The 102,745-nt window shown below is 56.5% G+C and carries 89 protein-coding genes, 2 tRNA genes and 1 pseudogene; 33 read left to right on the forward strand and 59 right to left on the reverse strand.

The features are described 5' to 3' along the window. A pseudogene (locus SPI05_RS01325) lies at positions 1-147 on the forward strand (biotin/lipoyl-containing protein); the annotation flags it as partial. Positions 148-174: 27 nt separating this feature from the next. Here SPI05_RS01325 and SPI05_RS01330 read toward each other — a convergent pair. Beyond that, positions 175-1,734 (reverse strand): protein kinase domain-containing protein, encoded by a 1,560-nt coding sequence (locus tag SPI05_RS01330; RefSeq protein ID WP_414601946.1) that lies wholly within the window; start codon positions 1,732-1,734, stop codon positions 175-177. A gap of 181 nt (positions 1,735-1,915) precedes the next feature. Between SPI05_RS01330 and SPI05_RS01335 the strand changes: the two genes are divergently transcribed. From SPI05_RS01335 to SPI05_RS01350, 4 genes are all read left to right on the forward strand, one after another. Further along, complete coding sequence (locus SPI05_RS01335) at positions 1,916-2,629, forward strand: DUF4191 domain-containing protein (protein ID WP_295026951.1); 714 nt, start codon at positions 1,916-1,918, stop codon at positions 2,627-2,629. 145 nt (positions 2,630-2,774) lie between these two features. Continuing rightward, positions 2,775-3,710: a transporter substrate-binding domain-containing protein gene (locus SPI05_RS01340; RefSeq protein ID WP_321075442.1), complete on the forward strand. Its 936-nt coding sequence runs from the start codon at positions 2,775-2,777 to the stop codon at positions 3,708-3,710. Positions 3,711-3,816: 106 nt separating this feature from the next. Beyond that, positions 3,817-4,740 carry an amino acid ABC transporter permease gene (locus tag SPI05_RS01345; protein WP_321075444.1) on the forward strand — a complete coding sequence of 308 codons (924 nt, stop codon included), beginning with the start codon at positions 3,817-3,819 and terminating at the stop codon, positions 4,738-4,740. Then, complete coding sequence (locus SPI05_RS01350; RefSeq protein ID WP_321075446.1) at positions 4,737-5,675, forward strand: amino acid ABC transporter ATP-binding protein; 939 nt, start codon at positions 4,737-4,739, stop codon at positions 5,673-5,675. Before SPI05_RS01345 ends, SPI05_RS01350 begins: the two co-directional genes overlap by 4 nt. Before the next feature lie 113 nt (positions 5,676-5,788). On the opposite strand, the gene SPI05_RS01355 is transcribed toward SPI05_RS01350, so the two are convergent. From SPI05_RS01355 to glgA, 6 genes are all read right to left on the reverse strand, one after another. Then, complete coding sequence (locus tag SPI05_RS01355; protein ID WP_321075448.1) at positions 5,789-6,430, reverse strand: serine/threonine protein phosphatase; 642 nt, start codon at positions 6,428-6,430, stop codon at positions 5,789-5,791. A gap of 67 nt (positions 6,431-6,497) precedes the next feature. Further along, positions 6,498-7,202, reverse strand: a complete 705-nt coding sequence (locus SPI05_RS01360) for a histidine phosphatase family protein (protein ID WP_321075450.1) — start codon at positions 7,200-7,202, stop codon at positions 6,498-6,500. Positions 7,203-7,319: 117 nt separating this feature from the next. Further along, complete coding sequence (locus tag SPI05_RS01365; protein ID WP_321075452.1) at positions 7,320-10,532, reverse strand: bifunctional [glutamine synthetase] adenylyltransferase/[glutamine synthetase]-adenylyl-L-tyrosine phosphorylase; 3,213 nt, start codon at positions 10,530-10,532, stop codon at positions 7,320-7,322. Positions 10,533-10,592: 60 nt separating this feature from the next. After that, positions 10,593-11,936 carry a glutamine synthetase family protein gene (locus SPI05_RS01370; RefSeq protein ID WP_321075454.1) on the reverse strand — a complete coding sequence of 448 codons (1,344 nt, stop codon included), beginning with the start codon at positions 11,934-11,936 and terminating at the stop codon, positions 10,593-10,595. Between the two features lie 57 nt (positions 11,937-11,993). After that, positions 11,994-12,782, reverse strand: a complete 789-nt coding sequence (locus SPI05_RS01375; protein WP_321075456.1) for an ABC transporter ATP-binding protein — start codon at positions 12,780-12,782, stop codon at positions 11,994-11,996. A gap of 35 nt (positions 12,783-12,817) precedes the next feature. Beyond that, complete coding sequence (glgA, locus tag SPI05_RS01380) at positions 12,818-14,047, reverse strand: glycogen synthase (RefSeq protein WP_321075458.1); 1,230 nt, start codon at positions 14,045-14,047, stop codon at positions 12,818-12,820. A 168-nt stretch (positions 14,048-14,215) separates the two neighbouring features. On the opposite strand from glgA, the gene glgC reads away from it, so the two are divergent. Next, positions 14,216-15,454 carry a glucose-1-phosphate adenylyltransferase gene (glgC, locus tag SPI05_RS01385; RefSeq protein ID WP_321075460.1) on the forward strand — a complete coding sequence of 413 codons (1,239 nt, stop codon included), beginning with the start codon at positions 14,216-14,218 and terminating at the stop codon, positions 15,452-15,454. A 3-nt stretch (positions 15,455-15,457) separates the two neighbouring features. Next, positions 15,458-16,378 carry a phosphoserine phosphatase SerB gene (gene serB / locus SPI05_RS01390; protein WP_321075462.1) on the forward strand — a complete coding sequence of 307 codons (921 nt, stop codon included), beginning with the start codon at positions 15,458-15,460 and terminating at the stop codon, positions 16,376-16,378. 46 nt (positions 16,379-16,424) lie between these two features. Here serB and SPI05_RS01395 read toward each other — a convergent pair whose 3' ends face one another. The 13 genes from SPI05_RS01395 to SPI05_RS01455 form a co-directional block, all read right to left on the reverse strand. Then, positions 16,425-17,564 (reverse strand): cell division protein FtsQ/DivIB, encoded by a 1,140-nt coding sequence (locus SPI05_RS01395; protein WP_321075464.1) that lies wholly within the window; start codon positions 17,562-17,564, stop codon positions 16,425-16,427. Further along, positions 17,561-19,060: a UDP-N-acetylmuramate--L-alanine ligase gene (murC, locus tag SPI05_RS01400; protein ID WP_321075466.1), complete on the reverse strand. Its 1,500-nt coding sequence runs from the start codon at positions 19,058-19,060 to the stop codon at positions 17,561-17,563. The genes SPI05_RS01395 and murC overlap by 4 nt, the downstream gene beginning before the upstream one ends. A 2-nt stretch (positions 19,061-19,062) precedes the next feature. Continuing rightward, entirely contained in the window at positions 19,063-20,235 is a 1,173-nt protein-coding gene (locus SPI05_RS01405) for a UDP-N-acetylglucosamine--N-acetylmuramyl-(pentapeptide) pyrophosphoryl-undecaprenol N-acetylglucosamine transferase (protein ID WP_321075468.1), read from the reverse strand. 117 nt (positions 20,236-20,352) lie between these two features. Beyond that, on the reverse strand, positions 20,353-21,699 hold the full coding sequence (locus SPI05_RS01410) for a putative peptidoglycan glycosyltransferase FtsW (RefSeq protein WP_321075470.1): 1,347 nt from the start codon (positions 21,697-21,699) through the stop codon (positions 20,353-20,355). Continuing rightward, a complete protein-coding gene (gene murD, locus SPI05_RS01415; protein WP_321075472.1) occupies positions 21,674-23,161 on the reverse strand; it encodes a UDP-N-acetylmuramoyl-L-alanine--D-glutamate ligase in 1,488 nt (495 codons plus the stop codon). The genes SPI05_RS01410 and murD overlap by 26 nt, the downstream gene beginning before the upstream one ends. Continuing rightward, positions 23,158-24,258 carry a phospho-N-acetylmuramoyl-pentapeptide-transferase gene (gene mraY / locus SPI05_RS01420; protein WP_321075474.1) on the reverse strand — a complete coding sequence of 367 codons (1,101 nt, stop codon included), beginning with the start codon at positions 24,256-24,258 and terminating at the stop codon, positions 23,158-23,160. The genes murD and mraY overlap by 4 nt, the downstream gene beginning before the upstream one ends. Continuing rightward, complete coding sequence (locus SPI05_RS01425; RefSeq protein WP_321075476.1) at positions 24,255-25,706, reverse strand: UDP-N-acetylmuramoyl-tripeptide--D-alanyl-D-alanine ligase; 1,452 nt, start codon at positions 25,704-25,706, stop codon at positions 24,255-24,257. The genes mraY and SPI05_RS01425 overlap by 4 nt, the downstream gene beginning before the upstream one ends. A gap of 72 nt (positions 25,707-25,778) precedes the next feature. Further along, entirely contained in the window at positions 25,779-27,329 is a 1,551-nt protein-coding gene (locus tag SPI05_RS01430) for a UDP-N-acetylmuramoyl-L-alanyl-D-glutamate--2,6-diaminopimelate ligase (protein ID WP_321075478.1), read from the reverse strand. Between the two features lie 6 nt (positions 27,330-27,335). After that, positions 27,336-29,144: a penicillin-binding protein 2 gene (locus SPI05_RS01435; protein ID WP_321075480.1), complete on the reverse strand. Its 1,809-nt coding sequence runs from the start codon at positions 29,142-29,144 to the stop codon at positions 27,336-27,338. A gap of 94 nt (positions 29,145-29,238) precedes the next feature. Further along, positions 29,239-29,655 carry a hypothetical protein gene (locus tag SPI05_RS01440; RefSeq protein ID WP_295026904.1) on the reverse strand — a complete coding sequence of 139 codons (417 nt, stop codon included), beginning with the start codon at positions 29,653-29,655 and terminating at the stop codon, positions 29,239-29,241. Further along, positions 29,648-30,787, reverse strand: a complete 1,140-nt coding sequence (gene rsmH, locus SPI05_RS01445; RefSeq protein ID WP_321075482.1) for a 16S rRNA (cytosine(1402)-N(4))-methyltransferase RsmH — start codon at positions 30,785-30,787, stop codon at positions 29,648-29,650. The genes SPI05_RS01440 and rsmH overlap by 8 nt, the downstream gene beginning before the upstream one ends. Before the next feature lie 149 nt (positions 30,788-30,936). Further along, positions 30,937-31,368, reverse strand: a complete 432-nt coding sequence (gene mraZ, locus SPI05_RS01450) for a division/cell wall cluster transcriptional repressor MraZ (protein WP_295026900.1) — start codon at positions 31,366-31,368, stop codon at positions 30,937-30,939. A gap of 294 nt (positions 31,369-31,662) precedes the next feature. Further along, on the reverse strand, positions 31,663-32,082 hold the full coding sequence (locus SPI05_RS01455; protein ID WP_321075484.1) for a DUF3040 domain-containing protein: 420 nt from the start codon (positions 32,080-32,082) through the stop codon (positions 31,663-31,665). Between the two features lie 163 nt (positions 32,083-32,245). Here SPI05_RS01455 and SPI05_RS01460 point away from each other — a divergent pair, with 163 nt between their 5' ends. Further along, positions 32,246-33,556, forward strand: a complete 1,311-nt coding sequence (locus SPI05_RS01460) for a hypothetical protein (RefSeq protein ID WP_321075486.1) — start codon at positions 32,246-32,248, stop codon at positions 33,554-33,556. Between the two features lie 31 nt (positions 33,557-33,587). Here the strand turns inward: SPI05_RS01460 and SPI05_RS01465 are convergent, their stop codons facing one another. After that, the gene (locus SPI05_RS01465; protein ID WP_321075488.1) at positions 33,588-34,637 is read right to left on the reverse strand and encodes a PAC2 family protein; all 1,050 of its coding nucleotides are present in this window, start codon (positions 34,635-34,637) and stop codon (positions 33,588-33,590) included. Positions 34,638-34,737: 100 nt separating this feature from the next. Between SPI05_RS01465 and SPI05_RS01470 the strand changes: the two genes are divergently transcribed. The 3 genes from SPI05_RS01470 (at position 34,738) to SPI05_RS01480 (ending at position 40,519) form a co-directional block, all read left to right on the forward strand. Further along, on the forward strand, positions 34,738-37,161 hold the full coding sequence (locus SPI05_RS01470; protein ID WP_414601947.1) for a HelD family protein: 2,424 nt from the start codon (positions 34,738-34,740) through the stop codon (positions 37,159-37,161). 68 nt (positions 37,162-37,229) lie between these two features. After that, positions 37,230-38,471, forward strand: a complete 1,242-nt coding sequence (gene serA / locus SPI05_RS01475) for a phosphoglycerate dehydrogenase (RefSeq protein ID WP_321075491.1) — start codon at positions 37,230-37,232, stop codon at positions 38,469-38,471. Between the two features lie 254 nt (positions 38,472-38,725). After that, on the forward strand, positions 38,726-40,519 hold the full coding sequence (locus SPI05_RS01480) for an AMP-binding protein (RefSeq protein ID WP_321075494.1): 1,794 nt from the start codon (positions 38,726-38,728) through the stop codon (positions 40,517-40,519). Between the two features lie 42 nt (positions 40,520-40,561). On the opposite strand, the gene nrdR is transcribed toward SPI05_RS01480, so the two are convergent. Further along, positions 40,562-41,014, reverse strand: coding sequence for a transcriptional regulator NrdR (gene nrdR / locus SPI05_RS01485; RefSeq protein ID WP_282922648.1), 453 nt, complete (start codon positions 41,012-41,014; stop codon positions 40,562-40,564). A 94-nt stretch (positions 41,015-41,108) separates the two neighbouring features. Next, the gene (locus SPI05_RS01490; RefSeq protein WP_321075497.1) at positions 41,109-41,546 is read right to left on the reverse strand and encodes a LysM peptidoglycan-binding domain-containing protein; all 438 of its coding nucleotides are present in this window, start codon (positions 41,544-41,546) and stop codon (positions 41,109-41,111) included. Between the two features lie 236 nt (positions 41,547-41,782). On the opposite strand from SPI05_RS01490, the gene lexA reads away from it, so the two are divergent. Beyond that, positions 41,783-42,466, forward strand: coding sequence for a transcriptional repressor LexA (gene lexA / locus SPI05_RS01495; RefSeq protein ID WP_321075499.1), 684 nt, complete (start codon positions 41,783-41,785; stop codon positions 42,464-42,466). A 20-nt stretch (positions 42,467-42,486) separates the two neighbouring features. Here the strand turns inward: lexA and SPI05_RS01500 are convergent, their stop codons facing one another. Both SPI05_RS01500 and hflX read right to left on the reverse strand, forming a co-directional pair. Then, a complete protein-coding gene (locus SPI05_RS01500; protein WP_414601948.1) occupies positions 42,487-44,616 on the reverse strand; it encodes an ATP-dependent DNA helicase in 2,130 nt (709 codons plus the stop codon). Beyond that, on the reverse strand, positions 44,576-46,153 hold the full coding sequence (hflX, locus tag SPI05_RS01505) for a GTPase HflX (RefSeq protein ID WP_321075501.1): 1,578 nt from the start codon (positions 46,151-46,153) through the stop codon (positions 44,576-44,578). Before hflX ends, SPI05_RS01500 begins: the two co-directional genes overlap by 41 nt. 15 nt (positions 46,154-46,168) lie before the next feature. Here hflX and SPI05_RS01510 point away from each other — a divergent pair, with 15 nt between their 5' ends. From SPI05_RS01510 to SPI05_RS01520, 3 genes are all read left to right on the forward strand, one after another. Then, positions 46,169-47,146 (forward strand): hypothetical protein, encoded by a 978-nt coding sequence (locus SPI05_RS01510; RefSeq protein ID WP_321075503.1) that lies wholly within the window; start codon positions 46,169-46,171, stop codon positions 47,144-47,146. An 18-nt stretch (positions 47,147-47,164) separates the two neighbouring features. Continuing rightward, entirely contained in the window at positions 47,165-47,809 is a 645-nt protein-coding gene (locus SPI05_RS01515) for a class I SAM-dependent methyltransferase (protein WP_321075505.1), read from the forward strand. A gap of 173 nt (positions 47,810-47,982) precedes the next feature. Further along, positions 47,983-48,912 carry a hypothetical protein gene (locus SPI05_RS01520; RefSeq protein WP_321075507.1) on the forward strand — a complete coding sequence of 310 codons (930 nt, stop codon included), beginning with the start codon at positions 47,983-47,985 and terminating at the stop codon, positions 48,910-48,912. On the opposite strand, the gene miaA is transcribed toward SPI05_RS01520, so the two are convergent. The 5 genes from miaA to recA form a co-directional block, all read right to left on the reverse strand. Beyond that, positions 48,853-49,812: a tRNA (adenosine(37)-N6)-dimethylallyltransferase MiaA gene (gene miaA / locus SPI05_RS01525; protein WP_321075509.1), complete on the reverse strand. Its 960-nt coding sequence runs from the start codon at positions 49,810-49,812 to the stop codon at positions 48,853-48,855. The genes SPI05_RS01520 and miaA overlap by 60 nt on opposite strands. 10 nt (positions 49,813-49,822) lie before the next feature. Further along, a complete protein-coding gene (gene miaB / locus SPI05_RS01530; protein ID WP_321075510.1) occupies positions 49,823-51,319 on the reverse strand; it encodes a tRNA (N6-isopentenyl adenosine(37)-C2)-methylthiotransferase MiaB in 1,497 nt (498 codons plus the stop codon). Positions 51,320-51,407: 88 nt separating this feature from the next. Further along, positions 51,408-51,893 (reverse strand): CinA family protein, encoded by a 486-nt coding sequence (locus SPI05_RS01535; RefSeq protein WP_321075512.1) that lies wholly within the window; start codon positions 51,891-51,893, stop codon positions 51,408-51,410. A gap of 30 nt (positions 51,894-51,923) precedes the next feature. After that, the gene (locus SPI05_RS01540; protein ID WP_321075514.1) at positions 51,924-52,454 is read right to left on the reverse strand and encodes a regulatory protein RecX; all 531 of its coding nucleotides are present in this window, start codon (positions 52,452-52,454) and stop codon (positions 51,924-51,926) included. Then, positions 52,451-53,563: a recombinase RecA gene (gene recA / locus SPI05_RS01545; protein ID WP_307741796.1), complete on the reverse strand. Its 1,113-nt coding sequence runs from the start codon at positions 53,561-53,563 to the stop codon at positions 52,451-52,453. The genes SPI05_RS01540 and recA overlap by 4 nt, the downstream gene beginning before the upstream one ends. Before the next feature lie 445 nt (positions 53,564-54,008). Here recA and SPI05_RS01550 point away from each other — a divergent pair, with 445 nt between their 5' ends. Further along, on the forward strand, positions 54,009-54,845 hold the full coding sequence (locus tag SPI05_RS01550; RefSeq protein ID WP_321075516.1) for an exopolyphosphatase: 837 nt from the start codon (positions 54,009-54,011) through the stop codon (positions 54,843-54,845). An 85-nt stretch (positions 54,846-54,930) separates the two neighbouring features. On the opposite strand, the gene SPI05_RS01555 is transcribed toward SPI05_RS01550, so the two are convergent. The 3 genes from SPI05_RS01555 to SPI05_RS01565 all read right to left on the reverse strand — a co-directional run bounded on the left by SPI05_RS01555 (position 54,931) and on the right by SPI05_RS01565 (position 57,781). Then, positions 54,931-55,788: a metal ABC transporter permease gene (locus SPI05_RS01555; protein ID WP_321075518.1), complete on the reverse strand. Its 858-nt coding sequence runs from the start codon at positions 55,786-55,788 to the stop codon at positions 54,931-54,933. Beyond that, the gene (locus SPI05_RS01560) at positions 55,788-56,636 is read right to left on the reverse strand and encodes a metal ABC transporter ATP-binding protein (RefSeq protein ID WP_321075520.1); all 849 of its coding nucleotides are present in this window, start codon (positions 56,634-56,636) and stop codon (positions 55,788-55,790) included. Before SPI05_RS01560 ends, SPI05_RS01555 begins: the two co-directional genes overlap by 1 nt. 122 nt (positions 56,637-56,758) lie before the next feature. Continuing rightward, complete coding sequence (locus tag SPI05_RS01565) at positions 56,759-57,781, reverse strand: metal ABC transporter solute-binding protein, Zn/Mn family (RefSeq protein WP_321075522.1); 1,023 nt, start codon at positions 57,779-57,781, stop codon at positions 56,759-56,761. Between the two features lie 134 nt (positions 57,782-57,915). On the opposite strand from SPI05_RS01565, the gene SPI05_RS01570 reads away from it, so the two are divergent. Further along, positions 57,916-58,341 (forward strand): Fur family transcriptional regulator, encoded by a 426-nt coding sequence (locus SPI05_RS01570; protein ID WP_321075524.1) that lies wholly within the window; start codon positions 57,916-57,918, stop codon positions 58,339-58,341. Between the two features lie 21 nt (positions 58,342-58,362). Here SPI05_RS01570 and SPI05_RS01575 read toward each other — a convergent pair whose 3' ends face one another. Continuing rightward, positions 58,363-59,628, reverse strand: coding sequence for an alpha/beta fold hydrolase (locus tag SPI05_RS01575; protein ID WP_321075526.1), 1,266 nt, complete (start codon positions 59,626-59,628; stop codon positions 58,363-58,365). A gap of 277 nt (positions 59,629-59,905) precedes the next feature. Here SPI05_RS01575 and rlmC point away from each other — a divergent pair, with 277 nt between their 5' ends. The 7 genes from rlmC to SPI05_RS01610 all read left to right on the forward strand — a co-directional run bounded on the left by rlmC (position 59,906) and on the right by SPI05_RS01610 (position 65,941). Continuing rightward, positions 59,906-60,937, forward strand: coding sequence for a 23S rRNA (uracil(747)-C(5))-methyltransferase RlmC (rlmC, locus tag SPI05_RS01580; protein ID WP_414601950.1), 1,032 nt, complete (start codon positions 59,906-59,908; stop codon positions 60,935-60,937). A gap of 50 nt (positions 60,938-60,987) precedes the next feature. After that, a complete protein-coding gene (locus SPI05_RS01585) occupies positions 60,988-61,185 on the forward strand; it encodes a helix-turn-helix transcriptional regulator (protein ID WP_321075596.1) in 198 nt (65 codons plus the stop codon). Continuing rightward, entirely contained in the window at positions 61,176-61,544 is a 369-nt protein-coding gene (locus SPI05_RS01590; protein ID WP_321075530.1) for a nuclear transport factor 2 family protein, read from the forward strand. Before SPI05_RS01585 ends, SPI05_RS01590 begins: the two co-directional genes overlap by 10 nt. Positions 61,545-61,572: 28 nt before the next feature. Beyond that, positions 61,573-62,019, forward strand: a complete 447-nt coding sequence (locus SPI05_RS01595) for an ASCH domain-containing protein (RefSeq protein WP_321075532.1) — start codon at positions 61,573-61,575, stop codon at positions 62,017-62,019. A gap of 220 nt (positions 62,020-62,239) precedes the next feature. Then, on the forward strand, positions 62,240-63,616 hold the full coding sequence (locus SPI05_RS01600) for an MFS transporter (RefSeq protein WP_321075534.1): 1,377 nt from the start codon (positions 62,240-62,242) through the stop codon (positions 63,614-63,616). Between the two features lie 45 nt (positions 63,617-63,661). Then, positions 63,662-64,999 (forward strand): MFS transporter, encoded by a 1,338-nt coding sequence (locus tag SPI05_RS01605; RefSeq protein ID WP_321075536.1) that lies wholly within the window; start codon positions 63,662-63,664, stop codon positions 64,997-64,999. A gap of 45 nt (positions 65,000-65,044) precedes the next feature. Then, positions 65,045-65,941, forward strand: a complete 897-nt coding sequence (locus SPI05_RS01610; protein WP_321075537.1) for an aldo/keto reductase — start codon at positions 65,045-65,047, stop codon at positions 65,939-65,941. Between the two features lie 45 nt (positions 65,942-65,986). Here SPI05_RS01610 and SPI05_RS01615 read toward each other — a convergent pair whose 3' ends face one another. The 8 genes from SPI05_RS01615 to SPI05_RS01650 all read right to left on the reverse strand — a co-directional run bounded on the left by SPI05_RS01615 (position 65,987) and on the right by SPI05_RS01650 (position 75,825). Continuing rightward, entirely contained in the window at positions 65,987-67,237 is a 1,251-nt protein-coding gene (locus SPI05_RS01615) for an AAA family ATPase (protein WP_321075539.1), read from the reverse strand. 283 nt (positions 67,238-67,520) lie between these two features. Next, the gene (locus tag SPI05_RS01620) at positions 67,521-67,928 is read right to left on the reverse strand and encodes a type II toxin-antitoxin system VapC family toxin (RefSeq protein WP_321075541.1); all 408 of its coding nucleotides are present in this window, start codon (positions 67,926-67,928) and stop codon (positions 67,521-67,523) included. Further along, positions 67,928-68,203, reverse strand: a complete 276-nt coding sequence (locus SPI05_RS01625; RefSeq protein ID WP_321075543.1) for a type II toxin-antitoxin system prevent-host-death family antitoxin — start codon at positions 68,201-68,203, stop codon at positions 67,928-67,930. Before SPI05_RS01625 ends, SPI05_RS01620 begins: the two co-directional genes overlap by 1 nt. 173 nt (positions 68,204-68,376) lie before the next feature. Beyond that, positions 68,377-69,015 (reverse strand): hypothetical protein, encoded by a 639-nt coding sequence (locus SPI05_RS01630; RefSeq protein ID WP_321075544.1) that lies wholly within the window; start codon positions 69,013-69,015, stop codon positions 68,377-68,379. A 107-nt stretch (positions 69,016-69,122) separates the two neighbouring features. Beyond that, positions 69,123-72,410, reverse strand: a complete 3,288-nt coding sequence (gene ileS / locus SPI05_RS01635) for an isoleucine--tRNA ligase (protein WP_321075546.1) — start codon at positions 72,408-72,410, stop codon at positions 69,123-69,125. 346 nt (positions 72,411-72,756) lie between these two features. Then, positions 72,757-73,371 (reverse strand): carbohydrate ABC transporter permease, encoded by a 615-nt coding sequence (locus tag SPI05_RS01640; protein ID WP_321075599.1) that lies wholly within the window; start codon positions 73,369-73,371, stop codon positions 72,757-72,759. 253 nt (positions 73,372-73,624) lie between these two features. Continuing rightward, positions 73,625-74,380, reverse strand: coding sequence for a sugar ABC transporter permease (locus tag SPI05_RS01645; protein WP_321075549.1), 756 nt, complete (start codon positions 74,378-74,380; stop codon positions 73,625-73,627). Between the two features lie 290 nt (positions 74,381-74,670). After that, positions 74,671-75,825 (reverse strand): sugar ABC transporter substrate-binding protein, encoded by a 1,155-nt coding sequence (locus tag SPI05_RS01650; RefSeq protein WP_321075550.1) that lies wholly within the window; start codon positions 75,823-75,825, stop codon positions 74,671-74,673. Positions 75,826-76,216: 391 nt separating this feature from the next. On the opposite strand from SPI05_RS01650, the gene SPI05_RS01655 reads away from it, so the two are divergent. After that, positions 76,217-76,609 (forward strand): MmcQ/YjbR family DNA-binding protein, encoded by a 393-nt coding sequence (locus tag SPI05_RS01655; RefSeq protein ID WP_321075551.1) that lies wholly within the window; start codon positions 76,217-76,219, stop codon positions 76,607-76,609. Positions 76,610-76,732: 123 nt separating this feature from the next. Here the strand turns inward: SPI05_RS01655 and SPI05_RS01660 are convergent, their stop codons facing one another. The 8 genes from SPI05_RS01660 to guaB form a co-directional block, all read right to left on the reverse strand. Then, positions 76,733-78,838: a neutral/alkaline non-lysosomal ceramidase N-terminal domain-containing protein gene (locus SPI05_RS01660; RefSeq protein WP_321075553.1), complete on the reverse strand. Its 2,106-nt coding sequence runs from the start codon at positions 78,836-78,838 to the stop codon at positions 76,733-76,735. Between the two features lie 269 nt (positions 78,839-79,107). After that, complete coding sequence (locus SPI05_RS01665) at positions 79,108-80,991, reverse strand: ABC transporter ATP-binding protein (protein WP_321075554.1); 1,884 nt, start codon at positions 80,989-80,991, stop codon at positions 79,108-79,110. Beyond that, entirely contained in the window at positions 80,988-82,706 is a 1,719-nt protein-coding gene (locus SPI05_RS01670; protein WP_321075556.1) for an ABC transporter ATP-binding protein/permease, read from the reverse strand. Before SPI05_RS01670 ends, SPI05_RS01665 begins: the two co-directional genes overlap by 4 nt. Beyond that, positions 82,703-83,821: a GuaB3 family IMP dehydrogenase-related protein gene (locus SPI05_RS01675; RefSeq protein WP_321075558.1), complete on the reverse strand. Its 1,119-nt coding sequence runs from the start codon at positions 83,819-83,821 to the stop codon at positions 82,703-82,705. The genes SPI05_RS01670 and SPI05_RS01675 overlap by 4 nt, the downstream gene beginning before the upstream one ends. An 84-nt stretch (positions 83,822-83,905) precedes the next feature. Next, the gene (gene tgt, locus SPI05_RS01680; RefSeq protein ID WP_321075560.1) at positions 83,906-85,219 is read right to left on the reverse strand and encodes a tRNA guanosine(34) transglycosylase Tgt; all 1,314 of its coding nucleotides are present in this window, start codon (positions 85,217-85,219) and stop codon (positions 83,906-83,908) included. Between the two features lie 17 nt (positions 85,220-85,236). Then, entirely contained in the window at positions 85,237-85,926 is a 690-nt protein-coding gene (locus tag SPI05_RS01685; protein WP_414601949.1) for a queuosine precursor transporter, read from the reverse strand. Positions 85,927-86,061: 135 nt separating this feature from the next. Then, entirely contained in the window at positions 86,062-86,784 is a 723-nt protein-coding gene (locus tag SPI05_RS01690; protein ID WP_321075564.1) for an exonuclease domain-containing protein, read from the reverse strand. A gap of 43 nt (positions 86,785-86,827) precedes the next feature. Next, a complete protein-coding gene (guaB, locus tag SPI05_RS01695; protein ID WP_321075566.1) occupies positions 86,828-88,363 on the reverse strand; it encodes an IMP dehydrogenase in 1,536 nt (511 codons plus the stop codon). Between the two features lie 261 nt (positions 88,364-88,624). On the opposite strand from guaB, the gene SPI05_RS01700 reads away from it, so the two are divergent. Beyond that, positions 88,625-88,915 (forward strand): WhiB family transcriptional regulator, encoded by a 291-nt coding sequence (locus SPI05_RS01700; RefSeq protein WP_321075568.1) that lies wholly within the window; start codon positions 88,625-88,627, stop codon positions 88,913-88,915. 178 nt (positions 88,916-89,093) lie between these two features. On the opposite strand, the gene ddaH is transcribed toward SPI05_RS01700, so the two are convergent. Both ddaH and groES read right to left on the reverse strand, forming a co-directional pair. Further along, complete coding sequence (gene ddaH / locus SPI05_RS01705; protein ID WP_295026814.1) at positions 89,094-89,876, reverse strand: dimethylargininase; 783 nt, start codon at positions 89,874-89,876, stop codon at positions 89,094-89,096. Positions 89,877-90,087: 211 nt separating this feature from the next. Beyond that, on the reverse strand, positions 90,088-90,381 hold the full coding sequence (gene groES / locus SPI05_RS01710) for a co-chaperone GroES (RefSeq protein ID WP_036324231.1): 294 nt from the start codon (positions 90,379-90,381) through the stop codon (positions 90,088-90,090). A 201-nt stretch (positions 90,382-90,582) separates the two neighbouring features. Here groES and SPI05_RS01715 point away from each other — a divergent pair, with 201 nt between their 5' ends. The 4 genes from SPI05_RS01715 (at position 90,583) to SPI05_RS01730 (ending at position 95,121) form a co-directional block, all read left to right on the forward strand. Further along, complete coding sequence (locus tag SPI05_RS01715; protein WP_321075571.1) at positions 90,583-91,848, forward strand: class I SAM-dependent methyltransferase; 1,266 nt, start codon at positions 90,583-90,585, stop codon at positions 91,846-91,848. A 30-nt stretch (positions 91,849-91,878) separates the two neighbouring features. Then, positions 91,879-92,991: a tRNA (adenosine(37)-N6)-threonylcarbamoyltransferase complex transferase subunit TsaD gene (gene tsaD / locus SPI05_RS01720; RefSeq protein ID WP_321075574.1), complete on the forward strand. Its 1,113-nt coding sequence runs from the start codon at positions 91,879-91,881 to the stop codon at positions 92,989-92,991. Between the two features lie 148 nt (positions 92,992-93,139). After that, the gene (gene purU, locus SPI05_RS01725) at positions 93,140-94,003 is read left to right on the forward strand and encodes a formyltetrahydrofolate deformylase (protein ID WP_321075576.1); all 864 of its coding nucleotides are present in this window, start codon (positions 93,140-93,142) and stop codon (positions 94,001-94,003) included. A 23-nt stretch (positions 94,004-94,026) separates the two neighbouring features. Further along, the gene (locus SPI05_RS01730; RefSeq protein ID WP_321075578.1) at positions 94,027-95,121 is read left to right on the forward strand and encodes a diacylglycerol kinase family protein; all 1,095 of its coding nucleotides are present in this window, start codon (positions 94,027-94,029) and stop codon (positions 95,119-95,121) included. A 207-nt stretch (positions 95,122-95,328) separates the two neighbouring features. Here the strand turns inward: SPI05_RS01730 and SPI05_RS01735 are convergent. Beyond that, positions 95,329-95,402: transfer RNA gene (locus SPI05_RS01735), tRNA-Pro, on the reverse strand. Positions 95,403-95,475: 73 nt separating this feature from the next. Here SPI05_RS01735 and SPI05_RS01740 point away from each other — a divergent pair. Next, a tRNA-Gly gene (locus SPI05_RS01740) sits at positions 95,476-95,546 on the forward strand. Between the two features lie 519 nt (positions 95,547-96,065). Continuing rightward, on the forward strand, positions 96,066-96,440 hold the full coding sequence (locus SPI05_RS01745) for a hypothetical protein (RefSeq protein WP_321075579.1): 375 nt from the start codon (positions 96,066-96,068) through the stop codon (positions 96,438-96,440). Here SPI05_RS01745 and SPI05_RS01750 read toward each other — a convergent pair whose 3' ends face one another. Genes SPI05_RS01750 through SPI05_RS01775 form a run of 6 tightly spaced genes read right to left on the reverse strand, consistent with a single transcriptional unit; the run spans position 96,441 to position 101,718 of the window. Continuing rightward, a complete protein-coding gene (locus SPI05_RS01750; RefSeq protein ID WP_321075581.1) occupies positions 96,441-97,160 on the reverse strand; it encodes an HNH endonuclease signature motif containing protein in 720 nt (239 codons plus the stop codon). Beyond that, on the reverse strand, positions 97,160-98,149 hold the full coding sequence (locus tag SPI05_RS01755; protein ID WP_321075582.1) for a DNA adenine methylase: 990 nt from the start codon (positions 98,147-98,149) through the stop codon (positions 97,160-97,162). Before SPI05_RS01755 ends, SPI05_RS01750 begins: the two co-directional genes overlap by 1 nt. Positions 98,150-98,206: 57 nt before the next feature. After that, complete coding sequence (locus tag SPI05_RS01760) at positions 98,207-98,446, reverse strand: helix-turn-helix domain-containing protein (RefSeq protein ID WP_414601951.1); 240 nt, start codon at positions 98,444-98,446, stop codon at positions 98,207-98,209. After that, positions 98,430-100,310: a hypothetical protein gene (locus SPI05_RS01765; protein ID WP_321075586.1), complete on the reverse strand. Its 1,881-nt coding sequence runs from the start codon at positions 100,308-100,310 to the stop codon at positions 98,430-98,432. The genes SPI05_RS01760 and SPI05_RS01765 overlap by 17 nt, the downstream gene beginning before the upstream one ends. Beyond that, positions 100,307-100,756 (reverse strand): ABC-three component system middle component 2, encoded by a 450-nt coding sequence (locus tag SPI05_RS01770; protein ID WP_321075587.1) that lies wholly within the window; start codon positions 100,754-100,756, stop codon positions 100,307-100,309. The genes SPI05_RS01765 and SPI05_RS01770 overlap by 4 nt, the downstream gene beginning before the upstream one ends. Then, positions 100,753-101,718, reverse strand: a complete 966-nt coding sequence (locus SPI05_RS01775) for an ABC-three component system protein (protein ID WP_321075589.1) — start codon at positions 101,716-101,718, stop codon at positions 100,753-100,755. The genes SPI05_RS01770 and SPI05_RS01775 overlap by 4 nt, the downstream gene beginning before the upstream one ends. 619 nt (positions 101,719-102,337) lie before the next feature. On the opposite strand from SPI05_RS01775, the gene SPI05_RS01780 reads away from it, so the two are divergent. Next, positions 102,338-102,745, forward strand: a 408-nt coding sequence (locus SPI05_RS01780; protein WP_321075590.1) for a sigma factor-like helix-turn-helix DNA-binding protein, incomplete at its 3' end; no start/stop codon positions are given.

Below are 102,745 nucleotides of genomic sequence, written 5' to 3' on the forward strand. Positions count from 1 at the left end.
ACTGTCACGTTGGATGAACCTCTCCTGGAAGTCTCCACCGACAAAGTCGACACCGAGATCCCCTCCCCCATAGCCGGCACCATCACCCAAATCGTCGTCACCGAAGACGAAACCGTAGACGTCGGCACCGTACTGGCCTACGTGGGCTAGAGCCGGATTCACGAAATAACCAGCTCAATTGAGTCGGATCACCGAAGCAATCTTCCACGGGTTGCCGGATAACAGAATCTCTGATTCCGTATCGGGAATCGCCGCGATTTGGTGGCGATTCCCGATACGGTCAATTTGGGTGTAAGCGCCTTGCGTCAAAGTCACCTGCAAACGCACTGAACGCGTATTCTTGCCGGCGCCGCCTTTGTTACCCGCCACTATAGTCGCCGACTTCACCGCGGTGGACAAGCCCTCAATTTGGGCTTTGCTGGCTTGCAAAGCGGCCAGCAAACTCGCGTCGGCAGCCCCAGCTATCGAATCCTCGACACTGAGTTTCTCTAAAGCCGCCCGGTCCTGGCGTGTCAGGGCCGCATCGCGTTTGGTCAGCAACAGCTGCAGGATTTCCTGGGCCGAAGCATCGTCTGTGATGGGATCGCGCAAGTTCGGGGTTTTCGCTTGACTATCCTGTGAATTAGGCAGCAGGTCAGCCGGTGGTGTAGCTAGTGACGTGACTGCGGGAGTTGCCGGTTCCGCGAGGCTTTCGGAGGGCGTCGTCGCATCGGGCGGGGACGCAGCAGTGTGGTGAGCCGATTTTGGCGTGTTGGAGCGGCCTTTTTGAATCGCACCGGGGCCGGACGAGGTGTTATCCGTCAAAAGCGCCGCCGCGCTCGGTTTTGCGGACTGTGCGGGCAACGCTTGGGCTGTGCTGGGAAGCTCTGCCAGTCGCGGAAACAAGACCGCTCCCAGCGCCAGCGCCGCTCCCGCCAAAGCCGGCAGTCCCCAGCGCAATATCGGGCTGGGCGGGCGAGTTTCGTGGCGTTGGCGCCGCGCTGGCACCGGACGGCGCGGCCGCGAAACCAGTTCAGTAGCAACGTCTCGTCCCGCTGCCCGCATCCGTGCCGCCATCAGCTCCGACCCGCCCAGCAGGTCAATGCCACAGCACGGCAGACTCTCCCACGCCTCGGCAAGTTCCCCCGCGCTGGGTCGCGCGCTCGCCACCGGGTTCAACGCAGCTTTCAATAGACCCGCGTCCATCCCCAATGCCAGCAGCACCTGCGCCATCGCATACACATCACCGGCTTGATTCGCCGCCATAGACCCTCCGGCAGCAACGGCGGATACCGCCGCCGGTCCAGAGGATTCTCCCGCCGCGACGCTCCAGGTGAGCCCTTCCGTCTCCGGCGCGCTAAACGCCCGCGTCGTCCCCACGTCACCGAGCAAATCCACCAGGACCACCCGGCCTTGTGCCGTCACCATGAGATTCGCCGCCGAAACGTCCCCGTGACTCAAACCGACCTCGTGCAGCGCCGCCAACCCCCGCGCCAGGGACAGCGCGATGAAGTTGACCTGCGGCGTACTGAACTCGCGTCCCGCTCGCAACACTTCCAGGTCTTGCCCGTCCAGATACTCAAAAATAGCCACGTAGCGGCCATCGGTCAGTTTGCGCAACTCATGGAGTTTCAGCAGGTTCGGGCACGACACCTTGCGCAACTTCCGCAGCCGGGATTCCAGCTGAGCCGACAGCGTGCCGCCTAACAGCTGCAGCGCGTGGGTTCCGCCCTGGTCATCTACCACCCGCCACATGGGACCGTTTTTACCAAACCCAACCGGTTCATATAAGACATAGCCAACAAGTTCCATAGCTCAATATATATCTAACGACATCAACTAAAATCAACAGACATTTTCAAACCTGTGGATAACTTTGGACACGGCGGCAGAACTCGGTTTACCCCGAGAGCAAAAATCCCCTAAGATAAAGGCGATGGCTAAGAAAAACAACACCGCGACCGGGGGCGACACCTCCGGGAAGAAACGCAATATATTCCAAAACTTAAAGGACTCCTTCACCATTGTGAGGCGATCTTTCCCGTGGATTGTGTGGGCGATTTTGGCGACTCTGGTCGTGGCGGAAGCCTTGACCGTGTGGTACATGATTGCGGGCAAGCACTGGATTATGGGGGCAATCACCATTGTTCTAGTGCTGATGGTTGTGCCGATGGCCTGGATTTCCGCGTTTTTGTCCCGGGCTATGCTGCGCCAGATTGAAGGCATGAAGGGCTGTGTCGGGGCGCTGCGCCAGCTGCTGCGCCGGTCCTGGTTTGCCGAGGAAGAGCCCGTTGCGGTTAACAAGGATCAGGACTTGGTGTGGCGTTTCGTAGGGCCTCGCGGGATTTTCCTGGTCAGTGAGGGACCGCACACTCGCGCCAGCAAACTGCTCAACGATGAGATGAAAAAGACCACGCGGGTCGTTGCTCAGGTGCCGGTACATGCCGTGGAATGCGGTACTGAAGACGGCCAGGTTCGCTTGGAACACGTGATGAAAGCCATGTATAAAGCGCCACGCGCTTTGAATCGAAACGAGATTCCCGCGGTGCAAAAACGACTGCTGGCGATTCACCGCAATCAGGGGCTGCCCATCCCCAAAGGGATTGATCCCTACCGGGTTCGCCCTAATCGGCGCGCTTTGTACGGATAAAATTTTCCACAGCTGTCCCGGATATGCGGGATGAAAAATTATTGCAATTTCTCTATTTTTATGCGCTAAGACTTGCATAAAATTGCACGGCTCTGTAAATTTATACCGGTAGTTCGTTTACACGACCGTCAACAAGGAGAATCTCATGCGTCGTCTTACCGTTGCCATGCTTCTAGCTGCAGCATCTCTGGGCTTAGCCGGATGCTCCACTGCTTCCACCGGAAACGCAGGTAGCGACGATGTTGCTAATCCGCAATCCAATTCCACCGCCGCTTTTGATTTTTCGACGATTAAGCCCGACCCCAAGGTTGAGGAACTGGTTCCCGCCGACGTGAAGGAACGCGGGGTGCTGCGCAACGGCGCTTCTACCAGCTATGCCCCGGCGGAATTCTTGATGGAGGACGGCACTACCCCCACCGGCTACGAAGTGGACATGGTAAAAGCCATTGCCCTGACAATGGGTCTCGAGGACGGCACCACCACTACCGAAGCGTTTGGCGCGCTGCTGCCCAAGATTGGTACGACTTACGATTTGGGGGCGTCGTCGTTTACGGTCACGCCAGAACGCGTTGCTAACTACGACATGCTGGCTTATATGGATATGGGTTCCCTGTTCGCGGTGGCGAAAGGCAACCCGCAGGGCTTCGACCCCCAGGACGTTTGCGGCAAAACCATCGGGGTACAGACCGGTACGCTGCAGGAAACGGAACTGCTGCCGAAAATGAGCAAACAGTGCGAAGACAGCGGCAAACCGCCAGTCGTAATTCAAAAGGAAGAGCTGCTGTCTAATGTATTCCCGAAAGTCATTTCGGGACAGTATCAGGCGATGCTCGCCGATGATCCGGTCACGACCTATTACGTGAAACAGACCCGCGGCCAGATGGAGCAAATTGGCCAGATTCTGGATTCGAGCCCCATCGGGATTGTGGTGGACAACAAAAATCAACAGCTGTCCGCCGCAATCAAAGCAGCGATGGATTCCCTGCTGGCCTCGGGCAAACTGCGCGAAATTATGGATAACTACGGCGCTGGCGCTGGCCTGTACGACGCGGTGGAACTGAAAACTTCCGTAGGAAAGTAGACCGGCAGCCCCAACCTTGTGACGTCGCACTTTCCGCCCCGGGCTTCTGAACGAAAACCGCATCGGTGAGACTGCACAAAGTAAACGAATCGAAGGAAGAAAACGCATGAGCGAAGACAACCTAGAATTCAATCACCCCCGACCGGTGTTCCGTTTGGGCAGGTGGGTCAGCGTGGCGGTGGTCGCACTGGTGGTGTTAGGACTGGTCAACTCCCTTTTTACCAACCCCAACTACCACTGGGAAATGGTGTGGGCATACTTGACGCACCCGAACTTGATTAAAGGTATCGGTTTCACCCTGGCGCTGACGGTAGGAGCAATGACTATCGGCGTCACCCTCGCTATTACCATGGCGGTCATGCGCCAGTCTCCGAACCCGGTACTGAAAGGCGTTGCCTGGTTCTATATCTGGTTCTTCCGCGGCACCCCAATCTACACCCAGTTGATTTTTTGGGGCTTGCTGCCGACGCTCTACCCGATGATTACCCTGGGGATTCCTTTCGGACCTCAACTGTTTGCGGTGGAAACGAAGCTGGTGCTAAACATGTTCTGGTCAGCCATGCTGGGACTGGGCTTGAACGAGGGCGCCTACCTGGCTGAAATCGTGCGCGCCGGGTTGAACTCGGTCAATCCCGGACAGTGGGAGGCGGCGACCGCACTGGGCATGAAACGCGGCATGATTTTGCGCCGCATCATCATTCCCCAAGCCATGCGCGTCATTGTCCCGCCCACCGGCAACGAAACGATTTCCATGCTGAAAACGACTTCCCTAGTCTCGGTGGTGCCGTTTACCTTGGAGCTAAACTTCCAGGCCCAAAACCTCGGACGCCTGACTTTCATGCCGGTGCCGATGATGATTTGCGCCGCCATCTGGTACCTGCTCATCACCTCAATCCTGATGGTGGGCCAATACTACCTTGAGAAATACTTTGGCAAGGGCTTCAACACTCAACAAGCCGCCACCTCGCCGCGCAACAAAACCTTGAGCGCAGCCACGGAAACGAAAACGCTATTGGATGTGAAATCTTGAGTAACGACCTGATGACGAACAGTCCTCTGGACACTGCAGACCTCGGGGGTATCGTCGATGCTTTCCCGGATTTGCATCCGGGGGAACTCATTCCCGCCCCCGCTGATGTGGCAGGCACCATGGTGGCTTTGCGCAATGTCCACAAGTACTTCGGTCACCTGCACGTGTTGAAAGGCATTGACTTAGACATTCACAAGGGCGAGGTGTGCGTTCTCATTGGACCCTCCGGTTCGGGTAAATCTACAGTTTTGCGCTGTATTAACCAGCTGGAAACCATCACTTCGGGACGGATTTACTTGGACGGTCAACTGTTGGGTATGTCCGAGGAAAAGGCCCCGCTACCGGGTCGGAGACGCTCGTGGTATCTGAAAACCGGCGCTTTGACGGAACGGAACACGGTCCTGCGCGAACTACCCGATAAAGTCGTATCCGCCCAACGGGAACGCATCGGCATGGTATTCCAGCGTTTCAACCTGTTTCCTCACAAGACCGCCCTTGAAAACGTCATGGAAGCCCCTGTCCACGTTTTGCGGAAGTCCCGGGACGAAGCCACCGAACAGGCCAAGCAGTTGCTCGATCGGGTCGGTCTGGGCGACCGAATGGAGCACTACCCGTCTCAGCTGTCCGGCGGCCAGCAGCAGCGGGTGGCGATTGCCCGCGCTTTGGCGATGGACCCCGAACTGATGCTGTTCGACGAACCGACCTCCGCCCTTGACCCCGAACTGGTCGGAGAAGTACTGCAGGTCATGAAAGATTTGGCTCGCGACGGCATGACCATGATGGTGGTGACCCACGAAATCGGTTTCGCCCGCGAAGTCGGTCACACCCTGGCTTTCATGGACGAGGGACAAATCATGGAAATCGGCAGTCCCGCCGAGGTTTTGGATAATCCCCGCGAGGCCCGCACCCGCGAGTTCGTCTCGAAAGTGCTCTAGGGTTTTAGAGCTGTGACGGGGACGAAAATTACCCCGTCGGGACGTTGGTAGGCGGCGTGGCTGAGGCCGCGTTTGAGCCATTTTTACGCACTTTCAAAAAATGAACCGACGGTTCAGAATGCCAGCCCGAGCCAACCCAAGATTGACGCGCCCGCACCCGAAAACGCGAGCGGGAAACCTATTGACAAGGAAACCGCTGCAACCGGAATAGCTGTCAGCAAATCCAGCAGCACGTGTTGCTTGGTGAACTGGGTAGCCAGGATAATGGCCAGGGACACCAGCACCGAAATGACTCGTAGCCACCAGGGCATTTGATTGGTCACCACAGCCACGAAAGCAATCATCATCGACGTGGAACAGTGCAGGCTGGGGGCGCAATTGACCCCGCGATAACTCGTCTTGTAGACCAGCGCTAACACACGCTCGGTCCTGCCCTGCCCCAGCTTTTCACGCTGAAAAGTCGTGGGATACGCCAGGTAGGCTATAACCGAGATGACCACGCAAAATATCCACGCTATCTGGAGCGCCACCCAGTTGCCTGGTGAAAAATAGTACAACCCAATCGGGAATATTACGATGAGCGGAAACCACAGTACATACGGATAGACAAAAGCGGGAATGCGCGGGATATGCTGATCCAGCCGGCGTTGAGGATTATGAAACACGTGCTGAAAACGCTCCGAGCCGAAGTACAGGATAATCTGAATCACCAGGATAACGGCCTGAATAATTATCAACTTGGTTAGGGTATTCACGGTTCTAAGGTCTTCTGTCCTGCAGGTTTCCGAGGCGGTGTCGTGTCGTTGATACTGGCCGGTGAGCTCAGCTGAACAGCACGGCTTCCAGTTGTTCGCGGGCTTCTTTGGAGGTGCGCGGCTGAGCTCCGGGCACCACCGGCCAATCCTCCACTTTACGATCCGACCACAGCTCGGCTTTCCAACCGGCGGTCGGGCTGCCGGTGGCCATTGTGAGGGAGCAGTTTTGGCAGGGGAACTGCGATAGCAGATCAAGGGTCAGGCCCTCAATGCGGTTTGCACCCCACACGCGCATAATCGCGCCGTGGATGATGACCACCACAGTGGCCTGCGGATCGTCCTCCAAGCCGGCGCACAGCCGCGCAATACCCCGGTCGAAGCGCGCCAAAGTTTGGACCCCGGTTTCCGCTCCGGGCATCGACCGGTCAAGGTTGCCGGTCCCCCAGTCGATAGCGGTATAGAGGTATTCTCTGGTGTCCTGTTGGGTCGTGGACATTTCCAGCAGTCCGGCTCGCACTTCGCGCAAATCGGGGTCTACCTGTACGGGAAGACCAAATTCTTGAGCCAACGGTTCGGCAGTTTGGCGCGCCCGGAGGATAAAAGAGCTGGCCAAACGCTGTGGAGCCGCCCCCACTAGCTGGTGATATTTATCGACCAAAGCCGCCGCCTGCTCGCGCCCCGTGGCGTTTAAAGGACGCCCCGGCCAAGCCGTATCCAAAGCCCCCGAGAGGTTGGAGTCGGTTTGCCCATGACGAATCAATACCAGTCGCAACGTTGTTCCTTTCTGTACCCATCCCACCTTAGCGCGTTTTCCTGTCCCAGGCTTTTTTTGCTGATTGGCTCTCAACAGGGTGTACCAGATGGTTCTCGGGTCGCCGTGAAGGGCAGGTTAATCGTAAAAAATCTGCTCCACTACCCCGCGAGCCAAGCGCGCGGTGCGCATCCAGTCGTCGGTCAAGTCCTGGTGAGCGCCCTCCGCATAGCCCAGCAGCGCCGCGGTGGTCACCAAGAGGCGATCGACGGGCAGCACGTCGAGCTTTTTCCCGGTAGTCCGTCCCGAACCCAACACATTGGCGGCGCGAATCGACATGGCCATCATCCACGCGGTGCGCAGCTTTTCCGCGTCCGGGGCGGGAATCAGCCCCGCGCTCACAGCCGACCGCAGGGCGTCTCCGGTAGACACACAGCGCAACCCCGGCACGTCACTGGCATGGCACATCTGCAACAATTGTACCGACCATTCCACATCAGATAATCCCCCAGGACCCAGCTTGACATGGCGGACCGCCGCTGCGGTCTTGCCCGCACCGCTGACCTGTCCTCCGCCAATCCGTTCGGCCTCCATGCGGGCTTTCAAGCGACGGATTTCTTTCAGCTCTTTCGCCTCCGGCGGGGTGTCAAACCGCACCGGATCCACTATCGCAGCAAAATCCGTGCGCAAGGCCGGCGAACCCACCACGGGACGAGCCCGCAGCAGAGCCTGACGCTCCCAAGCGCTAGCCCACCGGGCAAAATAATCCTCCAGCAGCCCCAAGTCCTTGGACACCGGCCCGGAGCGACCCTCGGGACGTAAATCAGTGTCGACGCGCCAGGCCCCAGCTTGGGCTCCGTTCAAGATTGAGCTGACGGCATTAACCAAGCTCGCCGCTTCCGCAGCAGCTCGTTTGCGAATTTCTGACGCCGCGGGGTCGGTCTCTGTACCCGCTGCCGGGGATTCCGCCACCGGCGCGGTCGGCAAATACCCCGCCGCCGGATTGCCCGGCTCTCGCCAGGGACGATAGTAAAACACCACGTCGGCGTCCGAAGCGTAGCCGGATTCACCGCCGCCGAACCGACCCATCCCCACAACTAAGTGGTCGGCATAATACCCCCCGGACGCTAGGGCGCGCGTCGAGGGCGTCGCGAGAGTCGCAGGCGCAACCTGCGAGGACTGCGGCTCCCCACCATCCTGGTGACCAGGAGCAGTCGGGGGCTGCTGCACGTTGAGCTTTCGCAACGCCAAATCGAGAGCCCCGGCGAGGACCGCTTCACCAACATCGGTCAAACGCTGAGCAGTTCGCAGCGGGTCAATGCCTTGCAGCACGTCCACCATAGCCGCCCGCAACAGCTCCCGACCCCGCACCGCTCGCAGCCGCACGGCTTGCTTGTCCAGATCGGGTTGGCGCTCAAAAGACGCCAGGATTTCACGCTCCAGCTCCTCGCGAGTCCGCCCGCGCAACTGCGACTCATCGTCAAGCCACTTAATAGCATCGGGATTAGCGGGCAACAACCCCGCCACCAGCGGTGAAGACGACAGCAGCCGGGTCAAACTCCGGGCGGCCGTACCTGAATCGCGCAGCAAACCCAGATACCAATGCGTGTCCCCCAATGCGTCAGACACTTGCCGGAAAGCCAACAAACCGCCGTCCGGATCCACCCCATCGGCCAGCCAATCCAGCAACACCGGCAACAGCTGGCGTTGAATCGCGGCCCTCCGACTCACCCCGGTGGTCAAAGCCTCGATGTGTTCCAAGGCTCGTTTGGAATCGCGGTATCCGATAGCTTGCAGCCGGGACTGCGCGGCGGCGCTGTCCAAGGCCGCTACCCCCGCCGATAGTTTCGCCATCGCGGGCAGCAGCGGGCGATAATAGATTTCTTCGTGCAGTCCCCGAACCTTTTGACGCACTTCCTGCCAAGCCTGGGTCAGCTTCTCCCCCTCAGAAAACCGCGTCACATCGATGGAACGCGCGACCCTGCGCAGCTGGGCGTCCTGGGGGAACAGGTGGGTACGGCGCATTCGGTCCAGCTGGGTGCGGTGCTCAATGACCCGCAAGAAACGGTAATAGTCCGCCATTTCTTCGCCCTGCTCGCGGCCGATGTAACCGCCGGCGATGAGGGCTTGCAAAGCGTCCAGGGTCGCACGCACCCGCAGGCTCTCATCGACCCGGCCGTGAACCAACTGCAGCAGCTGCACGGTAAACTCCACGTCACGCAGCCCCCCGGCGCCGAGCTTGATTTCGCGTCCGGCTTTCTTTGGATCCAGCAACTTTTCCACCCGCCGGCGCATAGCACGCGTATCTTCCACAAAGCCTTCGCGTTCCACCGCGGACCACACAAAAGGACGTATGGTGCTCAAGTAGCGGGCGCCCAGTTCACGGTCCCCCGCGGCCGGACGCGCTTTCAGCAGCGCCTGAAACTCCCAAGTTTTCGCCCAACGTTGGTAATAGTCCAGGTGAGACTCCAAGGTACGAACCAGGGCGCCGTCCTTGCCTTCGGGGCGCAACGCGGTGTCCAGCACCCACAGCGCCGGTTCCGGGCCGGTCGCGGAGCAATAGGAGCCGAGTGCCTGCGCCATCGTGGTGGCACGCCGGTTCGCCTCGGCGCTATCCAGGTCGGCGCCGTCCCGGGCTTGTCCCACGTAAATGACATCAACGTCAGAAATATAGTTCAGTTCCCGCGCCCCGGTTTTCCCCATCGCCACAACGGTGAAAGCAATCTGGCCCTCCGGATCGTGGTCGCGGCGAGCCAGGGCCAAACTGGCCTCCAAAGCCGCGTCGACCAGGTCGCTAATACGCCGGGAGGTCGCCTGAAACTCGGCTTTAGCCCCAGCCGTTCCGGTGTGAGCCAAGTCCTCGGCCGCCAACTGCGCCAGCAGCGCGTAGTAAACCCGGCGTAGCTCCATGTCGTGGGCTTGCGGGTCAGCGACCCAGCACGGGTTTTCGTCGCTTCCCAGGTTCTTTGCTCCCACCGCGTTCAGTAGCCGTGTGAGGTAAGTTTCCGGTTCGGGCTGCTGCTCCAGGGGCACAAGGGCCGCCGGGTGGGTTACCAGGTAGCTGGCAAAGAATTCGGAGGCGCCCAGGAGGCGCAGCGTGCGGTTTCCGATTTGGCGGGCGCTCAGCGTCGCGGTAATGCCTGACGGGTGGCGGGCGTCTTCGGAAAAAATCCGATTCAGGCTCAGCAGCACCAGGTCGGGGTCCGCGGTCTGGCCCAAGTTCTCGATGAGTCTCGGGATCTCAATCTGGGGGGCTGCCTGCATAATGGCGGTCAAAAGGGTCTTGGTGCGCCCGACGTCTTCCACCCCGGAGGTCAACAGTGCCACCGTCTCGGAATACTCTCGAGCCATTCTTTACCCTTTCAGCACCGCAGTCCCACCACCAACTGAGGCAGGAACCTTCGGCATTGGCTAATGCAGATGCAGCAGCAAGCGTTTCTCTTGTTCTGTCACCTGGTGGCGGTATTCGATCCACTCTGCCAGCCGGGTGCGCAAAACGTAATCAAAGACTTCTTCACCCAGAACCGCCGGCACCAACTCGGAGGCCTGCAGGTGGCGAATCGCGTCTTCCAAAGAGCGCGGCAGCGCCTCGATGCCGTAGGCTTTCCGTTCGGCGTCGCTCATCTCCCACACGTTGTCTTCGGCTTCTTCGGGCAGTTCCAGGCGCTGTTCAATCCCTTTCAAACCCGCCTCGATAATCAAGGCAAACCCCAGATACGGATTCATCGCGGGGTCAGGAGCCCGGTACTCGACCCTGGTGTAAGTGTGCAGACCGGGCTTGTGATCTGCCACACGAATCAGAGCGGAGGGATTGTGGTGACCCCAGCACACGAAAGCCGGCGCCTCATCTCCGCCCCACAGCCGCTTGTACGAGTTCACGTGCTGATTGACAATAGCCGAGATTTCCTTGGCATAATGCAACAAACCGGCGGTGAACTGGCGTCCTACAATAGACAGGTGGTCGGCCGCAGCGGGATCATAGAACGCGTTTTGGTCGCCCTCCCACAGCGAAAAATGCACGTGCATTCCGTTACCGGGAAAATCAATATCCGGTTTCGGCATAAACGTCGCCAGCAGACCTTTCACTTCGGCCAGGTCCTCTACCGCTTCACGCGTGGTCACCAGATTATCCGCACAAGACAGGGCGTCTACGGAACGCAAGTCGATTTCGTTTTGTCCGGGGCCCCCCTCGTGATGGGAAAACTCGACCGAAATACCGTACTCTTCCAGCATCTGCACCGCCCACCGGCGAAACGCGTTGCCCGGCCCTGCCGAAACGTGATCGAAGTAACCACCCCGGTCCACTGGCCGCAGGCGCTCCTCCAGACTGCCGGGCTGTTTGAACAGGTAAAACTCGATTTCGGGGTGTGCATAAGGTACGAATCCCAGCGACTGCGCCCGTTTCATGGTGCGTTCCAGCACGTAGCGGGGGTCGGAGTGGGAGCGGGTCCCGTCCGGGTTGTACACGTCACAGAACATTCGACCAATCGTGTCCTGCGGAATGTCAGCAAGCTGGGGCATAATCTGGAACGTTTGAGCATCAGGGAAAAGCAGCATATCCGATTCCGCCACGCGGGTGAAGCCTTCCACGGAGGAACCATCGAAAGCCACCCCTTCTGTAAAGGCTCGTTCCAGTTCTACCGGCGCGATTGTGACGGATTTCAATACGCCCAACACATCGGTGAACATGAGGCGCACATACTTCACGTCACGTTCCCCCACCTGGCGAATCACGTCTTCTTGGCGAGAATCCACGATTTCTCCCTTCCATTGTCCGTTCCGGCGGTTTCCCGGAGGCTCACAGTTCCTGGTCTAAAGTTTCATTCTGGCGGTGTAACGGCCCTGTTCCGTGTGGGTTATCTCAAGGTTCAGGCCGTACATGGCGCTCAAAGTCGCACTGGTCAGCACGTTTTCTAGCGGTCCCGAGGCGAATATGCGGCCCTCCTTAAGGGCCAGCGCGTGGGTAAAGCCGGGGGGAATCTCTTCCAGGTGATGAGTGACCATGACCATAACCGGGCTTTTCGGGTCACGAGCCAGTTCCGCCAACCCGCTCAGCAGCAGCTCGCGCCCGCCGAGATCCAGGGCAGCCGCCGGTTCGTCCAAAATCAGCATCTCCGGGTCAATCATGAGAGCCCGCGCCACCAAAACGCGCTGTTTTTCGCCCTGGCTCAAGGTGGCGAACTCGCGGTCTTTCAGGTCAGCCACTTCAAACATACCCATCAGGGCTTGGGCGCGCTGCAGGTCAACGGGTTCGTAGCTCTCCCGCCAGGAGGCCGTCACCCCCCAAATGGAAGACAACACGGCCTTTTCCACGGTTTCCTGCGGAGGAATCTGCGCCGCTAGGGCTGGGGAGGCATACCCCACCCGCTGACGAATCTCGGCGATTTCGGTTTTCCCCAAGACTTCGTCCAAAACTTCGACCCGTCCGCGCGAGGGGTAAATCCGCCCCGCCAGCATATCAACCAGCGTGGTCTTACCTGCCCCGTTAGGACCCAGCACCACCCAATGCTGTCCCAGGTGAATCTGCCAATTGAGTCCCTGCAAAATGGAGGTGGAATCGCGCCACAATTCGACGTTGTCACACCGGGCGACCAAAGTCATACTGTTCTTTCCTATCCGCAGCTGAGGGTTTTGGGTTAATTGTGACGCTGGGCGATGACTTTTTCGTACAACGCCACGGTTTTATCCCCAATGGCCTCCCAGGTGAAATGTTCTTGGGCGCGTTTGCGTCCAGCCTCACCCATCGCCTGAGCCCGAGACGGGTCTGCAAGCATCTCGGTAATGCGCTGGGCCATCGCCTGCTCGAACTCTTCGGGACGCAGAGGCTTACCAGTACCATCATTGACCTGTTCAATGGGCACCAAAAAGCCGGTTTCCCCATCGACGACCACGTCGGGAATGCCCCCGGTGTCGGTGGCGACTACGGGCAAGCCGCAGGCCATGGCCTCTAGGTTCACGATTCCCAGCGGTTCGTAAATCGAGGGGGTCACAAACAGGGTTGAGCCGGTCAACAGGGCAATCATGTGGGCGCGGTCCAGCATGTCCGCAATCCACACCACACCCGGACGCTCCTGCTGCAGGTCGCGCACTAGGCTTTCGACTTCCGCCATAATCTCCGGGGTGTCGGGAGCTCCCGCACACAAGACGATTTGGGCGTCACGAGGTACGTCGCGCAGGGCTCGCAGCAGGTAGGGCAGGCCCTTTTGACGGGTAATACGCCCGACGAAAGTTATCGTGGGAGCCCCTTCTGTCAGTCCGTAGTCCGCCCAGACCTGGCTGCGGAATTCGGGGGTGATATTGGAGAAATCCCAGGTTGCTAGGTCAATGCCGTTATGAATGACGTGGACGCGGTCAGGGTCGATAGTGGGATAGCAACGCAGAATATCGTCTTTCATGGCGCGAGACACCGCCACGATGGCGTCCGCGGCTTCGTAAGCGGTTTTTTCCGCCCAGGAGGAAATCCGGTATCCCCCGCCCAGCTGTTCAGCTTTCCACGGACGCAGCGGTTCCAAGGAATGCGCGGAAATAACGTGCGGAATGTCATACATCAGGGAAGCCCAATGCCCACCCATATTGGCGTACCACGTGTGGGAATGTACCACGTCAGCACCTTCGGCACCAGCCACAAACTCTAAATCCACTCCCAAAGTGCGGATAGCAGCGTTCGCGTCAGCCAGTCCCTCCAGATAGTCGTAACCGGTGACCCCCGGCTCGCCGCCTTCCGTACCCGCGGCACGCGGACCCTCAAAACAGTGCACCCTCACTTCTGCCCGCTGACGCAAAACCTTGGCAAGTTCAGTGACGTGAACCCCAGCACCCCCGTAAACTTTCGGAGGGTATTCCCGACTCATTAAATCAACACGCATGGCAACCTCGCTTCAACACAAAATGTACCCTGGACAACCCGGTTCGTAACGTCCTCGAAAAAACCCCTGGCCAGCGAACCGCGATTGCACTTCTAACTTATCCCATTCGCAGGTGAAAGATGCCCCAAAAGCCCCACAAAAGCTAAAAAAAACTTTTAGGGTTAATGTGTGGCTCTACCAAAAGTTTTGACAATTATTCTTGCTGGCGGCGAAGGCAAACGCCTGATGCCTCTCACTGAAGACCGCGCCAAACCCGCGGTACCTTTCGGCGGACACTACCGCCTGATTGACTTCGCACTATCGAACGTGGTCAACTCCGGTTATCATCGCGTCATCGTCCTGACCCAGTACAAGTCCCATTCTCTGGACCGACACATCGCCACGGCTTGGCATATGTCACACATTCTGGGCAACTATGTGGCACCGGTTCCGGCTCAGCAGCGCACCGGAAAGCACTGGTACATGGGTTCGGCAGACGCAATCTTCCAATCTGAGAACATCATCAGTGATGAGCGCCCCGACTACGTGCTGATTATCGGCGCGGACAACATTTATCGGATGGACTTCTCGCAGATGGTGAACGAACACATCGCGTCCGGTCTGCCCGCCACCGTGGCCGGAATCCGTCAACCGCTCAGCTTGGCATCTTCTTTCGGAGTCATTGAAGCTGACGCAACGGGTAAAATCGCAGCTTTCCGGGAAAAGCCCCAAGACGCGGTCGGGCTGCCCGACGCCCCGAATCAGGTACTGGCGTCGATGGGCAACTATGTGTTCAATACTGATGCCCTGCTCGATGCGCTGCGGCTGGATTCACAAAACGAGGATTCACATCACGATATGGGCGGGGACATCGTGCCGTATTTTGTGTCTCGCGGGGAGGCTCACTGTTACGACTTTATCCGCAATGAAATCCCCGGCTCGACCGAACGGGACCGGGATTACTGGCGTGACGTCGGTACTATCGATGCCTACTATGAGGCCTCTATGGACCTCATCGCGGTTCACCCCGTCTTTAACCTCTACAACCCGAAGTGGCCGATTATGACGAATTTGGACGGCGAACTACCCCCCGCGAAGTTCGTCTATGGGGACGACTCGCGCATGGGACACGCTATCGACTCTTTCGTTTCCAGCGGCACGATTATTTCCGGAGCCCGTTGTGTTCACTCGATTCTCTCCCCGGGAGTCCGGCTGAACTCTTGGTCCGAAGTGACGGACTCGGTCTTGATGAACGGCGTGGTGCTGGCGCGGCACGCGAAAGTCGACCGGGCTATCTTGGACAAGAACGTTTACGTTGGCGACGGCGTCACTATCGGCGTTGACATCGAACAAGACCGGGCGCGCGGTTTCCTGGTGACCGATTCCGGAATTACGGTCGTCCCCAAAGATACCCGCGTCGAACACTAGCCCATGACAGAACCTACGCTACCCCTGCGCTTTACCTGCGTATGGGAGGGGGACTCTGCGGGCGTAACGCCTGCGGCATTTTTGTCCGCGGTAGTTCGTGCAACCGGACTGAGCCCTACCGCGCTCCCCACCCGGTCTTCGTCAGAGGGGCTAAGCCGGGTGTCCCTCTACGTTCCCGCCGCACCCCCCACGACTCGTGAACAGAGAGCCGCGTGGACCCGCGCTTTAGAGCCTGACCTGGACTCAGAGGGCCTGTCTGTAGCTATAACGGTAGGGGCAATGGCCCAGCACGGTCCCGCCCTGGTGGTTTTGGACGGGGATTCTACGCTGTTTACCGGGGAAGGCATCGACCTGGTGGCTGCTCACGCCGGTACGCAGGAGGAAGTCGCCGCCATCACCGCTGCCGCCATGCGCGGGGAACTCGACTTTGCCCAGTCCCTGCGACGCCGTATGGAAACCCTCAGAGGGCTTTCGGTCAGCGTTTTGGACCAGGTGCGCCAGGACTACCACTTTTCGCCAGGAGCGGCACAAATGGTGTCGGCTTTTCATCGCCGCGGCGTGAAAGTCGGGGTAGTTTCCGGTGGTTTTAGAGAACTGGTAGCGCCGCACGCCACAGATATCGGGCTGGATTTTGTCAAGGCAAACAGTTTCGAGGTAGCCAACGGTCAGCTGACCGGCGAGCCGGAGGGCGACATTGTCACCGCTGAAACTAAGGAAACCTGCCTGCGTTCCTGGGCCTCCGAACTCGGAATCGGCGTGGAGAGCTGCGTGGCGATGGGAGACGGGGCTAACGACCTGAAAATGGTGCGTGCGGCCGGATTGGGAGTTGCCTACCTGGCAAAACCTGCCTTGCAAGCCGCTGCTGATGTGCGTCTATCGCGACCCAACTTGGCGGCGCTCTCCGCGCTCACCCTCCCGGACTAATCACCATCGCGAACGCTGTTCACCCGGCAAAAGCCCGCACTTGCGCTTAGCGGGTCGAGGGACGTTCCGGGTTGGATACGTCTACAACTTTCACACCCTGTACCGTAAACAAAAGTTTAGCTACCTGGGCTTTTTCTACCGAGTCACGCGAATTGCCCCACACCAGGGCTCGGCCGTCACGCAGTTTAAACTGCAACTGAGCGGGGTCGTCGGAAGTCACCGAGGCAATCATGGAGCGCAAATCCTCAGGCATATCCCCAAAAGCAATCAAGGCCGCATCAACCAGCTTGCGGGTTTGCCCACCGAGCTTTTCCATATCGACGTCCAGCTGCGGCAGCCCCGCCACGTCACCAGGGGCAATCTCCAGAATCACTCCGGACCGGTCCACCCCCACAACTTTGCCGTTTTGCCGTACGGTGGCTACCGGAACGCGCTCCACCACGTGAATCTCTAACCCGTGCGGCCACGCGGGCTTGACTTGTGCATCCTTTAGGGCACTGACTTCCTGCAGCACCGCCTTCGCCACTCCCGCCGTAGCCAAACTGGTGATAGAGCGCCCCTCGAAGCTCTGAGTGGCTTGGCAAACCTGTTTAATGTCTACGTTCCGCGCGCCCGTGACATGGCACTGTGCGAGCTGGTAGGTGAACAGCGGTGAAAAAAACACGACGTACAAAACGATGAGGACTCCCGCCAACACCCCAATCAGACTGGAAATCCGCAGCCGCAGCCGATGGCGGCGAATGAACTCCTGTTCCTCCAACCGGTCCAGCAGCGTATTGTCTACGCTTGCCACCCGCAGCGAATCCCAAGGGGAACTCGCCTCGTAGCGCGAACCGTCAGCGGGGGACGTTTTTGGATGGTGTTTGCGCTGAGAAACCTTTTGGGCCGCTTTCACGGCTTCACGGTTTGCTTTCGCAGCCCGCTTCTGGGTTTTCTTGATGGCCTTCTTTTCGTCACGTTCCTGTTTATCGAGTTGAGCCGGGGTGAGCTTTTTCGATTTCGTTTTCGGTTGACTCGTTTCGGAGTTCGCCGTATCAGTCGCGTCGGCACGGTCACGAGGGCGGCGCGGAGAGTCCTTGTCGAGGTCAACGCTTTTGGGGTCGACTACGGGTCGACGGTGTCGCCCCCGACCGGCGTCGTGGCTCTCTGTGGACTTCCCAAGGGTGGGGCGGGGAGGCGGTTTCACGCCTGACTCTCTTTCGCCTGGGCGGCCTGTTCCACCGAGGCATAGTCATGTCCCGCGGCGATAGCGTGGCCCACGTGGGTGATAGAGCCCGCCCCCAAGAACAGCAGGAGGTCGCCGGGACGTGCGGCGTGAAATGCGCGCAGTCCCGCCGCGTACATATCCGCCACGTAGGTTCCCTGATTGAGGCGCTCGGTGATGATGTTGCCGTTTACTCCGGGAATCGGCGCTTCGCGGGCGGCATAAACCGAGCACACGGTCAGGTCGTCCACGGCGGCAAAAACCTGGGCAAAAGCGTCAACATTGTGGTAGGTCCGGGAATACAGATGCGGCTGGAAACACACCAGCAGCCGGCCACTACCGGCTAAGTCACGGGCCGCCTGCAGAGTGGCCGCGATTTCAGTCGGATGGTGCCCGTAATCATCGTAGATGCGCACGCCATCGCGTTCACCGACTCGCTGCATCCGGCGGCTGGCTCCCGAAAAAGTCCCCAACGCGGTGATGAACTGGGGCAAGTCCACGCCTAGGGCATAGGCGGCACCCAGCGCCCCGCCCGCGTTCAGCAGCATGTGCTGGCCCCCAATCCGCAACTTGAGTTGACCGTGAAATACCTGCTGACCGGCATCGGTAACGCTGACTTGGCAATGTCCTTGGCCCGGCCCCAGCTCTGGCTCACTTAACTGAACTACCACGTCGCCGGCCAAGGGAACTCCGAAACCGTAGGAAATAACCCGCGGCCCACCATCGTCGCGCTGCGCTAAGACCTGCGCGGCAAGCCGCTTGACCCCGGCATCATCGGCGCACAGCACCAGCGCACCGCCCTCGCGCAACCGACCCGTGAAATCCACGAAAGCCTGCTCGAACGCCGCCGCGCTACCCCAGTGATCGAGGTGGTCAGGCTCTATATTGGTGATGACTTCCACCGCGGGGGAATAGTTCAGGAAAGACCCGTCGGATTCATCAGCCTCGATGACAAAGGCGGAACCCGATCCCAAACGCGCGCCGGTATCCAGCTCGGCGATGACTCCCCCGATAGCAAATGAAGGATTCGCCCCGATTTTCAGCAGGGCGTGGGCAATCATGGATGACGTGCTGGTTTTACCGTGCGCCCCAGCCACCGCCACCAAATCGTGAGAACGGGTGCAAAAATCTAAAGCCTGGGAACGGTGCCAGATTTCTAAGCCCAGAGCCTGTGCACGAGCCGCTTCGGGATTGTCCTCATGCACCGCTGAAGTCACCACCACAATAGCGTTAGCGGGGACCTGTTCTTCCCGATGCCCCACAAAAATGGTGATGCCCGCCTCGCGTAGCTGACCCAGTGTATCGGCCTGTACCTGATCGGAACCTGACACGTGATACCCCAGGTCATGCAGCAGTAGCGCGAGAACGCTCATGCCGGCCCCGCCGATACCAATCAGATAGAACTCCTGGTTGGACGGGACTTCGTGGGCTTGAGTGACATTGGACAAATTCGTGGAACTGTCTCTAATCTCGGGCATGTTTAGGCCTCCTCGGGTTTCCCGGTCGTTTCGCCCAGAACTGTCAGAATGAGCGCGCAAAGGTTTTCAGCGCCATGCGTGGTGCCGACCTGGGCTGCCGCCGCCCGCATGGCCGCGTTTTGCTCGGGGTCAAGCAGACGAATCAGCAGTTCAGCGGCTGCCTGCTCAGTCAGTTTCTTTTGGTCGAGTAGGAACGCCCCCGCGGCGTTAACGACTCCTTGCGCGTTCAGGGCTTGTTCCCCGTTGCCGATGGGCAGGGGCACGTAGAGGGTGGGGATCGCCAGGGCGGTGTTTTCCGCGACAGTTGCCGCCCCCGCTCGACACACCACGCAGTCAGCTAGAGCCAAACCGTAGTGCATCTCGGTGAGGTAGTCGCGCACTTGGTAACGCTGCTCCAGGTGATGTTCAGCAACAAAGTCCTGGACAGGACTGTCCTTACCTTTCCCGGTCAGGTGAATGACCTGGGCCGAAGGGTTTTCCTGGAATACCCGCAAAAGCGCGCCGGGCAAGACTTCGTTGAGACGCTGCGCCCCCAGGGAGCCTCCGGTGATTAGCACCGTGGGGCGGGAAGCCGGCAAACCGAAAAATTCGGCAGCTTCAGATCGAGCCGCGTCTCTGGTCTGGGGCGTTTCCAGCTGACGCGCTAGTTCGAGAATGCTGGGGCGCAAGGGCAGGCCGACCACGCGAGTCTCGCCGTGTTTCGATTTCAACCCGGTTCCCTCAAAAGTCAGGCCCACCCCGGCCGCATAGCGTGACCCTACCCGGTTGGCGAGCCCTGGCCGAGCGTTTTGTTCATGAATGACGATGGGAATGCCCAAGCGTTGTGCTGCAAAGTACACGGGGGTGGAAACGTAGCCGCCAAAGCCCACTACCAGCCGCACCTCCCGGGCTTGGAAAGTATCGCGCAGCGACGCCACCACGTGACGCATCCGAACCGGCAAACGCACTAGGTCCGAACTGGGGCGTCGCGGCATCGGCAGGCGGGGAATGGTCAACAGTTCATAACCGGCGGCGGGAACTAGCTCACTTTCCAGCCCCTCGGAAGTACCTACCACCAGAGGCTCGAAGTCCAATTCGGTGGACTGTAGTGCGGCAATAGTCGCCAGCAAGGGGTTCACGTGTCCCGCGGTACCGCCGCCAGCGAAAACAATGACCGGTTTCGAGATGTCACTCACACCCTCAACTTTAGCGTGTTTTGTCCGGGAACATTTTCAGGAGCACGGTTGCTGTGGCGGTTGTGTGCAAAGTTTTCCCTCGGTTTCCGCGCCGCACCAGCTTCGGGAAGCAAACGTTTAACGGTGCATCCGTCCGGGCAGCAAAACGGCTGCGCCGCGCCGCAGGGGACGCAACCGGGCTTTTAGCGCCGCGTCCGCCCCAGGTTCAGCGCGTGCAAAACACATCATCATGCCCATCGCTGCCATGATGGACAGCAGGGAGGAACCTCCAGAAGAAATCAGCGGCAAGGGCACCCCAATAATCGGGAGCAGGCCAACGACAGCTCCGATATTGATGATGGCTTGGGAAAAAATCCAGCCCATCATGCCGGCCACGGTGTAGCTCACGAATTGATTTGTCTCCGAGTTCATCAGCCGCATCATCGTCAGGCACAGCACCACGAACAAACCCAGAACCAGGAAAGTGCCCAAAATCCCGAATTCCTCGCCCAAAATAGCGAAAATGTAGTCCGTATCCGCTTCGGGCAGGTAGGACCATTTCTCCCGGCTGGCACCCGGTCCGACTCCGGTCAATCCCCCGGTGGCCAGGGACCACAAGCCATGTTGTCGCTGGTAGCCGATGCCGGTGGGGTCGGTGGTGGAGGCGTCCATAAAGCCAAAGACCCGCCGGCGGCGGTTAGCTGAACTCATGACTGCCAAAGTGACACCAAAAATGCCTAGCAAGACGATGCCAGAAAAGTAGCGCCAGGGAATCCCCGCTACGAAAATCGCTGACAAAATGAGCGCTGCCATAACCATCGCGGTGCCCAGATCCCGCCCAATCATGACCAATCCCAGCGACCCCACCGCTGGCACGCCCGCGTTGATGAGCCAACGTTTCTTGTCCTTTGCCTCCCGCAGTTCCGGATCTGCCAAGACCCTCCCCAATGCGACAGCCAAAGCTAGCTTCATGAACTCGGAAGGTTGAATGGTAATGACGCCACCGAGGTTAATCCAGTTCGTGTTACCACCCGCGGACGTGCCGTGCATGCCCGGAACGAACACCATAATCTGCAGCAGCCACGCCACCCCCAAAAACCACCAGGTCCACTTTTGATAAAAAGACAGCGGGACCCTGGAGGCAATGAACAAAACCAGCAGCGCCGCCACATAAATGAGTGAACGTTTCCCGAAGGATAGAAACGGATTCGCCTCGCTTTCCAAGGCAGTGATGGTCGAGGCGGAAAACACCAGGATAAAGCCGATGATGAACAGCAGCAGGGTGGTGACCAAAATGAGGTAGTAGCTCAGGACCGGTTGGTTCTTCCACCCTTCGGACAGGGCACGCAGAGCGGATTTTTCCTGGCTTGGCGTTGCGGACGGGGTGGAATCGGCGTCAACCAAGGTAGGCGTTGAGTTTCGCGGAGAAAACTTTGCCAGTTTCGTGTCCCGAGGTGCCTCAGGAGCCTTGTTCCTCCCCGCCATCTTGGTTCTCCCCCAGTTTCCGCGCCGCCTGAGCAAATTGGTCGCCGCGCTCGTGATAGTTGTTGAACTGATCCCACGAGGCACACGCCGGAGCCAGTAGCACGGTATCCCCCGGAACGGCTAAAGCTCGCGCCTCTAAAAGCGTCCTTTCCATAAGATTGTCCCCCGGAGCGACCCGTTTCAGCGGGATTCCCGCGCCGTTTTCAGCAAATGCGCTCTCAAAAGGCTCCGGGTCCAGGCCAATCAGCACAGCGGCTTTCACTTTTGGGGCTGCCACCTGCACCAGAGAGTGAAAGTCTTGGCCTTTCGCGTCTCCCCCGACAATCCACACGGCGCGCTTATCGTCAATGTCACGCAGCGAAGCAGCTGCTGCGTGCGTATTCGTAGCTTTGGAGTCGTCGATATAGGTCACACCTCCGAACGTGCCGACCACGGCGCGGCGATGTTCCGCCAGCTCGAACTCAAGAATTCCGCGGCGCACCCATTCGGGCTGCAAACCGTAGGCCCGCGCCAGTCCGGTCGCGGCCAAAGTATCCGCCAACAGTGCCGATGTCGGTACTTTCGCTCCGCTCAAGTGTTCCAGGTCGGCAAACGTTGCCAGTTCCAGTGCCTGAGTTTCGTTGTGTTCCCCAAAAGCCCGGTCCACGATGACGTCCTCAATCACGCCCAGGAAACCCGGAGCGGGAATGCCCGGAATCAAACCAATGCACTTTTCCGGTGGAAAGCCCTCGTCTTGGACGAAACGTTTACTGAGTACCTTGGTCGGCAGTTCCTCGGTGGCGGGATACAGAGCGGCACGCTGCACCCCGCTGTAGACCTTCGACTTGTCCCAAGCGTAGTCGTCGGCGCTACCGTGCCAGTCGAGGTGATCGGGGGCAAAGTTAAGCCACACGGAGGCCCAGGGTTTCAGGCTGTACGTAGAATGCAGCTGTGCCGAAGACAGCTCCACCGCCAGCGCGTCCACAGCGCCTTCGGCCGCGACTTCAACTATGGGCGTGCCGTAGTTACCCACCGCGGTCGCCACCACACCGCCGGTGATGAGCATCTGCGCCAACATCCCAGTTGTGGTGGTTTTCCCGTTCGTGCCCGTAATGCACATCCACTTGCAGTTACGGTTACCGATGGCTTCCTGGATTTGCCAGGCTAGCTCGACTTCTGACCACATGGGGGCGCTGGCCTCGGGGAGGCGATACATGGGATTATGCGGGGCAATCCCCGGGGAGACCACGAAAAGTTTGTGGCCGTTCCCGGCGGCCGCCTCACCTTGGAACTGTTCGCCACTGGCAGTGCAATAGTCGACCCGGTCGCCGAGTTCCTCCCGGGCCTGTTCCACAGCATCTGGGTTCGCATCGTAGCAGGTCACGTGCGCTCCGAGAGTGGCCAGTACGGCGGCGGCGGCGCGCCCCGACTTTCCCAGGCCCAACACGCCAATGGAGGCGCCGGTAAATTGCGTATCTTTCACAGCTTCATCACCCAATCGAAATAGAACAGTCCTACCCCGGCGGCAGCCATCAGCCCGGCAATAATCCAAAACCGCACGACCACGGTGATTTCTTTCCAGCCCAACAGTTCAAAGTGGTGATGAATTGGGGCCATCTTAAACACGCGCTTGTGAGTGGCTTTAAAGAACCCGACCTGAATAATGTCGCTGATAACTTCCATCACGAACAGGCCACCGATAATGATTGCCAGGAACTCGGTGTGGGTGAAAATCGACACTCCCGCCAGGATGCCGCCCAGTGCCAGCGAGCCGGTGTCGCCCATAAAAATACGCGCCGGGGAGGCATTCCACCACAAAAATCCAATCAGGGCTCCGACCACAGCCGCGCAGAATAATGCAATATCGAGCGGGTCACGGATTTCGGAATAGCACGCGGGGGCGCTGGTCCCCTCGATGCCGCAGCGCTGCGAGAACTGCCAGTAGGACATCAAGGTATAGCCGCCAAACACGAAAATAGAAGTGCCGGTCGCTAAACCGTCCAGACCATCCGTCAGGTTAACCGCATTAGACCAGGCTGCCACCAGGAAGTTCGCCCAAATCAGGAACAGCACGACCCCCAGACCGAAACCGGCGAAAGCCAAATCCAGGTTCGTGTCCCGGATGACAGAAATCTTCGTAGAGGCGGGGCTCAGGCCGCGCGAGTTCTCAAAGCCCAAGGCCAGACCGGAAAATATAGATCCCACCGCTAGCTGACCGAGGATTTTGCCGGTTGGGTTCAATCCCAAGGAACGGTGCTTAGATATTTTAATCCAGTCGTCCAGCCAGCCGATGAACCCCAGCACGACCAGCAAAAATATGAGAATCAGGGACGAAGCGCTGGGGCCTTTGCCGCTGGTGATGGCTTGGTGAATATGACCCGCTCCCCACCCGATAATGATGGCGAGGATAATGATGACCCCGCCCATAGTGGGCGTGCCGCGCTTCGTGTAGTGCGCGGTCGGACCGTCCTGGCGAATAAACTGACCGAATTGCTTATTGACCAGCCACTTCGCGTAGAACGGGGTGACCAGTAGCGAGAATAACAGGGCGATAAAGCCAGCTGTCAATACCGCAGTCATCGGACGCGGCCCCTTTCTTCAATTTCTTGAGCCAGTTTCCACAGTCCCGAACCGTGCGAACCTTTGACCAAAATCAAGTCGCCGGGACGCACAATCTCCTGCAACAACCGACCGGCAGCGGTGGCATCCATCACCTGATGGCTTTCCCCGTCACGTTTCAGTGCCGAATAGGCGCTTTCAATGTGTTTCGCCATGGGACCGACCGTCAGCAGGACCGAAATTCCGAGGTTCGCGGCGTAACGCCCGATTTCTCCGTGCAACTGCGGGGCGGTTTCGCCCAGTTCCAGCATGTCCCCCAGGACGATGACCACACGCCGGGTGGCTCCCGATTTCGCAATGACGTCCAAAGCGGCACGCACCGAGTCCGGGTTCGCGTTATACGCATCGTCGATGAGGTCCACTCCGTCCGCCAAATGCACCAGGTTCATGCGGTGTTCGCTGACCGGAGTGGCTTTTGACAACACGGCTGCAATCTCAGCGGGGGTCATGCCCGCGACATGCGCAATCGCCGCGGCCGCCAGGGCGTTAGCGACGTGATGGGCACCGAGGAGCTGCAGCTGAACCGGGGCGCTACCGGCGGGAGTGTGCAGCAGGAAGCTGCCCCGCGAAGCCTCGTCCAGGCGCAAGTCGGTGATGCGCACCGGGGTATTCTTTTTTGTCGAAAAGTACATGAGGCGTCCCGAAGTCCGCCCGCTCATCGTTTCCACACGCGGGTCGTCCGCGTTCAAAATGGCCATGCCTGAGGGCCCCAGGTTTTCCAGGATGGTAGCCTTCTCAGCTGCCAGGGCCTCAACCGAAGAGTACGATTCCAGGTGAGCCACCCCCACCATCAAAACCAGAGCCACATCCAGGGGAGCAATATCGGTCAGGTAAGCAATGTCGCCGGGCTGCGAAGCGCCCATTTCCAATACCAGGTACTCGGTCGCGGCGTCAGCTTCCAGAACCGTGAGCGGCAGGCCCACCTCGTTGTTGAACGATGCCACGGGAGCGACAGTGGCGCCTTTGGTGGATAAAAGCTGTTTCGTCAGGTCCTTGGTGGTGGTTTTGCCGGCAGAACCGGTGATTCCGATAACAAGTTTCAGTTGGCCGGTTCCCTCGCGAGCTTGGGCACGCAGTTGGCGCAGGTGCGCCTGAGCCAATCGCCCCAGGGCATACTGCGGGTCGGAAACCTGCAATACCGTCAATTGGTTCAATTCGTCCTCGGTAGCCCACCCCTGGTCCAGAATCTCTGCGCGGTCGCGGCTGACGATGGCGACTCTGCCTCCGCGGCGAGCCACAGACCCCAGGAAGTGATGCCCGTCAGTATTTTCTCCGGGCAGCGCTACAAAGACATCACCCGTACTGACCAGCCGCGAATCGGTGTGTGCCCTGCCTTGAATCCGAGTCGAGTTTTCCCCAGGTTCTAAACCAATCGCCTCACATAGGGCGTCAAGGGTCATATCTATCAAAGGTGGACTCCTTCAAAAGGCCAACAAATCGGCTTTAATCTTATCTCACGCCGGCTCCGGTCAGAAAAGGGGTCAGCTCCGCTTCGCTAGAGCCTCGCGAGCGACCACCCGGTCGTCAAGGTCATACTGCCCTTCGGGCGTGAACATGATGGGTTCGTGACCCCGCCCCGTAATAACAACGGTATCCTCTGGACGAGCGTCCAAAATTGCTCGCTCAATCGCCGTCTCGCGGGGGGCGACCTCCACAAATTTATCTTCATAGCCCTTCATGCCCGCCATCACGTCCCGGCGAATCCCGCTCGGTTCCTCCTCGTGAATGTCCCCGTCCGTAAGGTAGGTGAAATCCGCCAGCTCGGCGGCAATCTGACCCAAAATCGGCCGTTTGCCCGGATCGCGCTGCCCATCAGCGCCCATCACCAGCAGCAACCGGCCTTTGGTCGAAATCCGCATGGTGTCGAGCAAAATCTTGGTGGAATCCGGGTTGTGCGCGAAGTCCACAATCACGCGGGGTGCCTCGCACAGCAGCTCCATACGTCCCGGCACATCCAGACGGATGGGATTCACAGTCAGGTGGCGCAAAATGTCCCCGTCTAGCTGACGCGGGCTCGGAGACAATCCCGTCACGACCATGACAATGGCCAGGGCGGCATTGATTGCGTTAAACGTGCCGGGCATTCGGACCTGCACAGAGGCCTCTTTACCGTCAAAAGCCCGCAGCCGCAGTTCGGTGAATCCCCCGTCCAATTCGATGATTTTCCCTTGCCAATCAGCTGGCCGACCCGTTAGGGACAGGGTCACATAATCATGTTGCCCGCTGCGTTCCAGCTGCTCAGCTAGGCGTTGACCCCACACGCCGTCAATGATAATGACCTGACGATCACTGCGCTGCGGAGAGAACAGCGAGGCCTTGGTCTGGAAGTATTGCTCCATGGTGCCGTGGTAATCCAAGTGGTCCTGGGACAGGTTCGTAAATCCGGCGCAGGCGAAATGCAGCGGATCCACCCGCCCCATCGCTAAGGCGTGCGAAGATACTTCCACTACCATGTGATGCACATTTTCTTGCACCGTCGTGGCCGCAAAGGCTTGCAGCTGCGGGGCTTGGGGAGTCGTGATGAAAGCGGGGGCAGTTTTTTTGCCCACCGCAGCCTCTACCGTGCCCACCAGGGAGGACAGATGCCCGACTCGATGCAGCATGTGACGCAAAAGGTAGGTGGTGGTGGTCTTTCCGTTCGTGCCCGTCACGCCCCACGCGCTCAACTGTTGGCAGGGATTATTAAAGGCGATAGAAGCGGCTCGACCAGCTACGGAAGCCACATTGGGAACGATGATAGCGGGGATATCCAAGTTCGCGAGGAATGCCATCCCAGCCGGATCGCTCAATACAGCCCCGGCTCCGCGCGCCGCGGCATCCGCCGCAAACTTAGCGCCATGTACGTGGAATCCCGGCATCGCCACAAACAGCTCTCCGCCGCGCACGACCCGGTTATCAATAACCGCACCGCGCACACGGCCGCCGTTACCGTAAACCGTACCGTCCACGGCTTTTGCCAAATCCGTAACTTCGACCCAGGGCAAGCGAAGCAAATCCGGCGCGTAAGGGTCAAAAGCAACTTCCAGAGTCATATTTCTCTAATCTCCAATCGGATACAACTGCGGCTTCGTGTCGGTGGGCGGGATTCCCAGCTCTCTAATCGTAGCCCCCGCAATCTCTTTAAACGCCGGGACCGCGACCACGGATCCGTATATCGAGGCAGAAGGGCGATGCACCACTACGGTGATAACCACGCGGGGATTATCGGCGGGAAACACCCCGGTAAATGACCCGACAGTCCCGGTTTGCCTGCCGTTAGACTCAATAATCTGGGTGGTACCGGTTTTCCCCGCCACCGGATAACCCTCGATTTGGGCACCGGGAGCACCGCCTTTTTCCGAGACGACCCCCTCCATCATGGTCAGCAGTTTCCGGGAAGTGTCCTTAGTGTAAACCCTGGTACCCGCGTCTACAGCTTTCTTTTCTACGCTGCCGTCGGGCTTCGTCCACGATTCGATGAGGTGGGGTTGCACTTCCACTCCTCCGTTTGCCACGGTGGCGATACCGTTGGTGACCTGGAGAATAGTCGCCGCGATACCTTGGCCGAACATGATGGTGTAACGTTGGCGGCCGTCCCATTTCTCGGGGGCAGAGAGCAGCCCGGCGCTCTCACCGGGCAGTTCGACGCCGGTAGGTTTACCAAAACCAAGTTGTTTCAGCTTTTGATACCTGTCCGTGTCCGTGATTAAGTCGCCAACCTGGACAATCCCCACGTTCGACGATTTGGCAATAATCCCCGCCGCGGTCAAAGCATAGGTACCGTGGGCAATCGAGTCCCGAAAACTTTGCCCGTTAGACATGGTGATTTCACCCGGTACGGTAAAGGTGTTGGTGGGCTCCACTTTGCCAGCTTCGATGACCGCTCCCATCGTGTGAACTTTCAGGGTAGAACCCGGCTCGTAAACCGTGGAAACGGCTTTCGAGCCGCGATTCCGTTCGCTGGTTTTCGTGGGTTCTGAGGGGTTGACCGTATCCGTCTCGCACAGGGCGAGGATCTTTCCAGTGCCGACCTCTTGAACTTCCGCCATGACGGATTGAGCCCCGAACCGGGCTTTAGAATTGTCTACTACCTGCTGACAGGTATTTTGCAGGTCCAGCAGAATGGTCGTCTTAATGGTTTGCCCCGCAATGGCATCTTTACGATAGTTGTCCTGGACCGGAATGGTTTGTCCCCGCCGACCAATCTCGGTGAAGTCTTTGCCGTCCACTCCGGCGAGCTTGCTATTTTGGCTCAGTTCCAGCCCAGCTAAACCCACTCCATCAACATCGGTGAAACCGATGATGTTGCCGGCCACGTTACCGTTGGGATAAATCCGTTTCGTGATTTCTTCCGGCTCAATGCCCGGAATCCCCAACTTCGCGATTTTACGCCAGACCTCGGGAGTCACTTCTTTGGCGATATACACAAAGGTCGAGGGTTTTTTGCCGGGCTGCGCGGTCAGTTTCCCGCCCAGTTCGGCGGGGTCGGCGTCCAAAAGCGGAGCCAGCTTTTTCGCCGCCGCTGCTGGTCCATAAGCCGCGACCTCGGGCCGATCGAATTCGTCATAGATAATCTTCGGCTTGCCTTTCGCGTCTTTCCCCGCGGTTTTCGGCTGAAAATAAGTATTGATTTTTACCTGATTAACCCCGATGTTGTAGCGTTTCACGGAGGTCGCCATCGGTCTGCCCGAAGCATCCAGGATATCGCCACGCTGAGCCTTGATAATGTGAGTGCGACTGCGCTGATCCTGGGCTGCCGCGGCAAGTTCCGGTCCCTGCACCAGTTGCACCACCACCAAGCGGACCGCAAAAATGAACAGCACCGCGATAATGGCCCCCACCAACAGGTTTTTTCGGACTCTACTCACTTGACCAGTTTCGCCCAGCTTTGCCAGGTTTTCGCGCTCCCACGCCGTGACCGCGAAGGGTTTAGCTAAGCGCAGTCGCTTTTCCCGCCAGCCCTTATTGCGCGGCTTTCCCTGGAATAATTTCTCCAGTCGCCAACGTCACGTAGCCCTGTTCGGCGGCCGGAACCAATCCAATTTCCTGCGCTTTCTTTGCTAGGTATTGCGGGGACTGAGCTTCACGCGCCTGGGTCACCAGGTCGGCTTGCTGATCCAGCAGCAAGTTCAACTCGTTTTGCATGGCGTACATATCGTAGGAAGTCATCGCCAACTGGGTGTTGACGACGACCGGTACGACCAGCGCGGCGACCAGCATCGCTGCCACCGTCAGCCACATCGGCCACGTGATGCGGCGCTTCTGAAAAGTCGGGACCAGCTGAAGCTGCGGCCTGGGGGCGTTCCGCGCAGGAAGCGGCATCCCGGCAACGCTGCCGGGTTTACGCAATGCCAGGTTGGAAGTAGCTGCGTTAGTCACGTGAGTCTCCTTCGGTTAGGGGGTGAACAGGGTTTTGGGCACGTAGTTTCGTCAAGGTGGGAAAACGTTTCTCCACCGGTTTTTGTTTTGTTTTCACAAGGGTCCCCGCGAGGTTTTCCAGGTCGGATTCCCGTGTCTTTTCCACGGCACGTAGCCGTAGTGAGGCGGCGCGCGGATTGTCGGCGACCTCAGAGTCCTCAGCTAAACGCGAGCCGTGCGTGAGGTCGCGCAGCCAAGGCTGCGCCTGCTCAGGCAGTACGGGCAGCCCCTTGGGCGTCGCAGGATGAATCCCCGCGGCAAAAGCCCTCTTGACCAGGCGATCTTCCAGGGACTGATAGCTTTCGATGACGATGCGTCCACCGACCCGGACTGTTGACAGCGCCTTCGTCAAGAAACGCTCCAAGTCGCCTAGCTCATCGTTGACCGCCACCCGCAAGGCTTGGAACGTGCGCTTCGCCGGGTTTCCTCCACTGCGGCGGGCCGGGGCAGGAATCGTGTCGCGGATGATTTCCACGAGCTGACCCGAAACTTGCAACGGCTGATCCAGGCGGGCCTTCACGATAGCTTTCGCGATGGGCCACGAGAACTTTTCTTCGCCGTAGGTATGGAGCACCGCGGCGATTTCTTCCGCTTCAGCCAGGTTCAGGAAGTCGGCAGCGGTGAAACCTGCGGTTTGGTCCATCCGCATATCCAACGGTGCTTCGGGTTGGGCATAAGCGAAACCGCGCTCCGCCTCGTCCAGCTGCAGTGACGAAACCCCCAGATCCGCTAAAATTCCGTCCACTTGGCTCAGACCGTGCTGCGCCAATACGCTATCCAGTTCCCCATAAGTTGTGCCGGCGATGCTGAGGCGATTCGCAAAAGCACCGAGTCGGGACGCCGCCAAACGCCGCGCCTGCGGGTCGCGGTCGATACCGATAATGCGCAGCTGCGGGTGACGCTCCAACAGATATTCGCTGTGTCCCCCCAGGCCAAGAGTGGCGTCAACCAAAACGGGACCCTGGATACTGCGAAAATCAGCAGTGGAGGGAAGCGGTGTGGCCGCGTCCGGCACGAAATCCAAGGCGGGCGCCAATAAATCAGCGCACACCTCAGCCAGCACCGGCTGGTGGATTTCGGCAACTGATTTCACGTTTCTTCCTTTTTCTTGGGGTAACCCCCGTTTTTCTAGCGACTCCCGCGTTAGCCAGGTTTCCCACCGTGTCTGCCTGCGGGGAAGAGCATTCAGAATCGGTAGGACACCAAACCCACGCGGGTTTATGAAGTTATGCGCGAGTTTCCTCACAGCAGTCCCGGAAGGATTTCTTCCGAGACTTCCGAGAAGTCCTCCTCGGCGGCAGCCAAGAACTCGTTCCAGGTCTTAAGGTCCCAAATCTCCACACGGGAACCCGCTCCGAAAACCGCCAGGTCACGGCCCAGTCCGGCGTACTCACGCAGGGCGGGCGGAATGTTAATCCGTCCTTGCTTATCCGGGATTTGATCGCTCGCCCCGGACAGCAGCACACGCGAAAAGTTTCGCGCCTGCTTGTGGGTGATGGGAGCCTGGCGAAGTTCCGTATACAGGGTTTGGAACTCGCCAGTCTCAAACGCATAAACGCAGTGATCCTGACCCTTGGTCAAAACCACTCCGCCTGCGAGTTGCTCCCGAAAACGGGCAGGCAGTATCAGGCGACCCTTGTCATCGAGCTTTGGCTCGTAGGTCCCTAAGAACACAACCTTCCCTTTCACCCTCAGCGTGATGCTGATTTTTGACCCGATACCTTTACGGTTTTCGTTACACCCCACTTTACTCCACTTTCATCCACAAATTTGCAAAAATGTGACAGATTTTGCATTTTTAGCAAATTATTTATTGGAAATTCAGAGAATTCTTAAGTGGAGGAAGATTCTACAAGGAGCGGCTTTTAAAGCTGACGAAAGCGATGACGAGAAACAAAAAACCGGCTACCGAAAATCGGTAACCGGATGAGACGGGTGAGTCAGAGACTCGGGATAGGAATCAGAGGACTACTCGCCGTGCTGACGGCGTTCCCACCGCTCATTTTGACGATCCATAAAGGACCCTCGCGAGGCAGGCGCACCAGCAGGCTGGCCATGAGGGGCCGGTCTCGATGCAGGGGATTTTGAGCCTACCCCGAAAATCTTTAGAACCCCCAGGACAACAACCACGAACCCCAGTACTCCGATAGCGGTACCCAAAAATTCCATGCCTTTCAGGTAGGGCGTGGCAATGAGTCCTCCGACCAGCACTACTGCCCCAATCAAAACCAAAACGACCCCGAAAGCAACCCGCCGCGGACGGCTTGCCGTGGATTCACCGACCTTTGTGGAAGTCTGGCGCATCCTATCGGCCATCTTGGGATCTTCGTTGTGGAGCTGGGCCTCCATCTGCGCCAGGACTTGCTTTTCATAGTCCGACAATGCCATGACCATGTCCTTTCAGTGCGCGGCCGAGGAAAGCACCCCAAAACAAAACGAACGTGTTAACACAAACTAGTTTACCTGTTTTTACCCTCATCGCGCCACATGGGTCTGCGCACGATTTCTCCGAAACTCGATAAACAGAACTTTTTACTGGTTTAATTGTGTTATGCAAGCGTTGATTATCGGCCTGTGGTGGATTGTGGCACTGGTGATTGCTGTGGTCCTCATTTACAGAGCGCGCCCTCAGAACAGCGTGGAGTACTACCGCGTTCAAGCGTATATCAAAGAAGTTGAGCCTCTCACCGAGAACGACGCCATGCGCTCCCTGCCTTACGAGGTCACCGTACTGTTACCCTTTTTGGATCCCAACGAAGCCAACACGTACTACTACCTGACGTTGAACCCGGAAGACCTCCACATCGGTCGGGCCCGGACCTGCGCTCGCTACCATCTTCCGATCCCGGCGTGGGTTTCCGCCGTTGATCCGCGTGACATACGTTTCGAGAACTCTCACTCTTGGAACACGGATACCATCATCAACGCGGTCTTGCTCCTGGTCGCACAGTTCATCATGACGGGAACCTGCCTGTTCAACATGGAACTCATCACGAATTCCGACCCCTATTTCGTGCTCCTGTTCCCGCCCACGATACTGTTCTTTGCCTTCGCTACCCTCTATGGGTTCATGCGTTTCGGACAAACTGCCAGGGTGTGGGTACGTGTGGCCTCAGACCCGGCCACCGCACCGGCGTCTATCAGCGGAATCCGCCGCATCAACAGTCATGCCGGTCACCCCGGTGGTTTCGAAGTGTCCCTCATGTGGGCTCCCCTGGGAATGCCAGCACAGTACGGAAAAGTGCGGATTCCCGGCTTCCAGCGCCGCACCATCCTGCTGCTACAAAAACTGGTGCGAAACCAACTGGAGGAAGAATCGAAAGGAGTGTGGCGCGTCACCCCGGGAACCCAGCAGGACCAGGCTAAACCCCACACCGCAGTTTCCGAGCTACACACCCCCCAAGGGCCCACGACCGTGAAAATCACCGCCCTGCCAGCAAACGATCCTCGCTTCGACCCGCGCCCTCCGAAAGTGCGCGCGGCGGCAGAAAAATCCCGTCTGAAGCGCGAGGCCGAACTGTTGGCGCAGCGCGAAGCCTTTGAACGAGCCACGGCACGAGCCCGGATCGAGGAAGCTAACCGGGCAGAGCTCGGTAATGAAGAGAACAGTCTCGATGAGGTCGCCGCCCAGGGTCCCCAGGCGTGGTACTACCCGATGAACCCCTCGCGGGTAAACCTGGTGGGAATCGGCACGGATCCGGGGAATCGCTCGAACCTGATTGGACCGGGCATCGGTTGGCTCTGCGTTGCTTTGGTGGCCGGGTTGGCTGTGGCATGGCTCGGATTTATCAATCCCAACATTATGTTCCCGGTTTACGAAGCCCCCTCCGGAGATCAGCCGCTGGGCGGCTGGACTCGCTAATTGTCCGGCATTCCAAGGGTTTCGGGCAGGTTTAATCCTCCGGGGTATCGCGGCGATGCCGACCCCGGCGAGGACGGAACTGTTCGATGTTGCGTTTTTCGTAAGGCGTGTCGCGCAGGGACGAAATTCCGGAAGCATCGCCTACAGGAGGTAATTCTTCGTCAAGATTTGAGAGTTTCGCCCCGCGATTCAACCGATCCGTGCGCTTCAAAAATTCTTCGAGGCGAGCTCCCAGTTCCTCGGCGGTGGGCAGCGGTTCTTCGGGAGTCTCAATAATCGCCATCGGCTCGGCTTCGTCAAAGTGCTGTTCCAGAATCTCAACGATGTGTTCAGCTTCCTCAGACTGTTCCACCATCTGGTTGATTTGGCCCAAAGTAAGGGTGGAAGCGGCTTCGATGTCTCCCACGGGCAGTGCCAATCCGGTCTTGGCGGCCACCGCGGACATTAGCGCCGCGGCCGCCGGCGGATAGTCCCCTTCTGCCAGGTAATACGGCACCGCCGCAATGATTCCTACCGCGTCCAGACCGGCTTGTCCCAAGGTGAATTCGATGAGCTGATCTATCCCCGCCGGTAGCAGCATTTCACCGACCATCTTGGGCTGTTTGGGCAAACTCTCCGAACGTGCCCCGTGCATATGCACCGGAGTGGGCCGCGTGTGAGGCACCCCTGCTGGCATTCCGGTCACGCCTACCGTCTGGCGCACTCCCAAGCGTCGGACAATTTCTTGGATAGTGTCCAAAAACAGATTCCATTGGGCGTCCGGTTCTGGTCCGTGCAGCACCAAGAAATTCCGGTCGTTGTCATCGCTGAGCAAATCCAAGCGGATTTCCGGCATCTCCACTTCAGTAAACTTCCAGTCGGAAAAACTCAGCCAGGGCCGATGGGAACGAAAATCCACCAATTCATCGGAGTTAAATGTCGCAATAGTCTGATGCGGCAGGGCTTCCACCAAATGCTCCAACATGCCTCGCCCGGAATGCCCAGCATCCATCGCCCCGTTGAGGTGATGTAGCATAACGTCGGCGTGGCCACTGAGGTCCGCGCCGGGCGCTAATAAAGTATCAAATTTGTCTGCGTCCATTTTTCCCTCGAAAAGTTCAACCCCTAAATGCTATCAAGACTTAGCCCCAATTCGCTCCCCGTAACCCTTTTAGGGCATAATTGATTACCCTTTTGATGCCTTGAGGAGAGATAAATTGGCTGACGCAACGGTGCCGTCGTCTTGGCAGTCCGAGATTGCTAAGGAGCAGACTTTTGTTGACCGCGCCTATGAAACCCTCGATGAAATGCGGGTCTATTACCGCCGGCGGCAAGACGAAGTCGCTGCGGAAATGAGTTCTAACCCCTCAGCCAGGGCTGACCGCGATGCCTTGGCGGCTCATTATGGAGACGAAGCCACTCGCTTGGAGAGCGTGGAAAATCGCCTGGTTTTCGGCGTTTTAGACCTGGAGGACGGCACCAGTTTCCACATTGGTCGCGTGGGTTTGCGAGACTTTGATGCGACCGATGCCGAAGCCCCGGCTCTCGGTATCACCCCGGCGCTTTCCCCCACCGAAAACCCTCCCGACGTCACTCTGGAACCACCGGCCGCGTCGGAAACACTTGAGGGAAAACCTGGTGAAGGCGTGTCTCGCCAACTGTTAGTGGATTGGCGAGCGAAAGTCGCCCAACCGTTCTATCAGGCCACGGCAGTAGCCCCGATGGGAGTGTGGAAGCGGCGGCACGTAGCTACCAGTTTGCGCGAAGTGGTGAGCGTGGAGGATGAGCTGTTAGCTTCCGGTGCCGACACCGATGCCGCCCAGACGGCGTCGCTGCAGGGTGAGGGTGCTTTGATGGCAGCGCTGTCACGAGCGCGCAGCGGCCAGATGTCCGACATTGTCTCGACGATTCAGGCCGAACAAGACCGGGTGATTCGTTCTGACCTGAACGCTTTTTTGGTGGTGCAGGGCGGACCCGGCACCGGCAAGACGGCCGTGGCGCTACATCGGGCCGCTTATCTGCTCTATGCCCACCGGGATCAGCTGGATTCCCAAGGGGTGTTGGTCATTGGTCCCAACCACACGTTTTTACGCTACATCGAACGGGTGCTTCCTGCCCTGGGCGAGACCGGAGTGGTCAGCCTGACTATCGGGGAATGTTTCCCCGGCGTACACACCGTGGCGGAACGTCCAGAACTGCGCGCTCTGAAAGGTGATACCCGCTGGATTAAAGTCGCCGCCGCGGCCGTGGCCGATTTGAAGCGTCCTCCCCGCGAGGACCAAATCCTGCAGTTGGACCACGTCCAGCTAAATCTGAGCGCCACCTTGGTGCGTGAGGCGATGGAAGCCGGTTCGCACGGCGGTTCCACCCACAATCAGCACTGGGCTGCCTACGCCAAATTCCTGGTCCGCGAGTTGACTAAGCTCTATGCCGGGCAGACCCCCACCAAAGAGGACATGGAGTGGATGACCGAGGAAATCCGTGGCTCGGCTCAGGTGCGCCGAGCGGTCAACCGCTGCTACCTACCCGCGGCCGCCCCCGATTTGCTGGCGCGCCTCTATGCCTATCCGGATTATTTGCAGCGTATCGCCTCGGGGATTTTCACCGCGGAGGAAATCGCCGCGTTGCAACGTCCCAAGACCAGCCCCTTCACGGACGCGGATGTGCCGATTTTGGATGAACTGGCGGAGCTGCTGGGGCCGCTACCAGGAATGACGGATTCGGCGGCACAGCGCCGTACCCGCGAACAGCGTGAAATCGAGCGGGCGGCGGAGGCTATTGAAGCGATGGATTTGGGCGGAGGGCTCATCAACGCGCGGATGCTGGCGCGGTCAACCCGCGGTGAGGTGAGCCTCTCTCCCCTAGCTCAGCGCGCCCGGGCGGACCGTTCTTGGGCTTACGGGCATGTCGTTGTGGACGAGGCACAGGAACTTTCGCCGATGGACTGGCATCTGCTGCTGCGCCGGTGTCCTTCCCGGTCGTTCACCGTGGTTGGGGACGTCAACCAAGCATCGCAAAACTGGTCGAACGCACCATCGTGGTCCGACCTCCTGGGCCCAGCCATGCGCGCCGCTCCGGTGATGGAGCAGCTCACCATTAACTACCGCACACCTCGTGCGGTGATGGATTTGGCGCAAAAGGTGCTGGCGGCCAGTCCCGAGAGTGCGGTAGTGCCGCTGCAGTCGGCACGAGATGTGGCGGGAGCCCTGGCGTTTACCCGGCTGAAGGGCGAACCACGGGACAACCTGTGCGAACCGACCCACGGGGCGGGAAACCTTGTGCCCGTTCTCAGAGAAACTCTCCAGGCAGAAACGGCACGTTTGGAAGCGGAAGTCGGGCAGGGGGTCGGCAAGCTAGCGATTATCGTCCCTACTGTGGCGCGTTCGTACCTCGCTTCGGCCTTGGGCTTAGAAACGGCCGATGTCGTAGTTGACCAAGTGTGTTGTCTGGATTCGCGGGCAGCAAAAGGGCTCGAGTTTGACACGGTTATCTTGGTGGAACCAGCCGTTATCGCCAGCCAGTCAGCCGGAGACCTCTACGTGGCGATGACGCGCTGTACGAAACGGATGCATGTCTTGGCCAGCGATTTACCCGCGGGAATGGACTTTCCCTTCCCCAAGGATTGACGCCAATCCGCGAGACTACCCCTGACATGGGATTTCAGCACCGTGCTCTTTTGGTCTAAAGTGGTGCTATGACGAAGATACTGTTGCTTGAAAACCCCCACGAAGTCGCCGACAAAGTATTTAGCGACGCAAATGTCCAAGTCGACCGGGTAGACGGCGCTCTGGACGAAAATGACCTGATCAAGGCTCTGCAGGGCTATCAGATGGTCGGGATTCGTTCCAAGACGAACCTGAACAAGCGAGTTTTTGATGAATGCCCGGACCTGGTCTGCGCCGGGACTTTCACGATTGGCACGAACCAAATCGACCTGCCAGAAGCGGCAAAACACGGGGTGGCAGTGTTCAACGCCCCCTATTCCAACACGCGTTCCGTGGCGGAACTGGCCATCGCCGAGATTATCGCGCTAGCCCGCCAGCTGCCGGTGCGCAACTCTCACCTGCAAAATGCCGACTGGCAAAAGACCGCCAAAGGCTCTCACGAGGTGCGCGGCAAGACCCTGGGAATTATCGGCTATTCTTCGACCGGTACCCAACTGTCCATCCTGGCTGAGGCCATGGGCATGAAAGTCCAGTTCTACGACTTGGCAAAGAAGCTGCCCATTGGCAACGCAAAACAGTGTAACTCGCTGGAGGAAGCTCTGCAGGGCGCCGATTTCGTGTCCCTGCACGTGGACGGGCGCGCCTCTAATGAAAATATGTTCACCAGGGTACAAATGAACCAGATGAAGCCCGGAGCGAAGCTGTTGAACTTGTCCCGCGGTTTTGTCGTCAACCTCGATGACTTGGCCGAGGCTTTGGATTCGGGCCAAATCGGGGGTTGCGCCATTGACGTATTCCCCGATGAACCGCGCAAAAATGGCGAGGAATTCCACTCCCCGATTATGGGCAAAGAAAACACCATCCTCACCCCACACATCGGCGGGTCCACGCTGGAGGCCCAGGAGGACATCGGCTGGTTCGTGGCCGGAAAACTCTGCACTTACCTACAGTCCGGCGAAACCGTGATGAGTGTAAACATGCCGAACTTGAGCCTGGAAACGACTGGCAATACCAAGTACCGCATCACTTTGATTCACAAGAACATCCCCGGCGTGATGGCGAAAATCAACCAGTTGTTCTCTGACGCGGGAGTGAACATCGAAGGTCAGGTCCTGGGCACCAACGGTGAAGTCGGTTACGTCATCGGCGATATTTCCTCCGAAATGCCCAAGGCGGCGCTCGATGAAATCTCTAAATTCGAATCCACGCTGTCCCTGCGTTGCATTCCGATAGAGGGCTTCGTTCGGGACGAAGAGACTGCGGTTAACTAACTCCCCTGACGAACCGGAAAGGCCGGATGGTCGGGCACCTCTGTGAGGCAACTGGGCGCCGGGTCAAGAGCCGTTTAGCTGGCAGAATTTTCGTCGCGCCAGGATTTTGCCGGGCTTTCGCTGGGCCTTTGTTGAGCTGTCACTAGGTTTTCGCCAGCCTTTCACTGGATTGCCCGCCGCTGGGGGCGCCGGTTTTACCGGACAAAATCCTGGTGAAAAGGATTTTACCGGCCGGTTTGCGTTAGGGTTGAGATATGACTGAAACAGTGGATTTGTTGGAACTCGCTCCCGCCGCGGGGATTCACCTGCCCAGGTACGTACATACTCCGCCCGAGCAAGATTCAGAGCTGACCAAACGAATGCGTCAGCTTTACAATCCCGATGTTCCCGCCCAAATCCCCGTCACCGATCAGCTGATGATTGACGTTTTGCGCACTCAATCCAATAAATATCCGCGCCGCGTAGCCTTGGATTTTTTCGGTGCCACCACGACTTACCGGCAGCTGGGCGAAAATGTGCAGCGTACTTCAGCGCTGCTGCTTGAGCACGGCGTCAAGCGTGGCGACCGGGTTTCCATTGTGGCTCCGAACTGCCCGCAGTTCGTCTATCTGCTCTATTCCTGCCTACAGCTTGGGGTGGTGTGCGTGTTGCACAACCCCCTGGCGGCCCCGGTGGAGCTGAAGTGGCAAATCGAAAATGCGGAATCGAAACTGGTCTTTGTGTGGCAAAAGAGCGCCTTAAGCGTCACCGAGCTGGTGCGCGACATGGACACCGAAGTTATTTCCCTCGATGTTTCTGCGGCTTTGCCCAGGCGGCTGCGTTTCGCCTTGCACCTGCCGATTAAGAAAGCCAAGGAGTTGTACCAACAGCTTTGCGACCCGCAGGCCAAAGATTTGCCCGATTACGATACGCTGCTGGAAAAGCAGAAACCACATAACCGCATCGTGCGAGTCGACCCGGATGTTCCGGCCGTGATGCTCCACACGGGAGGAACTACCGGCAAGCCGAAAGCGGTCATTTTGACCAACCGGAACTTGGTGTCTAACTTGTTTGCCAATGTGACCTGGGTGACCAAGCTGCGTCCCGGCAAAGAAACCTGGTTTTGCGTTCTGCCGTTCTTCCACGCTTTTGGTCTAACACTGTCCCTGAACGGGGCGATTGGTTTGGGAGCCACCGCGGTATTATTCCCGAAATTCAGCACCCGAGCCGCCCTGGCTGCTCAACGCCGACGTCCGGGCACTTTCATTGTGGGAGTGCCTCCGATTTTTGACCGCCTGGCGAAAGCAGCCGAGGAAAACCCGAAAATTGACCTGTCGTCTTTCCGATACGCAATTTCCGGAGCGATGCCGCTGACGCAGGATGTCGCAAAACGCTGGGAAAAAGCCACTTCCGGCTACATCATCGAGGGCTACGGCATGACGGAGACTTCACCGACGGTACTGGGCTCCCCCATGAGCCCCGAACGTAAACTTGGCTGCATGGGCATCGTGTTCCCTTCTATCCAAGTGCGGGTCATCGATCCGGATACCCTGGTTGATGTCGAACCCGGCGAGGTGGGGGAACTCGTGGTGAAGGGACCGGGGTGTTCCCCTGGTTATTGGCGCGATCAGGTCGAAACCGATTTGCTGTACACTCCCGATCATTGGTTGCGCACCGGCGATTTGGTTGAGGAACACGAGGGTTTCTTGCGGATGAGTGACCGGCGCAAAGAGCTCATCATCATTTCCGGTTTCAATGTATACCCCTCGGTGGTGGAGGCGGCGATTGCCACAATGCCCCAGGTGGCGGAAGTCGCCGTGGTCGGCATTCCCGATCAAACTGACTCGGCCCGGGGTGAACAGGTACACGCGGCGGTGGTTCTAAATCCGGGAGCGAGCCTAACCTTGGACAAGATTCGGGCTTGGGTTGCTGATTCCCTCCCCCGTTACGCAATTCCACGTTCGGTCTCTTTCCCGGAGGAGTTGGCACATAACGAACTTGGCAAGATTCAACGCCGCAAAGTGCGTCAATCCGTTCTGGAACGACTCTCTGAAGGCTTCCGTATGTAAGGGTTAGCAGCTTGGATAGTGCTGCCGGCCCGCTTCCCGCGGTTAACTCTGCGAGTGGCTCTTTAATGAGGCTATAGCATCCTCGAAGTCCTCCAGGGAGTTGAAATCTGAATAAACCGAAGCGAAACGCAGATAGGCGACTTCGTCCAATTCCTTTAGCGGTTCCAAAATGGCTTTGCCGACTTCCTCGGAGTTAATAACGGCTTTCCCGGAAGCCCGCAAGGTTTCCTCAATGCCTTGAGCCATAAGCGCAAGCTGATCGGAGCTGATGGGACGGCCTTGGGTGGCTTTGGCCAAACCGGCAATAACCTTGCTGCGCCGGAACGGCTCGGTCGCTCCGGAACGTTTCTTAATCAGCAGCAGTGTGGTTTCCAAAGTGGTGAAGCGCCGGCCGCAACTGGGGCATTCGCGACGCCGCCGAATGGAGGCACCGTCGTCAGCAGTACGTGAATCAATCACGCGGGAATCTTCGTGATGACAAAACGGACAGTGCACGTCGCCCTCCTTCACCGCTGCAAGACTACAGGTTTCACCGTAAGTGCAAACTGAAGTTTTCGCAAGCTGGAATGCAGAGCTAAAACCCATCATTTCAATAAACCGGGACTAACAGCGTTTGCCCAGTTTTCAGCACGGAACCCGCGTCTAAGGCATTTGCGTCCATCATATCTGCCAAGACCTCGTCAGTCGGCGCACTGGCGGCATTAGCTGCGGCAATATCCCACAGCGTATCACCCGGCACGACCGTGTGTTGCATAAAATCCGTGGGAACGAAATCAGGACTGAGCCCCAGCCCCAACACCATACCCAGGAACACCATAACGAGGGCAGCCAAAATAAAGATCCCCACTCGCAGGGCCATGGCATCCCACGACAAGACCGGACGGACAGCCACAGCCGGGGACTCCGGCGCCTTCGGAACCAAACGCAGGTAAGCCGGACGCGACTGCCGGGCTCTGAAAGCACGCACCGCCGGGTGGTTCGGAGCCAGCTCGCTAACCTCAAAACTCGGTGCCAAAACTGCTGTCATGGTAATCCCTCCATTCATTCGAACATTTGTTCGTTCGAACATCTGTACGTATAATATAAACCATTGCCGGCGCGTTGTCGAGTCAAAATCGAACATTTGTGCGAATATTAATTTTGACCGCAGTTAACCTGACAATTGCCAGTCTGACATGGACCCCGGAGACGAAAATCCGCGAGTTACGTCAGACGGACTTTTGCCTGCTATCCCGCGCAAAATACCCAGATAAAGGAGCAGCAGTGAGCGACCTGACCAAACGACAACAGGAAGTTTTGACGACTTTGTACCAACTCAGCCAAAAGCTCGCCTACCCCCCCTCGGTACGCGAACTCGCTGAGGCCATGGGGCTGTCCTCCCCTTCCTCGGTCAAACACCACCTCGATGTGCTGACCAAAAAGGGCTACCTGCGCAGGGCTCCCAACACGCCGCGCGCTTTGGAATTCGTGAAACTTCCCGAGGGGATGGAAACTCCTCAGCCGGACTCGGCACCCGGCGCGACACCGTCTGCCACCATCACCACCATTCCGGTGGGTATCGCCGATACCGCGGCGGCGACCACAGTTCCCCTGGTCGGACAGATTGCAGCAGGCGCCCCCATCACTGCGGAGGAAATGGTCGAGGACACATTCGCCCTACCCCGCCGCTTTACCGGTTCCGGTGAACTGTTCATGCTCGCAGTAAAGGGTGAATCCATGCAAGACGGCGGCATATTAGACGGGGATTGGGTAGTAGTGCGCCATCAAAGCGATGCCCGCAACGGTGAAATCGTGGCGGCGATGATTGACGGCGAGGCCACAGTGAAAGAGTTTTCCCGCGCCGACGGGCACGTTTGGCTGCTGCCCCACAACGATAACTACGCGCCCATTCCCGGCGATACGGCCACCATTTTAGGAAAGGTCGTCACCGTAATCCGTTCCCTGTAACGTTTGAGTTGCGCCCACCCCTAGGGAACTTGCTGGTGCAGGCGCCGCAAAGCGTCCAACACCACCTGCGCGTCCTCGGTAGGCCACAAGGGCGGCAGGGAGGCTCGCAAAAAACCCCCATACCGCGCGGTCGCCAGACGCGAATCCAATACCGCCACCACCCCGCGGTCCGCGGCGGAACGCAGCAGCCGCCCGGTTCCCTGTGCTAGCAACAGGGCGGCATGAGTCAGGGAGACCTCCATAAAGTCACTGCCCCCGGCACGTTTGACCGCGGCACAGCGCGCCTCAATGACGGGGTCGCTGGGAACCGGGAAAGGAATCCGGTCAATCAGCACCAAACGACACGTATTTCCTGGTAGATCCACCCCTTGCCACAGCGAGAGAGTCCCCATCAGGCAAGCGGAAGTGTCCTCGCGCATATCTTTGACCAGGGCTGCCATGGAATCTTCACCTTGAACCATGATGGGTAAATCGGTGCGTTCCCGAAGTATTTCCCCCGCACGCTCGGCCATTTTGCGCGAGGAGAACAGCCCCAGCGCCCCGCCTCCCGAGGCCTCAACCAGATCCACCAGCCGATCCCAAAACACTTCGGGGTGCTCCCCGCGAGTGGGCGCAGGCAAGTCCCGAGCCAGATACAAAATGCCCTGCCGATCGTGGCGAAACGGGGAGCCGACATCTAGGGTTTCCGGCTGCGGTTCATCAAGCTGCAGACCCATCTTTTGCATGAGCGGAGCAAATGTGCCCCCCAGCTTGAGCGTGGCCGAGGTAGCGATGATGGCGTGTTCGCTCCACAACCGATTCGCGAGCTTTCCGGCCACATCCAGCGGAGCGGTGTAGAGCCGGGGTTCCTGGTCCGCATCGCGTCCCCGACTCAGCCACAGAATCGTTTCACCGTTCGCGACCGATTCCGGGGTCATCGTCTCAAGCGTATCTAACAGGCTGGTCAGAATGGCTTTCGCGACGGCAGTCCTCGCGGCGTCCACTTTTTTTTCGCCGTCTGAACCCGCATCGGCCCCACCCTTCGCGCTCAACTCCGTCAGGGCGGCTTTCAAAGGCGGCAGGCACAGCAACCGGCATTCCGCCACTGCCTCAGGCATTTGTATGAAACGGCCATCTTCCAGATTCTGTAGTGCCACACCCAGTGAGATAGCTTGCTGGGCGAGTTCCTCGCTACCGGAAACCCCCAAGCTGCCAGCCGCTTTGGCACAATTTGCCAACATATTGGCGCTGAACTCAGTAGACGCCTGAGAACGCACCCGTTCGGCAAGTTCATGAGCCTCATCAATGATGATGGCCTCACACTGGGGCAACGGATTCTGTTTCCCGGCAGCTTCTAGCCCAATCATGGCGTGGTTTGTCACTACCACCTGCGCCTGCGCTGCCTTGTCGCGAGCCGAGACCTGGAAGCACTCGGAACGGAACGGGCATTTTTCCCCGACACATTCCAAGCTGGAGAGGGAAACTTGCCGCCAAGCCCGAGAGCCGATACCGCGCGGGGCTTCGTCCCGATCCCCGGTCGGAGTTTCTCGAGCCCACTCGTAGAGTTTCTTCGTTTCCGCAGCAAATCCCCGCATTTTCCGCGCGGCTTTCATCCCCTGTCCCGATACGGCCTCGCCACTCCCGTCAGCTGTGGGACTCAGGGAATCTTCCATAGCGGAGAACAAATCGTCCTCGCTGCCTTCGTAACCGCCGTTCAATTTGTGCAGGCAGACGTAGTTTTGCCAGCCTTTGAGAACCTCCACGCGCAGCTCGGAACCGGTCACGTTTTTCACCGCTTCCACCGCCAGCGGGGCATCCTTTGTGATGATTTGGTTTTGCAGAGCCAAAGTTGCGGTTGAAATGACCACTCGGGCATCCTCGTGCAGGCAATACAGCAGCGCCGGCAGTAAGTATCCCAAGGATTTCCCGGTTCCAGTCCCCGCCTGAACTGCTAATTTGCCATCTGAGTGCAACGTCTGTTCCACCGCAGCCGCCATCGCCACCTGACCGGGACGCTCGCTGCCGCCCAATAAAGAAACCGCCTCAGTCAGGACCTTCTGCAGCTCTGAACTGGGAACATAGTCCGCAAAAGCGCCCGCCCCAGCAGCAGGTTTGACCGCGGCGCTATCATCAATCGTTTGTGACACTGTCGGACCCCTCGCCCGTTTCATGATTATCTTCCATAGCCTGATTAAGCAGTTTTGCCCCCAAAGCCGGGGGTACCCAGGCATCTACAAACGTGCCGTCCTCACGATTCTGGCGGGTCAAGAGTTTGCCGTCACGATAAATCCGTTCCAGCAGACCCGTGTTTTCCCACTTCACCACGACTCGAACCCGTTGCCCCGGCCAGGGCAGACGGTCGGCAATAGCATCCTGCAGAGCGGCAATGCCTTCCCCGGTTCGGGCCGAAACGTAGTATGCCTCCGGTAGGGAATGACGCAGCAGCGCAAGAGCGGGAGACGTAGCCTGATCGATTTTGTTTACCACCATCATGACCGGGACATCCTCGATGCCCTCCACAGCCTCCAGGGTGGCATCCACCGCCGCGATTTGAGCCAGCGGGTTGGGGTTAGAACCATCCACAACGTGCAAAATCAAATCAGCCATAGCGGTTTCTTCCAAAGTAGAACGAAAAGCCTCCACCAGTTCAGTAGGCAGGCGCCGCACGAACCCAACCGTATCTGTCAGGGTGTATTCCCGCCCTTCCGGAGTATGAGTCCGGCGCACGCTGGGGTCAAGGGTGGCAAACAGGGCATCATGCACCAGCAGATTGGCCCCCGCCAGCCGATTCAATAGCGAGGACTTGCCGGCGTTGGTATATCCCACAATCGCCACCGCTGGAATCTCCACAGCTCTACGACTGGCTCGTTTCGCCTCACGAGTTGGAGCCAAAGATTTTAGGGTGCGCCGCAGCCGAGCCATCCGGGAACGAATCCGGCGCCGATCGAGTTCAATCTTGGTTTCACCCGGTCCGCGTGCGCCAATACCCTCACCGGCGGCAGCACGCCCCCCGGCTTGACGGCTCATCGATTCGCCCCAGCCACGCAGTCGCGGCAGCAGGTATTCCAACTGAGCCAGTTCCACTTGGGCTTTGCCTTCTCTCGAAGTGGCATGCTGGGCAAAAATATCCAAAATGAGGGCGGTACGGTCTATTACCTTGACTTTTACCACGTCCTCAAGGGCGCGACGTTGACTGGGAGCTAACTCATCATCGACGATGACCGTATCCGCCCCCAGAGCGGCAACCTGAGCTTGCAGTTCACGGGCTTTGCCCCGCCCCAGGAAAGTCGCTACGTCCGGTTTCTCGCGCCGCTGCAGCAGCCCGGCCAATACGACAGCCCCCGCCGTTTTCGCTAGGGCAGCAAGCTCTTGTAGTGACAATTCGGCCTCGTCCCGGTCGGCAGCGAAAATCCCCACCAAAATGACCTTTTCCAACCGCACTTCACGGTACTCAACCTCACTGATGTCCTGCAGCTCGGAACCGATGGATTCCACCCGCCCCAAGGCATAGCGATCGGCCCACCGCTGGGCTTGTTCGGCAGCATCGTGTTGAGACCGGTGCGGATTGTCAGGCGCAGGTTCCTCTCCCGTTGGCGGCGCAACGGCAGCAACGGGCGAAAGGACACCCAAGTTCGGGCAATCCTCCGTGTTTTCCTGCAAGTTACGTTCCTTCCGCCTAGAATTTAGGGTATCTCCCAGCCCATGCAAGTAAAGGTTTGAGCTTTGGTTTTAAAGGATACAACGGACCCCGGAGACAAAAATTCTAACGCTCCGTCTGAGCGGCGCGTGTCCCCGTTTGGCCAGTCGCTTCCCCGCACGGCACCCGTTCCCAGTCCTGCCGATGAACGCCTCAAGAATCGCCACAAGGCCCTGTACAACGTGCCTGACTGGCGCTCTGAAGAAGAAATCATCCTCGAAGCAGCCGAACTCGATTCCACCATTATGGTTCCCGAACAACTGCGCCGAAACAAGTCGAAAGTCATTGATTCCGAGCCCGAGAGAACCACCGCCAATCCCTCACAACCCGCCGAAATCGAAGCTCCGGCGCAACCCGCCGCCGAAAATGCCACTTTATCAGCGACTACGGAAACGACTGGGGACGAAACGGTCTATCCTCAGCCCGGAACCCCGACCTCCAGCAATCCGGCACCGCCCCCAGAGATGAAAACGAGGAAAACCGCGAACGCTTCGGATGCTTCCCAGGCCGACCACTCCGCAAAAACGGCACAAAAACCCATCATTCAGGGTCATTCGCAGCTTATTTCGCAGCACGTGGAGCGCCACGCCCCGTCAAACCGTCCCCCGACCGAGCCGCACTCGCCTGCGGAAATCGCCAATCTCGTAGTACGACTGCTGGCAAACCTTCTGGTGCTGACGATTCCCACCCTGTGCGTGCTGCTGCTCTCCGGCTGGGGCCCGCAGGAAATTGCCATCATTTTTGAAGACTTTTGGCCCTACCTCGGCCTGTCATTGCTGGTCACAGTGGTCTTAGTCGTTTTGGATGAAGCGGTACAAACCGTGGCGCTCCATGTGAAAGTTCCGCAACTGTTGGAGTGGATGATTGAGTTCGTGCTTTCTGCCCTAGGCGCCGGCGTTTGCTTATTTTTCTTTACGCACAGCATTTTGGGAGCGTTCCTGCTGGGACTGATTGTCAGTGTGCTCACTTCGTTAATCAGTCACGTGGTCGCTAAACTTTTCTGAGACAAGTTAGGAGACCAGTTGAGTCCGCAGCCTGCCGGCGAGCACTATTTCGCAGCCACTCCCCATTCCGAGAGCTCCACTCGGGAGTTGACCGTTTCTATAGCCGGTCGTGATTTTCGTGTCACGACGGCTCACGGGGTTTTTTCTGGTCACGGTTTGGACAAGGGCACTGAGGTGTTATTGCGTAAAGTTCCCTCCCTGCCCTCCTCGTCAGAGCTGGGGGGGTCAGGAGTTTTGGTCGATGTGGGCTGCGGATGGGGGCCGTTGGCGCTGACTCTAGCCGCCGAGCGACCCTCCGCCCAGGTCTACGCCGTGGACGTAAACACCCGCGCCCTGGAGCTGACCAGTGCAAACGCAGCCGCTAACGGTCTGACTAATATTCAGGCACTGAGCGAAGCTGAGGCTTTTGCGACCCTGGGGCCAAACTCTGTGGATGTCATTTGGTCCAACCCGCCGGTACGGGTGGGCAAAGCGGCGCTGCACGCGATGTGGGAGGCCTGGCGAACTCGTTTAAAGCCGGAGGGAGTCGCTTACCTCGTGATGGGCCGCAACCTGGGATCCGATCCGTTCCTGGCATATCTAAACGAGCACGGCTGGGCCGGGGAAAAAATCGCCTCCTCGAAAGGATTTCGGGTGCTGCAGCTACGCCGGGGCGCCGCTTGAGGGCGCCCCCCCGGACAGTCTGGACAGATGAAAACCGCGGGTTTTCGACCATGCTGCGAGTGTCACCGACAAACAACGGCCAAATTCCCTGTGAACAGTGCCGTTATGGGTAGCTGAATTATTCGGCCCCCCGTTTTCACCCAAATCACGAGCCCGCCCCGTAACATTAAATTATGCCGCAGTTGACTGCTCAGCGTCCGCGGGTGGTGACACTGGAACGCGTCTGCGAAGCCCTCGATGGTGCTTCTCGCAGCTATGTTGTGGACGTTTACGACTCTAGGCGCACGGTGATGATGCCTGGCGCAACCGCCACCAGTTACATTGACTTGGTGACGGGGGTCTTGCGCATGCGCTCGGTCTGGCGCGCCACGGTTTCCGTCCATGAACGCTCTCGGCTGCTGCCCTACGTCCTGCACCACAATCGCGAGGCTGTCGGTCCAAGAGTGGTGACTTATCTGCACGGCAATCACTATCATCTCTGTGCCCAGACGAACGCCCAGGTCACTGTCGGTATGGGCGACCAGCAGTTGGAAGCCCATCTGTTGCTGGCTTTGATTATGGCTGAACGGTTCTTTTCCAGCGTAGAAGCCGATTTTCCCTGTGAGCTAGACGCGGAAACGGACTTTTCCCATCATGACCTGCTGCCCAAACAGCACATTGTCCAGATTGTTCCAGGGTTTTCGGATAATGCGCTCACCGCGCCGGTCAGTGTAGAGTCGGTTGCCCAGGCCGCAGACCGACTCAACCTGCGAGTATATCGTGACGGCACGGTACTGCGCCTGCGTGATTCAGACGACTTGATGGTTCTGCGGCTATTCGGGGAAGACACCTGGCTATCCACCTCTATGCTGGTTGAGCTGGGACAGCTGTTTCCTGCCGAAAGTTTGTTTGATGCCATCAATGAGTTAAATACGTTCAACACCTTGGGTGTAACTTCGGTTCTGGGGATGCGGACCCAATCCTACCTGCGTTTTGATTACCTGGTTCCCGTGGGTGAAGGTCTGAGCGAACGTCAGTTAGACACGGAAATCGTGGCGGGATTGTCAGTGACCCAGAATCTGGCTGCGAGCCTGCGCAAAAAAGCTCCGACCCTGTTCCTCTAAGCCGGTGTGACTCCAGGCGACTTCCATTGCTCGTTTGTCACGGCGGAACCACTTGATTTGTCGCCGGGACAGCTGCCGGGTCGCCAAAGCGGTGGCCGCGATACCGTCCTCTACCGTCATCTCACCGCGCAGCACCGCCAGCGCTTGGCTGTATCCGGTGGCCTTTTGCGCGGTAATACCCAAGGGGTGAGCCCGGTCGGCAGCGAGTTGTGCCGTTTCCTCAAGTAGTCCTTGGCTAAACATTTCGCGTGAACGGGCATTGATGCGTTCGTCCAGTTCATCAAGGTTTCGAGTCAGGTAAAACACGTGGGTGTCCGGTTGCCAGTATTCTCCGCGGGGCAAAGTCGCGGAAAATGGGCGACCGGTAATTTCCATGACTTCCAAGGCTCTGACCAGGCGACGCGCGTTCATCGGCTCGATGGTTTCTGCCGCTTTCGGGTCTTTGCGCTGCAAGATTTCGTGCAGTTGTGCCGCTCCGAGTTGCTCCGCCTGCGCCTCCCACCGGGCGCGAACCGCGGGGTCGGTGGGCGGGAACTCCAACACATCCAGCATCGCCCGCACGTACAGCCCACTACCCCCCACTACCAGGGGCAAAGCGCCACGTGTTTCAATCGCCTCCACGTCAGAACGGGCACGTTTCTGATAAGCCGCCACCGAGGCTTCTGCATCGGGCCACAGCACGTCTATCTGATGGTGCGGAATCCCGCGGCGTTGGGATTCCGGGGTTTTCGCGGTACCCACATCCATGCCCCGATAAAGCTGGAAAGCGTCCGCGCTGATAATCTCTACCCCGCCCGGAAACCTAGCGTTAAGCTCCGGGTCGCGGGACACTCGCTGCGCAAAATCCAGCCCCAGGTTGCTTTTTCCCGTAGCGGTCGGCCCCACAATCGCAACAATCACGGTTTGGTCCCTAACTCGTTGGTCCCGGCTTTAGTCCGGGCATTCCCAAGAGGGTGCCGCGAGGTTTGTCGAGATGCGCCGCTTCCCACAAGTCACCGGCGCGAGTGGGGCGAACGGTGAATACGCCGCCTGGAGTGAGGGCGGAATCCGCCACGAGGTGATGCGGCGCACCGTGGGTCACACCGACCGTCACAAAATCCCCGGGACGGACCTTAGCGCCTTGGGGAACCGCAAAGTGAACCAAACGATTGTCTCGGGCACGTCCGCTCATTCGCGCAGTAGCTCCGTCTTTGCGGCCACCCGCGGTGACCAGGACTTCCACCGTCTGCCCCTCTAGCTTTTCGTTTTCCTCCAAGGTGATTGTTTCTTGCAGTTCCAAGAGTCTTTGGTAGCGCTGCGCCACGACTTCCGGGTCCACCTGGTCATCTCGATCGGCAGCGGGAGTTCCGGGGCGGCGGGAATAAATGAACGTGAACGCGGCTTGGAACCGAGCTTCGCGCAAAACGTCGAGGGTATCTTGGAAGTCAGCCTCAGTTTCACCGGGAAATCCGACGATGACATCGGTGGTGATGGCGGCTTCCGGTATCGCTAATCTGACTTCTCGCAGAATTCTTAAAAATCGTTCCGACCGGTAGGAACGCCGCATCTGCCGCAAGATTCGGTCCGAACCGGATTGCAGTGGAAAATGCAGGGAAGGCATCACCGTCGGAGTCTGTGCCATTGCGGCGATGACGTCCTCGGTAAAAGCCGCGGGGTGGGGCGAAGTGAAACGTAAGCGTTCCAGTCCCGGCGTTTTTCCTACAGCTCGCAGCAAATCAGCAAAAGCGCCGCGCCTTCCGAAGCTCATTCCGTAGCTGTTCACATTTTGCCCCAGCAAGGTCACTTCCACAGCTCCCGCGTCCACTACCGCCTGCACCTCCGCCAGAATATCGGCGGGATTCCGATCCCGTTCCCGACCCCGCAGGGAAGGCACTATACAAAATGTGCAGGTGTTGTTGCACCCCACAGAGATGGATACCCAGGCTGAAGCCGGGGATTGCCGGTGCGCCGGCAGGACGGAGGGAAAGACTTTCAGGCTTTCCTCGATTTCCACCGCGGCTTCTTGGTTGTGTTCGGCACGCTTCAACAACACCGGGAGGGCGTCGATATTATGCGTCCCGAACACTGCGTCTACCCACGGAGCCCGGTCGAGGATTTTCGCGCCTTCCTGCTGGGCGAAGCATCCTCCCACGGCAATCATCATTCCGGGGCGATTTCGTTTCACATCTGCCAGCTGCCCTAAATGGCCGTAGAGTTTTGTTCCGGCAGCCTCACGCACCGAGCAGGTATTCAAAACCACCAGGTCAGCCCCGCCATCTCCGGCGTTGGTAGCGCGCGCAGCTTTTTGCGGAACCTCCTCAACCGGCACCCAACCGGCAGCGTCAAGCAAGCCAGCCATGCGTTCGGAGTCGTGTTCGTTCATCTGGCAGCCAAGCGTTTTCACCAGGTAAGTTCGCGGAGTTTCCATCACCGGCTCATTTTATGTCATGCCGCTGATGCCGTCACTTTCGCCACCCAAAGCCGACCGCCGCGACTGGACGCTACTTCCGGGATTCTCAGCCCAAGTGAGACACCAGTAACTCCAAAGCCGCCCGCACAAATGACGCGCGAACTTCTGGGCGAGTGCCTGGCTGGTTGACCTCCCGCACTTCTGTGCCTTGTGAAGTGGCTAGGCTGACATACCCTTTCCCCGGCGCCACGCCTTCATCCGGGCCGGGACCCGCAACTCCGGTGGTAGCCAGCGCATAATCCGAGTGAAACATCTCTCGTACCGCAGTGCTCATCTGTACCGCAACCTGAGGGTCATAGGCAGTGTTTGTTTGCAGCAGCTGTGGACTCACTCCCAGCACCGCGGTTTTCATCGCATCGGAATACGTCACGACTCCGCCGCGAAATGTTTGGGAAGCCCCGGGGATTCTGACGAAAGCATCTGCCAGCAGACCCCCGGTCAGCGATTCCGCACACGAAATCGATCGTCCCTGCTCACTGAGTTTCCCCAGCGCTTTGGTGGCTAATTCATCAGCCGATACGGCGTCACTCATCGGTTCTTCCATCCTCGGTTCGTCCCCACGCTAGCTTTGGCCGTCCAGTTTCAGTTCATCCATCACGGTACTGACTACGGTGGTGGCCAGAGCTGAGGAAAACCCGCGTGTCGCTACATAGCGCCACAGCTTGGCTTTCAATTTGCGACAATCGTCAAAGTTGCTCAAATCCAAGCCCCGCCGTGCCGCGGCAAGTTTGCTCTCTAACAGAGCCCGGGCGTTTTCCGTTTCCCAGTCTGGATTCTCAGCATCCAGGGCCGCTAGACCCGCGGATATAGACTGGGTATCCAACCCACGCTTTTCCATATCCGCGGCCAACTTGGCTCGGGACATTCCGGGGCGCTGGCAGCGCTGACGCAAAAACTCCACGGTGTAGTCCCGGTCATTCAGCCAGCCGCGAGCGGCGAAAGCATCCACCACGTCATCGACAGCTGCGTCACCGAATCCCTTTTCAGCCAAGTAGTCACGCATCTGAGACTCGGTAACAGCCCGCCGATCCAGCAGGGACAAACCGGCTTCCGCGGCGGCATCCGCCGTCGCATCCACTACTCGCAAGCTCATGAGGCTTTTTGAACCTTCTTGGCGGACGTATCCTCATCTGCGGAATCGTCATCCATCACGACAGCTAGTTTCGTGCCCTCGCCAGTCTCTGGCTGCGCTGCCGCGTTCGGGTCCTCACGCACACCCAAAGCGATGAGAATCTTATCTTCGATTTCGGCGCTGAGCTCGGGGTTATCCACCAAGAACTTCCGCACGTTCTCTTTACCCTGACCCAACTGCATTTCGCCATAGGTAAACCAAGAACCCGACTTCGTCACGATACCCGCTTCTACGCCAAGGTCAATGAGGCCGCCCTCCCGGGAAATGCCCTGACCGTACATGATGTCGAATTCCGCCTGCCGGAAAGGCGGCGCCATCTTATTCTTAACGACCTTGGCACGAGTTCGGTTACCGATGGCTTCCCCGTTTTCCTTCAACGTCTCAATCCGGCGCACGTCAATACGCACCGAAGCGTAGAACTTCAACGCTTTGCCGCCGGTCGTGGTTTCGGGAGAGCCAAAGAACACCCCAATCTTTTCGCGCAGCTGGTTAATAAAGATTGCGGTGGTGCCGGTGGCTGACAGCGCTCCGGTAATCTTTCGCAGCGCTTGGCTCATCAACCGAGCCTGCAAACCCACGTGGGAATCCCCCATGTCCCCTTCGATTTCAGCCTTCGGTACCAAAGCCGCAACCGAGTCAATAACGATGATGTCCAGGCCGCCGCTGCGAATCAACATATCCGCAATCTCTAGCGCCTGTTCCCCGGTATCGGGTTGGCTAACCAGCAGATTGTCAATATCAACGCCAAGTTTCTGTGCGTAAACCGGATCGAGAGCGTGTTCCGCGTCGATGAAAGCCGCGTTCCCGCCCTGTTTCTGAGCGTTCGCCACCGCGTGCAAAGCCACGGTGGTCTTACCGGAAGATTCTGGACCGTAAATCTCAATAATGCGGCCCCGTGGGAGTCCCCCAATCCCCAAAGCCACGTCCAGGGCTACTGACCCAGTCGGAATGACCGAAACATTCGTGTTCACGGCCGAGTCGCCCAGCCGCATCACGGAACCTTTGCCAAACTGCTTATCAATCTGACCTAGCGCAGTTTGCAGCGCTTTCGCGCGTTCGTCTTTTGCCATTGCGTATTCCTTTCATCTGCGCGGCTCTCCGCCGCCCCAATAGTTCGGGTGTCATTGTTGAGCTCCTCTCCGAAGCTCTCAAGATGAACTTACGCCCCACCCCGGAAGCGAAAAATCGAAAGTTTCTCTACCTGTGGAAAAGTCCTTTTTCGACTCATCTGTGGAAAACCCTATATCGAACATGCGTTCGAATCATCCGACACGCCGACCATCCGCAAAAATTCCTCACCCCAAGCGCTTTTGCTGACCCCATCTCCTACCTCACCTCAACATGTTGAACTGGCAATATCCCCCGCAAACCCGAACTTTTGACGATTCTTGTACTAAAAGTACCTGTGTGAGAAACCTCACACAGCATGCGATTCCCTAAAGTTCTTAAACCAATTGCCGATATGGAGGCTGTCGCTAGGAAGGCGACAGGAGTCTATGAGCCACGGAGGGCGAAATGGCCACTATGCTTGCCATGCGTGATTTAGGGATGCGTAATCTGTACATTCCCGGAATGGCTCAGCGCGCCGCAATTCGCTCTTTTGCCAAGGAAAACGGCATCCTCACTGATGAGAACAAGAAAGCTCTGGACGCCCTCGATAGATTTGAGATGGATCAGGCGCGCATCCGCGCGCTGGCAAAGCAAAACAAAGCAAAATCAAAGAGTCTTGGCGCCTTAGGCGGAACGGTCACCTCGATTGGTTTTGCCTCTGATTCCGCGCAAGCTAAACGTTTGGCTCGCAGCTATGAGGCCGATGCGGTGGCATATTCAATGCAGGCTCGTGCCGCCGTGGATATGGGCGATGAAGAAGCCGCGCGGAGCTATGAAGCCAAGGCTCGCCAGGCCGTGAGCGACGCCAACAAGATGTATGCCAAGGCCGCTGAGTTGGGCCGACAGGAAGCCGAGAAGCGCAAGGAAATAATCGAACGAGAAGGCCGGGAACGAATCGAGCAGCGCAAGGCGATGGAAAAAGCTCGCGAAGCTGCCGCCGAAGCGAAGCGCAAGCGTCTGGAAATCGCGCAAAAGAAAGTCTCAGAAGGCTGGACGCACCTAAACGAAGCCGAAAAAGCTGCCCAAAAACGCAAGAAAGCCGAAGCTGAGATGTGGGCTAAGCGCATCGAAGAAAGCCAGTTCTGGATTTATCAGATGCACCTGGTCCAGATGGGTGAACATCCTGATCAAGCCATCGCTCAGGCTCAGATTCAAGCGTTCCGAGATGCGTCGACCTCTGTCACCGAGGTAGCTCCGGACTATACCCCGACGTCTGCTCCCGCCGAGCCCGTGGCGGCTTAGGTTCCCGCGTTATTTTCCACCACCGCACCAGGGTTGGGGGCGAGTCTTTCGGTTTCGGTATCGTTTTGAAGTACGTCCCGGTAATTCAGGAGAGAGCCCGTTCCCGCTTTGACCAGGTGGTTTGGCTGCGTACTGCCCCAACAGCCCAGCAAATCAGGAATATTAGGAAAGAAATCGTGGTGATATAGGGCGAAATCGGCAATCCGGGTCCGAGCGAGAGCAGAATACCGCCCTCGGCGGCTATGAGCGCGAACAGCACCGCCCAGGCGTGCTGGCGTAAGGGATTGGCAGAAATGCGAGCGGCCGCCGCTCCCGGAGTAATCAGTAACGACAAAACCAGCAGCGCTCCCACCATCTGCACAGCCAGCGCCACAACCAAACCGAGGATAAGCATGAACCATAGGTTCATCACTCGTGGGGAGACCCCTTTCGACAGCGCCACTACCGGATCGACCGCAGCGTAATACAGTCGACGCCCAAACAGGGCTATAGCAGCCAACACCATCGCTCCGACCACGGCAAACACGGCCAGTTGGTTCTCATCAACAGAGACAATCTGACCCGTCAACAGGCCGAATTTGTTGGCGGAACGCCCTTTGTAAAGCGCCAGGAACAGCACCCCGATACCCAACCCAAACGGTAACAGCACGCCGATGAGAGCATTTGTACCCCAGCGCCGAGTGTAGGTCGCGGACATCAATAGCGCCGCCGCGATTGATCCCGCGATGGCTCCGCCGGTGACGCTGACTCCGAGAAACAATGCCACCGATGCTCCTGCAAAAGACAGTTCGGACGTTCCGTGAACCGCAAAAGCTGCGTCCCGCAGCTGCACCAACGGGCTTAGAATCCCTGAAACGACAGCCAGAATTGCCGCGGCGACCAGTGATTCCCGGACCAGCGGTACCAGTTGCCAAAAATCCTGGAAATTGATGATTGCCTCCATTAGTGGCCCGCCTCCTTGGGGTTGTGCGGTGACTCGGCTGATTCAAAATGGCTGGCGTGATGGTGTCCGTGCAGGGCTTCCTCCACAAAGCTGGATTCGGTCCCGTTCTGGGCTCCCACCACGAAATACGTTCCTCCCAGGTTCACGACACGGACTTCCTCACCATATAAAGCGGACAATGTTTCGCTGGACATGACCTCTGACACCGAACCCACCGCGGCTCGTCCGAGGGCGATATACACCACGGTGTCCAGCAGTTTATCCACGGGGTTTAGCTCATGAGTCACCAGCAGGATGGCGGTGCCCTGCGCCGCTAGATTGCCAAAAATCTTAACAATATCGGTTTGGTGCTTGAGGTCGAGGGACGCCAACGGTTCGTCAACCAGCAGTAAATCGGGACGTTGCACAATGGCCGCGGCGATACGTAAACGCTGCAGCTCTCCCCCGGACAGTCCGCTAATCGGCGTATCCGCGTAACTCTGCGCTCCCACTAGGGCTATTGCGCGTTCGACCTTTTCGCGTGCCCCGGGAGAAGTCCAAAAACCCAGTTTCGCTCCGTCAAGCCCCAGGTAGACTACGTCTCGTCCGCGAATCTGCACAGATTTCGGGAAACGTCCGTGTTGCGGAAGGTAAGAGATTTTTGCTGAGCCCTGCCGAAAAATGGTTCCCGCGGCGGGTTTCACGTCACCGAGTACCGACTTTAACAGGGTCGTTTTTCCGGCTCCGTTTTGTCCCAGGATTCCCACGACTTGTCCCGGTTCGACCCGCAGGTTCAAGCCGGAAAATACCTGTCGTGTCCCATATTTTAATGCCAGGTCCCGCATCTCCAACAGCGGTTCTTCGCTCATCTGATTCCTTCCCCAGTCGCCCGGTTAACTTCCTGGTTCCATCTACCTTAACGGATTTCGTCCGGGCTCCAGGAGCTGCGCTCTATTCTGAAGCCCGGACTCTTATATACCTTATTTCTGTATTATTTCAAAGCCTTATCTATCTGGTCTAAGGCAGTGCCAATCCAGCTGACATAGTCGCTGGCCCCCGCCAAGGTCTCGGTCAGCGTCACCACCGGAATGCCTTTAGTCTCAGCGGCATCCTGCAGTGCCTGGGACACCGGGTCTTGGGTCTGCGAGTTAACCAGCAGCACATCAACTCTCCCCTCCGTAATCAGAGCCTTGGTGTCAGCCTGCGTCTTTACGCTGGGCCCGGATTCCGTTTCGGACTGTTCCACGTATTCTTCGGGAGTCAGGTCATGGATACCGGCGTCCTCCAACATGTAGTTCGCCAAAGGTTCGGTCGCCAGGGAATGCTTTTCGCCCCGCGCCTTAATGCTCTCTGCCTGCGATTCCAATTCATCCAACTTGCCTTGGAATGCCTTTGCAGCATCCTGGTAAGCCGCAGCATTATCGCCGTCAGTCTGGCTCATCGTATTAGCAACTGCCTTGGCGACTTCGCTGACCGCGTGCAAATCGTAGAACACGTGCTCATTGACGGAGCAATGGTGATGATGGTGCCCCTCATGTTCCTGCTCATCTTCATGCGCATCCTCATGTTCCTGCGCATCCTCATGTTCATGGCCGTCCTCGTGGTCGTGACCTTCCGCATCGCCACAGTCAATACCAGCCAACTCCACCGCATTGAGCACAGTCGGTTTGTTGTCCGCTGACTTAGCCAACTGCAGTGCCCAATCGTCGTAACCTCCACCGTTCACTATTACCACGGAGGCTTGGTTCACCAGCTTCTTATCTTTCACGCTGGCTTCATAAGAATGCGGATCCAGGTTCGGCTGGTCGATGGACGTAATCACGTCTGCCTTGTCCCCCACCACGGCTTTTGCCACGGAAGCCCATACGTCAGTGGAGGCGTACACCGTGGGTTTGTCCGCAGCAGCGTCCCCCGCCGCGTCTTTCTTTTGGGCCTCGTTTGCGGTGGAGCAGGCAGTCATACTCACGGCTAGTGCGGCGGCGCCGAACAAGGCACCAACAGTCTTCAACTTCATATTGTCCTTTCCTCTCAGGGTTTAGAGTTTTTGTCCTTATTGCGAATCGTTCTCATTATCACTCAACTGGAAAATGCTGTCAAAACGAGACACAATGTTAGGCTAGGAGCGCGAAAACGGGAGGGCAACTACCAATGATCACAGGTAAATCGACACCCCAAAGCCCCGCTCGGCAGCGCAAAACGCGACAATTAGAAGCGGTACTTTCCGCGGTCAGAGGAATGACTGATTTTCAATCAGCCTCTGACATCTTTACAAAACTCCAGCTAAACGGCACCCGCGTAGGATTGGCGACTGTTTACCGCAATCTCACGGCGCTGGCGGAACACGGCATCTTGGACACGGTCAAGTCCGCCGATGGCACTACCCTGTATCGAGAGTGCGAGAGTTCCGAACACCATCACCACCTGGTGTGTCGGAGTTGCGGAAAGACCGAAGAATTCCATCTGAAAGGGTTGGAGGAGACCCTGAACGAAATGGGCCGAGAAATGGGGTTTTCCGCTTTACACCACACGGTGGAGCTGACAGGGTTATGCTCAAAGTGCTCCGCGAAAAAATAATACCCTTTGCTATATATTAATTTACTGCAAAATCTGGCCTTTGAGCAGCCCGATTAACCTATCCAGCACCCGTGCGTCTTGACGCAAACCGTTGTGTTCATATTCACTGGTAACCCACAGACGACAATCTTTTAAGATGCCAGCGGTTTCGGTCGAGAACTTCAAAGGCACGTAGGCATCTTCATAGTAGGCCGCCGCCGCAACCGGTACGTCTGCACTGGCCAGGCGTTCAGTCGAATAGAGTTGCGTCCATTCATAATTGGCCAGTATGTCGGCAGCTTCACGCAAAGGCCGCAATTCAGATGATTCCTCAAACAGGTCACGAGGCAGATGCTCCCCTGCTAACAGCGTCCCGTCACGTTTCACTTCCCTGGGCATAGTACGGCTAGCCGCCCAGCGTGTTGCCACTCCGTCCGCGTAACAAGACTCGTGCAGAATGGCATAGAGCGGATTGCGCCCCTCAAATGGCAGCATCGCGGCTAAATCATGACGAAAAGCTGGCGAGAACGGATCATTCTCCAGCAGTTCATGCAACTTCATGCCCCCGCCTTGTGCACCCAAGACAATCCCTACGGTACGCCAACGATCCGCACCGACCTTGTCGCCGTTGGGCGTAATAATCTTCCCCTCCCGAGCCAGGTTATAAATCTGGCGCACCCGGTCCCGATCCTCGGGGAACTGGCGATAATAGGTTTCGGATTTATCCATCATGATCTGCCAAGTTTCGGCATAAACATCTTCAATAGGATGCCCCACGGCCGTCAGTCCGCCGGTCAGAATAGCCCCGGACAACCCTTCGGGGTGGGAGCTGAGATAGCGCACGGAAGTGAAACCCCCGAAAGACTGCCCCAGCAGCGTCCAGCGTTTCCCGCCCAGGTAAGCGCGCAGCGCTTCAGCATCTCGAACAATCTCATCGGCACGCAAGTGCGTCAGGTATCCTGCCTGTTCAGATGGTGTTAGCCCCGCCAGAGGGCCGAAATCCGGATCCGCCGAAACCGGGGTGGATCGCCCGGTACCGCGCTGATCGAGCATAACGACCTGATAGTCCTCAAGGGCGCGGGGCAGCCACGTCGGCTGCGGCGAGGGGTACAACGCGGGTCGGGCCGCCTCATGTCCGGGTCCGCCTTGCAGGAATAGCAGGTAGGGTCGCTCTTCCCCGTCCTTACCGGTGACGACTCGTGCGAATATTTCTATCATTCCCGCGGCTGGATTGAGGTGGTCCAGCGGCACTTGCAAAGTAATCTCACGTAGTTTCAGTCCCGGCAACAGTTTCACTTCATCACTCATGTGTTTCAGCTTAATGCCACCTGCCGGGCTTGGCCTTAGACTTGAGGACATGTTTTGCGAATACTTTGACGCGCGGGTCTGCCGGTCGTGTCCCCTCATGGGGGTGCCCTACAGCCAGCAGGTGCGGGACAAGGAACGGGCCTCACGCAGAGCATTGGCCTCTCTGGACCGTGACTCCTCACGGCGAAATCCCGCTCAGCCACCCGCTGCGAAGTCGCATTTCGAGTGGCTGCCAACCTACCGCAGTCCCCAGAAAGAATTTCGCAATAAGGCAAAAATGGTGGTGTCGGGATCCAAGAAGTCGATTGTGCTCGGACTGGCCCCAACTAAGAATCATCCCGCTGGCGTTGATTTACAGTCTTGTCCGCTGTACGTACCGGCAATTCACGCCGCTTTCGCGCCTATCCGGGCTTGGCTACAGCGTCTCGGAGCTCGCCCCTATAACATCGCCACCGCTAAGGGCGAAGTGAAATATGTGCTGGTCAGCGCCAACCCCGCAGGCGAGTTGATGGTGCGTCTGGTGCTGCGTTCGAAAGCTGCCCTACATCGGATTGAAAATACGTGGTCCGAACTTCAGGCCGAGTTGCCCCACCTGCGGGTGTTTTCGGTAAACATTCAGCCCGAACACACCACCGTCATTGAAGGCCGGGAGGAAATCATCCTTTCCGAAGAAAAATATATACAGATGCCCGGTATCGGCACGGATTTATGGCTGGCGCCGGGGGCGTTTTTCCAGACGAATACCGCCGCATCTCAGGCTATGTATACGCAAGCTGCCGCTTGGGCACGCGAACTCCAGCCGGAAACCGCTTGGGATTTGTATTGCGGAGTGGGCGGATTTGCCTTTGCACTGAGTTCCGCCGGGGTTGCGCAGGTGACGGGCGTGGAAGTCGTGGGGCCGGCCATTGATGGCGCGAAGAAGGCAGTAGCCGAAATGGCGGGTGCGGCTGCGGCTAGCCCGGTGGGGCAAGGCGTTGAGCACACCTTTGAGAGCTCCCGCGGTGACATTGTGCCTAGGCCGCATTTCATCACTGCCGACGCGACTAAGTGGGCAACCAATCAAAAACTTGTACCGCCAGATTTGGTGGTGGTAAACCCACCGCGGCGCGGACTCGGGCCTGAATTGTCCTCCTGGCTGGAACACTCCGGAATCCCCCACCTCATCTATTCCTCCTGTTTCCAGGAAACCCTGGTGGAGGACCTGCGCCGAATGCGTTCCTACCAGATTACCGCAGCCAAGCTGGTAGACATGTTCCCACATACCTCACATGTGGAGACGGTCTGTTTGATGTCAAGAGTGCAGGACTAAAAGCACCCAAATAGCCTTGAAATCAAGGGATTCCGAAGACCTGCCCGAACATAAAAACGAAATGTATTGAAGCCGGAATCACCCAGGCAAAACTTGCAAAGGAATTTGAAACGTCCGCTCCCTATGTAAACCGAGTAATACGCAGCAAGGAAACCATAGTCAATAATACGCTTGTTAAGATGATGGAAGCGCTGGGGTATGATATAGAACTTCAGTATGTGAAGCGGGAGGAAGAGGGATGGATGTAAAAGCTTTTTGGCGGGATGTGCTTTCCCAGAACGGAGAAGCCCTGCAAGCTTATTTTTGCAAGGATGCCGTCATCCGTTGGCATTGCACAAACGAGAAATTTAGTGTTCAGGAGTATATCAAAGTCAACTGTGATTATCCGGGCGAATGGGATGGAGAAATAGAGCGTATTGAAAAAGCCGGAGAAACATTTATCACAGCTGTGCGCGTTTTCCCAAAAGATAAGAGCGCGTCATTCCATGCCGTCAGCTTTATAAAATTCAAAGATAATTTGATCTCGGAACTTGATGAATATTGGGCGGATGATGGTGAAGTGCCTGAGTGGAGATTGAACATGAAGATCGGAGCAGCAATTAGATAAACTAGAATTTACCGGAGGAAAAGATAAAGTGACACCACATGAAATCTGGGAAGAATACTGTGAAAAATATGATATAGATAAAAGCATATCGTATGAAGCATGGCAGTTTGGCGATAAAGCAGATGAACTGGCAGAATTAGTCTGTATGGGGATAAAGACTGCAACCTGCTCACAGGCGGCAGTATATGAATTCGAACCGGATGAGCCGGAGCCCAAGGTGGATGATATCAGTATCATCCTGAATTCAGCGGATGAAGCAGTTTGCATTATAAGAAATATTAAGGTATACACAGCACCATTCTGTGACATAACAGCAGAACATGCCTTCAAAGAAGGCGAGGGCGACAGATCCTTATCTTATTGGAGACAGGTTCATAAAGATTTCTTCAGAAAAGAAGCTGAAGAATACGGAATAAGTTTTCATGAAAACAGCAATGTGATCTGCGAGGAATTTGAAGTGCTTTACCGTGCTTAAATTTCAGTTTGCAGTAGGTTTAGACACTTATCCTCCAACGACATCCCCTTTGCCAACTTCCATCGTGCAATGAGCGTGCAGACCTATTTCTTGATGTAGGGTTATCATCAGAGTAGTCTTAATACATGTTGAAACTTTGGTTTTGTTGTCCAGAAATTAGCCACCTAGTTCCCGGCTGACCGCTGGGCGTGATTACCCCTGAACTACTAGCATAGAAGCCGTGGTGTCCTCGGATCCGGAGCAACAAAACAATCCTCGCTGGTCGCGGACTATTTCGCGCGGAGCGTTCACGTTTATTGTCCTGATGGGTATCGTGTCCATGTTCTCGGATATGACTCACGAGGGCGCTCGCTCGGTTTTGGGTGAGTATCTGAACCTGACCGGGGCATCGGCGGCAGCTATTGGTTTTGTCTCCGGTTTCGGGGAACTGTGCGGCTACTCGTTGCGCCTGCTCTCAGGCTTTTGGGCAGACAAAACCAAGCACTACTGGGGCTTGATTATTTTCGGCTACACCATCCAGGTGTTGGCCATTCCTGCTCTCGCGCTCGTCCCCGACAATGGCTGGATTTTTGCCTGCAGCCTGGTGGTTTTGGAACGCGTAGGCAAAGCCATTAAGAAGCCCGCGAAAAACACCCTGGTCAGCTTCGCAGCGGACGAAATCGGTACTGGTAAAGGCTTCGCGCTGCAGGAATTCCTCGACCAACTCGGCGCATTCCTGGGTCCCCTGCTGCTGTTCCTCGTTGGTCTGATTATCGGCACGCAAGACCTGTTCGGGACTTACCGCCTCGGCTTTTTCACCTTGGGTATCCCTGCGCTCATCACCATCGTGCTCACCGTGTTAGCCTGGCACTTCTATCCACACCCCGAAAATTTTGACCAACCCGCCACCTCACCGGAAAACACCCACGCCCCGACTGACCCACCCCGAGAACCTTGTGCGCCCGACCCGACCGGCGACACTCCCACCAGCGATGCCCTCACGAACGACGCCCCCACAAGCACGTTACCCTCCGTTTCCGCGGCCACCCCCGGTTTTCGTTTCAACCGAGCTTTTGCCCTCTATATGGCCGCTATCTGCTTGTTCGCTTTCGGTTTTGCGGACTTCACGCTGATTACTCTGCATGCCGCAAAAACTGCAGCATTCCCGAAATCGGCATTGGCGCTGCTCTACGCGGGGGCAATGGCGGCCGATGCCATAGCCGCGCTCATTTTTGGAACCTGGTTCGACCGTATTGGCTTGCGGGCACTCATTGTCTCAACCCTCCTGACGGCACCGTTTTCAGCATTCGTATTCTTAAGCGGCAATCCTTGGTTCATCAGCTTTGGCATCGTTCTGTGGGGGCTGGGGATGGGCGCCCAAGAAAGCATCATGAAAGCCGCAGTAGCCAAAATTATGCCCAAGGATTGGCGCGCCACCGGGTTCGGCATTTTTGAAACCGGCTTCGGAATCGCCTGGTTCCTCGGATCTTGGCTGATAGGAGCACTCTATGACCTCAATATCCCCGCGATGGTTGCGGTTTCCATCATTTCGCAGCTCACGTCCGTGGGATTCTACCTCCTGACCCTGAAAAATTTGCCAACTTTGCCCCCGAAATAAACGAAATCGCCCTGTAATCAAGTGTTTTAACGTTAGGATTAACGAGTGAATATTTCGGATCTGACTCCTGCAACGCAAGGACCACGTCGGTGGCCGCGTTCCTGGTCACCCGGCATTTTTCACGCCAAGAAGGAAACGATTGAACCGCTGGAAGTCCCCAAAACTAGGTGGAAATTTGCCCTCCTGCTCACCCAAGTCGGGATTTATGCCTGTTTTTTCGCCCCCATTCAACTCCTCATCGGCCTGCAAGCCTCGATGATTGCTCACGACCACAAAGAGATTGTTCTCTCTGTGGTCACCGGCTGCGGCGCACTCATGGCGATGATTGCCACGCCTATTTTTGGAGCTTTGTCCGACCGGACTTACTCAAAATACGGACGCCGGGCGCCTTGGGTCTTGGGAGGGGTTTTATGTGGAGTTTTCGCGCTCGCGGGGTTAACTCTGTCGTGGTCCCCCGCGGCTTTGGCAGGAACATGGGTTTTGACCCAGGGGGCATTAAACGCCGCATTTATCGCCACCAACGCCATTCCGAACGATTCAGTCAGGGTTGAGTACCGCGGCGAAATGGGCGGCTGGTTGGGAGCCGGACAAAACTTGGGTGCTTTGTTAGGGGTTGGCTTGGCGACCCTCTGTACGAACGTAATCGACGACTACATGGGTATCGTGGTAGCTTATGTCGCTCTAGCGTTGCTGCTGACCATCTGTGTGGCCCCCTACTTGTGGAACTCCAATGACCGTTTCCTCGGCGCCCGCCGAGAACCCATCACCATCAAAAGGTTTTTCCAGCGATTCTGGATTCCGCCGCGCAAATACCCGGATTTCCTCTGGACTTGGCTTTCCCGCTTCTTGATGTTTACGCCTTTCATGACGATAGCGCTTTACCTGTTGTACTACCTCGAAGATGTGCTGCATTACCGAAATCCAACCACCGGCGTGCTGATTTTGTCCACGATTTACGCGGTGCTGACCATGGTTTGTGCCTTCATCATCGGTTTCGTCGCCGATTATCTGATGAAGTACCGCCAGCTAATCTTTATTTCCTCGGTCATCATGGCGATTGGTAGTCTCATCCTCGCGTTCTTGCAGACTTGGACCTGGACGATTTTCGCGGCGGTCTTTATTGGGATTGGCCACGGTATTTTCATCGCGGTGAGCTTTGCAATCACCACCCGAGTCCTTCCTCCCACCGACGATTCCGGCCGTGACCTCGGTGTTTTCAACATCTCTGCGACCGTCCCGCAGGTGGTAGCCCCCATCTTTGGGGTTCCGGTCATTACCCTCATAGCCAGCTATTCCGTGGGTTACACGGTCCTGTTTAGCGCTATGGCCGTAATGTTCCTCATCGGCGGGGTGATGATTTTCAAGGTGAAATCCGTAGAGTAATCGGTCTCGTTTTTCGGGCGGCCCCGCCGCCAGAATGGAGGAAAAATGACGCAGTCACAAGCTATAGTGGACAGTTTTGGGGTTCCGTTGCTTCCCCTCGGAGTCGGGAACGATGAGTCAGGCTCTCCGGTGGCGAAAATTCCACAGCTGGGTTTCGGCACTTATAAAATTGCTCCCGAAAATGCCCAAGAAATCGTGGAAAACGCTGTGGAAGTGGGGTATCGGCACATTGATACCGCCCAAATGTATGGCAACGAAGCGGAAGTTGGCGCGGCCCTGCAGGCAACGGGAATCGCGCGCAGCGAGTTCTTCTTAACCACTAAACTGAACAATCCCCATCACGAGCCCGATGTCGCCCGCCGTACTTTCGCCGAATCCCTGCAGCGTCTGCAAACTGATTACGTGGATTTGTTCCTCATTCACTGGCCGATGCCCGAGGCTTACAGCGGGGACTACCCCGGTTTGTGGCGGGTGTTGCAGGAGTTCGTGGCTGATGGGCGAGCCCGTCACGTGGGGGTGTCGAACTTTGAAGTCTCGCATCTGCAGCGACTGCAATCTGAGACGGGGATTTTTCCGCAGGTCAACCAGGTTGAAGTGCACCCGTGGTTTGCCAATAACGCGGTGCGGGAATTCACCAAAGCGCATGGCGGGGTGATTGAGGCTTGGTCTCCCCTGGCGCGAGGCCGGTTCTTTGACACCCCGGTTTTGATTGAGACCGCCAAACGCCTGGGGCGGACCCCGGCTCAAGTCGTGTTGCGTTGGGCTTTGGAGCGAGGCGACGTGGTCATCCCAAAGTCGAATCATGTTGAGCGGATGCGGGAAAACTTTGCCGTGCTAGAGTTTGCACTAGATGCACCCGCGCGAGCAGCTCTCGATAATTTAGATCGGGGCGAGGCGGGCCGCACTGGATCGCACCCCGACCACGTAAACGGCACGAAATAAACGCTTCCTGGGATTTTGACTGGATTCACCAGCGTGTTGCGGTCATCAATCCCGCGTCTCGCGGTACTTGTGAATCTGGCCTTCACCGGTAACGCCATCGATAGCGTAAACCGAGAGCCAGCCGTCCTTTTCCACCCCAGATTCGAGGTCGATAACCCCGGGGTTCACAAAGTTTTCCCGACTTTCGTTGCGATGCCCGTGCAGTTGGACGATTTCATGGTCCCCCATTTCGGGGAAGTTCTTAAACTCATAGCGCCGCCGGTAGGTGTTGGCGCGTGTCCCGACCCCGAAAATAAAGTAATCATCAGGTAAATCGCAGTAGCCGGTGCGGCGAATTTCTCTGATGGTTTCGGGATATACCCCTCCGTGGGATACAAAAAATTCGCGTATTCCCTGGCGTTTGTCGGACCCAGTGTTCACGCCCGCGGCGTCGGAAGCCGCTGGTGTGGCTGGCGTCCCTCCGACGCGGAAGTCATAGAACGGCACGGTGGAACGATACCAGTCTTCGAGTTGTTGGCGGGTTGCGCCAGCTGTCAGTAATTGTTTGACTGATTCTTCGGTGGCGCTCTTGGTGCCTCGTCCTTTCAAGGCGTTCAAAAGGGATTTCTCGTGGTTTCCGGTGATGACCACATTGTCTACGGAGCGCAGGATTTTCCAGACTTTTCCGGCATCAGGACCGCGGTCAAACAGGTCGCCCACGAAAATCCACTTGGCGTCCGGAGTGCCCAGTTCCGCCACGGCCTGTTCTAAGGCGTCTCCGCAGGATTGCACATCACCCACCACTCGTACCGGGCGATTACCCAGGTCAACCTGGCAAGTTTTAAAACAATCCAGCATCTGCGCCGGGGTGATGGTCTGGGGCGGGGGAACCGAGTCGAAACGATTCAAAAAAGCCTCAATGTCGGGAATCCGGTCTCCCCCGCGCTTGAGGTTGCGGGACAGCAATTCCTCGCGGCTGACCTGGGTGAAGTCCACCGCTAACACGTCGTAGCCGTGCGAATCCGCCAGTGCTTCCCACTGTGAACGTGAGCGAGGCGAAGCATTGACAGCATCAATAATGACCGGAGAGCCCAGGAACATCAGATTATCGGCTTGCTCCTGGACGATACGGCGGGTTAAACGCTGCAGATGTTCCCCAGCGATTAACACATTTTCCCCATCGAGAGAGGGGATATAGCGGGAAAACATCCGGCGCACTTCATCAGCATTGACGGAAAATTCTTGGAGCTTATGATCCTGCACAAACGTCGTTTTGCCGGCCCCCTGTGGGCCGTAAAGTATAAAAAGTTTGCGCATCTCTCCGCCACTTTCGCGTGTTTACGCCTCGTTCTCTCGGGATTTTAGACAGAATGCCGGAATTCCTCTGACCCCGGCCTCCACCTAGATGAGGCTCCTCTTACCTTTATTTCTATCAGATTCTCAGCATTTTTTACAAACTTTTAACTTACCCAGGTTGAGATTTATATTGCTCTTGCTTTAATTTGAAATTTTCTTTAGCTTTTTATTTCTGTTGTTCCTCACGACTGTTTGCGCCAAGCTACACATTCTCGCTGATAAACCCGCTTGAAACCACGCGAATTCAGTCGTTACTCACCAGCCCGGGGGCAAAAGAGCGGATACCTAGCTCTCTTGCGGCGTTAGACATCCTCTCGTCGTAAGTCAGCAATCCCTCTAGGCCGTCCCCCAACACCAGAGCGGTTGCCAGGTGAATAGCATCGAGACTGCGCACATTGCTGGGTTCCAACAGGCCTGCGGCATTACATATTGCGGGACTGATGGCAATCAAGGAAATTGCGGAGATGATGGATCGGGCTTGTAATCTGGCATTTTCACCGAGCTTGCCCGCCACCCGCATCAATTCCACTCTCACTAAATCTGAACAGTACACTTGCGAATCATGTTCCAGCATCCACACGTTAAAAGCATCGCTTTCGGGTTCTTTGTGTAGGGCTTTAGCCAGCCCGGAGGTGTCCACGTAGTAGGCCATCAATATCGCTCCGATTCGCGCATTTGTCGCAAAATATCGGTCGGGGCTGGTGCTGTTTCACTCGATTCAGGCACTGCGGGTACATCCTGCCAAGAACGCAGCGCCGGACGTACCAATCCGGCGTCTTTCATCTGTTCGAGGGGGCTAGTTTGCAAAGCCACGATTTTGGCAATGGGACGTCGTCGATCCGTAACCACGACGCTTTCTCCGTCCTGGACCTGTTTCAGGACTTGAGACGCATTTTGTCCAAGTTCGCGCAATCCTACCGTCACCATGTTCTACATGATAGAACATTCTCCGAATCATCGCAATAGTGCTGACGCGGTTAGTTTACATACGCGGTAACAGAAGCAACGCGAATTGATACCTTGCAGACAGACTCAGTACGGCAGCACTACAGAGGGCTCAGCGTCGAGGGACTAAGAAGCGTGAAACTAAAGCAGTAACTTCATCGGAATAAAACCCGCATTCCGCGCACAGGCAGCATGTAATTATCTGAACTGTTACACATAGTTAAACAAGTAATATCCAAATCTCTAATATATTTATCAGCTATTTCTTTATATTCCGGAGGTGATTTTGGGTTGAAATTATTATCTTGAAATGTCATCTCATCAAAGGTATCGTCGGACGATATATACTCCAAACTGAAGACATTGTGATAGTTGGTGATTTTCATATGAATATCGCCTTTTTCGCGGGAAACATACCCATCTGATATATACCTGTAATCCGTGATTAATGTTACAAAGTAAATGTTACTTAGATAGCGCCGACATGATACCTTTATCGAGGAATCTAGCGAGTCAAACTTAGTGTCAAAATAGCTCTTTTGGCGATTAAAAACAGCCTTTCGGGCTAGCAGCTTACTGCTCGTTTCTGCGGAGACTGAATCAAACTGTTTCATTATTACGTCAGAATTGTAAAATGAATATAGATAGTTATCTGCTACTATCTTACCCACAATTTCAATGCGCAATTCGGTAGGCCTGCTAGACGGAGTTGAGCCCTGAATATACGATTCTGGCGAAGCAAGCATAGATAGGCTACATACCCCAGCCAGCAGAACCGTAATTATCCGCCACATGATAATATTTTATCATGTGCAACGCCATGTGGTATAGGTGCGATTAATCTCTATACCCCCGCAGCCTATCGCTGCCCGTTGGGCTACTCATTCTAAGGCCAGATGTACTAGCTGTGCTTTGAAACCGTGACATCTAGCTGTGCCCCCTCAATCTCACGGATTTCCACTCCTAGTGACAGCGTTTCCGTAGCAATCAACTCACGGTGGTTCTGCACCCAAGCCACACAATCTGCCGGCACTCCCAGCGTCAGGTCAATCCGGTCAGCCACATCCAGACCCGCGTTCTTGCGAGCGTCTTGCACCGCGCGAATCGCATCGCGGGCGTAGCCCTCCGCTTCCAGCTCCTCGGTAACTTCCGTGTCCAGCACCACAAAAGTGCCGCTATCCAGCACATCGGCAACGGTTCCCGGCTCGGCTGCAACCTTTGTCACCAGCCCGAACTGTTCACCCGTGAGGCGCACCGGCTCTCCACCGAGTTCCACCCCGTCGAACACCACAGCGTCACCGTCCAAGCGCCACTGACCGGTCTTTTGCGCCTGGAACAACCCAGAAGTGAGTTTGCGCACCTCGGGGGCAAAAGCCTTGGGGTTGAGCGTCAGTTCCTGGCTCGATTGCAATCCGGACTCGGTAACGCTGAGCACCTCCACGGACTTGACGTTGACCTCGGAGGCAATGAGCGCTGTGTAGTCACGCATGGCCTCCGGATTCGCCGCGACCACCTGGAGGCGGCTCAGCGGCAAACGCACCCGCAGGTTAGCGCCCTTGCGCAAGGCGTGGGCGCAGGACACCACGTCGCGCACCTCGTTCATAGCGTCCACGAGCGCGCCATCGTACACAGCATCGTCCCAGTCCGGGTAGTCCATCAGGTGTACGGAACGTCCACCGGTCAGCCCCCGCCAGATTTCTTCTGAAATCAAAGGCAGCAGCGGAGCCATCGCCCGCATCAGCGCCTCTAGCACGGTGTAGAGCACGTCAAAGGCAGCCGGGTCCTCGTCCCAAAAACGCTGGCGGGAAATGCGAATGTACCAGTTGTTCAACACCTCGGTGAACTGGCGGACGTGTTCGCAAGCCTCCGGAATGTGGAAGGTATCCAACTCCGTACGCAAATCGTGGAACAGCTGGCGCGCGGCGGACAGCAGATAACGGTCCATCATCGGCAGCGCGTTGACGCTCGCGGCATCATCCACGTCCACGGGCTTTGCCTCGTAGCCCGCGCCCTGCTGACAGGTGCCGGCATAGAGGGTAAAGAAATAGTAGGCGTTCCACACCGGCAGAATCGTTTGCCGCACCGTGTCGCGAATACCCTTATCGGTCACAATCAGGTTGCCCCCGCTGACCACTGGAGAACTCATCAGGAACCAACGCATCGCGTCCGCACCGTACTTGTCGAAAACCTCGTTAACATCCGGGTAGTTGCGCAGAGATTTACTCATCTTGCGCCCGTCATCACCCAGGACGATACCGTGCGAGATACAGTTCAAAAACGCCGGCCGGTCAAACAGCGCGGTCGCCAAAACGTGCAAGGTATAGAACCAGCCACGGGTCTGACCGATGTACTCCACGATGAAGTCACCGGGGTAATGCGTCTCGAACCATTCCCGGTTTTCAAAGGGATAGTGGACCTGGGCGTAAGGCATGGAGCCGGATTCGAACCAGCAGTCCAATACTTCCGGGACGCGGCGCATCGTGGACTTTCCGCTGGGATCATCTGGATTCGGGCGGGTCAACTCATCGATGAAAGGACGGTGGAGGTTATCAATCTTGACCCCAAAATCCCGTTCCAGTTCCGCAAAAGAACCGTAGACGTCAATGCGCGGATAAGCGGGATTATCCGACTTCCATACTGGAATCGGGGAACCCCAGAAACGGTTGCGCGAAATCGACCAGTCGCGCGCCCCGGCCAGCCAGTTGCCAAAGATACCGTTCTTGGTATGTTCCGGCGTCCAGGTGATTTGCTGATTCAACTCCACCATGCGGTCGCGGAACTCAGTAACGCGCACGAACCACGAGGACACTGCCTTGTAGATGAGCGGTTGGCGGCAACGCCAGCAGTGCGGGTAGGAGTGCTCGTAAGAGGCGACCTTCACCAGGCAGGGACGCTGGCGCGCCTCACGGGTCGCCACCGGGCCGGTTTCGTCGCGCAGGTCGGCGATGATGTAGCGGTTTGCCTCAAAAACGTTCTTTCCCGCGTAATCTGGGACTTCCGCGGTGATGACTCCGTTTCCGTCTACCGGCATGACCACTCCGATTTGGTGGGTAGCGCAAACGTTCATGTCGTCCTCGCCAAAGGCCGGGGCGAGGTGCACCAGTCCGGTGCCGTCCTCGGTGGACACGAAGTCGGCGCCGATGATAGTCCATGCTTTCGACCCCGGTCCCACGTGTCCGGGCTGGTCTGCCGTACCATCGGCGATGGCGGCGGCTTTGGCATCTTCAAAGTAATCAAAAATGGGATAGTACTCCAGGCCAACCAGTTCAGAGCCTTTGAAAGGTGCGGAAACAGCCGGGTTTTCCCCAAGTTCTTTTTCATAAGCCGCCAAGCGAGCCTGGGCCAGGATGACGGTTTGTCCCTGCAGCTCCCCCTGGGTCGGCGTGACGCGCACGTAGTCGATGTCCTCCCCGACGGCGACCGCTAGGTTGCTGGGCAGCGTCCACGGGGTTGTGGTCCAAATCAGCACCATCTCGTCGGTGTCGCGCAGGCGCATTCCTACTGTGACTGTTTGGTCGGTGCGGTTTTGGTAGATGTCGTCGTCCATCTTTAGTTCGTGGTTCGACAGGGGGGTACCGTCGTGCCAGCAGTACGGCAGCACCTTAAAGCCTTCGTAGATGAGCCCCTTGTCGTACAGGGTCTTAAACGCCCAAATGACCGATTCCATAAAGGTGGGGTCGAGGGTCTTGTAGTCGTTTTCAAAGTCGACCCATCGTGCTTGGCGCGTCACATATTCTTCCCACTCTTTGGTATATTTCAGCACCGACTCACGACAGGCCTGGTTAAAGGCCTCAATCCCCATTCCGCCCGGGCCTTCGATTTGTTCCTTGTCCTCGATGCCGAGAATGCGTTCCGCCTCCAGTTCGGCGGGCAAACCGTGAGTGTCCCACCCGAAGCGCCGCTCTACGCGGTGACCCCGCATGGTCTGGTAACGCCCCACGATGTCTTTTACATAGCCGGTCAAAAGGTGGCCATAGTGCGGCAAGCCGTTGGCAAAGGGCGGACCATCGTAGAACACGAACTCGTTGCTACCGTCCTGGCCGGCCTGACGGGCATCTACAGAAGCCTGGAAAGTATGATCCGCAGCCCAAAATGCCAGGGTTTCAGTTTCTTGGCTGGGAAAATTCGGGCTGGCGTCCAAGGAAGTATCCCGGTGTTTGGGGTAGAACCCGCGTTTTTTCTCGCTCATTGTCGTCCTTATCGCGAATCGTTCATTCACGAGGACGCCTGCGACATTCTGTCGGCGGGCGCGGTACCACCTCGCTTGCTCACGTGGTCCCGCAAAAGTCTGGGTGCCGACCAATCGGTGCGGCCAGACTATTGAGTTGGCCAAGTGAGCCGCTCAATATGGCTGTAACGGGCCTGCCCGTCGGAGTCTAGTGAGTCGCGTGCATGGCACGTAACCGTTCTTTCCGAAGCTCCCCGGCGATACCCGAACTCAACAGTCCAGACCGGTTCAACGCGGATTCCACTCTATCCAGTTTTTACTCTGGACTCAAACAAGGTGACTGGGCAATATGCGCTAGGTGATCACCTCATCCTTTCACTGCCCCCATCGCCATACCTTGCACAAAGTCCTTTTGCACTATCAGTGTCAGAATTATCACGGGTATCAACGTCACTAACGAAGTAGCCGACATTGGTCCCCATGCCAGCCCGCGATCGGTGATAAAACCAGCGATGACCACGGGCAAAGTTTTCAAGTTTTTAATGGTGAGAATTACTGCAAAGAGGAACTCGTTCCAGGTAGCGGTAAAGGTGAGGATTGCCGAGGCAATCAAACCCGGTTTCACGATTGGTAACACCACCCGAAAGAACCGGTTGAAAAAGTTTGCCCCATCCAGAATCGCCGACTCCTCAATCTCATAAGGGACTTGCTGGAAAAATCCCATCATCAACCAGATGACCAACGGCAGGTTGAAACTGATATTCATGATGATTAAACCAGTGAGGGTATCTATGAGGCGAAGTTGACGCATGACTAGATAAACAGGAATGGCGGTGGATATGGCGGGATACATTTTTTGCACCATAAACCACACTCCAAAGAAATGCCTGGTTTTCCTGCCTAAAGCTCCCCGTTGCAGGGCAAAAGCCGCCATTGAGCCTACGATTAAGGTCACGATGGTGGTAACGGTCGAAACCACCATTGAATTCACCAGGTTATCCCACAACTGGTTTTGCTGAAATACTTCAATGAAACTCTCGAAAGTAAAACGTGTGGGTAACAGGATTGGCGGATCCGCTAGGTAGTCCTGTTCCAATTTGAATGCTGATATCGCCAACCAATACAGCGGGAACAACACCCCCACCATACTGAAAATAATCAGAATCCATTTCGTTGGTCGCCCAGCAAAAACGCTGAGCACATAATCTGGAGTAGCTTGATTACGCTTCGATTTTTTACCATACGTTTTCCTCCTCCTTACGACGCAAGCGCAGGAAGAACAAAGTAACCAGAGTCATAGTCACCACAAATACGATAGCCAGGGCTGCCGCATAACCTGCGTCATAGTATTTCAAGCCTTGTTTATAGATAAAGTTCGGGAGCATTTCGGTAGCAGTGCCGGGTCCTCCGTTAGTCATCACATAAATCGTGTCAAAAACTTTAAAGGCATCCGTAAAGCGCATCATGACAATAATGACCAGAACCGGACGAATCAATGGCAAAACGATGTGCCAAAACACTTGCCTGGGTGTGGCGCCGTCGATTAGGGCGGCTTGAATCAAGTCCCCCGGCAGGGCTTTCAGACCAGCTACGGCAATGACCGTGACCCACGGAACCAATTGCCACACATTGACCATCACCACTGCGATTTTTGCGGTCAGGGGGTTAGCCAACCATTGGATCGTATCAACGCCGAAGAAGCTCAGGAAATAGTTGATAATTCCGGTTGAGGGATCCAGCATCATGCGCCAGAGGGTACCAATGGCTACCGGAGCCATAATCATGGGAATCATGAGGACGGTGATGGAAACTCGAGACCACCAGGTGTCTGAACATAACACCATCGCCACCATCAAACCAACGACGACCTCTATCGCCACCGAAACAAATGCAAATCCTATGGTATTTAGGGTACTGACTTGCAACAGGTCGTCACTGAGCATTTTTGCATAATTCGCCAATCCCACAAATTTCGGTTCTTGATTAGGCAAATTGAGCTTCAACTTATAGAAACTCAAATACAGTGAGTACGCGAGTGGAAACAAGGCGGTAATTGCTAGAAATATCAGTGCAGGGCTCAAAAATAGCCAGCTTGATATCCTGTCTGCCAAGCTATCTTTATGGTGCTTCATGAATTGAACAATCCTTTCCAAACTGCGCAGTTTTGGTCATAGAACTCTTGATAGCAACCTGAGAGGTTCAGTCATTACTCGGGGCGTGGCTTTCGACAGATTGTTCAGGGGGCAATCTCGCAAAGCCACGCCCACAGGCAATGGTGCGGTTAATGGTTCAGGTTCTTTATGCCTTCTTCGGGTGGATTATTCTCTAGGGCATCTTTCAAGGCTTTATCCAGCTGCTTCACTGCGTCTTCCAGTTTTGTCTGGTCTGATAGATAGGAACCGACAATAGTGTTCATCATTGAATCAGCTTCGACGGAAGCGGGGATGCGCCACCACATGTTTGCGGTGTCCAAAGCGGTACGAACAGGAGCCTGAGCTGCCATTTTTTCTTGTTCCCAAAATGCTTTTCGTGGAGAGAGAATGTTGAATTCGTCATAGAATTTGTTTTGCATTTCCGCACTGGTGTACATCTTTACCCATTCCCAAGCTAAGTCTTTTTTCTCAGAGGCTTGCGGAATAGCCACATCCCAGGCGGATAGCAAAGTAATTCCGGTTTTGCCTTTCGGGATTACATCCAGCGCCCATTTCCCGGCAATCTTTGATTTTTCTGGGTTATCTGCATTTTGGACAACGCCCAGGGACGGCCAGGTTTCGCATACGGCTGCTTTGCCGTCCAGGAAGGCTTTGATGGATTCGTCCACACCCCAGGACAGGTTTGCTGGATCCGAGTATTCCTTAAGTGCATAGAGGTGTTTTAAAGCTTCGCGGGTCTCGGGCGAGTCAATAGTGACGTTCCAATCTTTGTCTGCCCAATTACCCCCCATCGACCACAGCACGTAATCAAACACTCCGCCGAGCTGACCACTCTGTTCCGACACGGTAACACCATAGACTCCATTGGCGGGATCATTCACTTTTGCTAAGGCTGCGCGGTATTCTTCCCAGGTGTCGGGAATTCCCTCTGGCAACAAATCAGTGCGGTAGGCAAATGTTTGGGGAGTGGAGGCGTTGGGTATGCCGGTAATTGTGCCTTGCCAGTTCCCCGCGTTCGCCAAGACGTTATCAATCCAGACATCCATGTCATAGTTGTCTCTATCGATGTATTCTTGGAGGGGTTCCAGGAACGGGGCAAACTCACCGTCCCACTGGCTGGCAACATCTATAACATCATATGACCCGGTACCAGAAGTCAAGTCCAGTAACGCTTTTTCATGCAATGTCAGATAGGGAAAATCAACAACTTCGACTTTTGCTCCCGTGGCTTTTTCAAATTCGGGAACCATAGCTCTGGCGGCGTCAGCGTAAACGCCAGACATGTACAGGACAGTCAGTTCCTGACCGGCAAATCCATCACTGGCACCTGTGGTGGATGAATCGTTAGAGCAGGCAGTTAGAGCGCCCCCCCCCCGACCAATGCCAGGCTCAGCATCATAGTTGCAAGTTTTTTCATGTTATTGTGCTCCTTTGCTCAATTGCAGCCGGATATAGCCGACCTCACTGCGGTGTTACCAAGGTTTTTTCAATACAGGTGATGAATTGAGATTTGTGTTTCAACTCGATAGTCAAAAGCAGCTTGGCACACTTCTCTCACGAATCAGACAGACCCACAAAACCTGTGAAAACGCTACAGTTTAGAGTGAACATTCTGCCAGACAAACATCTGGGCAAGTCAGTAGGAAGTCAGACAGCCAGCCACAAGGGGAACGTATGAAAGCCGAGGAATTGTGGGATCAGGCTCGGGCGGTGGCTCTGGAGCTGCCCGGCGCTGAGCCGTGGGTGTATTCCCCGCAGTGGGAGGCCGTAAAAGTGTGCGGGAAGTGGTTCGTGGTGATGGTGGAAGTCCACGACACCCCGGTCGTGAACCTGGCCGTGTTGCCAGAGGACGGCTTGGCGCTGACCCAGCGCTATGCGGAAATCACTCCCGGCTGGCACATGAACAAACACCGCTGGATTAGCGTGTACCCCGGCGCGGAAGTAGACCCGGAACTGTTGAAAGTGCTGGTTCAGGAATCTTACCTGAACGTGGTATCACGTCTGCCGGTCAAGTCCCGCCCGCATCTGCCCGATTCCCTGCGACACTGGCCCAGTTCGGAGGCCTAGCCCCGCCCAGCGCCTCCGGTTGCACCACCAACTTTGCTGATTCCTCACATTGACCAAACCATAAAGTCCGGGCAGCCGGCGGAAACCAGCTGCCCGGACCAGCGGGAGTAATTTCCGTTAGTCCTAGTTCACTGTGAACGGGTTAGATATCCCCTCGTAGGGGATAATCCGGTGATTCCAGCCGTTCTTCCAGTCGCCGTCCTGCACTAACCGGTAGGTTCCGGCCGGGGTGCCCTGGCGAATCCGCCACTCGACGGTGGTGCGAGAATAACTGGTGCCTTCACGTTCCCACCGGTAACTGGTGTCCCAGTCACGGTCCGTCAAGTAATCTTGCCAAGTCCCGTCCTCGGTCTGACGCTGCACCTTGAGGAAGGTCCCGCCCACGCGCAAGTTGTTCTTGGGGTGCGCTCCACGGAACACCGCTTTCGCGGTTTCTCCCGGTTGGTACTGTTCGAGGGGCTGAATCAGCACTTGGCCAAACTGTTGACGCCACGGCTTGTCGTCCAGTACAACCCCGGCTCGGTTGGTCTTTCCTCGCGTGCTGACCTTCGGCCAAGCATCGTTGCTGACCTCAGTGCCGTCAACCATAGCCCGCGCCAAGCCGTCCACCTCTTGCTGCAGGGCGGCCAGCTCGTAAGGACCAAACTCGGTGGAAGCGCCCTCGTAATGCTGAGCAGCGTACTCTTCACGAGTGGAAACATAACCGGCGTAATCGTTCGTAGCCCCCGACAGGATGACCTTCTCCACACCGAGCGGTGCCAAAATCTGTTCCACGGATTCACGCAGGTGACGCACACCCATCGTCCCCATCTCGGTGGGAACCCCGATGATTGCCACATTGCCAATCCGCAGCAACTGTACCGGCACCACGGTCGAAGCCCAGCCCCACTTGCCATCGGGAAGCAAAACCGGCTTTTCAGCCTGGCACGGATCATTGCCCGTCCAAGAAATCGAGGCAAACGCGAAACGCACCAAGCCGCCCAAATCGGATTGATCGACCTTGTTGATTAAATCGCGAACTGAAAAACTATCCTTGGTCATGCCTTCATAGATTCCAGGAATTCCCGAGGGGCCGTTTTCGCCGCCCGCAGCAAATGAATATCCACGAGCTGGGATACACAGTTTCTGATCCCCGGCGCCTTCCGTGTAAGCCGCATCAACGACATAGTTCTTAAACTGGACGTAACGTCCCCGAGAGTCAACAGCGCCTTTAACTGTGTCACCCGGGCTATTCCATAGCTGCCAAGACGCGTCGAACTGTTCCTGACCATGCTTTTCAGCGTTGTAGTAATCGTCAGAGGTTCCCATGAATTCCGGGGTGGAGGACGAGTTGCCCGCCACGGGAACCATATCTCCTGTACCCGAAGCGGGAAAGGCCGCCACAAAAGTCTTGTCCTGATTCGGATCAGTGCCGAACTTTTGTTCATACAGATATTGGGCATACCCCTTGGAGTCCCCGGAATACAAATCCCAATGCATCGGGAAAGACGTGGCGTGAGTTGAGAACCAGTTGAATACGCCAAGTTTCTCACCGGCGGCGGAAGTAAACTCCAGCTGATCCATCGTCGTTTCTACCGAGTCGTCGTATTTGCTAACGTCATCGTTTTGCAGGTACGCCGCCAGAGAGCGGTTACGCGTGATGCCGTGGACATTGGTGCGCTTCATCTCGATGGTTCCGGGTTCGAGGTTGTTGTGCGCCCGCGAAATCGCGTTGACGATGCCGTCTACAGTAATATCCAGCACCTGTTGACTGAACCCGTGCAGAGTTTTGTCCTCCGCAGCGATTTCATAGAGTTTGTCGGTGGAAGCTCCCGCCGGTGCCACGTGGGTGTGGGTGATGCCAATCATCACGTTACCCTCATCGTACAAGCCGGGATACATTGCTTCCAGCTTGTCCAAAACCTGCGTCCGCACCGCGTTGAAAGTGCCGCCGGTGTCAACGCTGACATAAACCACCCGCTTGCCGGTAGTCTGATCCGCGACGATAAAGGCGTGGGCATACACACGTTGCTGCAGGCCTTTCATCTCTTGGTGCGAGGCGTAGCCGAAAGCGCCGTTTTCCGCAATAGCACCGGTCACATCGGAGATACCGGTGCCTATCAGATAATTACTTTCGGATGCGCTAGCCTCCGGTGTCAGTCCGGACACGCCTACCAGGCTGGCTCCGACCAGCGCCACTGCCCCGGTAAAGGTCATGGCTAGCCGCTTAAATCGTTGTGTTTTTTTCATGTTGTTTCCTGCTCTGCGTTGAGTTGAAGTTGGCATGGTCAGCGAAGAACACCGACAATACCTAGCATACACTGGAAATTATCTGGATTTTTTCAGAGTTCTTTCATAATAGCTTAAGAAATCGATGATATTTCGCCCTCGTATAGGCAAATTGTTCAAAAATTAAGTTAAATAAACTCTCAAAACTGCCCCGGTTTGTCAGTCCAATAATTCCCCCCACCCCTGCCAACCGGGAGCGGACGGCAAGTCTGGACTTGCCGTTTCAGCTTTTATTGGCCCCGCAGGCGGCACAACGCCGAATCTCGGTTCGCCAGGAGCTCCTCGGGTTTTCCCTGTTCCACAATGTGGCCCAAATCAAGCACCGCTACCCAATCGGCTCGGGCAATCTGATCCAGGTTGTGCGTAATCTCCAAAACGGTGGGTCGCGGTGTGAGGCCGAGCAGATTGTTGTTGATGCGGGTAGCTAAAGGTGCAGGCAGGTGCGCCGTATGCTCGTCTAAGATGAGGATTGGGGATTGGCGCAGGAGGGCACGAGCCAGGGAAAGCCGCTGACGTTGTCCCCCACTGAGGGCTGCCCCTCGTGAAGACACGCGATATTGCAGTCCCCCCGGCATTGCTTTCACTTCCGCGTCCATTCCTACCATCGCCAAAGCCCGCCACAGTTGGCTTTCACTGGCGTGTGGGCTGGCCAGACGCAAGTTTTCCGCGATGGTCATATCGAAAATTGTTGACTCGGCGCTGACTAGAGACACCGCTTTGCGTAGGGACGCGAGGCGATATTCGCGCAGATCGCGCCCGTCCAGGAGGACAGTTCCCGCTTCGGGATCGTAAAAACGCAGCAGGAGTCGTGCCAGGGTTGACTTTCCGCCACCTGTCGCCCCTACCAGGGCGGTCCACAAGCCCGGCGCTAACTTGAGGTTGACTTGTTCGATAGTCCCCGTTGCCCTGTCCAACCGTGGAGCCGCGTTGGTGGGTTCGGGATAGCGAAAGCTAACCTGGCTAAATTCCACGGCCAACGGGGTGGTTTGCCGCACATTTTCCTGCCCCTCAAGTAACTCCAGTCCGGCGTGAGTCAACTGGTAGACACGTCGCGCCGCAGCCAGAGAAGTATTCAGTTCGGTTCCGAAATCCACTACGGCTTTAAATCCGTCCCAGCAGCGCAGAACTGCAAAGAGTATTGCTATCCAGGTGGCCATTTCCAGCGAGCCTGACTGATAGAGTGCGCCGCCCACCGCCAGCAGAATCAGTACCGCAGCCATTCGCCACGCGGAGAGGAACGCGCCGCGGAATGCTGACTTGTTGGTCTCACGTAGGCTGGCTCGAACCAGTTCCTCGCCTAACCTGTCACTGCCGGCGAGACGCCCTTCGCACAGACCGTATCCCACGACTTCCGCCAACCCTCCCAGCGAATCCGTGACGTCTGCGGCCACACGGCCGCGAGCTGCGAGTTTATTGCGCGCGGCCATGCGTCCAGAAGATATACCATACCAAGGTATCATAAGTCCTACAATGAGAATTCCCCCCACGGCTATGCCAAATTGCCAGGGTGCGACTGCAAAAGTCACCGCGGTAACAATACCGGGAACCAGGAATGCCGTTATCGCGGGTGCAAAAGTGTGGGCAAAGAATACTTCGATACGATCTATATCCTTCGTGAGCCGCGCCAAGAGGTCTCCGCTATGATTATTGGTCACTATGGCGGGAGCTTGGGGATAAATGTCACGGTAGGCTTGGGTCCGCAACAGTTCCAAGGCCTTGAAGGCAACCAAGTGACCCCAGTATTGTTCCAGGTAGCGAGCTAAACCTTTCAGAAGCGCGGTCCCCGCCATCACTGTCAACAGTCCCCCCACATTGGCGGACACGCTGCGGACACAACCGCAGTCCAGATTGCTCATCACCAGGTTCGCAACCAATACTGCCGGTATGGCGAACAGGACTATGCCCAGGATTTGATCGACCAGCCTGGCAAGGGTGGAAGCGGCTACCGGTCTCAACACTGTGCGAGTCGAGGAGAGCAGCCAGCTGATAACTGTCCGCAGCCCCGCTGCGGCTGGTGTGGAAGGACGCGTTGCGGACGAGGAACTGTCCTGGCCCTCCGCCGAGAGAGACGGCGCAACGTTCTTTGAGTCTGATGCGTTGCTCGATGGTGTCACCGTTCCACCAGCTTTCCGTTCTCGACCAGTAAGACGCGGTCTGCTAGCGCGGTCAGAGCCCCGCGGTGTGACACCATGATGAGTGTATAGTCACGCCCCAGGGCTTGGAGGGCCTCCAAGATTTTTCGTTCGGAATTCAGATCAACTTGGGAGGTCGCTTCATCCAGCAACAAAATTTTTCGACCGCTCCCAAGGGCCCGCGCCAAGCTGAGACGCTGTTTCTGTCCGCTCGAAAGGCCTATGCCGTTCTCACCCAAGGCAGTGTCCAGTCCCAGCGGCATCTGTTGGATTTCGGGGTCAAGATGGGCCGCGCGCAAAACATCCCATAATTCGGTATCAGATGCCTGCGGGGCTGCCATCTGAAGGTTTTCCCGCACGGTGCCGGTAAACAGCCAGGTATTTTGACTAACTAACGCCGAGCGCTGCGCCAAGTCAGCGGTATTACCGGCGACCTCTACCCGGCCCTCACTTGGAGTCAAAAATCCCTTCATTACGTTCAATAAGGTAGTTTTGCCCTGTCCAGAATCCCCCACAATCGCCACACGTTCGCCGGAAGGCACTCTGAGGTTCACCCCCTGGAGGACCTGCTGATTCCCGTAGCGAACACTGACATTTTCCAGATACACCGCGGGAATCTCAGCATCTACCGCGGGAACGTCCTCACCCGTAACAACAGCATCACCGTGAAGAGCAACGGAGGCATCCTCGCAGCTCGCAGCCGAATGGCTGGCCCGCGAGTGCATGAATCCTAAGATGGCCCGCCCGGCGCCCCGTCCGCCCATCGCTATATAGAAAAATGCCCCGAAATGGTCAATCGGTTCCAGCAGCAACATCGCCAAGCCCAGCGCCGTCACCACTTTGCCCAAGGTCATCTCCCCGAGAGACACCAGGTACATTGACAGGGCGGCCACAGACGTGATGACGAACAGCGAAAACACTGCATCGAGTACAAAAATAATGACTTGATTGGAACGTAGCAGGCTCATGGTGGCTCGCCGATTATCTTCGCCGACTGTCTCCAGTTTGTCCCCCATCCGGTCCGCTGCCCCCAGTAGCTGCAGGGTTGTGAGTCCCTGCAATACTTCCAGGTAGTTTGCCGCTAAAGCCGCCCGGGCCCGTGCGGATTTCGCCGAGGAACGCCGAAAGAGCTTTTGGAACAGCCACACCGTTCCGGCTGCCAACGGCAGGCACAACACCAGCAACAGCGCCAGGAAAGGGTGCACAAAAATCCCCATTGCCGCCACTATCAGCACTGGCGCGCTGAAAGAGCCTTGGACCTGGGGCACGAATCCTTGCCGATACCGGGTAAACTTTTCGGCTGACTCGGTTGCTAACGCCACGACTTTTCCGGCGCTTTCCTGATTCATTCGCGCGGGACCAACGCGAAAACTCTGGGTCAAAAGAGCTTGTCGGACATGGTTTTCCTCACGTATCTGAGACCGCGTCGAACGCCGCGACAACGAAAAGTTTGCCCCAAAGACCAAGACGATACCCGCAATCGCACTAACCCAATAGATAGTGGCAGGAAAGGACCATTCGGGGTGTAGGTAAGAGTCCAGAATCTGCCCCGCCGCGACAAAAACCGTAATCAGGCCAAGCGTCATGAGCCAAAACAGCCCCAGCACCACGCGATTCGCGCGGCGCCCCGCAGCGGTTTGTAGCGCTGCAAACTGGGGTTTACCTGGCTTTTTTGGGACTGCGTGAGGGGTGCTCAATAGCTGGTGACCACTTCGACTCGCTGGAGTTCCTTAACATCGGTGTAACCCGTCGTGGCCATCGTCCGGCGCAGGGCTCCCATCATATTAAGGGTTCCTTCGGCGTTGTCGGCAGGACCGAACATAACCTGTTCCATGGTGCCAACAGTGCCAACTTTGACCCGAGAACCGCGCGGCAAGGTGGAGTGGTGCGCCTCACTGCCCCAGTGCCAACCGTGTCCGGGCGCCTCGGAAGCCCTGGCCAGGGCACTGCCCAACATGACCGCATCAGCCCCGCAAGCGATGGCTTTCACCACGTCTCCCGCAAAGCCGATGCCACCGTCAGCGATAACGTGGACATACCTGCCACCGGATTCATCCAAGAAATCCCGCCGTGCCGCCGCTACATCCGCTACCGCCGTCGCCATCGGCACGTGAATCCCCATGGTGCGGCGAGTGGTGGAGGCGGCTCCCCCGCCGAATCCCACCAGCACTCCAGCCGCGCCGGTACGCATCAGGTGCAGCGCTCCGGTATAGGTGGCGACACCTCCGACGATGACCGGAATGTCCACCTGATGCACGAATTGCTTGAGATTCAGCGGTTCTGCTTGGGAGGAAACATGATCCGCGGACACGGTAGAACCGCGTACCACGAACAGATCAAGCTCTGAATCCGCCACATGTTCCCACAATTTTTGGGTGCCGGCCGGGCTCATAGCTCCGGCCACGATGACGTCAGCAGCTTTGATTTCTTCCAACCTGGCCCGCATTAACTCCGGCTTGATGGGCTCGTTGTAAATTTCCTGCAGCTTAGCGGTAGCTTTCGCTCCGACTTCGTCAAGTTCTGCCAGTTCTTCGTATAGGGGCAGAGGGTCAACGTATCGGGTCCACAGCCCCTCCAAGTCCAGGACCCCGACTCCGCCCATTTTTCCCAAGGCGATGGCATTTTGCGGGCTCATCACCGAATCCATCGGCGCACCCATGACCGGAACTTTCATATAATATGCGTCAAATTGCCAAGCCAGCGAGACATCGCGAGGATCTCGCGTGCGGCGAGAGGGCACCACCGCGATTTGATCGAAAGAATAGGCTCGACGACCCCGCTTACCGCGCCCAATCTGGACTTCTTCATTCATGGATTCAGCCTACCAAAATGCACCTCGAACGGGAGATGCTTGCAGCGCCAGAGACCAGTTCCCGGCGTTGCCCTGCCACAACAATTACTCCCGCCCCAGCTGGCTTAACGTTCGGTGTTTAAAGTCCCGATAAGCATCCTCACCAGCGATAATAGCCTGACGGATGCTGTGGACCAGGTGAACGGTGTAGTACTCGTTGTGGATGGTCAGCAGTGTCGAAGCCAGCATTTCCTTGGCCTTCAGCAGGTGGTGGAGGTAGGCGCGAGTGTAGTTTGTGCAGGTATAGCAGCCGCAGCCCTCCTGGAGAGGGCCAAAGTCCTCTCGGAAAGCTGCCCGCGCCACATTCGTCCTGCCGGTAGGCAAATACGCTGCTCCGGTGCGGGCAACGCGAGACGGAGAGACGCAGTCGAAGGTATCAGCTCCGTTTTCAATGCCGGCAAAGAAATCTTCGGGTTCTGAGATTCCCAGCAGGTGACGCGGGCGGTCCTCGGGTAGCTCTTGACACACCCAGGAACAAATCACGCCGAGATTTTCCTTTTCCAAGGCGCCTCCGATGCCAAATCCGTCAAAGCGACGCCCCGAGATTTCCATTCCCCCGAGGTCGTGTGCGGCGCGGCGGCGCAAATCCTCCCATTGCGCTCCTTGGATAACTCCGAACAGCATCTGGTAAGACTTGTCGGCACGTTCCGCGGTGAGCCGTTCGTGTTCCGCCAGACAGCGCTCTGCCCATTTTCGGGTACGTTCCAGGGAAACTACCTGGTAGTCGTAGGAATGCAGCAGGGAGGTCAACTCATCGAAAGCGAAAATAATATCGGCGCCCAGGTGGTGCTGAATCTGCATTGAGATTTCCGGGGTAAACCGATGTTTGGTTCCATCCAGGTGTGAGCGAAAATTAACGCCGTCGTCATCAACCCGCGCTAAGCCGGGGTGAGCTTGGCGTTTATCTGGAGGCGACAGTTCAGCGGCTTCTTCGGCCTGTTCCAAAAGTTTTCGTTTGTCCCCGGAACGTTCGTGGTTGCCGTGATCGCGCGAGGCACTACGCTCCCGAGCCGAGGCGGCGAATTCTTGACTGAGGACTTTCTTGTATCCTGCGCCCAAACTGAGGACTTGGAATCCGCCAGAATCGGTGAAAGTTGGCCCATCCCAGTGCATAAAAGCCCCCAGGCCACCGGCCCTATCGACGAGTTCCGGACCTGGCTGCAGATAGAGGTGGTAAGCGTTAGCCAGCACCGCCGCCGCACCAAGTTCCCGAATCATCTCGGGGACGAGCGCCTTCACCGTCGCTTTTGTACCGACCGGTATAAAAGCAGGGGTGGGAATGTCTCCGTGGGGAGTATGGATAACCCCCGCTCGCCCCAGATGACCCAGACGCGCTACAATCTCAAAATTTTCATTCACCCAATCATCACCCCAGGTTAAGAACGTTGTGAAGAAATAGTTTCTGTACCGGTTGGTTCATTATTAGCTTTGAGAGTTTGAGAAGATGACATTTCTGTACCAATCGGTACATAATTTTTTTCACCGCGTTTCACCCACCCAATGACCTGAATGCTGAGCGGAGACATGATGATTTCCAACGCACACTTGTACACGTAACCGGTCAGCACGTAGTTGAAAAAATCCGGCCCCGAAATCAACCCGGCAAAAGCAATGGTGCAAAACGCGAGGGTGTCCACCAGCTCCCCGACCAGGGTCGAGGCTATCATGCGAAGCCAGAGGAAACGCTCTCCGGTGCGACCCTTAATCCGCACCAACACCAGAGCATTTAACAGCTGCCCCAGCACGTACCCCGCCAGGGAAGCCGCCACAATACGCGGAACGAACCCGAAAACCTGAGCGAAAGCAGGAGTGATAAAGTCTCCACTGGCCGACGGCGCTTTGGCAACCAGGAAGAACAGGCCCGATGCCAAGATGGAAATCCCAAACCCGGTCAGGACCGCCCGGCGAGCCCCGCGAAATCCATAAACCTCCGAGAGGATATCCCCCAGGATGTAGGTGAAGGGGAACATGACGGCTCCGCCATCAAAAATCAATCCCCACGGTCCACCGATGAGTTTGGTGGCGGAGATGTTCGAAATGAGTAGCAGCGCTACAAACAAGGTCATGAAAATATCAAAAAAACGGTCCTCGCCCGCAGCCACAAAGTTGACTACAGGGCGCTGAGGTGCCTGTTCAGACCTCTCGGTCGATTTCACTGGTTATACTCCCCTACTCTTAACCCGACACACCCACTGGCGGCGCTAAAACTGCGGCCAGTGCAAGGATACCGGGTGGAAATCCGGTTTTCGCGCAACCATGAACTCGTTGAAACTCTGCGCCCATTGGCTATGACCCTTGGCCTGGAACTGCATCATCTCCCCGGGCCCCATTTCCAGCAATTCCGGGAATCGCTCAGACATAGCACCGAGCAAATCCAAAGTCGCGGCAACATCGCCTTGAGCGTTGTGGAAATCGTCACGCAACGGTAAATCGTAGGCGGTGCAGACGGAGGCCAAGTTACGTTTCCCTTTCCGATAGCGATCTAGGATTCGATCCAACACCAAGGGATCGACAATCGGCTCTAACTGTCCCTCCAGGCGCTGGCGTAAGGTTTGCAAGCCGTGACGTTTCAGTTCCGCTTCCAGAATCGCGAAATCGAAGGTGACGTTGAAACCGACTACGGGCACTCCCCGCCGCATAGTTTCCGCGATAATACCCGCAACTTCCTCGAGTCCAACTCGCGGCTCAACCCCGTTAGCCTGCAAGTATTCATCAGTCAGACCATTAACCCGACCGGCAGCGGGAGGCATGGGAACGCCAGGATTGATAACCCAGTAAAGCGGCGAATCCTCGCCGTTTATCCTGCGTATCAGCGACACCGTAGCGATACGGTCACGAGACGTAAAGACACCGGTCGTTTCCGTGTCGAAACCCAAGACTTCCTGATGAAGCCAGGGGGTATTCATGTCATTCATTTCATTCATGGCCAAAGTCTCTCACACACCCTGGAGGCGAAAATCCCCAGCCTCAGTGACGTTGATAGTTCGGGGCTTCCACGGTGACTTCAACATCATGAGGATGAGATTCCCGCAAGCCTGCCTGGGTGATACGCACAAAACGACCCCGATGGCGCAGCTCCTCAATGGTATGTGCCCCGGTATAGAACATCGACTGGTGTAACCCTCCCACCAGCTGATACACCACCGAGCCGAGGGTGCCTTGGTAGGGAACCTGGCCTTCAATGCCTTCGGGAACAATCTTGTCGTCGCTAGAGACATCGGCCTGGAAATAGCGATCCTTTGAGTAGGACTTGCGGCCGCGCGAACTCATGGCCCCGAGCGAACCCATTCCGCGGTAGTGCTTCCACTGTTTACCGTTCATGAACACGAGTTCACCTGGGGATTCTTCACAGCCAGCCAACAGGGAACCCAGCATCACCGTCTGAGCTCCGGCAACCAAGGCTTTGGCAATATCGCCTGAATACTGCAAACCGCCATCGGCAATCAGCGGCACATCCGCACGGGCACACGCTTCTGCAGCCATCATAATGGCGGTAATCTGGGGCACCCCCACCCCAGCCACCACGCGAGTGGTACAAATGGACCCCGGACCAACACCGACCTTGACCCCGTCAACGCCCGCATCAATCAAGGCTTGTGCGCCCTCCCTGGTGGCGACGTTACCGCCCACAACTTGCACCCCGGAGAACCCCGAATCGTTCTTGATTCGCGTAATCATCTCTAAAGCTAGCTTGGCCCCGCCGTTTGCGGTATCCACAATCAGGGCATCGACACCTGCCTCGGCCAGGGCCTGAGCGCGTTCCCATGCGTCTCCCCAGTAGCCGATAGCTGCGCCCACTACCAAACGACCTTGGGAATCTTTAGTAGCGTGCGGGAACTGCTCGGTCTTAACAAAGTCTTTGACCGTAATGAGGCCGGTCAACTTGCCGTTTTCATCAATCAATGGCAGTTTCTCTATACGATTTTCTGCCAGCAGCTTCATCGCTTCTTCGCGAGAGATACCGGTGCGCCCGGTAATCAACGGCATCGGCGTCATGCATTCCTGTACTGTCTTGGTGCTCCACTGGGTGGTGGGCACGAAACGCAGGTCACGATTGGTAATGATACCCAGCAATTCGTAGTCGTCAGTCACGACGGGCAAGCCCGATACCCGATACTTGGCGCATAGTTCGTCGAGCTGTTCAATGGTGGCGTTGGGGCCGATGGTGACGGGATCGGTCACCATGCCCGACTCGGAGCGTTTCACTTGACGCACCTGTTGGGCTTGGCTCTCGATGGAAAGGTTACGGTGCAAAATCCCTATGCCGCCCTGACGCGCCATAGCAATCGCCATCCGTGATTCAGTCACGGTGTCCATAGCGGCGGAAATCAGGGGGATATGCAGTTTGATTTCTTTGGAAAAGCGAGTGGACGTGTCCACTTCGGCGGGAATCACATCTGTAACCTCAGGCAATAACAGCACGTCGTCGTAGGTCAAACCGGTTAAAAACCGCGGCTCTACACCGTTTTCAAGGTCTTGCAAGGGATTCGTGATTTCGCTCATATGCCTTCCTTAAATACCCGGGAATAATTCGTTTAATGCTGATGTTTATTCTAACGCTCCAGCGCTAACAGTACTGACGGGGTGGGAATCGCAGTTCAAGCCGGATTTGACGGTGATTCGCTCGGATTGGGTTCAGAGTTTGGTTCACTACTACTGAAGGACGGTCTGGCGAGTCTAAATCGTCCTGTGGTAGGACGCTGGATTGCCGGCCCACCACCTAGTCTTGAAGAGTAAGAAAACACCGCGAGGGAAAGGAAGAAAATGAGTAATGTAACGTATCTCCCCGCTCCGACTATTGAATCTTGGGAATGGCAGGATGAAGCTGCCTGTAAGGATTTGGGGACGGCGGCTTTCTTCCATCCAGACGGTGAACGCGGGGGAACCCGGCGGCGGCGTGCTGCGCAGGCCAAAGCGATTTGCGCGACTTGTCCAGTATTGGAACAGTGCCGCAGTTACGCTTTGGATGCCCATGAACCTTATGGCATCTGGGGTGGCATGACTGAGGAGGAACGCGCCGCTTACTGGAAGGAACGGGAGGCTAAATCCGCTTAAACCTGTAGAGCCCGGGCGGGGGCGAATCCGCCGCTAGAAATTGCATATATTTGGGGGGCTGAGCCAGTGGCTCAGCCCCCCAAATGTCTATATAACCGTAAACCTAATCGCCTGCTCCACCCGCCGAAACGTTATATTTCGGACGCGCCGGATTATGGCGAAAAGTCCAGTTTGCTCGTTAGCCCACGTCACCGCGCAGACGCACAGACAGGCAGGTCACACAACCTTCGAGCTTTTCGTACTCGCCGATGTCTACCGCGACCACCTCGTAGCCCATGCTCTCAAAGAGTTCTTTGGACTTGGGCGCGGCAGCGGACATCAGAATCTTGTTATCCTCGAGCAGAACGACGTGCGAACCGGGTTCTTCGGGAACTTCCATGAACTTGTCCCACACGGTCGGGTCGTCCACCAGCGGTTTGTAGCCGACTACGGTGCCGTCGTACAAGGCGGTAACGCCGCTCTTGAGGTGGAGCACCTTGGTCATTTCCACGGGGATGACTTCCGCATCGAATTCCTTCAAGTACTCGGCAAGCTGGCGCACCCCTTCTTCGTTGGTGCGGCCGCCGGGAGTTTGTCCGACCCAGACTTTACCGTCAAATTTCAGGATATCTCCCCCGTCTACGGTGCCGGGTTCCTTGATGTAAGCCACGCGGTACCCTGCGTCCCGAACAGCCTTTTCAACTCCCGCAACCTCAGCGCGACGCTCCGGAGCTCCAGAGCGAGTGATGATAGCGAGATCCCCATAGACGAAAACAGGATCCTCAATGAATACCGAATCAGGGCAATCCGGAGCGGGCTCAACCTCGACGGTTTCCCACCCGTTATCATTGAGTGCCTTGACGTAGCCTTCCCACTGGCGCAAACCCAGATCATAAGAGACGGCAGACTTTTCAATGTGTGTCACAATGCCATCAGCCATTTTGGGGCTGGGGCGACGAACTAATGCTAATTTCCTAGTCATGCCTTCCAGCGTAGTAGTGGTCCGGAAACCCGTCAAGAGATTGGCGCGCAGAGATGACTGGGCTATTAAGCAAGCGTTACAGGTGTCCCGGTGCCCCTCATATTCCCACAGTTTCGGCGTTGCCGCGCTGGGGAGGACCGGGACGGGTGAATCTATAACTTAACAGAAAAGACCGGACATACGTCCGGCCTTTTCAAAAAGTGTGTATCGATTACTCAACTACAGCGAGCAAGTCGCGAGCGGAGAGAATAACGTATTCCTCACCCTGGTACTTGACTTCGGTGCCGCCGTACTTGGCGTAAATGACCTTGTCGCCTTCCTTGACATCCATCGGCACACGCACGCCCTTGTCGTCAACGCGACCGGGGCCTACCGCCACGACGGTGCCTTCCTGCGGCTTTTCTTTTGCCATATCCGGGATGACCAGCCCCGAAGCGGTAACCGTTTCCGCTTCCAGCTGCTTGATAACAACCCGATCTTCCAAAGGTTTAATGCAAACCGACACTGCGATTGCCCTTTCTCTAAGTTCCTGATGATATTTCACCAACCGAGCGCCGTCGCGGGTGGCACCCTGCCAGTCAATTTGTATTTTATGCCGCATTTAGCACTCTCGCAACCCGAGTGCTAAGTCACTTTCATGTCGCACTATTTTGGCGCCGTTCCGTGAGGTTCCCTCTTTGGCTCTGGTCACCCTTAGGATTGAACTATGGCTGTAAATTCGCTGGTGCCCGTGTTAAGCAAAGACGGATTCCAATTGTTGGAATCCTTGGGAACTATGGGACCCTATACGCCGGCGCTCGCAGACCAATTGAGCGCCGGCTTACGGAAACGCGGTGTCGCGCCGGAGCTGGTGGCAGCCATTTTGACCCAGCTGGAGCTGCGGGAGGCAGCGCGGGTCAAATTCGGGGATTTCGCGCAAGGCATGCTGTTCACCCGAGACGGTTTGGAGCAGGCCACGCGTTTACCGGTGGCTGCCGTACACGCCGGACGTTTTCGTGACGCCGGTTGTCACAAGGTCGCTGATTTGGGTTGCGGGTTAGGGACTGAGTCCCTGGCGTTGGCCGGTTTGGGGCTGCTGGTAACGGCTTTTGAACTCGATGAAGCCACCGCGGCGGCGGCTTTGATGAACCTGCGCGCCTATCCCGAGGCCCGGGTCACGCAGGCAGATATTTTGGAGCTGGACTGGCAACAGTTGCGTGCCGAAGGGATGGACGGCGCTTTTGCAGACCCAGCCCGGCGCGATGCTTCAGGCAGGCGACTTCAGCCGGAGTCTTGGAAACCCCCACTTTCCCGCATTCTCGCTTGGCAAGACGAGATTCCGCACGGGAACCTTGGCGTAAAGATCGCCCCTGGAATCAACTATCAAGCCCTGCCGGCGCAGAGCGAAACCCAGTGGATTTCCGTGGGAGGCGAGCTTGTGGAGGCGGGAATCTGGCTGGGCGACTTGATTCGCCAACAGGGACGCTCCGCTCTGTTGATGGACAAGAACGGAAAGATTGTGACTGTGCTGCACGATGAAACCGCTGCCCCGTGCAACACGCCTGCCGAGTTGAGCGAGACTATTGCGACCGAAGACGAACTGGGGAAATGGATTTTTGAACCTGATGACGCAATCATCCGGGCGGGACTGCTGGCTCAAGTTGCAGATAAAACATACACAAAAACGGTATCGATAAAAATCGCCTATCTGACCAGGACTTCTGTCCCAGAGGCGGCGGACATGAAACTGGGCAGCTGGTTCGAGGTCATGGAAGTCCTGCCTTTGGACGAAAAGAAGATTCGCACGGCGCTAAAAACGCGACCACTCAGGTCTTTGGAAATTAAGAAACGCGGAGCCGATGTGTCCCCCGCCCAGCTGCGCCGAAAACTGCTGATCACAACTGAGAAGAACGGCGAGGATTTGACGCTAATCGCCACGCGCTTGGGTAGCCGACACCGGGCTATTCTGTGTCGGCGCTGCACGGAAATTTAGACGCCAGGGAAAACCAACTAAAATGTAGGCGTGTTAAACGGTGCGAAACTCACTTTAGGAATCGAATCTACCTGCGACGAGACTGGAGCCGCCATTGTAGCGGGCAAAACCCAGCTGCTGGCGAATGTGGTCGCAACCTCGATGGATGAATATGCCCGCTATGGCGGGATCATTCCCGAAATTGCTTCACGGGCGCATCTGGAGTCGTTCCTGCCCGTGGTCAGTGAGGCATTAGAAGAGGCGGGCGTGAAGCTCGCGGACATTGACCAGATTGGCGTGTCCGCTGGTCCGGGGTTGATTGGTTCTCTGGCAGTAGGAATCGCTGGAGCAAAAGCCCTGGCCGCCGCTACTGGTAAGCCGCTTTACGGGGTGAATCACGTCATCGGCCACCTGGCGGTGGACCAGTTGGTCAACGGCGAACTGGAACTGCCGGCGGTGGGACTGGTCGTCAGCGGCGGACACACAAACCTGCTGCTCATCACCGATTTTGCGGCTCAAGGTGGAATCAAGGAACTGGGCGGTACCCTCGACGATGCTTCAGGGGAAGCCTTTGATAAGGTCGGGCGGGTGCTGGGACTGCCCTATCCGGGAGGGCCGCACGTAGACCGCCTGGCCCGCGAAGGCAGACTGGGAGCGATTGAATTTCCGCGCGGTCTGGCCGGAGCAAAATACGCAAAAACCCACCCTTATGATTTCTCTTTCTCCGGACTGAAAACTGCGGTGGCTCGCTATGTTAGTCAGCTTGAAGCCGCCCCAGAAGTACATAGCCGCCCCGACTTTACGGAGGATTTCGCCCCCGCTCGCGAGGGGAAACCCTGGCTGCCGGTAGCGGATATTTGCCGCGGTTTTTCGGAATCCGTAAACGACTCCCTGGTCAGCAAGACTATGCGGGCGCTAACCGATTTCGAGGCAAAAACCCTGGTGGTGGGCGGCGGATATTCCGCTAATTCCCGGCTTCGCGAATGGCTGACGGAGGAATGCGCGCGTGCTGGCGTCACCCTGCGGATTCCCCCGCTGAAGTTCTGTACCGACAACGGCGCGCAGATTGCGGCTATCACGGCGGCGATTGCGGACACTCGCGCCCCGAGCAGGGCGGATTTTTCGCCGGTCTCCGCCCTAGACCTCACTACCGTTATCATCTAAGGCCACCGATATCATCTAGGCAGCGAAAACTAACAGCCAATCAGAAAAACCAGCCTCACCACAGACTCTTGTGAAAGACCCCGCTGAAGCACACCCCTTGTCGGCTCAGTCCTAAACGAAACCGTGCGGAAAAGGTATGCTAAGAACCATGACTGAAACGAAGTCGAGCGACACCATAAAGCTGGTGCTCACCCTCTCCTGCCCCGACCGACCCGGAATTGTCCACGCCGTATCCGGCATGGTAGCCGGCGCGGGAGGCAATATCATCCAATCGGCCCAGTTCGCAGACACCGACACAGGACTGTTCTTTATGCGAGTTGAGATGGATGTTCCCAGCGTTCACGACATTAACGCCCGAGTGGAGGCTTTAGCTGCCGATTTTCAGATGGCTTGGGACTTGGACCAGATTGGGCGGACGCTGCGCACCGTCATCATGGTTTCCAAAGAGGGGCATTGCCTGTCCGACCTGCTCTATCGCGTGCGTGATAATTCGATTCCAATCGATGTGAAAGCGGTCGTGGGCAACCACCCCGATTTGGCTCCCATCGCAACGTTTTATCAAGTACCGTTTATTTTGGTACCGGTCACGAAAGATAATAAACCCGAAGCCGAACGGCAACTGTTGGACTTGGTCGACGCGGAAAAGGTTGAACTGGTGGTGCTGGCGCGCTATATGCAGATTCTTTCCGACAAACTGTGCCGGGAGATGAGCGGGCGCATCATCAACATTCACCACTCGTTCCTACCGTCATTCAAGGGTGCAAAGCCGTACGACCAGGCCCACGACCGAGGTGTGAAACTCATTGGGGCTACCGCGCACTATGTCACGGCAGATTTGGATGAAGGTCCCATCATTGAACAGGACGTTTCCCGAGTGGATCACACGTTTACCGCCATCGATATGCGTAAACAAGGTCAGGACGTGGAACGTCGAGTCTTGGCTCAAGCCGTGAAGTGGCACGCCGAGCACCGCGTGTTGATGAACGGCAACCGCACCGTGATTTTCCGGTAAAGACACCGAATTACGGATAAGCCATGTCAGAACACCGGCCTCCAGACAGCGCGAAAGCGTACGAGCAACTTCCTGACGACCAGATTTCGGACAGCACGCAACCAGGCCGACCTTCGGACAACACAAACGCGAACTACCGACCTCCGGACGACCCCGAAACCGCACCCTCGGAGGGGTGCTATCGCCAAGAAACACGTAACATCCGCCGTGTCGCCTTCATTTTGAACCCGGCCTCCGCCAAAGGCCACGCCCGCAAAACTGCTCGGGTAGCCCGGAAAGTACTGGAGCAACGCGGTCTGGAGATTGTTGATTTTCCAAGTGATACTGCGGCACAAGCCCGGGACTCGGCTCGCCGGGCTGCGGCTGATTCCACGGTGGACGCCATCGTCGTTTCCGGTGGAGACGGGATTCTTTCGCTGGTCCTGCAGGAGCAGGTTGGTTCGGACAAGCCTTTGGGGATTATTCCGGCAGGTTCTGGCAACGACCATGCCCGTCACTATGGGATTCCGCTGAATCCGCGTAAATCCGCGGGCATCATCGCGGATGGTTACGTTAGTCAAACCGACCTGGGACTCGCGACTTTTACCGATTTGCGCGGCAAAGAACGCCAGCGCTGGTGGTCCACCATTACCTGCGTAGGGTTTGACCAAATGGTGGCGGATAAAACCCAGGAAATGCGCTGGCCGCACGGTTCGCTACGCTACATCTTGTCCTTGTTAATTATTCTGGCGAAGTTCCATCCCCGCCCGGTTCGTCTCAGTCTCGACGGGGTGGTTTGGGGCGAGAATCACCTGACGTTATGCGCCGTAGCCAATGGAAAGTGCTATGGAGGCGGTGTGGTAGTGGCTCCGCAAGCCTCCAGCTACGACGGGGTTTTCTCGATATCGACATTGAGCTCAATGCCCCGCCGGAAGGTGCTTCGCCCCTTGTTGGCTGCCAAGAGGGGGAAATTCGCCGGCGCTCCCGGGGTGACTTTTCACGAGGCTCGCCAAGTCAGCTTAGAGATGGAAGGGTTGGCTCCCATTGCCGATGGGGAACGCTTGGGGTACGGGACGGTCAACTTGGAATGCGTGCCTAGAGCCGGGTGGTTTATTTTGCCGCGGCCCGAGGGGATTTAGGGCACGGTTACGGACCCATCAGCACCGCAAAAACGAGTACGTAGCAACACCATTTCGTCGGGGGATTAGCAAGGACTCGCTCCGCTCGCCTTGCCCCCCACTCAACACCATTTCGTCGGGGGATTAGCAAGGACTCGCTCCGCTCGCCTTGCATACCCCTCCTCGCTCGCGCCACATGAAAGTAAACTTTCATGTGGCGCTCGCTCGTCGGGGTGACAGGATTTGAACCTGCGACATCCTGCTCCCAAAGCAGGCGCGCTACCAAGCTGCGCTACACCCCGGAAAGGTACAGTTCATAGTACCGGAAAGTTCGAGTTGGAGGAAACCCATCAGACCCGGTAGACTCATTTACACGCGGGCGTAGCTCAATGGTAGAGCCCCAGCCTTCCAAGCTGATTACGCGGGTTCGATTCCCGTCGCCCGCTCTCACAACTATCCGTATTGGATACAAAGCCCGTTTGGCTCGCGATGGTGAGCTAGGCGGGCTTTTCGCTTGACACTAGGCGAAATGCCGCTTGCGGTTGAGCGTTCAATGCTCGCTTCTCGTTCTGATTTCGGTTGCTCTTGCTTTCAAGGGTAAAGGGCTATGGCGCTAGTGAACCCGATGACACTGCCGGAGCCGAGACTCGCGCAAAAGTACGAGAGTCGCCAAAAGGTACAGATTAGCTGCCGAAACAACTGGATAAGTGGGCGATTTAGAGCGTGTATATGACTAGCGAAATCACTACGTGAAGGGGAGCTAGGTGCATGCCACGATATACTCACAGTCGGCTCAAGAGAGGCAGATGGATTACTGCTTGGCAGACTTCTTTTTGGCGAATCTTGCTCTGGATGGCACACTCACGTGGGGAAACATCCGGGCTGATCGAGTGTGAATCCTGCGGCGGCAAGTACGGGCATAAGACCTGGCACGCCCGCACCCCGAATCGCGTGGACGTTTGGGAATGCGCCACAACCACCTAAAGCGCGGCACCTGCGCCACCCCGCACATCTACCAAGAGGTGCTGCAGCGCAAACTCGTGGAGGCATTCCAAGTGCTAGCGCAGCATCAGCTACGAAAAATTGTCGTCCGAACGCTCGCGACCACCGGCTGCCAGGTGAGTTCTCAGCTGCTGCACGCACGGATGCGCCACTACGAAACCAGCACCGAAGCCTCCTTGTTCCTGCCAGACTTCCTTGCCATTGTAGAAGGTGGAATGGCGCTCACCAGCAACCAGCTCGGCTTCGTCTTCACCACCGGCGAAGCTGTAACACTAGACCTACCAAAAGGCTGGACGCCAGTGCTAAGGCGGCGAGCTTTTCCCTATGCGATCTACTAATTAGTCTTCATGGCTGGCATCTTTGTCGTGCAACCACTCATGAAGAACCTTCACCAAATCGGGGCGATACTTATCGAATAGCTTAATATCATTTTCTTCGTACAAGACAGCGCGAAGCTCCCTGACATTCTCTTCAGCAATGTGTTTATAACTCTTTGGTGACGCCCACATGCAGGTTTTGCAGAATTCGACGCTCGTGTCCTGCCAATTAGGACAATGCTCGCATGTCCATGATTTCGCTCTGTTGCATGAAGGACATAACGGCATTAATTCGGAGAGGACATGCGGATATGTTTCCCCACCAATTGCAAAAGGAACTCGGTGATCTACTTGAAGCTTGCCTTTTGCAGAACACACCTCGCAGCGTCCCGGAGCTTTCACTGCTTCGATAGTCTTCTTGGAAAATGCGTGTCTACTTTGTTCGCTGGGGTCTATTCCAACAATACGGTAACGGCCACGTCGTTTTTGGGTACCCGTATCGGGATCTGTGTATACTTCAGTTTCTGTAACGAGAGTAACTCCCGCGTCCCTTAAGTCTCGTACAGCACGTGGGCTATGTTTATAGCCAAGGGCTTCAATATCAGATGTTGTGGCGCTCCCATTTGCCAGAATGATGCGTGCTACGTCTCGAGCGCGCTTCGATGCATTCCCGCGTTCAAGCTGAGCTTCAACTTGTAGTTTTTCTTCAGGGGTAAGTTCGTTGGTATCTCGCTGTGTCACTAAACCAGTGTATCGAAGAGTGCATCTGCCTGTAATGGTTTAACTCTCTGCAGCGTGGCGTCGACGCCACCCAGTCGCTTCACTAGAGCAGGAGTCGCGTAAAGCGCTTCGTGAGATTCTTGGGAGCGTCCAAGTAATGTGCCTTGGGAGCTGACGCCGGTGATGATGTCAAATGTCAGAAGATCAACATCTTTATACAAAGGCTTTCCGTATGTGACTGGCCCAGCTACTGCATCGTAAGAAATAATCGCAGAGATATTCCTTTGGACAAGATTACCTACTCCGGCAACAAATTCTTCATAGGGTAAACCGGCGAAGTAACGTTTATCTCTTGTGTCCGTTGTTCCTTGATACGGCGGATCGAGATAGACGATATCTGATTCGTTTGTCGTATCAAGGCATCGCAGCCAATCACCAGAAAATACTGTCGCATTTTTTAATAGCGAATGTGCGAATGTAATCCGCTTATTAACTGCTGCCGGCTTTGCTCCGAACCGACGGGCATCAGCGGACTGATTGATTTTTCCTAAGGAGTTATACCTAAGTGCCCCTTTCACAATCCGGTTCAAAATGAAGAGAAAGTCCTCGGAATGTTTGACATTCTCAGCGTTGTATCTATCGCGTATCTTTAGAAAATAATCCCTAGGAGACTCTGTCGTTTCAAACTGAGCTAGCCATAAGTGCTCATATCCATTTGCAAGTGCGTTCGGCTCCTCAATGATCGCTTGCCAAAGGGTAGTGATGTCTTGGTTCGCATCCCCGATACAAATGGGTCCTTGAAATCCTCGTTGGGCGATTTCTAGACTTACCGCAGCAGAACCACAAAAAGGCTCGAACAGGCGTCCAGCATCGTCTGGTACCAAGCGAGCGATGAGAGGAGCTTGTTTTCTCTTGCTTCCTTGCATCGGAAACGGCTGTATCAATTTCGACGGTGGATAATCGCTCGTATGCAACGAAATGATCCTGGATAGAACATCTTGGTTTTTCATGCTAGTAATAGAACCTCTGTTACCTTCCATATAGCAACATGCGAAGAGCGGCGTACTTCAACGATCAGATTCGACATAATCACTTCGGAAAACAATTGTTGCGATGTCGCTGAGCTGACAATTCAGTGCGTCACATATGCGCACCAGTACAGCGGTGGTTACGTTTCCGCCTCGTCCTAGTTTTGCTATGGTTGCGGCACTAAGTCCAGTTGCTTTTTGAAGGTCGGTCTTGGTCATGTCTCGGTCTATGAGTAGCTTCCATAGTGGCTTGTAGTCGAGCCTACTTTTCGTTTGCATCATCAGCCTCAGGGTCTGTTAGTTCTTCGTCAGTAGTTTCAAGGAGGAAGCCGTATCGGCCTTGATTGGCTTGCTTAGTGAATCTGATGAGATGGCAGCGTTCTTTGATGCTGCTGATATCGGGCATGAATTTCGTGTTGTCAACAACGATAACTTGGCCTTGTTCTTGCTCGGTTGCGAGGTAGTCGTAGAGGGCTTGTGGGATCGTTTCTCTTGCTTCGCGGAGATCTGGATCTAGCTGTGGGTCATCCAGACCGAGCAGTGGAGTGTCGATAACCAATAGCCCAGGGTTGTACTCGGCATCATCAGAACCGAGGTAGCTACGGAGCGCGAGCAAGACAGCTGTGTTAACGAACGAACGGTAGCCTTGGCCTTCTTTTGCTTTGGCTTTCCCGTTCACTACTGCGTCAAAGCTTTCCTTGTTGAAATGAGCGTCATGCAGACGCGGAAACGCGCAGGCGCCGAGAGTGTCTAAGAGCTTGGTATCCATACCGCCCCAGAATGCTTTGGGGAGATGCTCGAGCGGATTGAAATCACTCTTTGGAAACGTCAGCCCTTTACGACGAACGATCTCGGCTTCAGTATCACTTTGCTGTTTAAAGACTTCTTCTTTTTCTGTTCGTAGCCCTTTTAGCGCGCTTAGATCGTTGATGGCTTTAGTGAGTTGATTAAGCTGGGGCTGGAGGTCAGTATTAATAATGGCGTTGATTCTCTTCGACTCGGTCGATAGTTGTTGTTCTTTTTCCAACAGTGCAGAGCGCTCTTTATCGAGCTCTGCCATTGTTTGCCGGAGGTCAAAAAGGCGAGCTTCGAGACTTTCACGTTCCCGAATGTCAGGCTCTGCGTATGTTTCTTTCAATTCAGCAGGGAGCTGTTGAGAGCACACTGGGCACGCGGCTTCTACATGGTATTCGTCGGTTACTGTGTGGCCATCTACAACAAAATCGAAGCGCTGGATTCTGGCTTGATAGGAGGATGCGAGCTCCTGGTATCGGCTTTCAAGAGAGGACATTTCAGAGAGCTGACCGCGAACATCCGATAGCGCCTTAATTATTTCTTTGCTCTGTACCATCCATTCTTGAATTGCTCGCTGAATTTGTGCCGCTTGGTTTGATAGTGCCTGAACTTGATTGTTGATATCTTCGTCTGTGCTTTTGCCAAGAGCAGCATCAATAATCTTGAGCCGTTCCTCAAATCGTGGTGATAGCGTTTCCAGGTAATCGATCACCGCGTTATTGCGCATTTTCTGTGCTTTTGGTGATTCTCGATCAGCATATGCAGCGAAGTCCTCGCCGGTCACGAGAGTGGCAAGAGCTGATTTGAATCCTGTTCGTGCTGTTGCTTGTTCTGGCATCAGGATTGAGTTCTTGGTGGTTATGGCATCCTCGTCCGCGTACAGTGCGTGCCAGAAAGTACGCCACGTGAGGGATTTGAGTGTCATTTCTTTGCTCGTGATGACTTTGACTTCTTCGGGATGCTCGAAGCCGAGGAGACGAATCCATAGATAGGACAGTGGCAAGGCATGGGCAGAGGGATTGATTTTGTAATCGCCTGAAACAATCCAACTGTCCGTGCTGGTAACGTCGACTGTTCCTTGCCCTTCACCGATAGGGCGATGCAGGGTGATTTTCCCGCGTGGTGTCTGAAGGGTCATTCCCACGTAGGTGTAACCGAGTTTTTCATCGATAACGAACGATTTTTGCGACGCACCAAACATATAGTCGATGCACCCTAGCACCCATGACTTGCCTGAGTTTGACGGTCCGCACAACACGTTGAGACCTGCCTCAAAGGAAACAGCCGAGTCGGGCTTCGATTCGTGGCCGTACACGCCTACAGAGCTGATCCAAAATCCGCTTCTCATTGCTCGCCTCCTTGGCTACTTTGTTTCGCAACATAGGACGTGATGATTGCGTCGTCGACAGTGTTGATCGTTTCAAGTACATCAATAGCAGATAAGAAAAGCGCCGAAGCATATGGGCTGTTTAACCTATTCACGGCCGTGATACCTGTGGCTGTGAGCTGATATTTCAGTCCGTTATCTCCTGGCAGAAGCTCAACGAGGCCTTTGAGGATGAGTGTGCGTAGCGCGCCGTGTGCGAGTGAGATTCGCGTTTTGAGTTCGCCTGATGCGAGGCGGTGTGCTCCGTTGAGATTTGTTTGGCCGACGTGCAGCGTTTTTGCATTCACGCTTAGCGTGTCGAATGCTGCCAGGTAGTCGATTGTTGCGGGGCGATCCAAGGCATACATGAGCAGCAGCATTCGTAGCTCGGTTTCGTATTCCGAATCAAGAACCGATGTGGCATTCATGCAGACCACCCCAGCTTGTCTTGGCTGACTAGTTCGTGGCATGAGCCTTTTCTGCTCCATACGTCAATCAGATCGATGATTTGGGCTAGTTTCATCCGATCTAGCTGTACTTTGACTGCTTGGCTAAGTGTGGCCAAGAGTCGTTCTCGTTCTGAAGGGTATGAGGAGAGGTTGGTATCAATGACTCCTTGCAGCATTGTTTCAAGAAATTGGTCGAATAATGCGCTCCCGTTCTCGATGCAATCCCAGGAGGTCTCTTTTACCCACTCAGCGCTGTAGAAGGCTTTTCGCTGATCTTGAAAATGCTGAGCAAAGCGCTTCGGGATGTCTTCAATTTCTGGCTCATGACCAAGCGTTGACGCTGCCTCGCAGTAGGCGTGAACCAGAGCTCGGATATAGACGAGTTCGTTTTCCTGAATCTCATCCGGGACGGTTGGCTTCGGTGGCAGGTTTACTGCTTGGTCGACGATGCGCAGCTTGTTCGTCTTTGAGTCGATATACGGAGCCCCGCTTGCATCCGCAGCCGCTATCGCAGTATTCAAAGCGTTAGGAAGCCTTACATTCTCATATCCAGCGGCATCTTTGAAGATTGTATGGAAGATCAAACCGAGCCGTTCACCAACATTTGCTTTATTCACTGCTGAATCTACGAGGCTTAACGTCGGTACCAGCGCGATGACTGCATCTTCAGAATACGCGTCGATGACATTGTCACTGAACGTGTAAATATCCCAACGCCCGGCGAGCTCGCTAGCAATATCCTCACCTAACGGGTCTGAGCCATTAGCGTAGCCCTTCCACGTTGTTACCGCTCGAAGCTCCAAAGCTGTCCGATTAGTGAATTTCGGATTCTCAACAAGACCGCAGTCCACTAGGTCAGCTAAGAACTTTCCGAGACTGCGAGTTCCTTTCATGAGAGGGCGCAATCTGTCGATTAACAGCTTAAGCGGCGTGTCTGTCATTACTGCGCGCCTCCTTCATCGCCATTCATCGCTCTCCATCGCTATTCCTTCAGTGCCAGAAAACTGGTGCAGCATTCTGAAGTTACATGGATGTGAGCACAGGTTGTGTGTTTCCTGATTTTACAGGATTCCTTCAACATTGGCTCGCTCCACTTCACGAACGCACACAAGCGGACGTGGACATTTGACAAACGAGTGACAAGCGAGGAGGTGGCAAAAATGGCAAAACGCAATGGTAAGCAGACGTCACGGAAGGTGGCGTCACAAGCATCTCGGATCATGCGGGATGGACGTTACGGCGCGGCATCGAAGACGGTCGCAGCATCGGCACTGGCTCAAACGAAGCCGTCAGGCAAGAAGTAGAGCCGTTCCGGGGAGGCTGCGGCATACCGGTTCCTGGCGCTCTCCTCGCTTCAAAACTGAATACTCGCGCGAACAAAACAATTTCCGAGACTAGCAAAATTTAGCGGTTTTCGGGGTTCTCGTTAGGTACCAGCGGGCACCAGCACACAGCATTCACTGCTGTGTGCTGGCGCCCGTGCTCACTTTGTAGCACCTAACAATCCCATAAACCGTGACCACCTAACGAGGCTCCTTCATACCAGAAGGGACGCCTCTCATGGCACACAACTACACCACATTCAGCTTCGATTACGTCACTGACGAACACGTCGAAGTTCAACTCCTATCCGATAGCCCGATTGCTCAGGCGCTGCTTGAGCATGATGCGCGGTGGAAGAAAACTAACCGGGCAGACACCCGCCGGGATCGGCACTCCTCACCCTCTGAGTTTCCCAAGGAGGGTATGCATTTCGCTGCCGATATTAATATCGAACGCGACTTCATCAACAAGCAGGCGGTGGCTACGGCATTCGCTGGCCTGTCTGAGCGCCAACGCTTTCTAATCGAAGCGGTTGTTTTAGACGGGTACTCCTTTGCCGAAATAGCGCGAGCTGAAAACAAGGACGAGTCAGCTATTCGTCACGCTTACAACAGGGCGATTAAGCGGGCACGAAAGATTCTCGAG

Origin of the sequence: Mobiluncus sp. (assembly GCF_034180645.1) — a bacterium.
GTDB lineage: Bacteria > Actinomycetota > Actinomycetes > Actinomycetales > Actinomycetaceae > Mobiluncus.

Coding starts and splice junctions, on each gene's coding strand:
- SPI05_RS01655 (WP_321075551.1), top strand. CDS start 76,217: ATGAAAGCCGAGGAATTGTGGGATCAGGCTCGGGCGGTGGCTCTGGAG.
- SPI05_RS01690 (WP_321075564.1), bottom strand. CDS start 86,784: ATGAATGAAATGAATGACATGAATACCCCCTGGCTTCATCAGGAAGTC.
- SPI05_RS01465 (WP_321075488.1), bottom strand. CDS start 34,637: ATGGACGCAGACAAATTTGATACTTTATTAGCGCCCGGCGCGGACCTC.
- SPI05_RS01550 (WP_321075516.1), top strand. CDS start 54,009: ATGGCCACTATGCTTGCCATGCGTGATTTAGGGATGCGTAATCTGTAC.
- ileS (WP_321075546.1), bottom strand. CDS start 72,410: ATGAGCGAGAAAAAACGCGGGTTCTACCCCAAACACCGGGATACTTCC.
- SPI05_RS01345 (WP_321075444.1), top strand. CDS start 3,817: ATGAGCGAAGACAACCTAGAATTCAATCACCCCCGACCGGTGTTCCGT.
- SPI05_RS01610 (WP_321075537.1), top strand. CDS start 65,045: ATGACGCAGTCACAAGCTATAGTGGACAGTTTTGGGGTTCCGTTGCTT.
- SPI05_RS01460 (WP_321075486.1), top strand. CDS start 32,246: ATGCAAGCGTTGATTATCGGCCTGTGGTGGATTGTGGCACTGGTGATT.
- SPI05_RS01640 (WP_321075599.1), bottom strand. CDS start 73,371: ATGGTGGTTTCGACCGTTACCACCATCGTGACCTTAATCGTAGGCTCA.
- SPI05_RS01480 (WP_321075494.1), top strand. CDS start 38,726: ATGACTGAAACAGTGGATTTGTTGGAACTCGCTCCCGCCGCGGGGATT.
- SPI05_RS01715 (WP_321075571.1), top strand. CDS start 90,583: ATGGCTGTAAATTCGCTGGTGCCCGTGTTAAGCAAAGACGGATTCCAA.
- SPI05_RS01330 (WP_414601946.1), bottom strand. CDS start 1,734: ATGTGGCGGGTGGTAGATGACCAGGGCGGAACCCACGCGCTGCAGCTG.
- miaB (WP_321075510.1), bottom strand. CDS start 51,319: ATGGAAACTCCGCGAACTTACCTGGTGAAAACGCTTGGCTGCCAGATG.
- guaB (WP_321075566.1), bottom strand. CDS start 88,363: ATGAGCGAAATCACGAATCCCTTGCAAGACCTTGAAAACGGTGTAGAG.
- SPI05_RS01700 (WP_321075568.1), top strand. CDS start 88,625: ATGAGTAATGTAACGTATCTCCCCGCTCCGACTATTGAATCTTGGGAA.
- SPI05_RS01775 (WP_321075589.1), bottom strand. CDS start 101,718: ATGACAGACACGCCGCTTAAGCTGTTAATCGACAGATTGCGCCCTCTC.
- SPI05_RS01685 (WP_414601949.1), bottom strand. CDS start 85,926: ATGACCTTGTTTGTAGCGCTGCTACTCATTTCGAACATCTCCGCCACC.
- SPI05_RS01620 (WP_321075541.1), bottom strand. CDS start 67,928: ATGGCCTACTACGTGGACACCTCCGGGCTGGCTAAAGCCCTACACAAA.
- SPI05_RS01745 (WP_321075579.1), top strand. CDS start 96,066: ATGCGCCACAACCACCTAAAGCGCGGCACCTGCGCCACCCCGCACATC.
- ddaH (WP_295026814.1), bottom strand. CDS start 89,876: ATGACTAGGAAATTAGCATTAGTTCGTCGCCCCAGCCCCAAAATGGCT.
- SPI05_RS01650 (WP_321075550.1), bottom strand. CDS start 75,825: ATGTCTGGCGTTTACGCTGACGCCGCCAGAGCTATGGTTCCCGAATTT.
- recA (WP_307741796.1), bottom strand. CDS start 53,563: ATGGCAAAAGACGAACGCGCGAAAGCGCTGCAAACTGCGCTAGGTCAG.
- SPI05_RS01365 (WP_321075452.1), bottom strand. CDS start 10,532: ATGGCTCGAGAGTATTCCGAGACGGTGGCACTGTTGACCTCCGGGGTG.
- SPI05_RS01730 (WP_321075578.1), top strand. CDS start 94,027: ATGTCAGAACACCGGCCTCCAGACAGCGCGAAAGCGTACGAGCAACTT.
- SPI05_RS01615 (WP_321075539.1), bottom strand. CDS start 67,237: ATGCGCAAACTTTTTATACTTTACGGCCCACAGGGGGCCGGCAAAACG.
- SPI05_RS01455 (WP_321075484.1), bottom strand. CDS start 32,082: ATGGCATTGTCGGACTATGAAAAGCAAGTCCTGGCGCAGATGGAGGCC.
- SPI05_RS01490 (WP_321075497.1), bottom strand. CDS start 41,546: ATGACAGCAGTTTTGGCACCGAGTTTTGAGGTTAGCGAGCTGGCTCCG.
- SPI05_RS01560 (WP_321075520.1), bottom strand. CDS start 56,636: ATGAGCGAAGAACCGCTGTTGGAGATGCGGGACCTGGCATTAAAATAT.
- SPI05_RS01660 (WP_321075553.1), bottom strand. CDS start 78,838: ATGAAAAAAACACAACGATTTAAGCGGCTAGCCATGACCTTTACCGGG.
- SPI05_RS01375 (WP_321075456.1), bottom strand. CDS start 12,782: ATGACTTTGGTCGCCCGGTGTGACAACGTCGAATTGTGGCGCGATTCC.
- SPI05_RS01430 (WP_321075478.1), bottom strand. CDS start 27,329: ATGACTCTGGAAGTTGCTTTTGACCCTTACGCGCCGGATTTGCTTCGC.
- SPI05_RS01770 (WP_321075587.1), bottom strand. CDS start 100,756: ATGAATGCCACATCGGTTCTTGATTCGGAATACGAAACCGAGCTACGA.
- SPI05_RS01410 (WP_321075470.1), bottom strand. CDS start 21,699: ATGGCGGGGAGGAACAAGGCTCCTGAGGCACCTCGGGACACGAAACTG.
- SPI05_RS01340 (WP_321075442.1), top strand. CDS start 2,775: ATGCGTCGTCTTACCGTTGCCATGCTTCTAGCTGCAGCATCTCTGGGC.
- murC (WP_321075466.1), bottom strand. CDS start 19,060: ATGCCCGAGATTAGAGACAGTTCCACGAATTTGTCCAATGTCACTCAA.
- glgA (WP_321075458.1), bottom strand. CDS start 14,047: ATGCGTGTTGATTTAATGAGTCGGGAATACCCTCCGAAAGTTTACGGG.
- SPI05_RS01540 (WP_321075514.1), bottom strand. CDS start 52,454: ATGAGCTTGCGAGTAGTGGATGCGACGGCGGATGCCGCCGCGGAAGCC.
- SPI05_RS01765 (WP_321075586.1), bottom strand. CDS start 100,310: ATGAGAAGCGGATTTTGGATCAGCTCTGTAGGCGTGTACGGCCACGAA.
- SPI05_RS01625 (WP_321075543.1), bottom strand. CDS start 68,203: ATGGTGACGGTAGGATTGCGCGAACTTGGACAAAATGCGTCTCAAGTC.
- SPI05_RS01335 (WP_295026951.1), top strand. CDS start 1,916: ATGGCTAAGAAAAACAACACCGCGACCGGGGGCGACACCTCCGGGAAG.
- SPI05_RS01760 (WP_414601951.1), bottom strand. CDS start 98,446: ATGCAAACGAAAAGTAGGCTCGACTACAAGCCACTATGGAAGCTACTC.
- SPI05_RS01500 (WP_414601948.1), bottom strand. CDS start 44,616: ATGAAACGGGCGAGGGGTCCGACAGTGTCACAAACGATTGATGATAGC.
- SPI05_RS01535 (WP_321075512.1), bottom strand. CDS start 51,893: ATGAGTGACGCCGTATCGGCTGATGAATTAGCCACCAAAGCGCTGGGG.
- SPI05_RS01630 (WP_321075544.1), bottom strand. CDS start 69,015: ATGTGGCGGATAATTACGGTTCTGCTGGCTGGGGTATGTAGCCTATCT.
- serB (WP_321075462.1), top strand. CDS start 15,458: ATGACAGAACCTACGCTACCCCTGCGCTTTACCTGCGTATGGGAGGGG.
- SPI05_RS01565 (WP_321075522.1), bottom strand. CDS start 57,781: ATGAAGTTGAAGACTGTTGGTGCCTTGTTCGGCGCCGCCGCACTAGCC.
- purU (WP_321075576.1), top strand. CDS start 93,140: ATGACTGAAACGAAGTCGAGCGACACCATAAAGCTGGTGCTCACCCTC.
- mraY (WP_321075474.1), bottom strand. CDS start 24,258: ATGACTGCGGTATTGACAGCTGGCTTTATCGCCCTGTTATTCTCGCTA.
- SPI05_RS01755 (WP_321075582.1), bottom strand. CDS start 98,149: ATGAAAAACCAAGATGTTCTATCCAGGATCATTTCGTTGCATACGAGC.
- SPI05_RS01675 (WP_321075558.1), bottom strand. CDS start 83,821: ATGAATGAAGAAGTCCAGATTGGGCGCGGTAAGCGGGGTCGTCGAGCC.
- SPI05_RS01570 (WP_321075524.1), top strand. CDS start 57,916: ATGATCACAGGTAAATCGACACCCCAAAGCCCCGCTCGGCAGCGCAAA.
- SPI05_RS01520 (WP_321075507.1), top strand. CDS start 47,983: ATGCCGCAGTTGACTGCTCAGCGTCCGCGGGTGGTGACACTGGAACGC.
- SPI05_RS01590 (WP_321075530.1), top strand. CDS start 61,176: ATGGATGTAAAAGCTTTTTGGCGGGATGTGCTTTCCCAGAACGGAGAA.
- rlmC (WP_414601950.1), top strand. CDS start 59,906: ATGGTGGTGTCGGGATCCAAGAAGTCGATTGTGCTCGGACTGGCCCCA.
- serA (WP_321075491.1), top strand. CDS start 37,230: ATGACGAAGATACTGTTGCTTGAAAACCCCCACGAAGTCGCCGACAAA.
- SPI05_RS01575 (WP_321075526.1), bottom strand. CDS start 59,628: ATGAGTGATGAAGTGAAACTGTTGCCGGGACTGAAACTACGTGAGATT.
- SPI05_RS01555 (WP_321075518.1), bottom strand. CDS start 55,788: ATGGAGGCAATCATCAATTTCCAGGATTTTTGGCAACTGGTACCGCTG.